This is a genomic window from Micromonospora sp. WMMA1996 (assembly GCF_002573675.1).
Classification (GTDB): Bacteria; Actinomycetota; Actinomycetes; order Mycobacteriales; family Micromonosporaceae; genus Micromonospora; species Micromonospora sediminicola.
Genome location: NZ_PDHU01000001.1, coordinates 394,793 through 510,135, shown reverse-complemented (window position 1 = coordinate 510,135; position 115,343 = coordinate 394,793). Strand labels below are relative to the sequence as shown.

Sequence of the window (115,343 nt, the reverse complement as noted above, 5' to 3'; positions counted from 1 at the left end):
ACGCTGGACAGGTGCACCCGGCGGCCGGTCGGCCCCTCGGCGAGCAGGTGGGCGAGCTGACCGCCGATGGTCTCCTCGAACCGGTCGACCCCCACGCCGAGCGCCGACGAGTCGCCGAGCAGCACCAGACGCAGCGGTGGCGCGTCGGCCCGGCCGACCGTGGCGCGCAGCACCAGCCCCAGCTCGGGCTGGGCGTACTCGCGGGTGCGGGCGGCGATCGCCTGGCCGGCGAGGACCGCCGCGCCGCCGACCGTGCCGGCCAGCAGCGACAGGGCCGCGGCCCGGCCCCACCGGGCCGCCGTCTGATCCGGTCCGCTCATGCCCTCACCTCCCGGTGTCCGACGTGGCGCTCGCTCATGCCGTTCCCTCCAGCGTGGCCGTGTCGGCGGCGGTGCCGGTCGAGGGCACCGCGCCGACGCCGAAGAAGGCCCGCCGCCGCAGCTGCGCCCACCGCCCCGCGGGCCCGCGGTCGCGACCCCGCAACTGGGCGCCGCTGACCTCGGTGCCGGCGTGCCGGGCCGCCTCGTGGGCCGCCTCCGGGAGCGACCGTACGCCTTCCGCGCCGGCGAGCGAAGGGCGGCGTTCGGGGACGGCCCCGAGCGCGGACAGCACGGTCGGCAGCAGAGCCGCCGCCGCGACCGCGTAGCCCTCGGCGGAGGGGTGGAACCGGTCCCACGCGAACATCCGGCCGGGCTCGGCGGCGAACCGTGGCCCCAACAGGTCACCGAGGGAGACCGTCCGGCCGCCCGCCTCGACCACCGCCACCGTCTGGGCGGCGGCGAGCTGGCGGCTCCAGCGCCGGGCCAGCCACCGCAGCGGCGGCTGGATCGGCCGGATCGTGCCCAGGTCGGGGCAGGTGCCCACGACGACCTCGCAGCCGGCGGCGCGCAACGTGCGGACCGCGTCGACCAGGTAGCGCACGGCCAGCGCCGGCGGCGTGCGGTTGGTGACGTCGTTGCCGCCGACCAGCACCACGGCCACGTCCGGCTCGACCTCCAGCGCGGACTCCACCTGCGGCTTCAGCCCGGCCGACAGGGCGCCCACCACGGCGAACCGGTGCAGCCGGACCGGGCGGTGCAGTCGCCGGGACAGCCCGGTGGCCAGCAGCGAGCCGGGCGTCTCCCGGCGGCGGTGCACGCCGTAGCCGGCGGCCGACGAGTCGCCGAGGACGACCATGGTGACCGGCGGGCCGGGGAGCTTCGCGCCGTAGACGCCGTCGCAGCGGGGCGGCGGGGCCTCGGCCATCGGGATGGTGCGGCGGGCCTGCCGGGCCTGGCCGAGCAGCACCCCGCCGGTGGCGGCCGTGGCCGCCACCGTGGCGCCCGTGCCGATCGCCGCGAGGCGGGCGATCTGCCGGGCGCGCTGCCAGCGGACCGGCGCGACGGAACCAGCGTCCCCCATGAGCCGACAGTATCGCGCCGGTACGACCCCCGCTTCCCGTGATCGGGAGGCTGGGCGGGTGCCCGTCTGGGTATTCCCTGGGGAGCGGACGCGGGCTTGCCCCCGGGTCGCACCCTGGTCGGACGGAGAGGGGCGGAGACATGGGGAAGACGTTGAAGCGGAGCGCCGCGTTCGCCGCGCTGGCCCGGGCACTGGCGGCCGGCGCGCGCGGCGGGCCGTCACTGGGCGCCCGGCTGGCGGCGCTGCCGCGGATGGTCCGGGCGACCGCCCGGGGCGAGTACGACGGCGGTGTCCGCCTGGCCCTGATGGCCGGTGCGGCGGCGTACGTGGTCTCCCCGATCGACCTGCTGCCGGAGATCCCGCTGGCGATCTTCGGGCTGGCCGACGACGCGGTGATGGTCACCTGGCTGGCCGGCAGCGTGCTCGCCGAGACCGAACGGTTCCTGGAGTGGGAGGCACGTCGCAGCTCCGTCGTCCCCGGGCACGTGGTGCCCTGACGGCACGTACGCTGGGCGGCGAACTGACGGCTGACCGGCCGCCCCACGACGGCGGCGCAACGAAGGGCACAACGAGGTGCAGTACTACGACAACGTCGTCGAGCTGATCGGCAACACCCCGCTGGTACGCCTGCGCAACGTCACCGAGGGCATCCAGGCGACCGTGCTGGCGAAGGTGGAATACGTCAACCCGGGCGGATCGGTCAAGGACCGGATCGCGCTGCGCATGGTCGAGGACGCCGAGAAGGCCGGCATCCTCGGGCCGGGCGGCACGATCGTGGAGCCGACCAGCGGCAACACGGGTGTCGGGCTGGCCCTGGTGGCCCAGCTCCGGGGCTACCGGTGCGTGTTCGTCTGCCCGGACAAGGTCAGCCAGGACAAGCAGGACGTGCTGCGGGCGTACGGCGCCGAGGTGGTGGTCTGCCCGACCGCCGTCGCGCCGGAGGACCCGCGCTCCTACTACAACGTCTCCGACCGGCTGGCCCGGGAGATCCCCGGCGCGTGGAAGCCCAACCAGTACAGCAACCCGGCCAACCCGCGCTCGCACTACGAGACCACCGGGCCGGAGCTGTGGCGGCAGACCGAGGGGAAGATCACCCACTTCGTGGCCGGTGTCGGCACCGGCGGCACGATCTCCGGCATCGGCCGCTACCTCAAGGAGGCGTCCGAGGGGCGGGTCCGGGTGATCGGCGCGGACCCGGAGGGCTCGGTCTACTCCGGCGGCACCGGTCGGCCCTACCTGGTCGAGGGCGTCGGCGAGGACTTCTGGCCGGAGACGTACGACCGCTCGATCGCGGACGAGATCGTCGAGGTGTCGGACAAGGAGTCCTTCGAGATGACCCGCCGGCTGGCCCGCGAGGAGGGGCTGCTGGTCGGCGGCTCCTGCGGCATGGCCGTGGTGGGCGCGCTGGAGGTGGCCCGCAAGGCCGGCCCGGACGACGTGGTCGTGGTGCTGCTGCCGGACGGCGGCCGGGGCTATCTGTCCAAGATCTTCAACGACGGGTGGATGGCCCGGTACGGCTTCCTGGACGACTCGGGCACCGAGCCGACCGTGGCCGACGCGCTCGCCGGCAAGCCGGGCGGCCTGCCCGAGCTGGTGCACGTCCACCCGACCGAGACGGTCCGCGACGCCATCGACTACATGCGCGAGTACGGCGTCTCCCAGCTTCCGGTGCTCAAGGCCGAGCCGCCGGTGGTGACCGGCGAGGTGGCCGGCTCGATCGCCGAGCGGGACCTGCTCGACGCGCTCTTCACCGGCCAGGCCCATCTGCACGACACGATCGAGCGGCACATGGGCGAGCCGCTGCCGATGATCGGCGGCGGGCAGCCGGTCAGCGAGGCGGTGGGGCTGCTGGAGAAGGCCGACGCGGCGCTGGTGCTGGTCGACGGCAAGCCGAAGGGCGTGCTCACCCGGCAGGACCTGCTCGCCCACCTCGGCGCCCGCTGAGCGGTAAGGAAGGGCCCCTTCTTAACGCCTGGCGTAGAGGAAGGGGCCCTTCTTAACACTCCTCACCGGCTGCCCAGCTCGGTCGGGACCGCCACCACGTCCACGTACGCCCCCTTGCGCAGCAGGGTGACCGACAGCCGGACACCGATGGCCGGACCGAGCATCAGCCGTTGCAGGCTCTGCCCGTCCTGCACCGGCCGCCCGCCCGCCGACACGATCACGTCGCCGAGGTAGATCCCGGCGACCCCGGCCGGGCTGCCGGGCACCACCTCCACCACCCGCAGCCCGCGCCGCTGGCCGGTACGCGCGGTCACCTCCGGCGGCAGCGGCACCGGCGCGCCGGCCACCCCCAGCCAGGCCCGGCGGACCCGTCCCGCGGCGGTCAGGTCGGCGACGATCTGCCGGGTGGTGGGGTTGACCGGCACCGCCAGCCCCAGCCCGTACCCGGCGACCGCGGTGTTGACCCCGACGACGCGGCCGGCGGAGTCGGCGAGCGCCCCGCCCGAATTGCCGGGGTTGAGCGCGGCGTCGGTCTGGATGACGTCCTCGATCAGCCGGACCAGCCGCCCGTCCCGCGCGGGCAGCGACCGGCCCAGCCCGGAGACCACCCCGGCGGTGACCGAGCCGGCGAGCCCCATCGGGTTGCCGACCGCGACCACCAGTTGGCCGATGCGCAGCCGGTCGGCGTCGCCCAGTTCGACCGGCGGCACGCCCGACTCGTCGGCGCGCAGCACGGCCAGGTCGGACAGCGGGTCGGCGCCGACCACCCGGAATCCGGTCTCAGTGCCGTCGCCGAAGGCGGCCACACCACCGTTCGCGCCCTGCACGACGTGCGCGCTGGTCAGCAGCAGCCCGTCCGGCCCGATCACGACGGCCGAGCCGGCGCCCGCGCCGCGCGCGGTCCGCACCGACAGGGCCGCCACCGCGGGCAGCACCCGCGCCGCCACACCGGTCACCACCCGGGAGTACGCGTCGAGCGCGGCGTCCTCCGCCCGCCCGGTGTCCTCGGTCTCCTCCATGTCGCCACCAACGCCTCACCCGCCGGCGCCCATGCCCGACTCCGCTGACAGCGAACGGGCGCGGTGTTAACAGGGGGCCCGTCCTCTACCGAATGCGTTAAGAAGGGGCCCTTCCTTACACCTCACGCGCGTAGCGCACCTGGTCCACCAGCGCGGGCCCGATGCGGTCGACGCGGCTCGCGCCGGTGGCCCGCCAGCCGCCACGTTCGTAGAACCGGCGCGCGGAGGCGTTGTCGCGCAGCACCCACAACACGGCCCGGGTCCACGAGCGGTCCCGCATCGCGTCCAGCGCGTCCACCATCAGCGCCCGCCCGGTGCCCCGGCCCCGCTCGTCCGGCTCGAGGTGGATCGCGTTGAGCAGTCCGGTCGCCGGGTCGCCCTCGTCGTCCGGCCCGAGGTAGCTGAAGCCCACCAGTCGTCCGTCCCGCTCGGCCACGGTCATCCGGTGGTCCGCGCCCTCCCAGGTCAGCCGCTCGACCCAGTAGCGCCCCATCGCCTCCGGTGTCGGTTCGGCGAGCGCATCGGGCGGCAGGATCGACGAGTACGCCGCCACCCGGGAGCGCTGGTGCAGGGCGCCGACCGCCATCAGGTCGGCCTCGGTCGCGGAACGTAGGGAGAGTGTCACCCGGGCGACGGTACCCGCCGGGGCGGCATCTGCACCGTCTGGAGATCCTCGGCGATCACCAGATCACCGGTGAAGTGCTCGCGCGCCTCGTCGTGGAAGCGGCGCGGGTCGGCGTACCGCTGGGAGAAGTGGGTGAGCACGAGTGTGCGTACCCCCGACTCGGCCGCCACCCGCGCGGCCTGGCCGGCGGTGAGGTGGCCGACCTCGGCGGCCAACGCGGCCTCCGACTCCAGGAACGTCGACTCGATCACCAGCAGGTCGGCGTGCTCGGCCAGCGCGTACGCCCCGTCGCAGAGCCCGGTGTCCATCACGAACGCGAACCGCTGCCCCGGTCGGGTGACGCTCACCTCGTCCCGGCTGACGCGGCGTCCGTCGAGGTCCAGGTGGCCGTCGCGGAGCAGCCGCCCCACCGCCGGACCGACGATGCCGTACGCGGCCAGCCGCTCCGGCAGCATCCGGCAGCCGTCCGGCTCGACCAGGCGGTAGCCGTACGTCTCGACGGGGTGCCGCAGCCGGCGGGCCTCCAGCGTGCCGATGCCCAGCGTGATCCGCTGGCCGTCGGTGTCGATCGGCTCCACGGCCAGCTCGGCCGTCTCGTAGAAGCTCGACGCGTGGCGCAGCCGGGCGAAGTAGTCCGCGCCGCCGGCCGGGAAGTGCACGGCCACCGGGTGCGGCACGCGGTCCAGCGAGAGCCGCTGGATCATGCCGGGCAGCCCCAGGCAGTGGTCGCCGTGGAAGTGGGTGACGCAGATCCGGGTCAGGTCGGTGGCGGTCACCCCGGTGTGCAGCATCTGGCGTTGGCTGCCCTCGCCCGGGTCGAAGAGGATCACCTCGTCGTCCCAGCGCAGCAGGTAGCCGTTGTGGTTGCGCTGCCGGGTCGGCGCCTGGCTGGCCGTCCCGAGCACCACCAGCTCCCGCATGGACAAGGTCTTCCCCCAGACATGAAGCGACCCCCGGGGCTTCCGCGCTCGCGCGCGGGCCGGCTGGACTGGGCCGGCACCCCGGGGGTCGGGTGGCTGTCGTGGTTTCGCCGCACCGCTGCCACACGGTCTCGACGATCATGCTGTGCCCGCCTCGCGGCGGACGGTTTCACTGTCGAGGACAGCGGCTAGCGGACAGCCACCTCACGAGTCCGATTGCTATACAAGTCTGGACCACCTCCTTTCCCGTGTACCGCCACGCTATCCACTTCCCGGCGGCCACGGCAACGGATTTCGATCACAGGGCGGACGAGAGCCCGGGACCGTCCTCGGTCGGGACGTGGGTTCGCGCCGCCTTTCGAGCTGATAGCACGAACGACTCACGGCCGGACGTGATGTCGGGACGGCCCCCGGCCCCCGGCCCCCGGCCCCCGGCCCCCGGCCCCCCCGGGCCCCCGGCCCCGGTGCCCGGCCTCGGCGCCCGGCCCCCGGCCGCATGCCGCCGCTTGCGACGGCGGGTGAGTCATTTCTGATATCAGCTCGAAAGGCCCGTGACCGGCTCTACCGTCAGCGCCCGTCAGCGCCCGTCAGCGCCCGTCAGCGCCCGTCAGCGCCCGCCAGCGCCCGTCAGCGCCCGCCAGCGCCCGCCAGCGCCCGCCAGCGCCCGTCACCGAGCGTGAGCCTCGCCCTCCGCCCGGGCCGGCCGGCCCTCGGGCGGAGGGCCGGCCGGGTGACGGTCACTCCACGCCGATCGGGCCCTCCCGGGGGCCCTCCTCGTGCGCCGGCTGCACCGCCAGCGACGGGAAGTCGGCCAGGTCGCCCTCCGGCTCGGCGTCCCACTCGGGGAATACCAGCGGGCTCTGCAGATAGAGGCAGAGCAGTTGGGCGAGATGGTGCAGGCCGTCGAGGTGGGTGCGCTCGTGCCCGTGGGTGGCGTCCACGCCGAAGCCGAGCAGCGCCACCCGGGCGTGCGCCCCGGCCTCGACCGCCGAGGCGGCGTCCGAGCGGTAGTAGTCGAACACGTCCCGGACCAGGTCGACGCCGTGCTCCTTGGCGATCGAGGCCAGGTTGCGGGTGAGGTGGTAGTCGAACGGGCCGACCCCGTCGCCCATCGCCAGCGTGGCCGCGTTCTCCCGGGACTGCTGGCCGGGCGCGACCACCGCCGCGTCCACCGAGACGATCTCCGCGACGTCCGGGTCCAGCCCGTGGCTGGCGCCGTGGCCGATCTCCTCGGTGACGGTGACCAGCAGGTGCGCGGTGACCGCCGGAGTGACGCCGGCGTCGACCATCGCCTTGAACGCGGTCAGCACCGCGGCCACCCCGGCCTTGTCGTCCAGGTGCCGGGACTTGACGTATCCGCTCGGGGTGATCGTGGGGTTGGGCAGCAGCGCGACGAAGTCGCCGGCGTCGACGCCGAGCGCGCGGAGGCCGGCCTCGTCGTGCACCGGCTCGTCGACCCGGACCTCGACCAGCTCCCAGCCGACCCCCTGGAGGTCGACCGCCTCGTTGTAGCGGTGCCCGCTGGCCTTGAGCGGCAGCACCTGGCCGGTGATCACCCGGTCCAGGTCGTCGGTGAAGATCCGCACGTGGGCGCCCTCGGCGAAGCGGGCGCTGTGCGTGCCGATCGGGTTGATCTCCAGCCGGCCGTTCTCCTTCAGCCGCTTCACCATGCCGCCGATGGTGTCGGTGTGCACCACGACCGCGCGGTCGGCGCCGGTCGACCGGGGGCCGGGCAGGCAGGCGCTCAGCGCTCCGCGCCGGGTCAGCGTGGAGCTGATCCCGAGCGCGGAGAGCCGCTCGCCCACGTACTGCTGGATGTGGTCGGTACGCCCGGACGGGCTGGGGATCTCCAGCAGTTCCACCAGCACCTGGCGCAGGTATTCGAGGTCGAGCTTGAGCGGTTGGGGTTTCCGTGCGGTCATGCCCCTGAGCCTGCCGCACCGGCCGGCGACCAGAGTCGCTGCGGTGCCCGCGTGCCCGGGAAGAGCAGGTCGACGAAGCGTTCGGCGGTCGGCTGCGGCTCGTGGTTGGCCAGCCCCGGCCGCTCGTTGGCCTCGATGAACACGTGTTCCGGCGCGTCCGGGGCGGGGACCAGCAGGTCCAGCCCGGTGACCGGGATGTCCAGCGCCCGGCTGGCGGTCACGCACGCCTCGGCGATCGCCGGGTGCAGCTCGGCGGTCACGTCGTGGATGGTGCCGCCGGTGTGCAGGTTGGCGGTCCGCCGGACCGCCAGCACCTGCCCCTCCGGCAGCACGTCGTGCATCTGGTAGCCGGCCTCGGCCACCACCTCACGGGTCATGTCGTCGATCGGGATCCGGGACTCGCCGCCGGTGGCGGCGGCCCGGCGACGGCTCTGCCGCTCGATCAGCTCGGTGACGTCGTGCACCCCGTCGCCGGTGATCTGCGCCGGGCGCCGGACCGCGGCGGCGACCACCTCGTGGTCGATCACCACCACCCGCAGGTCCTCGCCCGCGCGCAGCTCCTCGATCAGCACGTCCGGGCAGAACCGGCGGGCCAGCTCGACCGCGGCGGTCAACGCCTCCGCCGTCCGCACGCCGACGGTGATCCCGTTGCCCTGCTCGCCCCGCGCCGGCTTGACCACCACCGGGCCGACGTCGGCCAGGAACGCGAGGTCGTCGGGCTCGCCGGTGGCGGTGCGACCGCGCGGCACGGACAGCCCCGCCTCGGTCAGGATGCGCCGGGTCACCCGCTTGTCGTCGCAGCGGCTCATCGCCACCGCCGAGGTCAGCTCCGACAGCGACTCGCGGGTGTGGATGGTCCGGCCACCGGTGGTCAGCTTCAGCTCACCCCAGTGCGGGTCGGTGACCTCCACCCGGATCCCGCGCCGCATCGCCTCGTCCGCGACGATCTTCGCGTACGGGTTGAGCTCGTCGTACCCCTCCGGCATGGCGGGCAGGAACAGGCGCTCGTTGATCGGGTTCTTCCGCTTGACGCAGAGCGTGCCGGTGCGGTGGAAGCCGAGCCGCTCGTAGAGCCGGATCGCGCCCGAGTTCTCGGCCAGCACGGACAGGTCCACGTACGCCCGGCCGCGCGTGTCGAGCTGGTCGGCGAGCGCGGTGAGCAGCGCCTGGCCGGTGCCGGGCGGCGCGGTGTTGAAGTCGACGGTCAGGCACCAGAGGCTGGCCCCGTTCTCCGGGTCGTCGAAGACCGCGACGTGGTCCACGCCGGTGATGGTGCCGACCACCTCGCCGGTGGCGTCCTCGGCCACCAGGTGCAGGAACCGGTCGGTGCCGGCGTTGTCCACCAGCACCTCGACCGGGGCGGTGACCATGCCGTTGCGGGCGTAGATCCGGTTCACCGCGTCCGCGTCGTCCGCGTCGCGCAGCGGCCGGATGGTGAGCCCGGGGATCTCGCCGCCCTCGGTGGCGGCGGGGCGGCGCTCGCCCAGCGGCAGCCGGTAGGTCAGCGACGGGTCGATGAACAGCTCGTCCGGCAGCCGGGAGACCAGCACGTGCGGGTCGCGCAGGTAGATGCAGATGTCCCGGGCGCCGACCGCCTCGGAGCGCAGCACGTCGGCCACGTGCACCTGGTCGGCGAACGTCTGCCCGAAGACCAGCCGGCCCCAGCCGCAGTCGAGCACGACACCGGAGGCGTCGGCGGACCCGGTCTCCGGCTGTCGCGGCTCCGGCGTGCCCGGTGCGACCGGGTCACCGCCCGGCCCGGTCCGTTCCCGGCGGCGCCCGAGCACCCGTTCCCGGTCGGTGCGGGCCGTGCCGGTGGCGAGGGTGTCCGTCACGGTCAGTCGATTCCGTGGCTCTGGAGCCACATTTCCAGGAGTCCCAGTTGCCACAGCTTGTTTCCGTTCAACGGGGTCAGTTCGGCGTTCGGGTCGGCGAGCAGCGCGTCGACGTAGTCGCCGCGGAACAGGTCACGCCGGCGCGCCTCGGGCGCGGTGAGCGCGTCGCGCACCCGGTCGAGGAGCTTGCCCTCCAGGTGGGTGAGGCCGGGCACCGGGAAGTAGCCCTTGGGCCGGTCGATCACCTCGTGCGGCAGGACCCGGCGGCCGATCTCCTTGAGTACGCTCTTGCCGCCCTGGGCCAGCTTCAGCTCGGGCGGGCAGCTCGCGGCCAGCTCCACGAACTCGTGGTCGAGGAACGGCACCCGGGCCTCCAGGCCGTGCGCCATGGTCATGTTGTCGACCCGCTTCACCGGGTCGTCGGTCAGCATGACCTGGGTGTCGATCCGCAGGCCGGCGTCGACCGCGGTCTCCGCGCCGGCCCGGCCCAGGTGGGCGGCCACGAACTCGCGCGCCGGATCACCGTCGGCCAGCCAGTCCGGATTGAGCACCCGGGCCAGCCCGGCCGCGTCCCGGTCGAAGAACGCCTTCGCGTACGTGTCGAGCGCCTGCTCCCGGTCCACCCCGGCCAGCGGCGGGTACCAGTGGTAGCCGCCCAGGATCTCGTCCGCGCCCTGGCCCGACTGGACCACCTTGACGTGCTTCGCGACCTCCTGGCTGAGCAGCCAGAACGCCACGCAGTCGTGGCTGACCATGGGCTCGCTCATGGACGCGACGGCGGCCTCCAGCGGCGGCAGCAGGTCGCCGGTGGGCACCCGGATCTGGTGGTGGTCGGTGCCGAACGTCTTGGCCACCAGGTCGGAGTAGACGAACTCGTCGCCCTCCCGGCCGCCGACCGCGTCGAAGCCGATGGAGAACGTGGCCAGGCCGGACCGGGCCTGGCCCTCACCGGCGAGCAGCGCGACCACCAGGCTGGAGTCGAGGCCGCCGGAGAGCAGCACGCCCACCGGCACGTCGGCCACCATCCGGCGACGGACGGCGGTGGTCAGCGAGTCGAGCAGCGCGTCCTGCCAGTCCCGTTCGGACCAGCCGGCCCGCTCGGCGGCGCGCCCGAAGGTCGGGTCCCAGTAGACCCGCTCCCGGGTGGTGCCGTCCGCCTCGTACACCCGGACCGTGGCCGGGGGCAGCTTGGTGACGCCGGCGAGGATGGTCCGCGGCGGCGGCACGATGCTGTGGAAGCTCAGGTAGTGGGCGAGCGCCACCCGGTCGATGGTGGTGTCCACGCCGCCGCCGGCCAGCAGCGCCGGCAGGGTCGAGGCGAAGCGCACCACGCCGGGGCTCTCGGCCAGGTAGAGCGGCTTGATGCCGAGCCGGTCGCGGGCCAGCACCAGGCGGCCGGTGTCCCGCTCGCTGATCGCGACCGCGAACATGCCGACCAGGTGGTCGACGAAGTCGAGCCCCCACTCGGCGTACGCCTTGACCACGACCTCGCTGTCGCCGGCGGAGAAGAAGCGGTGGCCCTTGGCCTGCAACTCCGCGCGCAACTCGCGGTAGTTGTAGATGCAGCCGTTGAAGACCCCGGTGAGCCCGGCGGCGGCGTCGACGATCGGTTGGCCGCTCGCCGCGGACAGGTCGATGATCTTCAGGCGCCGGTGTCCCAGCGCGGTCGGGCCCTGCGACCAGACGCCGCTGTCGTCGGGCCCTCGGTCACTCATCGTGGCCGCCATCCGCTCCACGGCCGAGACGTCGGCACGTGAACCGTCACGGCGGAACTCTCCCGCAAGTCCGCACATGCGAGCCAATGCTGCCAGAGGTTGTTGCAGTTCGCCTGTTGAGACGATGACGAACGTGTGACAGGTTGCTACGATGCGCGGTTACCGAGTGTGGCTGTGAAGGAACGCGTCGGTTCCTGCCCGCTCGGTGTCCGATGCCCGAGATGAGCCGGGCCCGCGATGTGACGAACACCGCAGACCCGGCATCGGGCGTCAGCCGGCGGTACGGGCCACGCCGACCGGGCAGCTCAGCCCGTTCGGGCCGTGGTTGCAGTAGCCGTTCGGGTTCTTCGTCGGGGCCAGGTACTGCTGGTGGTAGTCCTCGGCGAAGTAGTAGTCGCCGAGCGGGGCGATCTCCGTGGTGATCTCGCCCTTGCCGGCCCGCGCCACGATCGGCGCGAACGCGTCCCGGGACGCCTCGGCGGCGGCGCGCTGCTCGTCCGTCGTGGTGTAGATGGCGGACCGGTACTGGGTGCCCACGTCGTTGCCCTGGCGCATGCCCTGGGTCGGGTCGTGGTTCTCCCAGAAGACCTTGAGCAGGTCCTCGTAGGCGATCTTCGACGGGTCGTAGACCACCTGGACCACCTCGGCGTGCCCGGTCATGCCGGAGCACACCTCCTCGTACGTCGGGTTGGTGGTGTAACCACCCGCGTAGCCGGCGGACGTGGTGATCACGCCGGGGAGGGTCCAGAACAGCCGCTCGGCACCCCAGAAGCAGCCCATGCCGAAGACGGCTACCTGCGCGCCCTCGGGGAACGGGCCCTTCAGCGTCGACGGCAGCACCTCGTGCCGGTCGGCGATCGGCATGGCGATCGGCCGGCCCGGCAGTGCCTGGTCAGGAGAGATCATCTCGGCCTTCATGCGGCGAAGGAACACGGTGGAACTCCTCTCGTACTCTCCCCGGGTGCAACACGGCCGGGCCCCGCTTCCTTACCCGTCCCGCCCACGCTCAGGCCCGGGTCGCGATCGGTAGGGAACGGGGTCACGCTCGGTGCGGAACGGTGGGGGGTTGGGGCTCGTCTGAGCGGTATGAGCAGATGGAACGCCTGCCGGAGCGCGGCGCTGATCCTGGCGGTGGCCGTGCTGGCCGGGTGCGCCCGGTCCGCTCCGGAAAGCCCCGTTCCGGCGCCGGCCACCCCGGCCGGGACGGCCGACACCGTGGTCACCGTCACCGTGTCGGTCGGCGGGGCGGACGATCGCATCGCGGTGACGGTGACCAACGGCAGCCAGATGCCCGTGTACGCCGACGACCTGCGGACCGACTGCTCGCCGGTCCTGCTGGAACGCCGCGCGGGCGACACCTGGACGGCGTACGACAACTGCGGCGTCGAGCGGGCGGGCAGCGTCGTCACCTGGGCGCCCGGGGAGCGACGCGAGTTCCGGCTCGACCCGGCCGGCGGCGACGGCGTCGTGCCGCCCGCACCGGCCGGCGTCTACCGGGTCACCCTCGGTTTCCGGCGGTCACCCGCCCCGGAGGGGACCGTCGCCGAGCGGGTCCACTCGGCGCCGTTCCGGATCGGTTGACCGCCGGACGTCCCCGCCGCACGGGTGCGCGGTGGGTGGCCGGCGACCCGACCACCCACCCCCTGGCGGAACTCAGAAGCAGCCCGAGTCGAGGGTGCTGCCGAACTCGACGTACCGCGCGTTGACGTGCGCGGAGGTGGTGTTCCCCCCGGACAGCGCGTAGTTGGTGCCGACCCAGGTCTGCCGGCACTTGGCGTTGGTGCGGACGGTGAAGTAGTCGCCGTACCGGCCGTCGGTGCGGTTGTGGGTGCCGGAGGCGGTCAGGATCACGGTCCCGAAGGCGATCGGGTCTCCCGGGGTGTCGTCGACTCCCACGTAACCCTGCGCCGCTGCGCCACCACCGCCCGCCGCGCCGCCTGCGGCGATGGAGATCCCCAGGTCGCCGAAGACGTTGCCGCTCACCACGGGGTAGCCGAAGCAGAGCCCGGCGTTCCAGATGTGCGGCTGCTCGACCAGCGTCAGGTCGGAGGTGCGGAAGGACGCCGCCCGGACGTGTCCCTGGGTGATCCCGCCGGTCGGTGCGGAGTGCCAGTACCAGGTGACCCGGGAGCCGTGCAGCGCCCCGCGCATCCGGAAGCCGGCCGCGGTCCAGGAGGTGGAGCGTTCGATGAAGTCGAAGTTGCCGGTTCCGCCCCGACAGTCCGGGTTGCTGAAGTTGGACGCACTGATCGTGCGCACCGTCTGCGGCACCGACGCGCTCGACTCCGCCCAGCTGAAGATGCGGAACGACGTGGTGCTCTCGATCGCCCCGAAGTACATGGTGGTCGAGTTCTGGGCACCCTCGACGGGGGTGAAGACCCGCTGCCCGACCGAGCCGACGTGGGTGAGGGTGTTGGTGGTGGCCGTGGTGCAGGCGGACATCTGCGCGAGGTTGAACCGTCTGATCTGCGAACCGATCCAGGAACCGGCCCGCTGGTTCTGGGTGGTCAGGTAGAGCGCGTTGGCGCTCACCCCGATGTGCGGGTAGTCCGGGAGCACGTCGTCGGCGGCCCCGCCCGGGTCGATGTAATAGGTGCACAACGGTGCGCTGGCCGGATTGTCGCGAACGAAGATGCGCACTCCGCCGTTGTTCAGAGCGGCGTTCGTGTAGAGCAGGATGCTGAAGATCCGGTCGGTGTTGTGGGCCCGCACGACGTCCTGGTCGCAACACGCGTTGGGCGCGTCGGCCGGTCCGGCCGGCAGGCCGACGCCGGTCCAGGTGCTGCCGTCGTTGGTGGAGTACGAGGCGTAGGTGTTGCCGGTGTAGAAGACCGAGGAGCCGTCGTTGGCCGCGGCGGTCTCGCCCAGCGTGCTGCTCACCTGCGAGGCCCGCGTGTTGGCGTTGTTGCGTCGGATCAACAGCGCCTGGGCGCTGAACTCGCCGCCCGCCTCGGTCTGGCGGACCGGCTTCGCGCGCTCGGCCGCGTCGACCTCACCGCCGGCCGGCCGGGGTTGCGCGGCGGCGATCCGTTCGCGCTGCTCGCGGTGGCGCCGGTCGAGATCCGCCATCTGCTGCGGGGTCGCCGTCGACTGCTTCAGGGCCCCTTCCGGGCGGACGGTCGTCGCCGCCGTCCGGGCGGCCCGCCCGGCGTCCTCGGTGGACGGGCCGGCGTACGCGGCGGGCGACAGTGGCGCCAGCGCCGCAACGCTGGTCAGCGCGACCGCTGCCACCGCCATTCTTCGTGACATCTGCTCTCCCTGCTCCAGATGCCGGCCGGGACCGGTCGTCCCTCACTCGGCAGAACGCACTCTGCCATTTGATCGCCATTCCGCATTTGCTCAGTCATCAGATGGACAACGAATACGATTTGTTTTCCGCGACAATTTCTCGGAACTGGGGCTCACAATTCTCGCGGCTGGTTCCGAGCGGCGAATGTGCGGTGAATGCGAATGGCGTCCGGTGGTTGTGTCACGTGGCGGGCAGCGCGGCGGCCACCCGGTCGGCGTACCCCTGGGCCTCGTCGTCGTCGGCGTAGCGGGTGCGCGGCCAGAAGAAGCCGCGCAGGCCGTCCCCCTTCGTCCGGGGCACCACGTGGGTGTGCAGGTGCGGGACGGACTGGGACACCTTGTTGTTCATCGCCACGAACGTCCCACCGGCCCCGAGACCCGTCTCCACCGCCACCGCGATGCGCCGCACGAAGCGGAAGTAGCCGGGCAGCGCGTCGGCGGGCAGGTCCGCCAGCGCGACCAGATGGGGGCGGGGCACCACCAGCACGTGCCCCTTGAACACCGGCCGGGTGTCCAGGAAGGCGACTCCGTCCGGCTCGTCGGCGACCCGGAACGCGGGCACCCCGCCTGTCACGATCCCGCAGAACACGCACCCGTCCATCCCGGCAGGGTAGTGCCCGGCCGGCCGCACGGGACGGCACCGCCCCGCTCCGCCGTTCCAGGGAAAGCGGGGCGGGTCACCGCGGCGGGGACATTCCCGACCGGGGCGGGCCCCAGGGACTAGCCTTCCTGGAATGAGTCACGGCTTCGAGACGCTCGCCATCCACGCCGGTCAGGACCCCGAGGCCCGCACCGGTGCGGTGATCCCGCCGATCTACCAGACCAGCACCTACGCCCAGGACGCCGTCGGCGCACCGCGCGAGGGCTACGAGTACAGCCGCTCCGGCAACCCCACCCGGGACGCGCTGCAGGAGTGCCTGGCCGCGCTGGAGGGCGGCCCGGTGGGGCTCGCCTTCGCCAGCGGCCTGGCCGCCGAGGACACCCTGCTGCGCACCGTGTGCAAGCCGGGCGACCACGTGGTCATCCCGGACGACGCGTACGGCGGCACCTACCGGCTCTTCGCCAAGGTGGCCGAGCGGTGGGGTCTGGCGTACACCCCGGCCAGGGTCTCCGACCCGGACGCGGTCCGCGCCGCGATCCGCCCCGGCACCACGAAGATCGTCTGGGTGGAGACGCCCACCAACCCGCTGCTCGGCATCGCCGACATCGCCGCCCTGGCCGCCGTGGCGCACGACGCCGGCGCGCTGCTGGTGGTCGACAACACGTTCGCCTCGCCGTACCTGCAGCAGCCGATCGCGTTCGGCGCGGACGTGGTGGTGCACTCCACCACCAAGTACGTCGGCGGACACTCCGACGTGGTCGGTGGCGCGCTGGTCGCCGCGGACCGCACCCTCGGCGAGGAACTGCGCTACCACCAGAACGCGATGGGCGCCGTCAACGGTCCGTTCGACGCGTGGCTCACCCTGCGCGGCATCAAGACCCTCGGGGTACGGATGGACCGGCACTGCGACAACGCCGAGCGGATCGCGGCCTACCTGGACGGGCACGCGAAGGTCGGCCAGGTGATCTACCCGGGCCTGCCGTCGCACCCGGGGCACGAGGTGGCGGCCAAGCAGATGCGCCGGTTCGGCGGCATGATCTCGTTCCGCGCGGCGGGCGGCGAGGAGCACGCCGTGGAGATCTGCAACTCCACCCGGCTGTTCGTGCTCGCCGAGTCGCTCGGCGGCGTGGAGTCCCTGATCGAGCACCCGGGCCGGATGACACACGCGAGCGCTGCCGGCTCGCCGCTTGAAGTTCCCGGCGATCTCGTGCGACTGTCTGTCGGCATCGAGACGGTCGACGACCTGCTCGCCGATCTGGAGCAGGCGCTGGGCTGACCGCTGGACGGGGAGGGTGGCAGTGCCGGACATCTTGCCGACGACCTGGGTCGGGGCGACCGCGAAGCAGATCGCCCGTGCGGTCCGCCGTGGTGACGTCTCCGCCACGCAGGTGGTGGCCGACCACCTCGACCACGCCGCCCGGGTCGACGCCGAGCTGGCCGCGTTCCGCACGGTACGCGGCGGCGAGGCGATCACCGAGGCGGAGAAGGTCGACGAGCAGGAGGAACTGGCCGACCTGCCGCTGGCCGGGGTGCCGGTCGCGGTCAAGGAGAACACGCCGGTCGCCGGGCTGCCCACCTGGAACGGGTCGGCCGCGATGCGTACCGAGGTGGCGGAGGCCGACCACGAGGTGGTCCGCCGGCTGCGGGGCGCGGGCGCGGTGATCCTCGGCGTGACCCGGATGCCGGAGCTGGGCCTGTGGGCCCTCACCGACGACGACACCGGCGTGACCCGTAACCCGTGGGACCTGTCGCGTACCCCCGGCGGCTCCTCCGGCGGCGCGGCCGCCGCGGTGGCCGCCGGGCTGGTGCCGATGGCCCACGGCAACGACGGTCTCGGCTCGATCCGCATCCCGGCGGCCTGCTGCGGCCTGGTCGGTCTCAAGCCCGGCCGGGGTGTGGTGCCCTGCCAGCTCGGCGCGGACGACTGGTTCGGCCTCACCGAGCACGGCATGCTGACCGGGACGGTCGCCGACGCGGTGGTCGGTTTCTCGGTGCTGGCCGGCCGCCGGCCGGACCGGCTGGTCCCGCCGCCGCGGCTGCGGGTGGGCGTGTCGCTGCGCTCCCCGGTGCGCGGCGTCTCGCCGGACGCGCCGAACCGGGACGCGGTCGCCGCGGCCGGCCGGCTGCTGGCCGCCGCCGGGCACGACACCGTTCCCGCCGACCCGGTCTACCCGACCCGGCTCGGCCTCCAGGGCATCGCCACCTGGTTCGCGGCCGCCGCGGCGGACGTGCGGGCCGCCGGGGTGGCGCCGCGCCAGCTCCAGCGGCGCAGCCGCCGGCACGTCGCGCTGGGGGAGTGGGCGCAGCGCCGGGGGTACGTCCGGGAGTCCGACCGGACGGCCTGGCGCGAGCGGTCGGTGCAGTTCTTCGCCGACCACTCGGTCGACCTGCTGCTCACCCCGGCGCTGGCCGGGCCGCCGCCGCAGGCCGCCGGCTGGTCCGGCCGCTCCTGGCTGGCGAACATGTCGACGAACATCCGGTACGCCCCGTACGCCGCGCCGTGGAACATCGCCGGCCTGCCGTCGATCGTGGTGCCGGTCGGCCGCCGCCCGGACGGTTTGCCGGTCGGCGTGCAGTTCGTCGGCCCGCCCGGCTCGGAGCTGCTGCTGCTCGGCGTGGCCGGGCAGTTCGAGATGCAGGCGCCGTGGACGCGGCACGCTCCCGGCTATCCCCGGGTCGGTACGGGGTCGCCGGCCACCGCATGATCGTCTAACGTGTGCGCACCCCTGTCGCGCACACCCTTCCGGACGGTCCCCGATGCACTGCCAGACCTGCGGGGACGTCGCGTCCCCGGTCGACCCCGACTGCCAGCGTTGCGGTACGCCGTTCGGTCAGCCGCCGGTGCTGCCCGGCGTGCCCACGTACCCGGTCCGTGGCCTCGGCACCGCCGCGGCGGTCGCGGTCGGCGCGGCCACCGTGCTCTACCTGCCGGGCGCGCTGTTCCCGCTGGTCGGCGCGCGGATGGCCCGCACGGCGGCCGAGCAGGGTGACCGGGACCTGCTGCTGGGCGCGGCGGTCGCCGAACTGCTGCTCGGGCTGCCCTACCTGCTGGCCCTCCTGACCGCGGCGGTGCTGGTCATCATCTGGACCTGGCGGGCGCGGAAGAACACCGACGCGTTCGCGGGCGCCCTGCCGAGCCTCGGCCCGGGCTGGGCGATCGCCGGCTGGCTGGTGCCGTTCGCCAGCTTCGTGGTCCCGGCCCGGGTGGTCGCGAACATCGCCCGGGACAGCCTGCTCCGGCGCACCACGCCGGCCCTGGTCGGCGTCTGGTGGGCCGCCTGGCTCGTCTTCTCGGTCGGCGACCGTTTGGTCAGCCGCGGCGACGACCAGCGGTACTCGCGGCTGACCGAGTGGCCGCAGAACGACGTGGAGTACGGCAGCTACGTCCGCTACTACCAGGACGCGCTCGGCGGCCGGCTGCTGCTGTCGGTGGCCTGCCTGGTCGCCGGCATCTCGTTCGTCGTGCTGGTCCGCCGGATCTCGGCCGCCCAGCAGGACCGCCTCGCCCGGGCCGTGCCCGCCTGGCCGGGCCACCCCGGCTGGCCCGCGCCCGGCACGGCCGCGTCCGCGCCGGCCGCGCCCGCGGGTCCCGCACCGGTGGCCGGTTCCGGGTCCGCTTCCGCCGCGCCCGCGCCGGCGGCCGCCGGACCGGACGCGCCGTCGGTGACGTCGCCGCCGCCTCCGGCCGGGCCGGGTGGCACGATCGGGGCATGACGGAACTGGTCGGTCTCGCCGACGTACAGGCCGCGCGGGAGCTGCTCGCCGGCGTCACCCGCACCACGCCGCTGGAGCCGTCCCGTCCGCTCAGCGCCGCGCTCGGCGGGCCGGTCTGGCTCAAGTGCGAGAACATGCAGCGCGCCGGCTCGTACAAGGTGCGGGGCGCGTACGTGCGGATCTCCCGGCTCTCCGCCGACGAGCGGGCCCGGGGCGTGGTGGCGGCCAGCGCCGGCAACCACGCCCAGGGGGTGGCGCTCGCCGCCGGTCTGGTCGGCACGCACGCCACCGTCTTCATGCCGGTGAACGCGCCGCTGCCGAAGGTCGCCGCGACCAAGGGGTACGGCGCGCAGATCGAGCTGGTCGGCAACACGGTGGACGAGTCGCTGATCGCGGCCCAGACCTTCGCCGAGCGGACCGGTGCGGTGTTCATCCACCCGTTCGACCACCCGGACGTCATCGCCGGTCAGGGCACGGTGGCGCTGGAGCTGCTCGAACAGTGCCCGGACGTGCGCACCATCGTGACCGGGGTGGGCGGTGGCGGGCTGGTGTCGGGCATGGCGGTGGCGGCCAAGGCGCTGCGTCCCGACGTACGGGTGATCGGGGTGCAGGCGGCGAGCGCCGCCGCCTTCCCGCCCTCACTGCGGGCCGGCGAGCCGGTCCGGCTGCCCTCGTTCGCGACGATCGCCGACGGGATCGCCGTCGGGCGGCCCGGTGAGCTGACGTTCACCCACGTCCGCAAGCTCGTCGACGACGTGGTCACGGTCTCCGAGGAGGACATCTCCCGCGCGCTGCTGATGCTGCTGGAGCGCGGCAAGCAGGTGGTGGAGCCGGCCGGGGCGGTCGGTGTGGCGGCGCTCCTGGCCGGCGCGGTGGAGGTGACCCCGCCGGTGGTCGCGGTCCTCTCCGGCGGCAACATCGACCCGCTGCTGATGCTGCGGGTGATCGAGCACGGCCTGGCCGCGGCCGGCCGCTTCCTGCGGATCACCGTGCGGTGCGTGGACCGGCCCGGTCAGCTCGCCTCGCTGCTCGGCGAGATCGCCGAGCACCGGGCCAACGTGGTGGACGTGGTGCACCAGCGGGCCAACCCGCACCTGCGGCTGGGCGAGGTGGAGGTGGCGCTGTCCGTGGAGACCCGTGGGGTGGAGCACTCGGACACGCTGATCAGCGCGCTGCGGGCCAGCGGCTATCAGGTCGTCTTCGCCGGCGAGGGGTGAACCGCGAACGCCCCGGCCGGATGATCCGGTCGGGGCGAACGGGTGGGTGTGGCTCGGGGCCCGAGGAGCCTGTCAGCCTCGGTCGGGTCGGGACCCGAGCCGTCCGGCGCGGGTCCGGAGGGCGGTCAGCCCGAGTAGGGCTCGAAGGACACGACGGTCACCTTGATGTCGGCGCCGCTGGGGGCCGTGTAGGTGCAGGTCTGGCCCGCCTTGCCGCCGAGGATCGCCTTGCCGAGCGCGGACTCGGGGCTGTAGACGGTGAGGTCGGTGGTGGAGGCGATCTCCCGGGAGCCGAGCAGGAACGTCTCGGTGTCGTCGGCGTCGTCGTCGAAGTAGATGGTGACGACCATGCCGGGCGAGACCACGTCGGCGGCCGGAGCCTCACCGACCTTGGCGGTGCGCAGCAGCTCCTTGAGGTAGAGGATGCGCCCCTCGGCCTTGCCCTGCTCCTCGCGAGCGGCGTGGTAGCCACCGTTCTCCCGCAGGTCGCCCTCCTCGCGCCGGGCGTTGATCTCGGCGGCGATGACCGGCCGGTTGGCGATCATCTCGTCGAGCTCGGCCTGCAGGCGGTCGTAAGCGTCCTGGGACAGCCAGGTGGCGGGCGCCTCGTTTCCGTTGGTGGACACAGGCGATCTCCTCGGTTGGTGCGGACTGGCTGACAGGTGAACTACCAAGTTACCAGTGCGGTGCCGGTCGAGGTGTGGTCGATCACCCCGGGTGCCGGCCGCGGGACCCGGGGTACGCGTGTTCCGGCAGCTCGCCGGTGCTCCGGCTCAGCCGGTCGGTCGGCAGCGCAGCACCTCGCCGATGAACGGCCGGGCGCTGGTGGGCACCTCCTGTCGGGCTCGGACGTGCCGCTGGCCGGACTCGGCGGTCACGGTGGCCTCGACGTGGCCCACCTCGGCGCCGTCGTGCGAGCGGGCCCGCAGCAGGCAGGTCGCCGAGCCGCCGGGTGGCACGGTGACCCGGAAGTCGACCACCACGCGGGAGTCGGTGATCCCGGTGTAGCTGATCATCTCGCCCTGGTACTCGGGGTCGCCGTACTGGCTGTAGAGCTTCGCGGCGGCCAGCCCGAGGACGGCCAGCAGGACGGTCACCGTCAGGGCGAGCAGGAGCGGTCGGCGGCGGCCCGGCTCCCGGCGTCGGCCGTACCGGCCGGGCGGGAAGACCGGCGTACCCGGTGTGACTGTGGCGTGCGTCTCGCTCACCGGCGGGTATCTCCTGGCGTTGTTGTCGGCGGCATCGGCAAGAATGGCTAGGTCCATCTTCCCAGCCCGGCGCTGAGTCAAGGATGGCAGGTCGGCCTCGACCGGCCAGGGTGGTCCCGGCCACTCCGGCAGCGGTCCCGACGTGCCAGCACGGGGGCTTTCGCGGGCGCGGGGGGAGATTCCGGCAGGTCAGCCGGTCGGCCCTGGGCGGGTCGTCCGGCCGGCACAGACGAGGAGCGCCGAAGGTGGCAGAACAGCTGCGTCTCATGGCGGTGCACGCCCATCCCGACGACGAGTCGAGCAAGGGCGCCGCCACCATGGCGAAATACGTCGCCGAGGGGGTGGATGTCCTGGTCGTCACCTGCACCGGTGGCGAGCGGGGCAGCGTGCTGAACCCCAAGATGGACCGCCCCGACGTGTGGGCCAACATCGGCGACATCCGTCGCGCCGAGATGGACGCCGCCCGCGCCGTCCTCGGCGTCGAGCAGGCCTGGCTCGGCTTCGTCGACTCCGGTCTGCCCGAGGGCGACCCGCTGCCGCCGCTGCCCGAGGGCTGCTTCGCGCTGCAGGAGGTGGAGGTCGCCGCCGCGCCGCTGGTGCGGCTGATGCGCCAGTTCCGCCCGCACGTGGTCACCACGTACGACGAGGAGGGCGGCTACCCGCACCCGGACCACATCATGACCCACAAGGTCACCGTGGCGGCGTTCGAGGCGGCCGGCGACCCGGAGCGCCACCCGGAGCTGGGCGAGCCGTGGCAACCGCTGAAGCTCTACTACGACGTGGGCTTCTCCCGGGCCAAGATCATGGGCCTGCACGAGGCGATGCTCGCCGCGGGCCTGGAGTCGCCCTACGGCGAGTGGATGAAGCGCTGGGAGGAGCGCCCCGACAAGGGGGAGCGCATCACCACCCGGGTCGACTGCGCCGCCTACTTCCCGGTCCGCGACGACGCGCTGCGCGCCCACGCCACCCAGATCGACCCGGACGGGTTCTGGTTCCAGGTGCCGATGGATCTCCAGCAGCGCGCCTGGCCGACGGAGGACTTCCAGCTCGCCCGCTCGCTGGTGGACAGCCCGCTCCCCGAGTCCGACCTCTTCGCCGGGGTGCGCGAGACGTGCCGTGCCCACTGACATCGGCGCGGGCTACCCTGGTCGTCAGCCGCACATCGGAGGAACACCATGCTGACCACCGCCCAGGTGCTCGCGGAGAACAACTTCGGTGACACCCGCACGGGTGGTCTTGCCGGCCCGATGGGCCTCTTCCTCATCGTCGCGCTGGCCACCGTCACCGTCCTGCTCATCCGCAACATGAACGCCCGCCTGCGCCGCCTGCCCGACCGCTTCCCGCGGCAGGGCGAGCCGGGCCGGGTCGACTCGGCAGTCGTCGATCCGACAGACGGGGCCGTCGAGCAGGATTCACCGACGAGTGCTCCCAACGGCCCCCAGCAGCGCCGAAACAGCTGAACACCGCATGAATCACGCCCCAGCCGGTGGTCGCCCCCTGTTGCGGCCACCGGCTTTGGCTTAGCCTTCCGCCGGGGGGACCGTCAGGCCCCGGACCCTGCGCGGAAGGGGGGCGCCGATGTCGAGGGCAGCAACGGGCCCCGACCGTGTCCCGGTCGCACCCGCCGACGGGGCGGGTCCGTGACCTCCGAACCGGCCGACCGGCCACCCGATCGGCTCGGCCTGCGGGGCACCCCGGTGAGCGTCGTGCTGCTGACCGTCGCGGTCGCGGTCACCGCGCTGCTGGCCGCGGTGCTCGGCCTCGCCGTACCGGCACACCTGCCGGTGGACGACCCCCTGCCCGGGCCGGCCCGGTTCGGCCTCGCCACCGTCGCGTTCGCTGTGGCCCAGCTCGCCCGGCTCCGGTTCCGGGCCCCGTCGGGCATGGTCAGCATCACCTGGGGCGAGGCCGCGCTCCTCGTCTGCCTCTGGCTGGTCCCCGCCGGCTGGCTGCCGGCCGCCGCGCTGCTCGGCGCCGGTGCCGCCTGGACCACGATGTCAGTGGTCGCGGACCGCCGACCGGTGCTGGAGCTGGTGCGCATCGCCACCTCGCTCACCGCCGCCACGGCGCTGGCCGCGGCGGTCGCGAGCGCCCTCGGCCGGCCGCTGCTCGCCGCGCCCACCCCCGAACTGGCCCTCGCGCTGAGCGCGGGCGCGGTGACCTACCTGCTCACCACCGCCTGGCTGGGCGCCGCCACGCTCGCGCTGCGGCACGGCATCCCGATCGGGCCGCCGCTGCTCGCCGCGCTCCGCGGCAAGCTGCTCATGTTCATCGGCAACGTCGCGGTGGGCCTGGTGGTGGTCGCGATGCTGGAACTCGACCCGCGCTGGTTGCTGCTTTTGCCGCCGCCGCTGTGGTTGTTGCAGCAGACCTACCGGCACCGGCTCCGGGCCGACGAGGAGCGCCGGACCTGGCGGGCCTTCGCCGAGGCCACCGCCGCTCTCAACCAGCTCGACGAACGCGGCGTGGCGACCGCCGCCGTGACCGGCGCCCTCACCCTGTTCGGGGCCGAGCTGGTCGAGGTCGACGTGGCCCGCGGCGACGGGCGCTGGCGCCGGTACCGGGCCGACCTCGGTGGGCAGGTGCGGGACCGGGAGGTGGAGCCCCCGGCGGATCGCGGCTCGGGCGAACACGAGCTGGTCCGGCGGCTCGCCGTCGGCCCCGCCGAGGTGGGGCGGCTGCGGGTGCGCTTCGCCCGGTCCGCCCCGCCCACCGCCCGGGAACAGGACGGCGTGGCCGCCTTCTCCGACGCCCTGGCCGCCGCCCTGCACGACGCCGCGACCCACCGTGAGCTGCGGCTGGTCACCGCCCGCTCGTCGTACGACGCGGTGCACGACCAGCTCACCGGCCTGCTCAACCGGGCCGCGCTGCTCACCCGCGGCGACCAGGCGCTGCGGCAGCGGGCGCACGACCACCCGGTGGCCCTGCTGCTGCTGGACGTGAACCAGTTCAAGGAGGTCAACGACACGCTCGGCCACTCGGCGGGCGACCAGCTGCTGCGGCTCACCGCCAACCGGCTGGCCGCGCTGACCCGGCCGGGGGACCTGCTCGGGCGGCTCGGCGGCGACGAGTTCGCCCTGCTGCTCACCTCGGTCCCGGTGGTCGAGGACCGGACGGCCCCGCTGGCGTACGCGGTGCGCCAGGCCCGGGAGGTCGCCGAGCGGCTCGCCGCGCCGACCGAGGTGGCCGGGGTGCGGATGTCGATCGAGGTGGCGGTCGGCGTGGTGGTGGCCGACGCCGGCGTCGCCGACCTGACCGAGCTGTTGCGGCGCGCCGACATCGCCATGTACCAGGCGAAGGAGGGTGGCGGCAGCGTCGCCGCGTACGACAGCTCCCGCGACGCGGCGAGCACCGACCACCTGGCGTTGCTCGCGGAGCTGCGGGAGGCGCTGGCCACCGACGACCAGCTGGTGCTGGCGCTGCAACCGGCGGTGGACCTGGCCACCGGCGGGCCGACCGGGGTGGAGGCGTTGATCCGGTGGCGGCACCCGCGCCGGGGCTGGCTCGGCCCGGCCGACTTCATCCGCCCGGTGGAGAACAGCGAGCAGCTCGGCAGCTTCACCCGCTACGTGTTGGACAAGGCGCTGGAGGTGGCCGCCGGCTGGGCGCGGGAGGGGCTGGACGTCCCGATCTCGGTGAACCTGTCCGCCCGCAGCCTGCTCGACCCGCGGCTGCCCGCCGAGATCGAGGAGGCGCTGCGGCGGCACCAGGTGCCGCCGCACCGGCTGGTCCTGGAGATCACCGAGACCGTCGTGATGAGCGAGCTGGAGATCATCGACGAGGTGCTGGCGACACTGCGGGCGATGGGCGTGCAGCTCGCGGTCGACGACTTCGGCACCGGTTTCTCCTCGTTGACGTTCCTCACCCGGATCCCGGTGGACGAGCTGAAGGTGGACCGGTCCTTCGTCATCCGGATGGCCGACTCGCCGGAGGCGGCGGCGATCGTCCGGACCACGGTCGGGCTCGCCCACGAGCTGGGGCTGCGGGTGGTGGCCGAGGGGGTGGAGACCGCCGAGCAGCGCACCGCGCTGGTCGAACTGGGATGCACCGCCGCGCAGGGCTACCACTTCTTCAAGCCGATGCCGGCGGACAAGATCGGGGCGGTGCTGGGGTCGCTGCGCGACACCGCGCGGGGCAACGTCTTCCCGCTGCGCGCCGACGGCGCCTCCTGAGCGGTCCGCGCCGCCGGGCGGGCCCGACGGCGCGGGGGCGCGCTCAGCCTCGGGGCAGCACGTCGTCGAGGACGGCGGGCAGCGTGGCCCAGTCGGCCGAGGCGATGCTGGCGTGGGCGCGGGCCAGCTGGGCGACCCGGGCCGCCGCCGCGTCGGCGTCGCCGCTGCCGACCGCCGGCGGGACGTTCTGCGCGTCGGTCATCACCAGCAGGTAGTGGTTCGCGGCGTACCAGGTGGTGTCGACGCCGCCGGCGACGTACGCCGAGGCGTCGCCGTCGAAGAGCACGAACCACTGGCGCAGGGCCGGGTCCGCGTACCGGGTCCGGGGGTCGCCGGCCTGGGCCCGGTGCACCGCCGGGAACGCCCGGGCGCTGCCCAGCGTGCCGGCCGCCGCCAGGCCGTTCAGGTGGCGGGCGTACTCGACGTCGGTCCAGAGCGTGTCGGTCGGGTTGCCCTCCTCGACGGTGCCGGGGATCAGCTCCACGATCACCCTGCCGGCGAGCTGCGCGCGGGTGGGCCAGGCGTCGGCGCGGGCGGCGGCGTCCAGGCTGGGGTGGCCGCCGAGCAGGTCGGCCGGGCGGAACACCCGGTCGCCGAGCCGCGCGGCGAGCACCGCGTCGAGCTGGGCCGGCCCCTGGCCGGTACGGCCGCTGAAGCCGGTCTTGAGTTCCAGCTTGAGGATGAGCGGGCCGGCGTCGGGGTGGGCGCCCAGCCAGAGCCGGATGTCGTCCAGGCAGTGCTCCAGGTTCTTGTTGCGGGTGCCGGTGTAGAGCTGGGCGGCGCTGGTGGCGGCGACGCAGTTGTTGTCGTTGCCCAGCGGGTTGCTGTGGCTGACCCGCCACTGCCGGGTCAGCACGTCCGGCCAGACGTCCAGCTCGATCAGCCCGGGCCGGGCGTCGAGCGCCTGGGCCAGGTAGGTGTAGGTGCCGCGCTCGTACGTGTTGTGGATGCCGACGCCGGTGGTGGCGAACCACCGGGTCTGCGGCGGGACCTCGGCGGACGCGGTCCCGGGGGCCAGCAGGGCTCCGGTGAGGGCGGCGAGGGTGAGCAGGGCGGGGAGTCTGCGCATGGACCGTCTCCTTCGGACGCGCCGGCGGTGGACGACGCCGGCCATGCGCCGATTCAAATAGACAAAGGTGAATAGTGGAAGGACGGCTCGTGGCTCCGACCGGTCCGGGGGCGGCCCTCCGGCGCGGCGGATAGGGTCGGGTGGTGAACCGACTCGCCGAGGCCACCTCGCCCTACCTGCTCCAGCACGCCGACAACCCGGTCGACTGGTGGCCCTGGTGCGACGAGGCGTTCGCCGAGGCGAAGCGCCGCGACGTGCCGGTGCTGATCTCGGTCGGCTACGCGGCCTGCCACTGGTGCCACGTGATGGCCCACGAGTCGTTCGAGAACGAGGCCGTGGCCCGGCTCATGAACGACGACTTCGTCTGCGTCAAGGTCGACCGGGAGGAGCGCCCCGACGTCGACGCCGTCTACATGACCGCCACCCAGGCCATGACCGGCCAGGGCGGCTGGCCGATGACGGTGTTCGCCACCCCGGACGGCACCCCGTTCTTCTGCGGCACCTACTTCCCCCGGGCCAACTTCGTCCGGCTGCTCGGCTCGGTGGCCGCAGCCTGGCGGGACCAGCGCGAGGCGGTGCTGCGGCAGGGCGCCGCCGTGGTCGAGGCGATCGGCGGCGCCCAGGCCGTCGGTGGCGTGACCGCCCCGCTCACCGCCGAGCTGCTCGACGGCGCCGCCGGCCAGCTCGCCCAGGAGTACGACGAGACGAACGGCGGTTTCGGCGGCGCGCCGAAGTTCCCGCCGCACATGAACCTGCTCTTCCTGCTGCGGCACCATCGCCGTACCGGGTCTGCGCGGAGCCTGGAGATCGTCCGGCACACCTGCGAGGCCATGGCCCGGGGCGGCCTCAACGACCAGCTGGCCGGGGGCTTCGCCCGCTACTCGGTGGACGGCCACTGGACCGTGCCGCACTTCGAGAAGATGCTCTACGACAACGCGCTGCTGCTGCGTGTCTACACCCAGCTCTGGCGGCTGACCGGCGACCGGCTGGCCCGCCGGGTCGCCCGGGACACCGCCCGCTTCCTCGCCGACGAGCTGCACCGACCCGGTGAGGGCTTCGCCTCCGCGCTGGACGCGGACACCGAGGGCGTCGAGGGACTCACCTACGTCTGGACGCCGGCGCAGCTGGTCGAGGTGCTGGGGGAGTCCGACGGTCGGTTCGCCGCCGACCTCTTCGAGGTCACCGCCGACGGCACGTTCGAGCACGGCGCCAGCGTCCTGCGCCTGGCCCGCGACGTCGACGACGCCGACCCGGCGGTCCGGGCCCGCTGGCAGGACGTGGTGGGCCGGCTGCTGGCCGCCCGCGACACCCGGCCCCAGCCGGCCCGCGACGACAAGGTGGTGGCCGCCTGGAACGGGCTGGCGATCACCGCGCTCGCCGAGTTCCAGCAGGTCGCCGCGCTCTACTCGTCCCGGGAGGACGAGGACGCGAACCTGATGGAGGGTGTGGTCATCGTCGCCGACGGGGCCATGCGCGACGCCGCCGAGCACCTGGCCGCCGTGCACCTGGTCGACGGCCGCCTGCGCCGGGTCTCCCGGGACAAGGTCGTCGGCGAGCCGGCCGGGGTGCTGGAGGACTACGGCTGCGTCGCGGAGGCGTTCTGCGCGCTGCACCAGCTCACCGGCGAGGGACGCTGGCTGACGTTGGCCGGGCAGCTGCTCGACGTGGCACTGGCCCGGTTCGCGTCCGCCGACGGCGGCTTCTACGACACCGCCGACGACGCCGAGCGCCTGGTCACCCGGCCCGCCGACCCGACCGACAACGCCACCCCGTCCGGCCGTTCGGCGGTCGTCGCGGCGCTGGTCGCGTACGCGGCGCTGACCGGGGAGACCCGCTACCGGGAGGCGGCCGAGGTGACCCTGTCCACGGTCGCGCCGATCGTCGACCGGCACGCCCGGTTCACCGGCTACGCCGCCACGGTCGGCGAGGCGCTGCTCTCCGGGCCGTACGAGATCGCGGTGGTGACCGACGACCCGGAGGGCGACCCGCTGGTGGCCGCCGCCCGCCGGCACGCCCCGCCCGGCGCGGTGGTGGTGGCCGGCGCCCCGGACCAGCCGGGTGTGCCGCTGCTGGCGGACCGTCCGCTGGTCGACGGGCGGCCCACCGCGTACGTCTGCCGGGGGTTCGTCTGCCAGCGGCCGGTGACCTCGGTCGAGGACCTGGTCGCCCAACTCGGCTGAGCCGTCACGGCCAGAGCTGCTCCCGCGCCCAGCCGGCTGCGCCCCGGCGGTAGCGCAGCCGGACGTGCCGGCGCTCCCGGTCGGCCTGCCAGAACTCGACCGTCTCCGGGGCCACCACGTAGACGGTGTGCGTGTCGGCGACCAGGTCGGGATCGGCGGCGAGGCGGGCGCGGACCTCGGCCAGTTCCCGGTCCAGCTCCGCCCGGTCGGTGAGGACGGCGCTCTGCCGGCCGGCCAGGGTGGCGATCCGGGAGCCCTCCGGCCGGGCCAGGAAGTCCTGCCGGGACACGGCCGGGTCGGCCGGCCGGGCGGTGCCGCGCACCCGGACCTGGCGCCCCTGCTCCCGCCAGTGGAAGCTGAGCGCGGTGCGCGGGTTCCGCGCGAGCTGGCGTCCCTTCGCGCTGGCCGAGCTGCTGGCGAAGTGCCAGCCCGCGGAGTCGAGATCCTTGAGGATGAGCACCCGGGCGTCGGGCGCGCCGTCGGCGTCGACCGTCGAGACGGTCATCGCGTGCGGCTCGTCGACCCCGGCGTCGACCGCGGCGGCGAGCCAGTCGGCGAAGAGGGCGGTGGGTTCGGCCGGCACGTCGGACGGGTTGAAGGACGGCATGTCGTGGGCCAGTACGGGCAGCGCGCGGAGCATCCGGCGAGTCGTCATGCGGATCATGGTGCCCCGCCCCGGAGCCGGTCGCCGTCCCGTTTCCCGGCCGTGGGACGGGGACGGGCCCAGCGGCCGGGGGTGTCGCCGGCCCGGTTAGGCTGGCGGCGCTATGGACTCCCGGACCGGACTCCCCGTCGTGGGCATGGTGGGTGGCGGCCAGTTGGCCCGGATGACCCACCAGGCCGCCATCGCCCTCGGTCAGTCGCTGCGCGTGCTGGCGCTCGCTCCCGACGACGGCGCGGCGCTGGTCGCCGCCGACGTCCAGTACGGCGACCACACCGACCTGACCGCCCTGCGCACGTTCGCCAAGGGGTGCGACGTGGTCACGTTCGACCACGAGCACGTGCCCAACGACCACATCCGCGCGCTGACCGACGAGGGCGTCAAGCTGTTCCCGCCGGCCGAGGCGCTGGTGCACGCGCAGGACAAGCGGGTGATGCGGGAGCGCCTCGGCGAGCTGGGCGCGCCCAACCCGGCCTGGCGGCCGGTGGAGTCGCCGGCGGACCTGGTGACCTTCGGCCGGGAGACCGGGTGGCCGGTGGTGCTCAAGGCCGCCCGGGGCGGCTACGACGGGCGCGGCGTCTGGATGGTGGACGACGCCGACCGGGCCGCCGAGCTGGCCGCGACACTGCTCGCCGGCGGCACCCCGCTGCTGGTCGAGGAGCGGGTGGCGCTGCGGCGGGAGTTGGCCGTGCAGGTCGCCCGGTCGCCCTTCGGCCAGGTGGCCGCGTACCCGGTGGTGGAGACGGTGCAGCGCGACGGCATCTGCGTCGAGGTGCTGGCGCCCGCGCCCGACCTGCCGGAGGAGCGGGCGGTCGCGGCGCAGCAGCTCGCCATCGACCTGGCCACCGCGCTCGGCGTGGTCGGGCTGCTCGCGGTGGAGCTGTTCGACACGCCCACCGGTCTGGTCGTCAACGAGCTGGCCATGCGCCCGCACAACTCGGGGCACTGGACCATCGAGGGTGCCCGGACCTCGCAGTTCGAGCAGCACCTGCGGGCGGTGCTCGACTATCCGATGGGGGACACCTCGCTCGCCGCGCCGGTCGTGGTGATGGCGAACGTGCTCGGCGGGGAGCCGGGCGGGATGTCGATCGACGAGCGGCTGCACCACCTGTTCGCCGCCGAGCCCGGCGCCAAGGTCCACCTCTACGGCAAGCAGGTCCGTCCGGGCCGCAAGATCGGTCACGTCACGGTGCTCGGCACCGACCTGGCCGACGTACGGGCCCGGGCCGCGCGGGCCGCCCGCTGGCTCCAGGAAGGGACCCAATGAGCACCGTCGGGCTGATCATGGGCAGCGACTCGGACTGGCCGACCATGCGGGCCGCCGCCGAGGCGCTGGACGAGTTCGGCGTGCCGCACGAGGTGGGCGTGGTCTCGGCGCACCGCACCCCGCTCAAGATGATCGAGTACGGCCGGTCCGCCGCCGGTCGCGGCGTCCGCGTGATCATCGCGGGCGCGGGTGGGGCGGCGCACCTGCCCGGCATGGTCGCCTCGGTCACCCCGCTGCCGGTGATCGGGGTGCCGGTGCCGCTCAAGCACCTGGACGGGATGGACTCGCTGCTGTCCATCGTGCAGATGCCGGCCGGCGTGCCGGTCGCCACGGTGTCGATCGGCAACGCCCGCAACGCCGGCCTGCTCGCCGTCCGGATCCTGGGCGCCTCCGACCCGGCGTTGCGGGACCGGATGGCCGCCTACCAGGCGAGCCTGGAGGACCTGGTCGCCGAGAAGGAAGCCGCGCTGCGCGCCTCGCTGGCCTGATGCGGCGCTGTCACTCTGCGTAACACTGCGGGTGTCGCCGTCGGCGACCGTTCGTCGCGGCGCACAGGCGGCGAGGTCAGCGCATGCCGCGCAGCGCTGTCTGCAGGCGCTCCTGGGCCCGCCGGCGACGCTCGTTGCTCGCGCCCAGCACCAGCAGGACGATGCCGACCGGGATCAGCACCAGCCACGGGCCGAGGCTGAACAACGCGTGCACCGCGGCGATCGCGGTGACCGTCGCGCCCACGATCACCGGCGCCTGCTGTCGGCTCGTCGAACCGAAGATCAGCACCGCCACGGCGCCGAGCAGCAGCAGCACCTGACGCAGCATGCTGGAGTCGGTCGCGATCACGATCGCCAGCGTCGGCAGGAACGCGGTCACCAGGGCCGGTCCGTACGCCACCCAGCTCGACAGGTCGGGCCGGTGACGCAGTTGCAGCACCCCGACCAGCAACGCGAGTGCCGCGAACGGCAGCGTGTACGCCTCCGGGAGCGCCACGTCGGCCACCCGCATCAGGATCCACCAGGCGCTGATCTCGCAGGCCACCACCGCCCAGAACAGCAGGTTGCGCTCCATCGGACGGCGGCCCGGACGGCTGGCCGCCACCCCGAGCACCGCGCCCCACGCGGCCAGCAGCGCGGCGATGTGCCGGGGCGAGTCGTACGCCAGCGCCAGCGCGATGAGGGCCGCCCCGTAACCGCTCCACTCGACGGTGGCCGCCTCCCGGTACGCCTCCGGCCGGCGCAACCGGGGCAGCGTGGCGGCGAAGACCTGCAACGCGGCGCCGACCGCGAGCACCCCGAAGGCGGACCAGACCGCGGCGAGCCCCACCACCAGCCCGAGCGTGAGCGCGAAGAGCTGGGCCATCAGCGAGCCGAACAACCAGCCGAGGATGCGGGCCCGCTGGGTGGTGCCGAACAGCGCGGCCACGATGCCCACGCCGACGGCGCCGCCCAGCGTGAACAGGGTCAGGTCGCGGGTGGCGAGGCTGCCGCAGAGCCCCGCGCCCCCGGCGGCGAGCCCGATCGCGAAGACCAGCACCCGGGCGACCCGAATCGACCTGGCCGGCTCCACCAACGGCGGCGGTGGGGTCAGCGCCAGCCCGAGCATGGAGATGGTGAAGACGGCCAGCGCGGCCAGCGTGGTCACCGGCCAGCCCCGGCCCAGCGCCACCGGCGTGATCAGCAGGGTGAGGGCGGCGCCGGGCAGGACCACCGGCACCGCCCGGGACCGGCGACCGCCGCTGAACCCGGTCGCGGCCAGCGCCGCCGTGGCGGTGAGCAGCAGCGCGGTGAGCACATGGGTGGGGTCCACGGCGTCCGGCGGCGGGGTGAGCAACTCCGGCGGCGGCCCCTGCCACACCCGGCCCAGCGCCGCGAACGGCGAGAACAACGCCACCACCAGCGACGGCGCCAGCGTGGCCAGGGCCAGCGCGGTGGGCAGCGCCGCCGCGGCGAGCGCCCCGGCCGCCGGGCTGACCCGCCAGCGCAGCTCCGTGCGGTCGCCCGGGTCCCGGCGCAGCGCCCCGTCGAACAGCACGGACCAGCGGCGCACCGGGCGGGCCGAGCCGACCGGCGGGACGGTGGCCGCCCGGACCAGTTCGGCGAGCACGCCGAGCAGCGCCGCGGCGGCGGCGAACACACCGGCGGGCAGGCGCACGAGCAGAGCGGCCGCCGCGGTCACGGTGGCCGCGCCGACCACGGCGACGCTGGCGTACGGAAGGTACTGCGGCACCTGCCGGCGTACCGCCGCGACCACGGCCAGGCCGATGCTGGCGGCGGCCAGGGCGGAGGTGAGGACCACCTGCGGCGGGCGGCCGAACTCGGCGGACAGGGCGGCCACCGCGCCGGGAAGGGCCAGCAGCGCCGCCCCGGCGCCCGCACCGCCCACCTGCACCAGATGCGGCGGCATACCCTCGGCGCGGATGTCCTCCACCAGCATCGGCGCGAGCGTGCGAGCCAGCGCGGCCACCGTCACCCCGATCAACGCGATGCTGCCCAGCGCCAGCGCGGTGGTCCAGGGGCGGACCAGCCCGGCGCCGGCCGCGTGCAACGCCACCACGCCGGCCACGGTGGCCCGGGACAGCGCGGCCCGCGGATCCGCCGCGGCCGCGGCGGCCATCCCGAAGACGGTGGCCACCATGGCGCCCACCAGCACCGGCGACCACCAGGGCAGGTCGAACGCGGCCGGCGCGCCCACCGTGGCGAGCACCGCGGCCGCGCCCGACACGTCGTACTTCCAGGGCGGTGGCAGGAGGATGGCGGCGGTGACCGCGAGCAGCGCCAGCGCGACCGGCGCCTGCCAGGTGGACCCGCCGGTCGGCGCCGCCGGCCAGCCGCTCAGGTCACCGGCCCAGATCGGGCCGGGGGTGGCCAGCACACCGAGCCCGCCGCGCAGCGCGCTCCAGGCGGCGATCAGGCCGATCAGCGTGCCCCCGGCGGCGATGCCGAGGATCGGACCGCGCCGCCACTCCTCCGGCAGCGCCCGGGCGGCGACCGCCACCAGCAGCACCAGCGCGGCGGCCACCACGAGCTGACCGCCCGGCGCGAGGACCGCGGCGATCCGGGCCAGCGTGGCCACCAGCGCCACCGTGATCGCGGCCAGGGCCAGGTCCGAGCCGTCCAGCGACATGTCGGCGCGGCGGCCGGCGTCGATCCGCGGGGCCAGCGCCAGCAGCGCGGCCGAGATCAGCAGCAGACCACCCACCCAGGCGTCCGCCGAGGTGGCGCCGGGCGCGCCGAACCCGGCGGCGGCGACGGCGACCGCGCCGAGCACGGTGCCGAGCGCGTGCGGCATGCTCAGCTGCCGCTGCGCCACCTGGACCAGGGCGGCGTAGCCGAGCGTCACGCAGACCGCGAGGAAGCTCGCGGCGAGGATCGGAACGGTGATCTCGCGGAGGTTCGCCGGGGTGGGCGCCGGCGGGGTCGGCACGGTGGCGGCGACGAACGCGGCCACCGCGCCGGGCAGCGCGAACGCCGCGCCGCCGGCCGCCCAGGCGCAGACCCGGTCCGTCGCGGCGGCGGCCAGGCGCACCCGCGGCGCGAGCGACACCAGCGCCCCGGCCAGGAAGAGGAGCGTCAGCGCGGCGGCGGTGAGCGCGGGGCGGGCGAGCGCGGCCCCGGCCCCGACCAGGCCGAGCCCGGCGGCGGTCACCGCGTGCGCCACGGCGGCGCGCTCGGTGCCGGCGGTGAGCCCGAGCACCCCGATCGCGACGGCGGTGAGCAGCATCGGCCAGCAGGCCGCGGCCCAGCCCAGGCCGAGCGAGGCCGGCACCGCCAGCGCGGTGAGCGCCGCGCCGACCACCGCGAACTCCCGGCGGATCTCCGGCGGCAGCGCGACCACGGCGGCGACGGTGAGCAGCAGCGCGGCGGCGGCGAGCTGCCAGCCCGTCGGTCCGACCGCGCGGGCCAGCTCGGCGTGCCACCCGCCGAGGTCGGCCGACCAGGCGGGCAGCGCCGCCCGGACCGGGGCCAGCCCGGCGCGCAGCGCGCCGCCGGCGACCACCAGGCCGCTGACCGTGAGCGCCACCGCGGACGCCAGCTGCGGACCCCGACGGGCCGCCTCCGGTACGGCCCGGACGGCGAACCCGGTGAGCGCGATGACCGCGGCGATCAGCAGCAGCGAACGCCCGGGCAGGGCCACCGACGCGACCCGGCCGAGCGCGCCGATGACCGCGAGGGTGAGGATGCCGGCGCCCACGTCGGGCAACGGCGGCCGGCGCAGCACCAGCGTCCCGGCCAGCGCGACCAGCGCGGCGAGCAGCAGCACCGCGCCGGCGCCGGCGGCGGTCGGCACGGTGGCGGCGCGGAGCAGGGCGGTGACCGCGTACGCCAGGGCGACCGCGACCGCGGCCCCGTGCAGCAGCCAGGTCAGCTCCCGCAGCCACGGCACCGGACGGGCCGGCGCGGCGGCGGCCGGCCCGGTGGGCGACTCGCCGCCGAGCACCTCACCGGCCTCCTCCGGCGCCGACTCCGGCCGGTCCTCGTCGGCGCGCTGCCGGGGTGCGGCGGGCGCCGGCGGCACGGTGGGGGGCAGGTCCTGCCGGACCGGCCGTTCGCGTACCACCACCGAGCGGGCCAGCGCCAGGTCCAGCACGGCCACCACGGTGAGCACCAACGCCCACCCCGCCGGGCCGGTGATCCGCTCGTACGCCAGCAGCGGCAGCACCGGCTGGGCGGCCAGCACGGTGGCGAACCGGGGCGCACGCAGGCCCGTGCCGTACGCGTAGCCGAAGGCGACGACGGTGGTGACCAGGAAGATCGACCCGGCGAACGCGGCGCCCGAGGTGCCGCCGCCGATCCGGTCCACGGCCCAGAGCGCGTACCCGGCCAGCGGCACCAGCAGCAACCCGACCGCCGCGATGGTCTCGGCGGTCGAGGTGAGCCCGCGCCGGGCCAGCACCGGCGGGGCGAGCAGCATCAGCACGGTCGCGACCAGCAGTACGCCGAGCCGCGCCAACGCGTCCATCGAGCTGGTGGCGACCGCGGCGAAGACCACCGCCGCGACGCCGAGCAGCAGCGCGCCCAGCCCGAGCGGAATGTTCTGCACCTCGCGGGACGACGCCTCCGGAGGATGCTCCGGGTCGTCCGCGTCGAGCCACTGGGGGCGGCCGCGGGGCGGCGGCGGGGGAAGGTCGTCCGGCCCGGGCGGCGGGGTGCCCTGCCGGGGCACCCGGGGCGGCGCGCCGGTGGCGGCCGTGGGTGGGCGGCGTCCGGGCCGCCGGCGGAGCACCCGGCGGGGACGGGTGGCCTGCTTGATCCGCTCCTCCCCGGCGTGCGCCAGGATGTCGCGCTGGAAGAGGGCGGCCTGCATCTTGGCTGCGATCTGCCGCTGCTCGCGGGCGATCTCGGCGTCTCGTGCCTTCATCTCGGCGATCGACCGCTCGATGTCGGCCAGGTGCTCGGTCCACTGGGGCTGTTCCGCGCCGCAGTGGGGGCAGACGACGGCGGGCTTGATCTCCCGCCCGCACGAGGCGCACCTGAAGCTCTCCACGTCAGTCTCCCGTTCGCCCGCGCCCCCGCACTGTGGACCTCCCAGAGGCAGCATGCCCTGAGCGGGCCGGGATTTCGACAGTTGCCGGCGCGTTCCGGACAACAAAAAAGGACCGGCCGGTCGGGGATGCGATCCCCGGCCGGCCGGCCCGACGTCGACGGGTCAGGGGCGACCCATGCCGCGGTACTCCCACCCGGCCTGCGTCCACAGTGTCGAGTCCAGGCAGTTGCGCCCGTCGACCACCCGGCGGCCGTTGGCCAGCTCGCCCAGCGCGACCGGGTCGGCGTTGCGGAACTCGGCCCACTCGGTGAGCACGCAGACCAGGTCGGCGCCGCGGACGGCGTCGGTCATGTTCTCCTCGTAGGTCAGCTCCGGCACGGCGCGGCGCGCGTTCTCGATCCCCTGCGGGTCGAAGACGTGCACGTCGGCGCCGGCCTTGCCGAGCAGCGCGGCCACCGCGAGGGCGGGGGCGTCGCGTACGTCGTCGGTGTTGGGCTTGAAGGTGGCGCCGAGCACCGCGATCCGGGTGCCGGACAGGTCCGGACCGGCCGGGCCGGAGCGGCGGCCGAGCAGCTCGGCGGCGAGCTGCACCACCCGGGTACGGCGGCGCAGGTTGATCAGGTCGACCTCGTGCAGGAAGCGCAGCGCCTCGCCGGCCCCCAGCTCCTGGGCACGGGCCTGGAAGGCCCGGATGTCCTTGGGCAGGCAGGCGCCGCCGAAGCCGAGCCCGGCCTGGAGGAACCGGTTGCCGATCCGCGGGTCGTAGCCGATGGAGCGGGCGAGCTGGGTGACGTCGCCGCCGGCCGCCTCGCAGACCTCGGCCATCGCGTTGATGAACGAGATCTTGGTGGCCAGGAACGCGTTCGCGGCGACCTTGACCAGCTCGGCGGTGGCGAAGTCGGTGACCACCAGGGGCACCTCGCGGTCCTCGGTGGCGGCCAGGTCGAAGACGCCCTTGTGGGCGGCGAAGAGCATGCCGTTGGCCCACTCGCTCTTGACGCCGACCACGATCCGGTTGGGGCGCAGCACGTCGTCGACGGCGAAGCCCTCCTGGAGGAACTCGGGGCTCCACGCCACCTCGACCCCGAGGTCGGTCGGGCTGTGCTTGCCGACCAGCTGCTCCACCCACTCGGCGGTGCCCACCGGCACGGTGGACTTGCCGACGATCAGCGCCTTGCGGGTCAGGTGCTGGGCGAGGCCGGTCACCGACGCCTCGACGTACGACAGGTCGGCGCCCATGCCGTCGGCCCGCTGCGGGGTGCCGACGCAGATGAAGTGCACGTCGCCGAAGTCGGCAGTCTCCTGGATGTCGGTGCTGAACCGCAGCCGGCCGGCGGCCAGGTTGCGCCGCAGCAGCTCGTCGAGGCCGGGTTCGTGGATCGGCACCTCGCCCGCGTTCAGCTTCGCGATCTTGTCCGCGTCGACGTCGAAGCCGAGCACCTCGTAGCCCAGCTCGGCGTAACAGATGGCGTACGTCGCGCCGAGGTAGCCGGTGCCGAGGAAGGTGACCCGGGGCCGGGCCGCGCCGGACGGCGGGGTCACCGCGGCGATGGCGGGCGTCGGCTGGGAGTTCGGGTACGGGATCGTCACGCCTGTCTTCTCCGCTCGCACTGGCGGCGCTTCCTCGCGTCGCATTCTGCTGGGGGCGCCTAGGCCGGGCACCGAGGGGACTGATGTCTGGTGTGAGGGTAGTGGGTCGGGTGGACGACGCTCGGGCGCGAGCCTACCCGCCGGTAAGGTTCGGCCGTAGCCGGTGGCTATCCTTCAGTCTGCGGCAGTCGGCAGCTTCCGGGCGGCACAGACTGCGCATGATAGCGGTGAAAGGGGAGGGCCGACATGGCCGCAGAGCAGTCGTTCGACGTCTACCGGTTGCCGGAGGAGCACGAGGCGATCCGGGAGGCGGTCCGTGAGGTCTGTGCGGCGAAGGTGGCTCCGCACGCCGCCGAGGCGGATGAGACAGGTGAGTTTCCCAAGGCGTCCTACGACGCCCTGCGCGCCGCCGACTTCCACGCCCCGCACGTCCCGGTCGAGTACGGCGGCGCCGGCGCGGACGCGCTGGCCACGGCCATCGTGATCGAGGAAGTGGCCCGGGCCTGCGCCTCGTCCTCGCTGATCCCGGCGGTCAACAAGCTGGGCACCATGCCGCTGCTGCTGGCCGGCTCCGAGGAGCTGAAGCGGAAGTACCTCACGCCGGTCGCCTCGGGCGACGCGATGTTCTCCTACTGCCTCTCCGAGCCGGAGGCCGGCAGCGACGCCGCGTCGATGACCACCAAGGCGGTCCGCGACGGCGACCACTGGGTGCTCAACGGCGTGAAGCGGTGGATCACCAACGCGGGCGTCTCCGAGTACTACACCGTCTTCGCTGTGACCGATCCCACAGCTCGGTCCCGGGGCATCTCGGCCTTCGTGGTGGAGAAGTCCGACCCGGGGGTCAGCTTCGGCGCGCCGGAGAAGAAGCTCGGCATCAAGGGCTCGCCGACCCGCGAGGTCTACTTCGACAACGTCCGGATCCCGGCCGACCGGATGATCGGCGCGGAGGGCACCGGCTTCGCCACCGCCATGCAGACGCTGGACCACACCCGGGTCACCATCGCCGCCCAGGCGATCGGCATCGCCCAGGGTGCGCTGGACTACGCCAAGGGCTACGTCCAGGAGCGCAAGCAGTTCGGCAAGGCGGTCGCCGAGTTCCAGGGCATCCAGTTCATGCTCGCCGACATGGGCATGAAGCTGGAGGCGGCCCGGCAGCTCACGTACGCGGCGGCCGGCAAGTCGGAGCGCGGCGACGCGGACCTGACCTACTTCGGCGCGGCCGCCAAGTGCTTCGCCTCGGACGCCGCCATGGAGATCACCACCGACGCGGTCCAGCTGCTCGGCGGCTACGGCTACACCCGCGACTACCCGGTCGAGCGGATGATGCGGGACGCCAAGATCACGCAGATCTACGAGGGCACCAACCAGGTGCAGCGCATCGTCATGGCCCGGCAGCTGCTCAAGGGCTGAGCGCCGGCGTCGACGTTCGGGCGGGCGGGCCGGGGTGACCCGGCCCGCCCGCACTGGTCAACGGCTCTCGCTGGTGCCCTCCGGCCGGGCGGCGCCGCGCGGCGGCGCGGACCACGGCGACTCGCCGCCGGTGCGGCGGGGCAGGGGATCGGTGGGGGTTTCCGGGTAGGCCAGCGTGAGCGGGGCCGTGTCCGGGTCCTTCGGCGCGCCGGCCGGCGGCCAGTCGGTCAGCGTGGGCCGGTGCTCGACCGGTGTGACGGCCGGGGTCAGCTCCGCCTCGGCCGCCACGGGTCGCCGCCACCGCTGGGCGCTGAACATGGCCATCAGCAGCAGCAGGCCGATGAGGAACAGCGTGCCGTTCTCCAGCGGCTGGCGCAGCGGCAGCGGGTCGCCGAGCACCTTCAGGTCGTCGGGCACCCGGTCCCGCACGGAGAAGGGCGCGACGAACAACCCGACGTACGGGGCGGCGAGCAGCAGGCCCGCCACGAGCGGGCCGAGCGGCGAGAAACGCAGCGTGCCGAGCAGGCCGAGCAGGACGCCGGCGACGCCCAGGTAGACGGCCGGCTCGATCAGGTTCGGTGTGCTGTACGTACCGATCTCCACCCAGCGGTTGACGGTCCGCCCAGATCCGTCCTGACCGAGGGTGACGAGCACCCAGGTGACGGGCGCCACCACCAACCCGGCGAGGAAGCTCCAGAGATGTCGCATCCGCGCACCGTACCGTTTCCGGCATGACAGATCATCCCGCGGTGCCGGCGGGTAAGCCGACCTCGTACTCCCGCGTCACACTCAGTCGCATCATGACCGCTGTCGATGTCAATCTGTACGGCAGCGTGCACGGTGGGGTACTGATGAAGTTCGTCGACGACGTGGCCGGCGCGGCGGCGGCCCGGCACAGCGGCGGCACCGCGGTCACCGCCTCCATCGACGAGATCGTCTTCTCCGAGCCGGTCAGGGTGGGCGACCTGGTGCACGCGCACGCACAGGTCAACTGGACCGGCAACACCTCGATGGAGGTCGGGGTGCGGGTGGTCGCCGAGCGCTGGGACTCGGCCGAGGACGAGCCGGTGCGCGTCGCCACCGCGTACCTGGTCTTCGTGGGGGTCGATGTGGGCGGCGCGCCGCGTCCGGTCCGACCGGTGCTGCCCGAGACGGCCGACGACGAACGCCGCTTCCGGGAGGCGGAGATCCGGCGCGCCCACCGCCTGGCCCGCCGCCGCGCCATCCAGGCCCACCGCGCCGGCTGAGGTGCAAGGAAGGGCCCCTTGTTAACGCCTCCGGCAGAGGAGGGGGCCCCTCTTAACACCCGGGCATACCGGCGCTGCCCGCCACCGCCTGCCGTTCTCCCGCGAGGCGTCGGGTGTTAAGCGGGGCCCCTTTCCATGCACGAGGCGTTAATAAGGGGCCCTTCCTTGCGTGCGGCCCACATGGGTGGGGGGTTCGGGGTGTGGGGTGGGCACGCCCCGGAACCGCCACCCGGTGCGGAGAATGGCGGCACGAGGTAGGGCAAGATGGCGCCACGGCCCATGCACAGTGTCGTGACGGGCCTCAGGGAGGGTGGAACGTGTCTGACGTGCTGTGGACGCCGCCGGCCGACGTACGCGAACGGTCCCGGATCGGTGACTACCTGCGCTGGCTGGCCGAGCACCGCGGGCTGGAGTTCGCCGACTACGACGCGCTGTGGCAGTGGTCGGTGACCGACCTGGACGGGTTCTGGGGCTCGGTCTGGGACTACTTCCAGGTGGTCGCGCACACCCCGCCGACCGCCACGCTCGCCGGGCGGGCCATGCCCGGCGCCCGCTGGTTCCCCGGCGCCACGCTCAACTACGCCGAGAACGTGCTGCGCATGCCGGGCCTCGACGACGACGCCCCGGCGGTGATCGCGCACGGGCAGACCCGCGCCCCGGAGACGCTCACCGCGGCCGAGCTGCGCGAGCGGGTCCGCCGGGTGGCGGCCGGTCTGCGCCGGCTCGGCGTCGGCCCGGGCGACCGGGTGGCCGCGTACGCGCCGAACATCCCGGAGACCTACGTCCTGCTGCTCGCCACTGCCAGCCTGGGGGCGATCTTCTCCTCCTGCGCGCCCGAGTTCGGCACCCGCAGCGTCACCGACCGGTGGCAGCAGATCGAGCCCACGGTGCTGGTCGCGGTGGACGGCTACCGCTACGGCGACAAGCCGGTCGACCGGCGCGCCGAGGTGGCCGCGATCCGGGCCGCGCTGCCGTCGCTGCGGCACACCGTCGCCGTCCCGTACCTCGATCCGGCCGGCGAGACCCCGGCGGGCGCCCTGGCCTGGGCGGAGCTGGCGGCGGAGACCGACGAGCCGCTGACCTTCACCCCGGTCGCCTTCGACCACCCGCTGTACGTGCTCTACTCCTCCGGCACCACCGGCCTGCCCAAGCCGATCGTGCACGGCCACGGCGGCATCCTGCTCGAACACCTGAAGATGCTGGCGCTGCACCACGACCTGGGTCCGTCCGACCGGTTCCTCTGGTTCACCACCACCGGCTGGATGATGTGGAACTTCCTGGTCTCCGGGCCGGCGGTGGGCGCGGCGATCGTGCTCTTCGACGGCAACCCGGGCCACCCCGACCTCGGCGCGCTGTGGCGGCTGGCGGCGGAGACCGGCACCACCTACTTCGGCACCTCGGCCCCGTTCCTGCTGGCCTGCCGCAAGGCCGGGCTGGTGCCGCGGGAGATCGCCGACCTGTCCGCGCTGCGCGGCCTCGGCTCGACCGGCGCGCCGCTGCCGGCCGAGGGCTTCACCTGGGTGTACGAGAACGTGGGCGACCGCCTCCAGCTCCAGTCGCTCTCCGGCGGCACCGACGTCTGCACCGGTTTCGTGGGCGGGGTGCCGCTGCTGCCGGTGCACGCGGGGGAGATCGCCTGCCGGGCGCTCGGCGCGAAGGTGGAGGCCCGCGCGGCCGACGGCTCGGCGGTGATCGGCCAGCTCGGCGAGCTGGTGATCACCGAGCCGATGCCGAGCATGCCGGTCGGGTTCTGGAACGACCCGGACGGCGCCCGCTACCGGGAGGCGTACTTCGAGGTGTATCCCGGCGTCTGGCGGCACGGCGACTGGATCACGGTGAACGAGCGCGGCGGCTGTGTGATCACCGGCCGCTCCGACGCCACGCTGAACCGGGGCGGGGTGCGCCTGGGCACGGCGGAGTTCTACTCCGTGGTGGAGGGGCTCGACGAGGTGGTCGACTCGGTGGTGGTGCACCTGGAGGACGACGAGGGCGGCGCCGGTGAGCTGCTGCTGTTCGTGGTGCTGGCCGACGGCCTCGAACTCGACGACGCGATGCGGAAGACGATCTGCCGGGAGCTGCGGACCGCGCTGTCACCCCGGCACGTGCCGGACGAGATCCACCAGGTCCGGGCCGTGCCGAGAACGTTGAGCGCGAAGAAGCTGGAGGTCCCGGTCAAGAAGATCCTGACCGGCACCCCGGTCGACTCGGCCGCGGCCAAGGGCGCCCTGGCCAACCCCGAGTCCCTGACGGCCTTCGCCACCCTGGCCCAACGCCGCGCCAGCTCCGACCACCCCACCCCAGCCTGACCCCCGGCCCCCCGTCCCGCTGATCTTGCACTTTCCGCCCCGACGAAAGGGGTGAATGCTCCGAACCCGGGGCCGCAAGTGCAAGATCGCGGGGGTGGGGTGGGGGTGGGGGGGTGGTGGGGGGGTCAGGGGAGAGTGTGGGTGGTTTTTTCCGTTGTGGCGCGGTGGGCTTGGCGCGTGGGGTCGGGGTGGGCGCAGGGGACCACGGAGGCGCCGGCGGTCAGCGGGGCCAGCAGCCAGTCGACCGGGTCGGGGTGACGGGTCACGTCGACCAGGAGGCGGTCACCGGCGCGCAGGCCCAGCTCCGCGGCGCGCGCCTGGGCGCGGGCCAGCAGCGCCGCGTCCGCCTCGCCGCCCGAGGGGTACGGCGTGAAGTGGTCGCCGTGTCCGCGTACCGCGCCGACGAAGTCGGCGCAGCCCGGCGGCACCTGCCGCATCGGCAGCGCGAACGGGTCCAGCGCCAGGGCGTACCGCTCGCCGGCCGGCCACCGGGCCGCCTCGTCGACCCGGTCGACGGCGGTGAACAGCACGTCCACCGGGGTCGGCCGGTCGACCACCGTCGTCTTCGCCGACCAGCAGCCGAGCAGCACCGCGGCGGTCTGCCAGTGCGGCGGCAGCAACACGCCGACCGGGTCACCGGGCGCGGCCCCGGCCTCGTCGACGAGCAGGTTGGCCGTCTTGGCCACCCAGTTCGCCAGCGTCGCGCCGGAGAGTTCGGTGCGCTCGCCGGTGGCGTCGTCATACCAGGTGAGCAACGGTCGGGCGGGGTCGGGCGCGATCGCGTCGGCGAAGACCCGGGCAATGTTGTCGGCCATCGGCGCGAACGATACGCGCCCCCGGCGCGTACTCGATGACAACGACAAGTCGGCGTACCGTCGGGTCGCAGTCAGCGTCGGGCACCCGGCCCGGCGTAGGCTTGCCGACAGTGTTCTTCCCCACAACCGCGCCACCTGAGGAGTCGCCCCGTGACCGCCGGTCGCCCGCCCCGCGTACTCATCGACGCCACGAGTGTCCCCGCCGACCGAGGCGGCGTCGGTAGGTACGTCGACGGCCTGCTCGGCGCGCTCGGCCGGGTCTGCGGTTCCGGCGTCGACCTGGCCGTGGTGAGCCTGCGCACCGACCTGGAGCGCTACACCCGGATGCTGCCCGGCGCCGAGGTGATCCCCGCCCCGGCCGCCGTGGCGCACCGCCCGGCCCGGCTCGCCTGGGAGCAGACCGGCCTGCCGCTGTTGGCCCAGCAGGTCAACGCGGAGGTCCTGCACTCGCCGTTCTACACCTGCCCGCTGCGGGCCGGCTGTCCGGTGACGGTCACCGTGCACGACGCGACGTTCTTCACCGAGCCGGAGCACTACGACAAGTCGCGCCGGACGTTCTTCCGCAGCGCGATCAAGACGTCGCTGCGCCGGGCCAACCGGGTGATCGTGCCGAGCAAGGCCACCCGGGACGAGCTGATCCGCCTGCTGGACGCCGACCCGACCCGGATCGACGTGGCCTACCACGGCGTCGACCAGGCCGCCTTCCACGCGCCGGGCGACGAGGAGAAGGCCCGGGTGCGGGCCCGGCTCGGGCTGGGCGAGAGCAGCTACATCGCGTTCCTCGGCGCCAAGGAGCCGCGCAAGAACGTGCCCAACCTGATCCGGGGCTGGGCCCGGGCGGTGGCCGACCGACCCAACCCGCCCGTGCTGGTGGTGGCCGGCGGCCAGGGGCACGACGACGACATCGACCGCGCGGTGGCCGAGGTGCCGTCGCACCTGCGGCTGCTGCGCCCCGGCTACCTGCGCTACGCCGACCTGCCCGGCTTCCTCGGCGGCGCGCTGGTCGCCGCCTACCCGTCCTACGGCGAGGGTTTCGGGCTGCCGATCCTGGAGGCGATGGCGTGCGCGGCCCCGGTGCTCACCACTCCGCGGCTCTCCCTGCCCGAGGTGGGCGGCGACGCGGTGGCCTACACCAGCGAGGACCCGGACCAGATCGCCACCGACCTGGGCGCCCTGCTCGACGACGAGCAGCGACGGCTCTCCCTGGCCAAGGCCGGGTTCGACCGGGCCAAGGAGTTCACCTGGGAGTCCAGCGCGGAGGTGCACATCGCCGCCTGGCGCCGGGCGCGTTCCTGAGCGTCCGCTGCGGGTCGTCGACGACCGACCCTGGCGCTCGCCCGCTTCGGGCATGATGTGCTGATGTTCTACGCCGTCATCCCGGCGGGCGGCAGCGGCACAAGGTTGTGGCCGCTGTCCCGCGCCGGCCATCCCAAGTTCCTCCACCCGCTGACCGGCACCTCCGCCTCACTGTTGCAGGCCACGGTCGACCGGTTGTCGCCGTTGACCACACCCGAGCGGACGCTGGTGGTCACCGGGGCCGCGCACGCCGCGGCGGTGGCCCGGCAACTGGCCGGTGTGCCGGAGGAGAACATCCTGGTCGAGCCCTCCCCGCGGGACTCCTGCGCGGCCATCGCGCTGGCCGCGGCGGTGATCGCCGAGCGGGCGCCGGACGCGGTGATGGGCTCGTTCGCCGCCGACCACCTGATCGGCGACCCGGCCCGCCTGGCCGAGGTGGTGCGGCAGGCGATCGGCGGGGCCGAGCAGGGGTTGCTGATGACGGTGGGCATCACCCCGACCCGGCCGGAGACCGGCTACGGCTACCTGGAGACCGGCGACCCGCTGGGCGACGGGCCGCTGCGTCCGGTGCGCGAGTTCAAGGAGAAGCCGGCCGCCGAGGTGGCCGAGGGCTACGTCCGGTCCGGCCGGCACCTCTGGAACGCCAGCATGTTCGTCTGGCGGGTGGACGTCTTCCTGGCCGAGCTGGCCCGCCAGCAGCCGGCGCTGCACGCCGGGATCACCGCCATCGCGGCGGCCTGGGGCACCCCGGAGCAGGACGACGTGCTCGGCACGGTCTGGCCGACGCTGCCGAAGATCTCGGTCGACTACGCGGTGATGGAGGGCGCGGCGACCGCCGGCCGGGTGGCGACCGTACCGGGTGACTTCGGGTGGAACGACGTCGGCGACTTCCACACCCTGGGCGAGGTGCTGCCCGGTGACGCCGACGGCAACGTGGTGCTCGGCGGCGACGCCAAGCCGGGTGTGCTGCTGCACGACACCACCGGGACCGTGGTGGTGCCGCACTCCGGCCGTTTCGTCGCCACCGTCGGGGTGCACGACCTGATCGTGGTGGACACCCCGGACGCGCTGCTGGTCTGCCCCCGCGACCGGGCGCAGGACGTGAAGAAGGTCGTCGACCAGCTCAAGGAGCGCGGCGAGGAGAGCCTGGTCTGATCCGGCGGGTCCGTCGGCCGCCGGCGTGGGTCACCCGGCGGCGCGACGGGCCAGCGCGGCCAGCGCCGGCGCCACCAGCTGGCGGGTCCCGCCGGCCAGCGGCGTGGGCAGCCGGTCCGGCGGGAACCAGCCCAGCGCGTCGGACTCGGCGCTGACCCGTTCGGTCGCACCCGCCGGCGCGAACACCGCGAACCGGACGTCGTAGTGCAGCGACCCGCCCTGGCACGCGACCGCGTGGACGTCCACGTCGATCGGCTCCGGGCCGACGGTCAGGCCGGCGATGCCGGACTCCTCGGTGGCCTCGCGCAGCGCCGCGCTGACCAGGGTCCGGTCGCCGGGCTCGCAGTGTCCACCGAGCTGCACCCACTTGTGGAACTTGCCGTGCAGGCAGAGCAGCACCCGCTCGCCGGTCGGGTCGAGGACCAGCGCGCTGGCGGTGACGTGTCCCGGCCGGTGCGTCCGCGTCATCGCGACCGGCCCGGCGGCCAGCAGCGCCAGGGTCCGGTCCCGGTTGGCGGCGGCGGCCGGGCTGGTCGCCGTCCAGCGGCGCAACGCCGCGACGGCGTCGGCGTGCAGCTCGGCGTACGCGGTGAGGTCGGTGTCGGGCACCCGGACACTCTACGAGCGCCGCCTCCGTACCCTGGCCCGGTGACCCTGCGACTCGTCGAGTTCCTGGTGGCCGGCAACGAGGCCAGCGACTTGCTGCCGGTGCGCTCGCCCGCGTTGCTGCGGGCGCACGGAGCGCGGCGCGGCTTCTGGACCGTGCTGGACGAGGGGCCGGTGGAGCACTGCCTGGCCCTGCTGCTGGAACGCGACGACGGCGAGTGGGTGGCGCACCACGTGCCCGCCGACGCGGGCCCGGAGAACGGCCGCACCGAGGACGGCGAGGCGCTCGCCCACCACGACGGCTGGGTCTACGTCTTCGGCTCGCACTTCGGCTCGAAGGGCGGGCCGCTGCGCCCCCGGCGTGCCTTCGTGGCCCGCTTCCGGGAGGACGACGCGGCGACCGGAACGCTTGCCGTGCACGTGGTGCGCAACCGCTTCCGGCTGCACCGGGCGGTCAACGACGCGCTCGCCGCCGCCCCGCTGGTCCCGCTGCCACCGGGCGAGCGGGTCCGGCAGCGGTTCATCGTGGAGACGGTGGCCCGGGGGACCGCCCGGGCCAAGAGCTGGGTGACCCGGCTGACCGAGGACGACCTCCCGCTCAACGTCGAGGCGGCGGCGTTCACGCCGGACGGGACCGTGCTGCTCGGGCTGCGCTTCCCGGTGACCGCCGACGGTGAGCCGATCTACGTCGAGCTGGCCGGGGTGGCGGAGATGTTCGACGACGCGGCGCGCTGGCCGCGGGCGCTCGGCGCGTACGCGCTCACCGGGGTGACGCCGGCCGGGGCGTTGGCCGGCTTCCGCGCGATCACGCCGACCGACGACGGCGGCTACGCGGCGGTGATCGGGTCGATCGACGCGCTGGGCAAGGGCTCGGTGCTGTTGGACGACCACCCGCATGGCGGCGACGTGACGTCCCGGCACGTGCGGTTCCGCCACGCGGCCGGTGCCGACGCCCGGGTGGCCGCCGAGCCGGTGGCGGAGCTGGCGCCGTTCCACCACGTGGAGGGCTTGGCCGAGGTGGCGGGACGCTGGTACTTCGTCACCGACGAGGACCACCGGGTGGCGCTCTGGATCGGATGAGCGAGGGCCGGACGGCACCCCTGCGGAGCAGATCCGCAGACCCTCGTGGTGCCGTCCGGCCACGCCCGTCGGCCGGCGACCGGGTCGACACTGCGCCCCGGCGTCGGCGGGCAAGGACGAGTCTGCCGAACCGGCCCGTCACGCGTCGAGGTTTTTCACGTCACGCTTAAAGATGGAGATTAGTACCGACGGGTAAAGTGCCAGGGGTGGCGTGCGCCCCCGCCGTCCGCCCAGGAGAGCGCTCCATGTTGAAGATCATTTTCTCGAGTGAGGACATTCTGCGGACCCGGGTCGCCCCGGCCGCGGACCCGCTCTGGGAGCTGGTCCTCAGTGTGCACCTGCTCCAGGGTCGCGGTCGTGACCCACTGATGACGACCTGGCGACGCACCGTGGCGCACGGGCTGCGGTCCGACACCGGCGCCGAGCGCTACCGCCTGCTTCTCGCGCTCAACCCGCCGCGTGGCTACTTTCCCGACTTCCTCACACCGTCCGCCAGCCGGGACGGCTTCGAGGCCGGGCTGGAAGCCGTCCGGGGCACGCCGGCCGACATGCTCCGCCGCGACCTGACCCTGCTCGCCGGCGAGAACCCGCTACCCCCCTCGGCGACGGCGCTCGCCCGGGGCGAGCCGGAGATGCTGCACCACCTCACCGAGGCGATGGCGCGCTATCAGTCGCTGGCGGTCACCCCGTACTGGACCCGGGTGCAGGCCGCGGTCGAGGCGGACCGGGCCCGGCGCGCCCGGGCCATGCTCGACGGCGGCGCCGAGGGGCTGCTGGCCAGCCTGCGACCCAGCATGCGCTGGGGCGGCGGGGTGCTCGAGGTGCTCGACTACCCGGACACCCGGGAGCTGCACCTGGACGGCCGGGGCCTGCTGCTCGTGCCGTCGTTCTTCTGCTCCCGCACTCCCGTGGCGCTGGTCGACCCGACCCTGCCGCCGGTGCTGGTCTACCCGGTCGACCGGCTCGGCGGCCTCATGCCCGGCGGTGGCGCCGCGCGGGACGGTGGCGCCGGCCAGAGCGAGGCGCTGGCCGCCCTGCTCGGCCGCACCCGCGCCTCGGTGCTCCAGGCCGCCGACGAGGGCTGCACCACCGGCGAGATGGCCCGCCGACTGCACATCTCCGCCGCCGCGGCCAGCCAGCACACCACCGTGCTGCGCAACGCCGGGCTGCTGGTCAGCCACCGCGACCGCAACACCGTCCTGCACACGTTGACCCCGCTGGGCCGAGCCGTCCTGGAGTCCTGACCGGGCCGTGGCCCGCGGGGGCGCCGGTCAGAGCGCCAACGTGGCGCTCGCCGTGCTGCCGGCCGGCGGGGGCAGCAGGGCGGACCCGATCCCCTCGGCGGCCAGCGCGGTGCGCAGGCGTTGCAGGTCGGCGCCGAACCGGACCAGGTCGGCCCGGTCGACCGGGGTCGGCGCCGCGCCGAGCACCAGGCCGGTGGCCGAGGCGGGCCAGCCGCGCACGGTGGCGGCGAGCCCGGCGCGTACCTCGTCGTCGGTGACGTGGGTGAAGACGGTGCCGGGGGCGACCACCTCGGCCACCGCGGCGACCGCCCGCGCCACCGCGTCCGGGTCGGCGGGGGTGGCACCGGTCGTGTCGGGAAGCGTGGCCGCCGCCCGCAGCCCGTCCGCGCGCGCCTCGGCCGTGCCGAGCGAGAACAGGTCCATCGAGGCGTCCCGCACCAGGGCCCGGGCGCCCTCGTCGTCGTCGTCGGTCGCGGTGAGGTAGCCACGGACGACGGCGACCGGGACCTGGTCGCACTTGCCCTTGATCAGCTCGCCGGCGGCCGCCAGTTCGTCGACCACGGCCATCTGGGTGAGCTGGAGCTCGTTGCCGTACGGGTCGACCTCGCCCCGGTGGTCTCGGATCGCCGGCATGCCGGCCACCCCGAGCGCCACGTCGGTGAGCCCGTTGCGCCACGGGCGGCCCATGGTGTCGCTGACGACGACGGCCACGTCGAGACCGTGCCGGTCGCGCAGCGCGGCCCGCAGCGCCCGGGCGGAGGCGTCCGGGTCCACCGGCAGGAGCACCAGTCGGGTCTTGTCCACGTTGGAGGCGTCGATGCCGGCGGAGGCCATCACGAACCCGTGGTGGGTCTGCACGATCCGGGTCGCGCCCCGGGTGGCGACCACCCGGGCGGTCTCCCCGGCCAGCACCCGGTCGCGCGCGGCGAGCCGTTCCGGGCCGTCGGCCGGCACGTCGACCAGCCGGCCCTCCGCCTTCGACACGATCTTGCTGGTGACCACCAGCACGTCGCCGTCGCGCAGCCAGGGCGCCGCGCCGGCGATCAGGGCGGCCAGGTCGTCGCCCTCGGTCACGTGGCCGATGCCCGGCACCGGCAGGATCTCCAGCCTCACATCAACTCCAGCGCGGCGCGCACCATCGCGGCGGTCGCCGCCTCGTCGGTCATCCGCAGCGGCGCCGAGCGGACCGTCACGCCCGGCACCGTGGTGCCCTCGTCCTCCGGGGCGACCAGCCACCCGTCCAACAGACCCCCGTCGGAGCGGGCGCCGTAGAGACCGCCCACCCCGGCCGCGCTGCACTCGACGCCGAGCACGGCCAGGCAGCGGTCGGCCATGCCGCGCACCGGCGCGCCTCCGATGACCGGGGAGACCCCGACCACCGGGGCCGGCCCGTCGGCCACCGCCTCCCGCAGGCCGGGCACGGCCAGCACCGGCGCGATGCTGACCACCGGGTTGCTCGGCGCGATCAACACCACGTCCGCGGCGGCGAGCGCCTCCACCACGCCGGGGGCGGGCTTCGCCGTCTCCGCGCCGACGAACACGAACCGGTGCGTGGGTACGTCCGCCCGGTAGCGCACCCACCACTCCTGGAAGTGGACCGCCCGCCGGCCCTGCTCGTCGTCGGCAGTGCCGGCACTGTTCGCGAGTGCGGGGCTCGCAAGCTCACTCCTCCCGCTCACGACCACGTGGGTCTCCAGGCGGTCGTCGGTCGCCGGCAGCAGGCGTACGCCGGGCTGCCAGCGGGTCGCCAGCGCCTCGGTGACCTGCGACAGCGGGTAGCCGGCGTTGAGCATGGTGGTGCGCACCAGGTGGGTGGCGACGTCCTTGTCGCCGAGGCCGAACCAGCTGGGCTCCGCGCCGTACGCGGCCAGCTCCGTCTTGATCGTCCAGGTCTCGCCCGCCCGGCCCCAGCCGCGCTCCCGGTCGGCGCCGCCGCCGAGCGTGTAGAGCACGCTGTCCAGGTCGGGGCAGACCTTCAACCCGTGCAGCAGCAGATCGTCGCCGACGTTGACCACGGCGGTCACCTCGGCGCCCACCTCCCGGGCGTACGCCCGCACGCCGAGCAGGAAACGGGCGCCCCCGATGCCGCCGGTCAGAACCACGATGCGCATGCCGTCCATCCTTCCGCACGTGCCGCCGTGGGTCGCCGGGTGGCGGGAGAGACTACGCTCACGTCGGCAACTGTCCGCTTTCGTCCCCTGGGGGAGTCCGTGACCAGCCCCGCCGAGCCCGCGTCCGGTGACGCCGCGCAGGCCAGCCAGCTGACCAAGCCACTGCGCGAACTGGCCGCGCTCGTCCTGCTCGGCGCGAACGCCGTGCTGCTCTTCGTCGGCCTGCTGCGCCTGCTGGTGCCGGTCGACGACTACAGCACGTTCAGCGGTCGGGCCGGAAGCACGTTCTTCGCCTTCGTCGGGCTGGAGTCGACCGTCCTGCCGGTGCTGGCGGTGCTGCTCGCCACGCACGTCCGCCCGGTGCTGCCGAAGGCGAAACTGATCACCCTGGTGGCGTTGGTCGAGTACGGCGTCGCCGCCTTCTTCGGCGCGTTGACGTTCCTGATCTGGCTGGTCGGCCGGCTCGCCGACGGCGAGGTGCTGGACGCGTTCCTCGGGCTGCTCACCCGGGTGGCCTGGCTCGCCGTCTTCGCGGTCGCCGCGTACGTGGTGTTCACGGTCTGGCGCCGGCTCTATTACGTGCCGAAGCCCAAGCCGCAGCCCGGTGTCTACGGCCAGGCCCAGCCGGGCTGGCCGCAGCAGCCCGGCCAGCCGGGCGGCTACCCGGCGCCGGGCGGCTACCCGCCGGCCGGTGTGCCGCCGCAGCCGGGTCAGCCCCCGGCCGGCTACCCGCAGGCGGGCGGCCCGCCGCAGCCCGGTTGGCCGCAGGCCGGCCCGTACGGCCCGCCGCAGTCGGCGCCGCCGTTCAACACCGCCCCGCCGCACGCCCCGCAGTCGAGCCCGCCGTTCGGTCAGCCGCCGGCCGCCCCGCAGTCGAGCCCGCCGTTCGGTGGGCCGCAGTACGGCGCCCCGCAGCCGGCCCCGCCGTTCGGCCAGCCGCCGTCGGCGGACCCGACGCAGGCGATCCCGCGTCAGCCCGCCGAGCCGGGCCAGCCCGCGTCCCCGGCCGGGGACGAGCGCACCCAGCGTTTCGACCGCGAGGACCCGAACCAGCCGCGCTGAACGCCGCGCGGGCGGCGGCGGAACACGCCGCCGCCCGCGCGGCGGGCCGGTGTCAAGAGGGGCCCCCGCCTTTACCGGAGGCGTTGAGCGGGGGCCCCTCCTTACACTCGAGTGAACCGCGAGCGGCACCGCATAGGCTGGGCCGATGGTTGATCGCAGTGAGCCCGTCCCGACCGAGGCGAGCGTCCGGCGGGCGCTCGGTCGCGCCGCCACCGGCCGGGCGTTGGACGCGGACGAGGCGGCGGCGCTGCTGACCGCGCGCGGCCCGGCGCTGGACGAACTGCTCCGCGTCGCCGGGGACATCCGCGACGCCGGCCTGCGCGAGGCCGGCCGACCGGGGGTGGTGACCTTCTCCAAGAAGGTCTTCGTCCCGCTGACCCGGCTCTGCCGGGATCGCTGCCACTACTGCACGTTCGCCACCGTGCCGCACCGACTGCCCGCCGCCTACCTGGAACGCGACGAGGTGCTGGCGATCGCCCGCGAGGGCGCCGCGCAGGGCTGCAAGGAGGCGCTGTTCACGCTCGGCGACCGCCCGGAGGAGCGCTGGCCGGCGGCCCGGCGGTGGCTGGACGAGCGGGGCTACGACTCGACCCTCGACTATCTGCGCGCCTGCGCGGTGGCGGTGCTGGAGGAGACCGGCCTGCTGCCGCACCTCAACCCGGGCGTGCTCTCCTGGTCGGAGTTGCAGCGGCTCAAGCCGGTCGCGCCCAGCATGGGCATGATGCTGGAGACCACCGCGACCCGGCTCTGGTCGGAGCCGGGCGGCCCGCACTTCGGCTCGCCCGACAAGGAGCCCGCGGTGCGGTTGCGGGTGCTCGACGACGCCGGCCGGGTCGGCGTGCCGTTCACCACCGGCATCCTGATCGGCATCGGCGAGAACCGGGCCGAGCGGGTGGACGCGTTGTTCGCCATCCGCCGCGCGATGCGGGAGTACGGCCACCTCCAGGAGGTGATCGTGCAGAACTTCCGCGCCAAGCCGGACACCGCGATGCGCGGCATGCCGGACGCCGAGCTGCACGACCTGGCGGCCACCGTGGCGGTGGCCCGGGTGCTGCTCGGCCCGCGGGCCCGGATCCAGGCCCCGCCGAACCTCATCGCCGGTGAGTACGACCTGCTGCTGCGCGCCGGCATCGACGACTGGGGCGGCGTCTCGCCGGTCACCCCCGACCACGTCAACCCGGAGCGTCCCTGGCCGCAGCTGGACGAGCTGGCCCGGCGCACGGCGGGCGCGGGTTTCACGCTGCGCGAGCGGCTGACCGTCTACCCGGAGTACGTGCGGGCCGGCGCGCCGTGGCTGGACCCGCGCCTGCTGCCGCACGTCACCGCGCTCGCCGACCCGGCCACCGGGCTCGCGGTCGAGGCGGCGCGCCCGGTGGGACGGCCCTGGCAGGAGCCGGAGGAGGTCTTCGGCGGCCGGACCGACCTGCACGTCACGATCGACGTCACCGGCCGCACCGAGGACCGGCGGGGCGACTTCGACAGCGTCTACGGCGACTGGTCCGAGGTGGCGAACAAGGTCACGCGTCCGGTCGGCGTACCCGGATCCGGCGGTGCGGACGCCGATCTGCGCGCGGGCCTGCGGCTGGCCGCTGACGACCCGGCCGCGCTGCTGGCCCCGGCGCACGAGGCGAAGGCGCTGGCGTTGTTCGGCGCGGACGGCGCGGCGCTGGACGCGTTGTGCCGGATCGCCGACGACGTGCGCCGGGACGCGGTCGGCGACGACGTGACCTACGTGGTCAACCGGAACATCAACTTCACCAACGTCTGCTACGTGGGCTGCCGGTTCTGCGCCTTCGCCCAGCGGGAGAGCGACGCCGACGCGTTCCGGCTGTCGCTGGAGCAGGTGGCCGACCGGGCGGAGGAGGCGTGGGCGGCCGGCGCCACCGAGGTGTGCCTCCAGGGCGGGATCGACCCGAAGATGCCGGTCACCGGCTACGCCGACATCGTCCGGGCGATCAAGGCGCGGGTGCCGGGCATGCACGTGCACGCGTTCTCCCCGATGGAGATCGTCACCGCGGCGGCGAAGGCCGGCGTGCCGGTGCGGGAGTGGCTCGGCATGCTGCGCGAGGCCGGGCTGGACACCATCCCGGGCACCGCCGCCGAGATCCTCGACGACGACGTGCGCTGGGTGCTCACCAAGGGCAAGCTGCCGGCCGCCGCCTGGGTCGACGTGGTGAGCACGGCCCACGAGCTGGGCATCCGGTCCAGCTCCACGATGATGTACGGCCACGTCGACCACCCGGGCCAGTGGCTGGCCCACTTCCGGGTGCTGGCCGGGGTCCAGGACCGCACCGGCGGGTTCACCGAGTTCGTGGCGCTGCCGTTCGTGCACACCAACGCGCCGATCTACCTGGCCGGCATCGCCCGCCCGGGGCCGACCTGGCGGGAGAACCGGGCGGTGCACGCGATGGCCCGGCTGCTGCTGCACGGCCGGATCGACAACATCCAGTGCTCCTGGGTGAAGCTCGGCGACGCGGGCACGGTGGAGATGCTGCGGGGCGGCTGCAACGACCTCGGCGGCACGCTGATGGAGGAGACCATCTCCCGGATGGCCGGGTCGGGCAACGGTTCGGCGCGTACCGAGGAGCAGTTGCGGGCGATCGCCTCGACCGCCGGGCGACCGTTCCGCAAGCGGACGACCGCGTACGGTCACACCGGCGCCTGACGTCGAACCTTTCCCCGCCGCCGGCCGTACCTGTCGATGCCGGCGGCGGTTGCGGCGAGGACCGCCGCCGGTGACCCCCAGCCCGGGGACCCGGCGGCGTCCGGGTGCCCGGCCCCCGCGGCGCCGCGGCGCCGGCCCGGAAAGGTTGCCGATGAGCACTGACGAGACCACCGACGCCCCCAAGCGGCGGCCCTGGCCGCGGCTGACCCGGCGGCAGACGTTGACCGCCGCCGCGAGCGCCACCCTGGGCGCGGCCGCGCTCACCGTGCCGGGCCTGTCCGCCGCGCAGAACGCCCCGACCGCGAGCCGGCGCGACGAGCCGATCGTGGTCCATCTCCGCGACGCCGCCACCGGCGCGATGGACGTCTTCGTCGGTACGACCCGGGTCCAGGTGCGCGACCGGGGTCTGGCCGACCGCCTGGTGCGCGCCGCCGGCCGCCGCTGATCCCGCCCCTCCCGGCGCGGGCTCCCGCCGCCGGTCCCGACTTCCGTTCACCCGACGAAGGTGTGGTCCGCCATGTCCTCTCACCGTGAGGCCCCGGAGATCGCCAAGGATCCGGTCGCCGACAGCTCCGATCTCTACGCGTTCGTCAGTCCCAGCCAGCCGGACACGGTCACGTTGATCGCCAACTACGTGCCGGTGCAGCTTCCCTCCGGCGGCCCCAACTTCTTCGAGTTCGGCGACGACGTCCGGTACGAGATTCACGTCGACAACGACGGCGACGGTTATCCGGACGTCACCTATCGTTTCGAATTCACCACCGAGATCACGAACCAGAACAGTTTTCTCTACAACACCGGGCCGATCGAGTCGCTGGAGAGCAAGAACTGGAACCGGCGCCAGTTCTACCGGCTGACCCGGATCGCGGACGGGCGTGAGCACGTGCTGGCGCACAAGCTGCCCTGCCCGCCGTGCAACGTGGGCCCGCTGTCCACGCCCAACTACCAGAACCTGGTGAAGCAGGCGACGTTCAAGCTGTCCACCGGGGAGAAGGTCTTCGCCGGCCAGCGGGCCGACGGGTTCTTCGTGGACCTGGGCGCGGTGTTCGACCTGGGCACGCTGCGGCCGTTCCAGCAGCTGCACGTGGCCGGGAAGAAGCTGTTCAAGACCGAGGGCGAGCCGGTCAACGCGCTGGACCGGCTGAACGTGCACAGCATCGCGGTGCAGGTGCCGCTGAGCAAGGTGCGCCGCCGGGCCAGCCGGTACGGCTACGCCGACCGCGCCTCCACCATCGGCGTCTGGACCAGCGCGTCGCGCCAGCAGGTCCGGGTCCTGGGCGAGCGGGTGGCCGCGGACACTGCCGCCGGCCCCTTCACCCAGGTGTCACGACTCGGCAACCCGTTGTTCAACGAGGTCATCGTGCCGATGTCCAAGAAGGACCTGTGGAACACGCTGCCGCCGTCGGAGGACAAGCGGTTCGCCGGCTTCGTCGAGCGCCCCGAGCTGGCCGCCCTGCTGCCGACGCTCTACCCGGGCGTCTTCCCCAACCTGGACGCGCTGAACAAGGCCAAGAAGCCGCGGGCCGACCTGGTGGCGATCCTGCTCACCGGCGTACCGGCCGGGCTGATCGACGGCTTCGCCAACACCACCGGCGACGTGCAGGCCGACATGCTGCGCCTGAACACGGCGATCCGGCCCAGCCGCAGGCCGGACCGGTTCGGCGTGCTCGGCGGCGACCTGGCCGGCTTCCCGAACGGCCGCCGGGTGGGCGACGACGTGGTGACCATCGCGCTGCGGGCGATCGCCGGGCTCACCGTCCCGCTGGTGGACAGGACGTTCAAGCCGGACGCCGCCGCGGCGGCGGTCACCCCGGGGCTGGACGCGGGCGACGTGACCGCGCCGTTCCTCGGCGACTTCCCGTTCCTCGGCACGCCGTACGACGGGTTCAACAACCCGCCGGCGAAGAAGTCCTGAGGGGAGCGGGAATGGGACACCAGCACCACGACATGGGACCGTCGTTCAGCGGCACGGTCGTGCTCGACCTCGGCGGCGACTCCGGCGCGCTGATCATCCACACCGGCCGGGAGCTGCACGGGCGGGAGATCGAGATCAGCCGCGCGGACCGGGACGGACCCCGTACCCACTCCGCCGTCCGGGAGCGGCACGTGCGTGACGGCGTCTTCCACAGTGCCGTCTACCCGGACCTGGAGGCCGGTCCCTATACCGTCTGGTGGGACGATGTCACACCCGCCGGCGCGATCTCCGTCACCGGTGGAGCGATCACCGAATTCGCCTGGCCGAGCAGTTCACCGCCCCGGTCGGACTGACCGACCGCCGCGCCGGCCCCCGCGCCCCGTCCACATGATGGACGGGGCGCGGTCGGCGTTGACCGACTCGACGGGCGGTACCGCGACGGGCGCGTTACCCTTTGGCCCACCAATTCTGATCTTGGAACGACGGCCGGCGGGGGCGTCCGGCCGGCCCACCCGAGGGTGCGCCACGGCAGAAAACTTGGGGCAACTCGCCGGGGAGGGCGTTACTCGTCCGGGGTCTGAATCGATAGGGCAGGTTGCGAGGCTACGGGCGGCCGCAGCGGTCGTCCCGGTCGTGTCGGGAGGGCGACTCCATTATCAAGTTTGGCTTGACGGCGCACGCATTACACGCGTGTAATTTGAATGGGGTTGTTCGCACGGAACGCAACAAAACAGGTCCGTACGGACAGGCACGCCTTTCGCGTGGGGGGTTGCAGCGGCGAATGACGCCGGTGCGCGACAAGGAGGCAATCGATGGACGGCCAGCTCGAGGTGGCCGACCTGCTCGGGAACGCGCCGGAGTGGCAGGAGCGGGCGCTCTGCTCGCAGACCGACCCGGAGGCGTTCTTTCCCGAGAAGGGCGGCTCGACCCGCGAGGCGAAGCGCATCTGCTCGCGGTGTGAAGTGAAGACGGAATGTCTGGAGTACGCGCTCGGCCACGACGAGCGGTTCGGGATCTGGGGCGGCCTCTCCGAACGGGAGCGGCGCAAGCTCAAGCGGCGGGTCGCCGCCTGAGGAGCGTACGGACCGGGGCGGTGGGGGCCGCCCGGTCCGCGCGGTCGGCGTCCGGCCGGTCAGGCCAGTTCGTCGGGGTCGACGCCGAGCAGGTTCGCCACCTGCTCGATGATCACGTCGTGCACGAGGTCGGCGAGGTCCTCCCGGTCCATCGCGCGGAACTCCAGCGGCCGCCGGTAGAGCACGATCCGGGGCGGCACCTCCTGGCGGCCGGGCCGGCCCGGCAGCAGCCGGGCGAGCGGCACCTCGCCGTCCTCGAGCACGTCCGAGTCGTAGACGTTCAGATCCGGCGGGACGTCCTCGACCGCGAACTCCACCCCGGCCAGCTCCTTGGCGAACCGGCGTTCGAGCGTCTCCACCGTGTCGAGCACCAGGTCGTCGAAGACCTCGGCCTTGGTCCGGGCCAGCGGCACGGTGGCCGGCACCAGACGCCCGCGCAGCCCCCGACCGTGCCGGTCGCGGTGGGTACGCCGGCCGGAGCCGGGGCGGCGGTTCTGCGGGCTGGTCATGAGGCACAGGGTAGCCCGGCCACCGGGCCGGACCGCCGTGGCGCGGTCGACCGGCGTGCCGGTGCGCCGACGGGACGAATTGTGATCACCATGACGGGCGTGTCGTAACGCGAAGCGGTGCGCCGGACCCGGTAATGGGGATACCCTGCCGCCGTGAGGTCACCACGGCGCTGCTCCCGTAACGGCTGCCCCCGGCAAGCGGTCGCCACATTGACCTATGTCTACAACGAGTCGACGGCGGTGGTGGGCCCGCTCGCGGCGTTCGCCGAACCGCACACGTACGACCTCTGTGAGCCGCACGCCCGCAACCTGACCGCCCCGCGCGGCTGGGACGTGGTCCGGCACGAGGGTGAGTTCGAGCCGCCGCCACCCACCACGGACGACCTGGTGGCGCTGGCCGAGGCGGTCCGTGAGGCCGCCCGCCCGGCCCCGCCCCGCCCTCCGTCCGACGACCAGCCGTCCCCCCAGCCCCCGCACCAGCAGGGCCGCCGGGGCCACCTCCGGGTCATCCCGCCCAACCACTGACCCGCCCCCTGGGCGCCGGCTGCCGAGAGGGCGGGGTCAGTGGCCGAGGAAGCGGGCGAAGAGGGCGGCCCGGCGGGCGGGGCGGTGGGTGCGGAGTTCGGTCTCGTCGGCGGACGACATGACTCTCAGGCCGGCGTTCATCGCGAGCCAGCGCAGCGGCTCGGGCTCCCAGCGCGGGGAGCGGTGCCCGACCCAGGGCAGCGCGGTCAGGTCGCTCTCCCGGCCGGTGATCAGGTCGGCCAGCGTACGGCCGGCCAGGTTGCTGGTGCCGACGCCGTCGCCGACGTAGCCCCCGGCCCAGGCCAGCCCGGTGCGGCGGTCCAGCCCCACCGAGGCGGCCCAGTCCCGGGCCACCCCGAGCGGACCGCCCCAGGCGTGCGTCACCGGCACGTCCGGCCCGAGCACCGGGAACAGGTCACCGAGCGCCCGGCGCAACGCCGCGAACACCCGGGGCTCCCGGTCGAAGTCGGGCCGCACCCGGGAGCCGTAGTGGTAGGGGGCGCCCCGGCCGCCGAAGGCGAGCCGCCCGTCGGCGGTGCGCTGGCCGTAGACGATGACGTGCCGGTGGTCGGAGAACGTCTCCCGCTCGGCCAGGCCGATCCGGGCCCACGTCTCCTCCGGCAGCGGCGGGGTGGCCACCATCAGCGAGTAGACCGGCGCGACCGACCGCCGGTGCCCGGGCAGCGCCGGGGTGAAGCCCTCGGTCGCGCGGACCACCACCGGCGCCCGCACCACGCCCGCCGGGGTCACCGCCGTCCCGGGCCGCAGCGCGGTCACCGGGGTGCGCTCGTGCAGGCGTACGCCGCGGCGCTCCACCGCCCGGGCCAGCCCCCGGACCAGCTTCGCCGGGTGCACGGCCGCGCAGTGCGGGGTGTACGTGCCGCCGCGTACCCCGTCGGCGGCGCAACGGGCGGCGGCCTCGGCGGCGTCGAGCAGCACCAGGTCGTCGTCGGTCAGCCCGTACGCGTGGGCCTCGGCCACCGCGGCCCGGGCCCGGTCGAGTTGCGGCCCGGTGCGGGCCAGCACCACCGTGCCGCCGGCCCGCCAGTCGCAGTCGACGCCCTCGGCGGCCACCACCCGGCCCACCTCGCGGACCGTGTCGTGCATGGCCCGCTGCATGGCGAGCGCCCGGTCCCGCCCGTGCCGGCGGGCCAGCGCCGGCAGTGAGGTGGGGAAGAGCGCCGAGCACCAGCCGCCGTTGCGGCCGGAGGCGCCGTACCCGGCGATCTCCCGCTCCAGCACCACGATCCGCAGCGTCGGGTCGGCCTCGGCCAGGTAGAAGGCCGTCCACAGCCCGGTGTACCCGGCGCCCACGATCGCCACGTCGGCGTCCGTGTCGCCGGGCAACCCGGCTCGCGGCGTCAGCGGCTCGTCCAGGCTGGACAGCCAGTACGACAGGTCCTGGTAGCCCACGGTCTACAGCCGCGACCACGCCTCGGTCAGCACCGCGCGCAGGATCTGCTCGATCTCGTCGAACTGCTGCTGCTCGGCGATCAGCGGCGGGGCGAGCTGCACCACCGGGTCGCCCCGGTCGTCGGCCCGGCAGTAGAGCCCGGCGTCGAACAGCGCGGTGGAGAGGAAACCGCGCAGCAGCCGCTCGGACTCGGCCTCGTCGAACGTCTCCCGGGTCGTCTTGTCCTTGACCAGTTCGATGCCGTAGAAGTAGCCGTCCCCCGCACGTCACCCACGATCGGCAGGTCGTGCAGCTTCTCCAGGGTGGACCGGAACGCGTCCTCGTTGGCCCGGACGTGCCCGACCAGGTCCTCCCGGGCGAACACCTCCAGGTTGGCCAGGGCCACCGCGCAGGAGACCGGGTGGCCGCCGAACGTCACGCCGTGGGCGAACATGCCGGTCTCGGTGAGGAACGGCTCCATCAGCCGGTCGCTGGCGATCATCGCGCCGAGCGGGGCGTAGCCGGAGGTGATGCCCTTGGCCGTGGTGATGATGTCCGGCTGGTAGCCGTACCGGGTGGCGCCGAAGTACTCGCCGAGCCGGCCCCAGGAGCAGATCACCTCGTCGCTGACCAGCAGCACGTCGTACGCGTCGCAGATCTCGCGCACCCGCTCGAAGTAGCCGGGCGGCGGCGGGAAGCAGCCGCCGGAGTTCTGCACCGGCTCCAGGAAGACCGCGGCGACCGTGTCCGGCCCCTCCCGCTCGATCGCCCGGCCGATCTCCTCGGCGGCCCAGCGGCCGAACGCCTCGGCGTCGTCGCCGTGCTCCGGCGCCCGGTAGAAGTTGGTGTTCGGCACCTTGATGCCGCCGGGCACCAGCGGCTCGAAGTCGCTTTTGATGCCGGGCAGGCCGGTGATCGACAGCGCGCCCATCGAGGTGCCGTGATAGGCGATGTAACGGCTGACCACCTTGTGCTTGTTCGGCCTGCCGGTGCGCTTGAAGTAGGCCCGGGCCAGCTTCCAGGCCGCCTCGACGGCCTCCGAGCCGCCGGTGGTGAAGAAGACCCGGTTCAGGTCACCCGGGGTCAGCGTGGCGATCTTCTCGGCCAGCTCGACCGCGGTCGGGTGGGCGTACGACCAGAGCGGGAAGTAGGCCAGCTCGCCGGCCTGCTTGGCGGCGGCCTCGGCCAGTTCGGTCCGGCCGTGGCCGGCGTTGACGACGAAGAGCCCGGCGAGCCCGTCCAGGTAGCGGCGGCCCTGCGCGTCCCAGACGTAGGCGCCCTCGCCGCGCACGATGGTCGGGACCTCGCCGGCGGAGTAGCTGGCCATCCGGGTGAAGTGCATCCAGAGGTGGTCGGTGGCGTTGGCCATGTCAGCCCCATCGGGTCTCGGGCCGGTCAGGGGTGACACCGGCCGCTCTGCCCACGGTTATCCCACAGTCATTGCTGATAACGCAACTGTCGACGGACGGGCGCAACGGATTCAGCGACCTGGGCGCACGTAGGCGACGGATTTCGCGGCTGCCCCGGGCGGGCCCGGTAGCGGGTCGGGCGCCTTTCGAGCTGAGTCGTTGGTGATATCAGCTCGAAAGGCGGGGGACTTCGGTCGGTGCGGACCAGACAGCTGCGGCGTCTTCCCGGGGCGCTGCCGCGCGACAGCAGGGACCACGCGGCCTGGCTTCACCGGGTCAGGCGGTGCCCCAGCTGTAGGTCTGCTTGCGCAGCTTCAGGTAGACGAACGCCTCGGTGGAGACCACCCCGGCCACCCCGCGCAGCTTCTGCAGGATCTCCAGCAGGTGCGCGTCGTTGCGGCAGACCACCTCGGCCAGCAGGTCGAACGAGCCGGCGGTGATCACCACGTAGTCGATCTCCTCGAACTCGGCCAGCCGGTCGGCGACCGTCTCCAGGTCGCCGTCGGTGCGCAGCCCGATCATGGCCTGGCGCGGGAAGCCGAGCTGGAGCGGATCGGTCACCGCGACGATCTGCATGACGCCGGCGTCGAGCAGCCGCTGCACCCGCTGGCGTACCGCCGCCTCGGAGAGGCCGACCGCCTTGCCGATGCTCGCGTACGGGCGTCGCCCGTCCTCCTGGAGCTGTTCGATGATCTGCTTCGCCACGTCGTCGAGCAGAGCGTGGCTGGCGCCGTCACGCACCGTCACGCGACGGTTGCCGTTGCCGTTCTCCAGGTGCCGGTTGGCCATCGCCGCTCCCCATGTCCGAATCTCCGTGCTGAGCGTAGTGCTCCGGCGCAGTCTGGCGTATTTCGTGGTGCATGGCTATTCCGGCAACGGAATCCCTTGTAAGGGAGGGGTTCTCATGTCAGGATCAGGCCTCCATCGCCACTGACCCCTCCGCCGGCGAGCCAACCCCCGTCCCGCCGCCGACGATGCCCCCCAAGGAGTCGTCACATGCGTAGTCCCCTCCGGACGCTCACCCGGCGTGGTCTGCTCACCGGGACCCTCGGCTCGGCCGCCCTGCTCGCCACCGCGGGCACCCTCGCGGGCTGCGGCACCAAGGGCGCCCAGCAGACCGAAGCCGGTTGCCAGAGCGACGACGTTTCCGCCACCGAGAAGAAGCTCGCCTTCTCGAACTGGCCGCAGTACATGGACACCGACGAGAAGGACGAGTCGAAGCGGCCCACCCTGGACGCGTTCGTGGCCGCCTCCGGCATCCAGGTGACCTACACCGAGGACGTCAACGACAACAACGAGTTCTTCGGCAAGGTGCAGAACCAGTTGGCCGGCTGCCAGAGCACCGGCCGGGACATCATGGTGCTCACCGACTGGATGGCCGCCCGGATGATCCGGCTCGGCTGGATCCAGAAGCTGGACAAGGCCAAGATCCCCAACGTCGAGGCGAACCTGCTGCCGTCACTGCGCGGCCGGTCGTTCGACAAGGACACCCAGCTGGCGATCCCGTGGCAGTCCGGGCTGGCCGGCCTGGCCTACAACGCCAAGGTCACCAAGGAGATCCGCACCGTCGACGAGCTGCTCACCCGCCCCGACCTCAAGGGCAAGGTGACCGCGCTGTCGGAGATGCGCGACACCATGGGCCTGCTGCTCCAGGCCGGCGGCCACGACCCGGCCAACTTCACCCCGGCCCAGTTCGACGACGCGCTGACCAAGCTGAAGAAGGCCGTGGACAGCAAACAGATCCGGCGCTTCACCGGCAACGACTACGCCCCCGACCTGGCCAAGGGCGACATCGCCGCCTGCATCGGCTGGTCCGGCGACGTGATCCAGCTCGGCTTCGAGGACGAGAAGATCAAGTTCGTGGTGCCCGAGTCCGGCGTGATGCTCTGGTCGGACAACATGCTGGTGCCCAACAAGGCCAGCCACAAGGCCAACGCCGAGGCGCTGATGAACCACTACTACGACCCGGCGGTGGCGGCGAAGCTGGCCGCCTACGTCAACTACATCTGCCCGGTGCAGGGCGCGCAGACCGAGATGGAGAAGATCGACCCGGACCTGGCCAAGAATCCGCTCATCTTCCCGGACGACGCGATGCTGGCGAAGTCGAAGGTCTTCATGGCCCTCGACGAGCAGCGTGAGAAGGAGTACGAGACCAAGTTCCAGCAGGTCATCGGGGCGTGAGGCAGATGGCGCAGGAAACCCCGGCCGGCGATCTGCGACTGGCCGACCTGACCAAGCGGTTCGGTGTCTTCACCGCCGTCGACGACCTCAGCCTGACCGTCCCGCAGGGCTCGTTCTTCGCCCTGCTCGGCGCGTCCGGCTGCGGCAAGACCACCACGCTGCGGATGATCGCCGGGCTGGAGGCGCCGACCAGCGGGCAGGTGCTGCTCGGCGACCGGGACATCACCGGGCTGCGGCCGTACCGGCGGCCGGTCAACACGGTCTTCCAGAGCTACGCGCTCTTCCCGCACCTGGACATCCACGAGAACGTCGCGTTCGGGCTGCGCCGCCGGGGCATCCGCACGGTGGGCGACCAGGTCGAGCGGATGCTCGCGCTGGTCCAGCTCCAGGGGTACGGCCGGCGCCGGCCGGCCCAGCTCTCCGGCGGCCAGCAGCAGCGCGTCGCGCTGGCCCGGGCGCTCATCAACCACCCGCAGGTGCTGCTGCTCGACGAGCCGCTCGGCGCGCTCGACCTGAAGCTGCGCCGGCAGATGCAGATCGAGCTGAAGCGGATCCAGACCGAGGTCGGCATCACGTTCGTGCACGTCACCCACGACCAGGAGGAGGCCATGACCATGGCCGACACGGTCGCGGTGATGAACGCCGGCCGGATCGAGCAGCTCGGCGCCCCGGCCGACATCTACGAGTACCCGGCCACCGCGTTCGTGGCCAACTTCCTCGGCCAGTCCAACCTGCTCGCCGGTGAGGCCGGCGGCCACGCCGGGGACGACGTGCTGGTCACCGCGCACGGCGCGCGCTTCTCCGTGCCCGCCGACCGGGCCCGGGTCGTCGACGGGCCGACCTTCCTCGGCGTACGGCCGGAGAAGCTGCACCTGGCCGGCGGCCCCGACGACGTGCCCGCCGGGCACCAGCACGTCGGCGGCGTGGTCACCGACGCCTCCTACGTCGGGGTGAGCACCCAGTACCTGGTGCGCACCGCGTGGGGCAGCGAGCTGTCCGCGTTTGCCGCCAACAGCGGGCTGGGCGGGCGGCTGGCCGTCGGCACGCCGGTGACCGCGCACTGGGACCCCCGGCACGCGTTCCTGCTGCCCCGGGCGGGCGGCGAGGACGACCAGACCGCGCCGCTGCTCGACGAGCCACCGGTCGGTGCGCTCTCATGACCGCGCTGGCCCACGTACCGACCGCCGGCGGGAAACCGGCGCCACCGCCGGTGCGGCGCGGGCGCGCCCGGCTGCTGCCGTACCTGTTGCTGCTGCCCGGCGCGGCCTGGCTGCTGGTCTTCTTCGCGCTGCCGCTGCTCCAGCTCGCCGCCGCCAGCCTCTACGACCCGGCCGGCTCGCTCTCCACCGGCTACGCGATGACCTGGGCGGTCGGCAACTATCCGGACGCGTTGCAGGCGTACTGGCCGCAGTTCCTGCGCTCGTTCCTCTACTCCGCGATCGCGCTGGTGCTGGCGCTGCTGATGGGCTACCCGCTGGCGTACGCGATCGCGCAGAAGGCCGGCCGGTGGAAGAACCTGCTGCTGGTCGCCGTGGTCGCGCCGATGTTCACCAGCTTCCTGGTGCGCACGCTGGCCTGGAAGACCATCCTGTCGGACAACGGCGCGCTGGTCGGGCTGCTGCGCGACGTGCACCTGCTCGGCCCGGACGGCCGGCTGCTCGCCACGCCGATCGCCGTGGTGCTCGGCCTGACGTACAACTTCCTGCCGTTCCTGGTGCTGCCGCTGTACGCGAGCCTGGAGCGGCTCGATCCCCGGCTGCTGGAGGCGGCCAGCGACCTGTACGCGAGCCCGCTGCGCGCGTTCGGCAGGGTCACCCTGCCGCTGTCGATGCCCGGCCTGATCGCGGGCACGCTGCTCTTCTTCATCCCGGCCACCGGCGACTACATCAACGCGGAGCTGCTCGGCACGCCGAACGAGTACATGATCGGCAACGTCATCGACTCGGCGTTCCTGGTCCGGCTGGACTACCCGCAGGGCGCGGCGCTGTCCTTCCTGCTGATGGCCGCGATCCTGGCCATCGTCTTCGTCTACCTGCGCAAGGCCGGCACGGAGGAGGTGCTCTGATGAGACTCAGGCGCTGGCTCGCCGACCGGTGGGTGATGGGCGTGGCCCTGCTCGTCCTCGGCTACCTCACCCTGCCGATCGCGGTGGTGGCCGGACTTTCCTTCAACCGGCCGTCCAGCCGGCTCTCCTACGACTTCAACGAGTTCACGCTGGACAACTGGGCCCGCCCCTGCGCCACCGCCGACATGTGCGACGCGGTGGTGCGCAGCATGGAGATCGGCCTGATCGCCACCGTCGTCTCCACCGTGCTCGGCACGCTGATGGCGTTCGCCCTGGTGCGGCACGGCTTCCGCGGGCGGTCCGGCATCAACGGGCTGATCTTCCTGCCGATGGCCACCCCGGAACTGGTGATGGGCACCTCGCTGCTCGCCCTCTTCGTCGCCGCCGGGGTGCCGCAGGGCTTCTGGACCATCGTCATCGCGCACGTGATGTTCTGCGTGTCGTTCGTGGTGGTCACCGTGAAGGCCCGGCTCGCCGGCATGGACCGGCGGTTGGAGGAGGCCGCCATGGACCTCTACGCCAGCGAGTGGCAGACGTTCCGCCGGATCACGCTCCCGCTCGTGCTACCCGGCATCGTGGCCGCCGCGCTGCTCGCCTTCTCGCTCAGCTTCGACGACTTCATCATCACCAACTTCAACGCCGGCACCACCGTCACGTTCCCGATGTACGTCTGGGGCGCCGCCCAGCGGGGCATCCCGCCGCAGGTCAACGTCATCGGCACGGCCATGTTCGGGATAGCGCTGCTGCTGGTCGGGGCCAGCTCGCTGCGCGGCCGACGGTCCCGACGGGCCGCCCTCGCGGTGATCGCCACCCCGGCGGGGAAGCCATGACGCTCCCGCATACCGGCCGGGCGCTGGCCGACGCCGCGCCCGTCCCGTACTGGCTGGACCGCCCGGAACGCCCCGACCCGCTGCCGCCGCTGACCGGCGCGCACGCCGCCGACCTGCTCGTGGTCGGCGGCGGGTACGCCGGGCTGTGGACCGCGCTGCTGGCCAAGGAGGCCGATCCGGACCGCGACGTGCTGCTCGTCGACGCCGGCACCTGCGGCTGGGCGGCGTCCGGGCGCAACGGCGGCTTCTGCGCCGCGTCGCTGACCCACGGGCTGGCCAACGGCATCGAGCGGTTCCCCGGCGAGATCGGCGAGCTGGAACGGCTCGGCCGGGAGAACCTGGACGCCATCGCCGCCACCGTGGCGAGGTACGACATCGACTGCGACCTCGAACGGACCGGCGAACTGGCGGTGGCGGTCGAGCCGTACCAGCTCGACGGGCTCGCCGCCGACGCCGAGCTGGGCCGCCGGTACGGCCACGACGTGCGGCTGCTCGACCGCGACGAGGTCCGTGCCGAGGTGGCCTCGCCGACGTACCTCGGTGGGATGTGGGACCGGGACCGGACGGCGCTGCTCGACCCGGCGAAGCTCGCCTGGGGGCTGCGCCGCGCCGCGCTCGGCCTGGGTGTCCGGATCCACGAGCACACCCGGGTCACCGGCCTGGCCACCGACGGGGCCGCGCTGCGCGCCACCACGGCCGGCGGCGCGGACGCCGCGCCCGGCACGGTACGGGCCCGGCGGGTGGTCCTGGCCACCAACGCGTTCCCGCCGCTGCTGCGCCGGCTGCGCGCCTGGACCGTGCCGGTCTACGACTACGCGCTGATGACCGAGCCGTTGAGCCCGGCCCAGCGGGACGCGATCGGCTGGCGCCACCGGCAGGGGTTGGCGGACACCGGCAACCAGTTCCACTACTACCGGCTCACCGCCGACGGCCGGATCCTGTTCGGCGGCTACGACGCGGTCTACCACTACGGCAACCGGGTGGCCCCCGCGCTGGAGCGGCGCGAGGCCACCTTCACCACGCTCGCGTCGCACTTCTTCGCGACCTTCCCCCAACTCGACGGGCTGCGCTTCAGCCACCGCTGGGGCGGCGTGATCGACACCTGCACCCGGTTCTGCGCGTTCTTCGGCACCGCCCACGAGGGGCGGCTGGCGTACGCCGCCGGTTACACCGGGCTGGGCGTCGGCGCCACCCGCTTCGGCGCGCGCGTCACCCTCGACCTGCTCGCCGGCGCGGACACCCCGCTGACCCGGCTCGACCTGGTGCGCCGCAAACCGCTGCCGTTCCCGCCGGAGCCGATCCGGGCCGCCGGCATCAACCTCACCCGCTGGTCGCTCGCCCGCGCCGACGCGCGGGACGGGCGGCGCAACCTCTGGCTCCGTACTCTCGACCGCTTTGGACTGGGGTTCGACTCCTGATGCGTATCCTTCTCGTCGGCGCCGGTGGCGTCGGCTCCGCCGCCGTATCCATCGCCGCCCGCCGTTCCTTCTTCGAGACCATGGTGGTCGCCGACCACGACCCGGCGCGCGCCGCCCGGGCGGTCGCCGGCCACGGCGACCGGTTCGTCGCCGCCACCGTCGACGCGTCGTCCGCCGACGCGGTCGCCGCGCTCTGCCGGGAACACCGGATCACCCACGTGTTCAACGCGGTCGACCCGCGCTTCGTCATGCCGATCTTCGACGGCGCGTTCGCGGCCGGGGCCGACTACCTCGACATGGCGATGTCGCTGTCCCGGCCGCACCCCGAGCGCCCCTACGCGGAAACCGGGGTCAAGCTCGGCGACGAGCAGTTCGCCGTCGCGGACCGGTGGGCCGCCGCCGGCCGGCTGGCGCTGTGCGGCGTCGGCGTCGAACCGGGCCTGTCCGACGTCTTCGCCCGCTACGCCGCCGACGAGCTGTTCACCGAGATCGACGAGATCGGGGTACGCGACGGCGCGAACCTCACCGTCGCCGGCTACGAGTTCGCTCCCTCGTTCTCCATCTGGACCACCATCGAGGAGTGCCTCAACCCGCCGGTGATCTGGGAGGCCGGGCGCGGCTGGTTCACCACCGAGCCGTTCAGCGAACCGGAGGTCTTCGACTTCCCGGCCGGCATCGGCCCGGTCGAGTGCGTCAACGTGGAACACGAGGAGGTGCTGCTCATCCCGCGCTGGGTGCCGGCTAAGCGGGTCACCTTCAAGTACGGTCTCGGCGCCGAGTTCATCGAGGTGCTGCGGACGCTGCACAAGCTCGGGCTGGACGCGACCGAACCGGTGCGCGTGCGCGGGGTCGACGTGTCACCGCGCGACCTGGTGGCCGCCGCGCTGCCCGACCCGGCCACGCTCGGCGACCGGATGAGCGGGAAGACGTGCGCCGGCACGTACGTCACCGGCACCGGGCCGGACGGCCGGCCCCGGCGGGTCTACCTCTACCACGTGGTCGACAACGAGTGGTCGATGGCCGAGTACGGGCACCAGGCGGTGGTCTGGCAGACCGCGGTGAACCCGGTCGTCGCGCTGGAGCTGCTGGCCACCGGCGCCTGGTCCGGCGCGGGCGTGCTCGGGCCCGAGGCGTTGCCACCACGGCCCTTCCTCGACCTGCTCACCGACTACGGTTCACCGTGGGGGATGGAGGAGCGATGACCCGCTACGGCCCGATGTACGGCCCCGACGTGACGTTCCTCGGCGTGCCGCCGTGCACCGTCGAGGAGCCGGTCACCTACGCCGACGCCGACGTGGTCGTCATCGGCGCGCCGTTCGACGGCGGCACCTCGCACCGGCCGGGCACCCGCTTCGGCCCGTCCGCGATCCGGCAGGCCTGCTACCTGCCGCACGACGGCTCCCGGCCGTCGCTGGCGCTGCGCGTGGACGCGCTGCAGGACCTGTGCGTCTACGACGCCGGTGACGTGGAGATGTTCGGCGGCGACATCGAACGTTCGCTGGCCGCGCTGGAGACCGCCGTGCACGCGGTCGCCGCCGCCGGGGCGATCCCGGTGGTGCTCGGCGGCGACCACTCGATCGCGTTGCCGGACGCCACCGGGGTGGCCCGGCACCACGGGCTGGGCCGGGTGTCGCTGGTGCACTTCGACGCGCACGCCGACACCGGCGACGTCGAGTTCGGGTCCCTGCACGGCCACGGCCAGCCGATGCGCCGGCTCATCGAGTCCGGCGCGGTACGCGGCGACCGCTTCCTCCAGATCGGCCTGCGCGGCTACTGGCCGGGTCCGGAGACGCTGGCGTGGATGGCCGAGCAGCGGATGCGCTCGTACGAGATGACCGAGGTCGTGGCCCGGGGCCTGGACACCTGCCTCACCGAGGCGTTCGGCATCGCGACCGACGAGTGCGAGGGCGTCTTCCTCTCCGTCGACGTGGACGTGGTCGACCCCGGCATGGCCCCCGGCACCGGCACGCCCGAGCCGGGCGGGTTCACCTCCCGGCAGTTGCTCGACGCGGTCCGCCGGGTCTGCTACGAGCTGCCCGTGGTCGGCCTGGACGTGGTCGAGGTCGCCCCGCCGTACGACCACGCCGACATCACCGCCTACCTGGGCAACCGCGTGGTCCTGGAGGCGCTCTCCGCGATCGCCCGCCGCCGCCGCGACGCCGTCGGCGGAACCTCCTGGAACCCCACCCAACCCCTCCTCGACGCCCGCTGAACCTGGCCCGCCCGCTTCGCGCGTCGATCTTGCACTTCCTGCCCCGACAATTCAGTCCTTCCGGGCGCGAGGCGGGCACCAACTGCAAGATCGCGTGGGGCAGGGACCTGCCTAGCACGGCGGGGGCGGGGGTTGGGGGTTGTGCACATGGAGGGGTTGTCCACAGAGGGGGGTTGTGGGGGGAAGGGTGGAGAGGGCGGTGGCGGGATCGTGTGGGCATGGCGACGCAGTTGTGGCGTACGCGGGAGCTGATGCGGACGCTCACCGTGAAGCGAGTACGGACACAGGTTCAGCGGGAGGAGTTGATCCGGGTCCGGCGCGGGGTCTACGCGCCGGCGCCCTGCGACGACGAGGATGAGCTGCGAGCGCTGCTGCTCCGTCTTCCCGAGGGCGCGATGCTGGCCATGCACACCGCAGCGCGTCGTCATGGGTTCGGTGTGCTCCGGGAGTCCGCGGTGCACGTGCAGTTGCCGCCGGACGTCGCCAAGCCTCGGCTACCCGGTCTCGTCGTCCATCACTCCGTTCTGCCGGTCCGGCCGGTGACCGCCGGAGGGCTGCCGTGCGTGCCCGCCGTCCAGTGCGCGGTCGACCTGGCCCGCGCCGTTCGTCGGATGGATGCCCTCCCGGTGCTCGATGCCGCACTCCGCGCCGGCGCCGTGACGGTCGACGACCTCATGGCGGAGCTGCCCCTGCATCGGGCCCTTCGTGGGGTGCGGCAGGCGCGTGATCTCGTGCCGCGAGCCGATGGTCGGTCCGAGTGCCGGCAGGAGAGCCAGTTGAGGCTGTTGGTGATCGACGGCGGGCTGCCCGCTCCGGAGCCCCAGATGTGGATTCACGACCAGTACGGCATCCCGCGTTACCGAACAGATCTGGGTTACCGCGAGCGACGGGTGGGGATCGAGTACGACGGTCTGTCCCACCTCGACCGGGACCGCATGCGGTACGACCGGGACCGGATCAACTGGCTGGACGCGAACGGGTGGCGAATGCGCTACTTCACCGACCGCGACCTCTACCGACGCCCGTCCCACATCCTCGCAACCCTCCGCGCCGCCCTCACCCTCTCACCCTGAGAGGGCTCGACTCCGGCGATCTTGCACTTACCTACCCGACAGACAGCACCATTCCGACATCTCGCGGGCACAAACTGCAAGATCGCGGGAAGGGTCAGGGGCGGGCGCAGCGGGGGCGCAGGCGTACGCGTTCGGCGGTTTCGGTGAGGGAGTTGGGCTCGACGACCAGGCGTGCGATTGTCGTCGCGGGGCCGGGGCGGAATCTGCCCTGGTCGGCGGGGATGGTGGCGGTCCAGGTGCCGGCGGTGCGGTCGTCGGTGCACGCGCCGATCACGCCGAATCCGAAGCCGGTGACCGACGTGCGCCGCGCCCGCTGGCTGAGGTGCACCTCGATGTAGGCCAGACCGCGCTCGGCGCCGCAGGCGAACCGACCCCGGACGGTGGCGGTGTGGGCGTGTGGCTCGGTGGTGCCGAACCAGTCGACCGAGATGGTGGGAGTGGAGGTAGGCGCGGCGACCGCGGCGCCCGGCGCGAGCCCGAGCGTGGCGACGGTGGCGGCCGTGGTGAGGCCGGCGGCGAGCAGGGCGTGTCGGGCCGGGGGCATGGGCGGGCTCCTGTCGGGCGGTGGCGGGATGCTGCTCCGATGTGGACGGCGTCAGCATCCCACCGCCGCGATGCCCGCGAGCTGCAAGATCTCGGACAGATCAGCCGGCCAGGTGGGAGCGGATGAGGAAGCGGACCCCCTCCGGCGCCTCCAGCGAGAATCCGCTGCCCCGGCCGGGCACCACGTCGACAGTGAGCCGGGTGTGCTGCCACAGGTCCCACTGGGCCCGCGACATCCAGAACTCCACCGGCTCGGGCACGCCGTCGACGGCGAGCGCGGCGAGCAGCACGTCCGAGCCGCCGGTGCGGAACTCGCCGGCCGGGTAGCACATCGGGGCGCTGCCGTCGCAGCAGCCGCCGGACTGGTGGAACATCAGCGGACCGTGCTGCCCCCGCAGCGACCGGATCAGGTCGGCCGCCGCGGGGGTCAGGGTCACCGGGTCACCCATCAGAAGAAGCCCAGCTTCTGGGGCGAGTAGCTGACCAGCAGGTTCTTGGTCTGCTGGTAGTGCTCCAGCATCATCTTGTGGTTCTCCCGGCCGATGCCGGACTGCTTGTAGCCGCCGAACGCGGCGTGCGCCGGGTAGGCGTGGTAGCAGTTGGTCCATACCCGGCCGGCCTGGATCGCCCGTCCGGCCCGGTACGCGGTGGTCATGTCCCGGGTCCAGACGCCGGCCCCGAGCCCGTAGAGCGTGTCGTTGGCGATCTTCACGGCGTCGTCCAGGTCGGCGAAGGAGGTCACCGACACCACCGGGCCGAAGATCTCCTCCTGGAAGATCCGCATCGAGTTGTCGCCCTCGAAGATGGTCGGCTGCACGTAGTAGCCGCCGGACAGTTCGCCACCCAGGTCGGCCCGCTCGCCGCCGGTGAGCACCTTCGCGCCCTCCTGCCGCCCGATGTCCAGGTAGGACAGGATCTTCTCCAACTGGTCGTTGGACGCCTGCGCGCCGATCATCGTGTCGGTGTCCAGCGGGTGCCCCTGCCGGACCTGACGGGTCCGGTCCACGGCGGCGGCGAGGAAGTCGGCGTAGTGGCCCTGCTGGATCAGCGCCCGGGACGGGCAGGTGCACACCTCGCCCTGGTTGAGGGCGAACATGGTGAAGCCTTCGAGCGCCTTGTCCCGGAAGTCGTCGGAGGCGGCGCTGACGTCGTCGAAGAAGATGTTCGGGCTCTTGCCGCCCAGCTCCAGCGTGACCGGTTTGATGTTCTCGCTGGCGTACTGCATGATCAGCCGCCCGGTGGTGGTCTCGCCGGTGAACGCCACCTTGGCCACCCGGGGTGAGGACGCCAGCGGCTTGCCGGCCTCGACGCCGAAGCCGTTGACCACGTTGAGCACGCCCGGCGGCAGCAGGTCGCCGACCAGCGACAGCAGGTGGTGGATCGAGGCGGGCGTCTGCTCGGCCGGTTTGAGCACCACCGCGTTGCCGGCGGCCAGCGCCGGGGCGAGCTTCCAGACCGCCATGAGGATCGGGAAGTTCCACGGGATGATCTGCCCGACCACGCCCAGCGGCTCGTGGAAGTGGTAGGCCACGGTGTCGTCGTCGATCTCGCCGAGCGAGCCCTCCTGGGCCCGGATCGCACCGGCGAAGTAGCGGAAGTGGTCGATCGCCAGCGGGATGTCGGCGGCCAGCGTCTCGCGTACCGGCTTGCCGTTCTCCCACGTCTCGGCGATGGCGAGGGACTCCAGGTTGTCCTGCATCCGGTCGGCGATCTTGTTGAGGATCAACGACCGTTCGGCCACCGACGTGCGGCCCCACGCGTCCGCCGCGCCGTGCGCCGCGTCGAGCGCCTTCTCCACGTCCTCGGCGGTGCCCCGGGCCACCTCGCAGAAGGTCTGCCCGGTCACCGGGGTCGGGTTCTCGAAGTACTTCCCACCGTGCGGCTTCACGTACTCGCCGCCGATCCAGTGGTCGTAGCGGGACTGCCAGTGGGTGGGGGCGTCGTAGCGCGTCATGGGTACCTCCGCCGTCCGTCAGGGGTGGATGGCGGGAGGCTAGTTTCCGCGACGTTGCAGGAACGTTGCGCGCGGCAGCGCGTACTCCTCGGCGAGCTGGCGGGCCCGGGCGACCGCGAGCGGCCGGCGGGGCGCGCCCGGCGGCAGCGCCCGGGCCAGGGCCTGCCAGGCGGCCAGGTCGTCGGCGCCGGCGGCGGTCGCGGTCCAGGCCGCGAGCAGGCCCGGGTCCCCGCCCGCCAGCACCGCCGCGCGCAGCTGGCCGTCGACCAGCCGGCGCAGTCGCGCCACCCCCGGCGCGTCGGAGGCGGGCAGCAGGGGCCCGGGGTACGCGCGCAGCGCCGCCGCCGGATCGCCGCCCTCCAGCAGTTCGGTGACGGTACGGAAGTCGGCGCGCACGGGTGCCCGCAGCCGGTAGGGGCGGGAGTCGAGCAGCTCGTCGCCGAGCGCGCGGCGCAGCCGGGACAGCTCGGCGCGCAGGGTGACCGGGTGCAGCCGGTCGTCGCCGTAGAGGTCGAGGCCGAGCTGCTCCCCGGTGCGCCCCTCGGGGTGCTGGACGAGCAGCACCAGCAGCTCGCTGTGCCGCCGGCCGAGCCGGACGCGCCGGCCGCCGACGCGCAGCTCCGCCTCGTCCCGACCGAGCGCGGCCACGTGCGGCACGTCCGGCGCGGCGGGGGCGGCGGCGGCCAGGAACGCCTCGGCGGCCCGGGCGGTGGCCCGGACCAGCGCGAGGCTCTGCGGGTTGGCCAGGTGGTCGCCGCCGGTGATGTCGACGGCGCCGAGCAGCAGGCCGGTGGCCGGATCGTGGATCGGGGCGGCGGCGCAGGTCCAGCGCTGCACCGGCCGGACGAAGTGCTCGGTGGCGAAGATCTGCACGCTGTGGTCGACGGCGAGCGCGGTGCCCGGCGCGTTGGTGCCGACGTGTGCCTCGTCCCAGCGGGCGCCCGGCACGAAGTTCATCCGCTCGGCGTGTCGGAGCACGCCCGGGTGCCCCTCCACCCAGAGCAGCCGGCCGCCGGCGTCGCAGACCGCCATCAGGTGGGCGCCGTCCTGCGCGATGCCGCCGAGCAGGTCGCGGAAGAGCGGCAGCACCCGGGCCAGCGGGTGCGCCGCCCGGTAGCTCTCCAACGCGTCGTCGGTGAGGTCGACCGGCGCGGTGGCCTCCGGGTCGAGCCGCGCGGAGCGCTCCCAGGACCGACGCACCACGTCGCGGACCCGGCCGGTCGCGGTGCCGGCGGTGAGGAACGCCTCGTGGGCGGCACCGACCTGCGCGATCCGCTCCGCCGGATCCGCGCCGAACTCCAGGGCGAGCCACGGGTCAGTCACCACCGACCTCCTCCCACCCATCGTGACCCACGTCACCCCCGACCGCCAAGGGTGGAGCGGATCGAGCGCCGGACGTGATCCGGGTCACTCCTCGGCCCGCCGGGGGCCCTGCCGTCCGGACGAACGCCCCAGACGGCACGCGGACGTCCCGGACCCGGTTGTCGGCGTTCCGCCGCTGAGGAAGATGGCTGCGGCGGCCGCTTACGGAACCCTTATCTCCGACCTGCGACCGTGTGCGGGACGACCAGGGAAGACACGGGGAGCGGACAACGGTGCGGGTGCTGGTGGCGGACGACGAGCGGCTGTTGGCGGACACGGTCGCCGAGGGGCTGCGGCGGTTCTCCATGGCGGTCGACGTCTGTTACGACGGCGACGGCGCGCTGGAGCGGATCGGCGTCAACCGCTACGACGTGGCGGTGCTGGACCGGGACATGCCCGGCGCCACCGGCGACGAGGTGTGCCGGAGCCTGGCCGGGTCGGATGCCGGCACCCGGGTGCTGCTGCTCACCGCCGCCGCCGGCATCCGGGACCGGGTGGCCGGCCTCGGGCTGGGCGCGGACGACTACCTCACCAAGCCGTTCGCGTTCGCCGAGCTGGTGGCGCGGGTGCAGGCCCTGGGCCGGCGGTCCACCCCGGCGGTGCCGCCGGTGCTGGAACGGCACGGCGTGGTGCTCGACGTGGCCGCGCACACGGCCACCCGGGACGGCCGCCCGCTCGGCCTGAGCCCCAAGGAGTTCGCCGTCCTGCACGTGCTGCTGCGTGCCGGCGGGCGGGTGGTCAGCACCGAGGACCTGCTCGAACAGGCCTGGGACGAGTTCGCCGACCCGTTCACCAACGCGGTCCGGGTCACCGTCATGACGCTGCGCAAGAAGCTCGGCCAGCCGTCCGTCCTGCACACCGTGCCGAAGGCCGGCTACCGGATCGGTGAGCCGGCGTGAGCCCTCGCCGCCGCATCCTGCTGGTCGGGGTGCTCGCCCTGCTCGCCGGGTTCCTGCTGCCCAACCTGGTCAAGTGGCTGCTCGAACTGGTGTGGTGGCGGGCCCAGCAGTTCTGCGGGCTTGCCACGATCGGCGCGGTGTGCGAACCGGGACGGCCGTTCGTCCCGCTGCTCCCGACGCTCACCGAACTGCTGGTGCTGGTCACCGCCGGTGTCGGGGTGTGGGTCGGGGCCCGCTGGTGCCTGCGCCCGGTGCGCGACCTGGCCGACCCGATCGCGAACCTGGGACCGCAGAACCTCGGCTACCGGATCCGGCGGGGCGGGCGGGACGAGCTGGCCCGGCTCACCCGTGCCATCGACGACATGATGGACCGGGTCACCGCCGGCTACGAGGGGCAGCGACGGTTCGCCGCCAACGCCTCGCACGAGCTGCGGACGCCGCTGGCGGTGCAGCGCACGCTGATCGAGGTCGGCATGGCCCGGTCGCTCAGCGGTGAGCAGCTGGACCTGCTGACCGCGCAACTGCTGGCCACCAACGAGCGCAACGAGCGGCTGATCGAAGGGCTGCTCGCGCTCAGCGAGAGCGACCAGGGCCTGCGGTCCTCCACCCCGCAGCGCCTCGACGAGGTCGTCGCCGCCGTGCTGGCCGCGTACGCCGACCGGGCGGCCGAAGCGGGCGTGACAGTGGAGAGCCGACTGTCGCCCCGGATCGTGACCGGCGAGCGGGTACTGCTGGAACGCCTGGTCACGAACCTGGTGGAGAACGGCATCAAGTACAACCGCGAGGGCGGACGGCTCGTCGTCGCCGTCGGCGGCGACCCGGCGCTGACCGTCACCAACAGCGGGCAGGCCGTCCCCGGCGAGGCGGTCGCCGGGCTGTTCGAGCCGTTCCGGCGCCTCGCCCGGGACCGCACCAACCAGGGCGGCGGCGCCGGGCTCGGCCTGGCCATCGCCCGCTCCATCACCCAGGCGCACGGCGGCATCATCGCCGCGCGTCCGGGCGAGGACGGCGGCCTGCGGGTCGACGTCCACCTGCCCACCGTGCGCTGACACCCCTCCGCACACCACGGGACCCGCCGTTGCGGCGTCCCGCGATGCCACCTGCCCGAACGGGCCCCGGCGACGCCGCCGCACCCGATCCGACAAGGAGGAACCATGTCCCGAACACACGGGCCGGCGCTGCCGGCCCGGGCCGACGTCGAGGAGGCCGCCCGCCGGCTGGCCGGCCGGGTGGTGCGTACCCCGGTGCTGCACAGCCCGGCGATCGACCGCCTGGCCGGCGCCCGCATCCTGCTCAAGGCGGAGAACCTCCAGGACGGCGGCTCGTACAAGATGCGCGGCGCGATGCTGGCGGTGGGCCGGCTCGCCGACGCCGGGCACACCGGAGTGGTCGCGCAGAGCACCGGCAACCACGCGGTCGCGGTGGCGCTGGCCGCGCGCCGGCACGGGCTGGCCGCCACCGTGGTGCTGCCGGTGGACGCCGCGCCGGTCAAGGTGGACCGGGCGCGGGCGGCCGGCGCCCGGGTGGTCCGCGCCGGTACCACCGTCGAGGAGCGCCTGGCCGTGGCGCGGCGGATCGCCGAGGTGGAGGGCCACCCGCTGGTCGACGCGTACGACCACCCGGACGTGGTGGCCGGGCAGGGCAGCGCGAGCCTGGAACTGATCGAGGAGGCGGCGCGGCACGGCACACCGCTGGACGCGCTCGTGGTGCCGGTGGGCGGGGGCGGCGGCATCGCCGGGGCCTGCCTGGCGGCGGCCGGAACCCCGATCGAGGTGTACGGCGTGGAGCCGGTCGGGTGCGACTCGCTGGCCCGCAGCCTGGCCGCCGGACGGCCCACACCGGTGGCCCCGGCGCCGAGCCTGGCCGAGGGACTCCGTCCCGGCTGCGTCGGTGACCTGCCGTTCGCGGTGGCCCGCACCGGCGTGCGCGGGGTGGTCCGGGTCGACGACGACGCGATCGCGGAGGCGTTCCGGCTGCTCCTGCTGGACCTGAAGGTGCTCGTCGAGCCGTCCGGCGCCGCCGCGCTGGCCGGCGCGCTGCGGCTGGGCGAGCCGGCCGGCGGCGGCGGCGTGGGCACGGCGGCCGGTCCCGGCGACGTCGGTGGGTCGCCGTGGCCTTCTGGTGGCGGGCGACGAAGGACGGTCGGCGTGGTGCTGACCGGCGGAAACGTGGAAGCGGACCTGGTGGCCCGGCTGGCGGGCGACCGGACGACGGCGGGAGTGGCGGCATGACGACGACGGTGCGGATCGGTGTGCTGTTCGGCGGGCCGTCGGCCGAGCACGAGGTCTCCTGCGCCTCGGCGCTCGGCGTGGCCCGGGCCCTGGCCGAACGGGGCCACCACGTGGTCGCGCTCGGGATCACCCGCGCCGGCGGGCTGCGGATGGTGCCGGAGCCGGCGCTGACCCGGCACCTCACGACCGTCGCCGCCGGCCGGGCGATCGACGACCGCCTGCCGGTGACCGGGCCGGCGGTGGAGCTGCGGCGCGGGTCGGCCGCCGGCACGGTCGCGGTCACCGCCGCCGACGTGCCCGCCACCACACACGCCGAGCTGGACGTGGTCTTCCCGGTGCTGCACGGCCCGTACGGCGAGGACGGCGTGGTGCAGGGCCTGCTCGAGTCGCTCGGCGTGCCGTACGTCGGATGCGGCATCCTCGCCTCCGCCGTCGGCATGGACAAGGTGGCGATGAAGCGGGCGCTGCGGGCCGAGGGCGTGCCGACCACCCCGCACGTCTGGTTCGACGAGCCCACCTGGCGGGCGGCGGAGGACTCGGAGAAGCTGGTGGTCGGGCTGCGCCGGCCGCTGTTCGTCAAGCCGGCCCGGATGGGCTCCTCGATCGGGATCTCCCGGGTCGCCGAAGGCGACGACCTGGCGGCAGCCGTCGAGGAGGCGTTCCGGCACGACCACGTGGTGCTGGTCGAGCAGGGGGTGACCGGCCGGGAGCTGGAGTGCGGCGTGCTCGGCGGCTGGCGGCCGGAGGCGTCGGCGGTCGGCGAGGTGCGGGTCGCGGGCGGCTGGTTCGACTACCGGCAGAAGTACTTCGGCGACGCCGACCCGATGATCGTCCCGGCGTCGCTGCCCGACGAGGTCACCGAGCGGATCCGGGAGCTGTCCGTGCGGGCGTTCGCCGCGATCGGCGGCTGGGGTCTGGCCCGGGTCGACTTCCTCTACGACGAGGCCACCGGCGACCTGTTCGTCAACGAGCTGAACACGCTGCCCGGCTTCACCGCGCACTCGATGTACCCGAAGGTGTGGGCCGCGTCCGGCGTGGCGTACCCGGAGGTGGTGGACCGGCTGGTCGCGCTCGCCTTCACCCGCCACGCGGCCCGGCCGTCCGGCGCGCACCCGGGGGGTACGCCGTGATCCTGCTCTCCGACCCCCGGGTCGCCGCGGTGTCCAGCCGGGACGACGGCGAACCCCTGGTCGACCTTCGGGAGGTGCCGGAGCTGCGGGTGGACGGGCGGGCCGCCGACCCCGCCGGGGCGTACGCGCGGGTGCGGCGCGGGGTCGCGGACCGGCTGCTGGCCGCGCAGCGGGCGCTGCCGCCCGGCCTGCGCCTGCTCGTGGTCGAGGGCTACCGGCCGTACCGGGCGCAGCTCGACATCTTCACCGGCTACCGGGACGAGTTGCGTCGGCGGCACCCGGACTGGTCGGCCGAGCGGCTGCACCGGGAGACCACCAAGTTCGTCTCGCCGGTCGAGGTGGCCCCGCACAGCACCGGCGGCGCGGTGGACCTGACGCTCTGCGATTCCGACGGGGTCGAGGTGGCGATGGGCACGGCCCTGGACGCGACGCCGGAGGAGAGCGCGGACGCCTGCTTCACCGCGGCCCGGCACATCCCGGTCACCGCGTGGCGCAACCGGCGGATCCTGGTGTCCGCGTTGAGTGGCGCGGGGCTGGTGAACTATCCGACCGAGTGGTGGCACTGGTCCTACGGCGACCGGTACTGGGCGCTCCTCACCGGAGAGTCGCACACCCGTTACGGTCCGCTGTGATTCCCGGTCGTCGCTGAACGGTTGGCCGCTCCCGTCCGTACCAGCTGTCGAACGACACCGACGACGGGAGAGAACGTGAGGGTGCAGCGCAAGCACGTGTTGGCGGCGACCGTGGCGGTGGCCGCGAGCGTGGTCGTCTCGGTGGGCACCGGAATGGGTTTCGCGGAGACCGCGCCGGCCGCACGGTCGGTCTGCGCCGGGTCGGTGACCTTCTCGGCCGAGGGCGGGGCGCCGGCGGCGACCAGCGACCGGTTCCCGGTGGGCACCCGGCTGCGGGTCACCAACCTGGACAACAACAAGGTGGCGACGGTGACCGTGACCGGGCCGTCGGGCAGTTGCGTGCTGCTCAACGCCGCCGCCATGGACCTGGTCCGGGAACCGGGCAAGAACGTCGTCCGGCGCAACGTGGTGGAGCGTCTCGACGGCGTGGCCGCGTCGGCGCCGGGCGGCGGCGCGCAGCCGGGCGAAACCCGTCCGGGCAGCGCCCAGCCGATCGGCGGCAGCGTCTGCACCGGGTCGATCACGTTCTCCGCCGAGGGCGGGGCGCCGGCCGCCACCAGCGGTCAGTTCCCGGTCGGCACCCGGCTGCGGGTGACCAACCTGGACAACGGCAAGGTGGTGACCGTGGCGGTGACCGGGCCGTCGGGCAGTTGCGTGCTGCTCAACGCCGCCGCCATGGACGCGATCCGCGAGCCGGGCAAGAACCTGGTCCGCCGCAACACGGTCCAACTGCTGCGCTGACGACGACGTGGCGCACCACGTTCGGACCCGGGGGTCCCGTGGTGCGCCACGATCAGCGCCGACCGGTCAGCCGAACGCGGCGTCGAGGATGTCGAGACCCCGGGCCAACTCGTCGTCGGAGATGACCAGCGGCGGCAGGAAGCGCAGCACGTTGCCGTAGGTGCCGCAGGTCAACGTGAGCAGCCCGGCCGCGTGGCAGGCCGCCGAGATCGCCGCCGTGGCGGCCGGGTCCGGCGTCAGCGTGCCCGGCACGACGATCTCCACGGCCAGCATCGCGCCCCGGCCGCGTACCTCGGCGACGCGCGGATCCCGGTCGGCGATCGCGCGCAGCCGCGCGCCCATCACCGCGCCGATCCGCCGGGCAGCGGCGGCCAGGTCCAGCTCCCGCATGGTCTCCATCGCCGCCAGCGCGGCGGCGCAGGCGATCGGGTTGCCGCCGTAGGTGCCGCCCAGGCCGCCGACGTGCACCGCGTCCATCAGCTCGGCCCGCCCGGTCACCGCCGCCAGCGGCAACCCACCGGCGATGCCCTTGGCCAGCGTGACCAGGTCCGGCTCGACGCCCTCGTGCGCGCAGGCGAACCAGTCGCCGGTGCGGCAGAAGCCGGTCTGGATCTCGTCGGCGACGAACACCACCCCGGCCGCCGTCGCCCACTCGCGCAGCGCCGGCAGGAAACCCTCGGCGGGTACGACGAAACCGCCCTCGCCCTGGATCGGCTCGATCAGCAGCGCGGCCACGTTCTCCGCGCCCACCTGTTTCTCGATCATCTCGATCGACCGGGCCGCGGCGGTGGCCCCGTCCAGCCCGCCGTCGCGCAGCGGATACGACATCGGCACCCGGTAGACCTCACCGGCGAACGGCCCGAACCGGTGCTTGTACGGCATGTTCTTCGCGGTCAGCGCCATGGTCAGGTTGGTCCGGCCGTGGTAGGCGTGGTCGAACACCACCACCGCGGGCCGGCCGGTGGCGTGCCGGGCGATCTTCACCGCGTTCTCCACCGCCTCGGCGCCGGAGTTGAACAACGCCGAGCGCTTCTCGAAGCCGCCCGGGGTCAGCGCGTTGAGCTGCTCGCACACCGCCACGTACGACTCGTAGGGCGCGACCATGAAGCAGGTGTGGGTGAACCGCTCCACCTGGGCCCGAACCGCCTCGACCACCCTCGGGGCGGAGTTGCCCACGGTGGTGACCGCGATGCCGGCGGCGAAGTCGATCCACTCCCGGCCGTCCACGTCCGTGATCGTGCCGCCGCCCGCCCGGTCCACGTAGGCGGCGATCGTGCTGCCCACGCCACGCGCCACGGCCCCGACCCGGCGCTTGTGCAACTCCTCGCTGGTGGCCATCGGGATCAGCCCTCGATGTGGTGCATGACGTGCTTGACCCGGGTGTAGTCCTCCAGGCTGTAGACCGACAGGTCCTTCCCGTGGCCGGAGTGCTTGAAGCCGCCGTGCGGCATCTCCGAGACGAACGGGATGTGCGTGTTCACCCAGACGCAGCCGAAGTCCAGCCGCCGCGTCATCCGCATGGCCCGGCCGTGGTCGCGCGTCCACACCGAGGCGGACAGGCCGTAGTCCACGCCGTTGGCCCAGCGCACCGCCTCGTCCTCGTCGGAGAACCGTTGCACGGTGATCACCGGACCGAACACCTCGTCCTGGATGATCTCGTCGGCCTGGCGGACGCCGGAGACCACGGTCGGGGCGTAGAAGAAGCCGCGATCGCCGACCCGGGACCCGCCGGTGGTGACGTTCGCGTGGTCCGGCAGCCGGTCCACGAAGCCGCTCACCCGGGCGAGCTGGTTGGCGTTGTTCAGCGGACCGTAGAGCACGTCGGCGTCGTCCGGCGCGCCGGTGCGGGTGTTGCGGGCCTGCTCGGTCAGCGCCGCCACGAAGTCCTCGTGGATGCCCGGCCCGGTGAGCACGCGGGTCGCCGCCGTGCAGTCCTGACCGGCGTTGAAGTAGCCGCCCACCGCGATCGCCTCGGCCGCCGCCGCCACGTCCGCGTCGTCGAAGATCACCACCGGGGCCTTGCCTCCCAGCTCCAGGTGGGTCCGCTTGAGGTCCGGCGCCGCCGCGGCGGCGACCTCCATGCCCGCGCGGGTCGAGCCGGTGATCGACACGAGCTGCGGGGTCGGGTGGGAGACCAGGGTACGGCCGGTGTCGCGGTCTCCGCAGACCACGTTGAACACACCCGGGGGCAGGTGCTCGGCGGCGATCTCGGCCAGCAGCAGCGTCGACACCGGCGTGGTGTCCGACGGCTTCAGCACCACCGCGTTACCGGCCGCCAGCGCCGGGGCGATCTTCCAGACCGCCATCATCAGCGGGTAGTTCCAGGGTGTCACCTGGGCGCAGACGCCGATCGGCTCGCGCCGCACGTACGAGGTGTGCCCGGCCAGGTACTCGCCGGCCGAACGCCCCTCCAGCAGGCGGGCCGCCCCCGCGAAGAAGCGCAGCTCGTCCACGGCCGGCGGCAGCTCCTCGTCGGCGGTGAGCTGCCGGGGCTTGCCGGTGTTGCGGACCTCGGCGTCGACCAGCTCGGCGGCCCGGGACTCCACCGCGTCGGCGAACTTGAGCAGCGCCCGCTGCCGCTCGGCCGGCGTGGCGTCCCGCCAGGTCTCGAACGCGGCGGAGGCGGCCTTCATCGCCGCGTCCACGTCCGCCGCCCCGGACACCGGCGCCTGGGCGAAGACCTCGCCGGTGCACGGGTCGATCAGGTCGGCGTAGCCGCCGTCCACCGGGTCGACGTACTCGCCGTTGACGAAGTTGCGCAGCTGCTGCTGGTCGCTCATCAGAAGTCTCCGAGAGGGGTGGCCGGGAGGAGGGTCAGCGGAGGTTATCGCAATCTGACTGCCATCTTGGCTACTGAATCCGAGGCAGACAAGGGTTTGAGCAACTGTTTCCGCGCGGGCGTCCGTGGTCTACGCTGCCGAGCGTGGAGCCGAGAGCCTTCTATGTCGCCGGCCGCCCCGCCCACGGCGAGCAGGAGTTGACCGTCACCCACCCGTACGACGGGCAGCCGGTGGGGCGTACCACTCTCGCCACGGCCGACCAGGTCGAGGCCGCCGTCGCGGGCGCCGCCCGGGTTGCCGCGCAGGCCGCGGCTCTGCCCGCGCACGCCCGCGCCGCCGCCCTGGACCACGTGTCCCGCCGGCTCGCCGAACGGGCCGACGAGGTCGCCGCGCTGATCACCGCCGAGAACGGCAAGCCGGTCAAGTGGGCGAAGGCGGAGGTGGGGCGCGCGATCTCCACGTTCCGCTGGGCCGCCGAGGAGGCCCGACGCTTCTCCGGCGAGCTGCAACGCCTCGACACCGACCCCGCCGCCACCGGGCGGATCGCCCTGATCCGGCGCGCGCCGCGCGGACCGGTGCTCGGCATCACCCCGTTCAACTTCCCGCTCAACCTGGTCGCCCACAAGGTCGCCCCGGCGCTCGCCGTCGGCGCCCCGATCGTCGTCAAACCGGCCCCGGCCACCCCGCTCACCGCGTTGCTGCTCGGCGAGATCCTGGCCGAGACCGACCTGCCCGAGGGCATGTTCTCGGTGCTGCCGCTGCCCAACGAGCGCGCCGCCGACCTGGTCGCCGACCCCCGGCTGCCGGTGGTCTCGTTCACCGGCTCCGGGCCGGTCGGCGCCGCGATCCGCCGCGCCGCCCCGGACAAGCACGTCACCCTGGAACTGGGCGGCAACGCCGCCGCGGTCATCTGCGAGGACTGGTCGGCGGACGAGGATCTGACCTTCGCCGCCCACCGGATCGCCACGTTCTCCAACTACCAGGCCGGGCAGTCGTGCATCGCGGTGCAGCGCGTCTACGTGCACGAATGGCTCTACGACGGTTTCCTGCCCCGGCTCGTCGCCGCCGTCGAGGAGTTGCGCACCGGCGACCCCCGCGCCGAGGCGACCGACGTCGGCCCGCTGGTGTCCGTCGAGGCGGCGCAGCGCGTGGAGGCGTGGGTGGACGAGGCGGTCGCCGCCGGGGCCACCATCGAGGTGGGCGGCCGGCGCGACGGCGCCACCTATCCGCCGACGGTGCTCAGCGGCGTGCCCGCCGACGCGAAGGTCTGCGCCGAGGAGGTGTTCGGGCCGGTGCTGGTGGTCACTCCGGTCGCTGACGACGGGGCCGCGTTCGCCGCGGTCAACGACTCCGCGTACGGGCTCCAGGCCGGCGTGTTCACCCACCGGATGGACGTGGCGTTCACCGCCGCCCGGACGCTGGAGGTCGGCGGCGTGATCATCGGAGACGTGCCGTCCTACCGGGCCGACCAGATGCCGTACGGGGGCGTGAAGGGCTCCGGGGTCGGGCGGGAGGGGCTGCGCAGCGCCATGGAGGACTACACCGAGCAGCGCGTCACGGTGCTCACCGGGGTCGAGTTGTAGGACCGGTCACCAGGTGCCGTCGTCGCGGACGCGGGGGGCGGCGCGGCCGAGCAGCAGGGTGGTGAGAGCGGCGTCGACGTCCGCGCCGAGGAACCACTCGCCGGCCTGGTCCAGGGCGAAGACCCGGCCGTGCTCGTCGACGGCGAGGATGCTCTCCTGGCGTTCGCTGCCGAGGGGGAAGAGACGGGCGCCGAGGACCGCGCCGAAGTCGGCGAGGGTGTCGGCGGTGTGGGCGACCTTCCGCGGACGCACCTCGAACCGGGAGATCCACGCCGCCTCGCCCGGTCCCTGACGGGCACTGACCAGACCCGGGAAGGCGGTCAGTGTCGCCAGGGCGGCCGGAAACGACAAGTGACTGTGCCTGCTCCCGTTGACCTCACCGACCTTCCGGACGGAGGTGGCCGCGGACACCTCGTCCCCGAAGTGGGGCCGCCAGCCGGCGACCACGAGCGCGTCGGCGACCTCGGCGGGGAACCGGTCGGGGTCGGGAGGTGTCTGGGGTTCCGGGTGCCACTCCTCCGCGTATGCCAGCTCGGGCCAGGGCAGCACGCCGACGTGCACGAGGAAGCGAATGCACGACTCGCATCGCAGGTCCGCCGGCCCGCCGGCCGGGTCGCCTGCCTCGCGGATGCGGAAGAACTCGATTCGGCTCGTCCCCAGCAATCGGCGTGCGTCCTCAAGGGTCAGCGGCGGAAGCCCGTCGGCGGCGCGGCGGTGGTCATGGTCGTGCAGCGCGTCGGAGACGACGATCATCTCGGCGTGCCGATCCCCGCCGCGCACCAGGTGGCCCGGGGGCAGTTCGTCCAGGTAGGCCCGCACGAGCGGATGGTGCCGCAGTTCGACGTCGCCCTTCGCGCCCTGCGCGACGTGCAGCCGGCCGTCCAGCGTGAGGTGCGCCGCCGCTCCCGGTGTGGGCAGCCGGACCAGTTCGCGGAGCAGTTGCGCGGCCGGGTCGACGGTGCGGGGAGCGCGGGGCTCGGCCGGCCGGCGTTGCCGGTACATCTGCTCGACCGCGACCGCCGGGATCCGGGGCCAGGTGGACACCTCGCCGGTCTCCTTGTCGATGACCGTGGTCGGCAGGTCGCCGGGCAGGGCCCGGGCGTCGGTGGACACGGTGGAGAGCACGACGTAACCCAGGTCGAACTCCTCGACCACCGGAGTGCAGGGGAAGCCCAGGCGGTCGGAGTCACGCCGGGCCCACACGGAGGCGATCTGCTCGGCCTGCTGTCGCTCGATCACCACCTGAAATTACCGGACCCCACGGATTTCGTGGCACCCGGTATGGTCGGCCCTACCCACGGTGACGGAAGGGATTCGGCGGTGGCTGAGAGTGCGGACCGGGATGCGAACCGTGCGCTGCGCACGCGCTTCGACGAGGTGTACGGCCAATACCAGCGACTCCGGTCCGGTCTGGAGGAACTTCAGTCCAAACTGGCCGAGCTGCGGGTGACCGAACGCTCCGACGACGGTCAGGTCACCGCGGTGGTGGGGGCGCGAGGCGAGCTGATCAGCGTCGAGGTGAGCCCCGCGGTGTTCCACGACCGGGATGCCCGAGCCCTGAGCCGCAAGATCACTGAAACGGTACTGCGGGCGTCCGCGTCCGCGACCAGCGCCACCCGCGAGCTGGTCGCCGGCTACCTGCCGCCCGGTTCGCCGTCGGTCGAGTTCCTCCACACCCACGACTTCGGTGCGCTGCTCGGCCGGGCCGACACCGTGCTGTCGCGTGGGGACTGAACGGTGGCCGGGGGAGAGATCTGGCTGGACCCGGACCGGGCCCGTCGCGGTGGTGCCGACCTGAGCCTCGCCGGCAAGGCCGTGGCCGGGGCCCGCCGGGAGACCGGCGACCCGATCGCCGCGGCGAGTGCCCAACGGCCGTGGGGGCGGGACGACATCGGCGCCGCTTTCGACAAGCACTACCAGCGCTACGCCGAGACGCTGCTGCGCGCGTGGGAGCTTCTCGGCCGGTCACTCGAAGGGATCGGGTCGGACGTGGTGCGCTCGGTCGCCGCCACCGTGGAGACAGACCTGAGCAATGCCCGTGACCTCGGCAAGATCCCGCACCAGAGGCACGACCCGCACCGGCCCTGGCGCTGACCACCGGAGGATCCGCGCGTGAGCATGCTGCCCAGCCCGATCCCGCACCCGCTCGACTACTGCCCCTGGGACCTGCCCGGCTGGATCTACGAGGCGCTCGACTGGGTGGTCGGCGTCGAATGGCCGGAGGGCGACGAGCGTGCCGTCTGGGACCTGGCCGACCAGTGGTACGGCGTGGCTGGCGTCCTGGCCGGGCCGCGTGACGACGCCACCACCGCCGCCGGCGAGGTGAAGAGCGGGTACGGCGGCGTCGGCCTGGTGGCGCAGGCGTTCGACACGGCCTGGCACCGGGTGGCCGGGGGCGAGGACGCCCCGCTGCACGTCCTGGTGTCGGCCACCGACGAGCTGGGTCGGCTGGTCGACTCCTGCGGCTGCGACATCGAGGGCGCGAAGCTGGAAGCCTGGATCGAGCTGGGTATCCTGGTCGTGGAGCTGCTGTCCCTTGCGGTCGTCACCGTCCTCACCGCGGGTGCCGCGTCACCGGCGGCCGGTGCCGCGATCACGGCCACCCGGATGGCCGTGCAGCAGATCTTCAGGCGACTGGTGGCCGATCTGGCCCGCAAGGCGGTCCGGGAGGGCCTGAAGGAGGCGGGTGAACGGGCCGCCAAGGAGGTCGCGAAGAGCGGCGCCAAGGGCCTCGCGCGGCGGGCGGCGCTCGGCGGTCTCGTGGAGGCAGGGCAGGAGGCGAGCACCAGCCTCGCGACCCAGGCCTACCAGAACTCCACCGGCCGCCGCGACGGCCTGGACCTCGCCGACGTGGGCACGTCGGGGCTCGGCGGCTTCGCCGGCGGCGCCGCCGCGCCCCTGGCCGGTCTGGGGCGGCACGCCAGCGGTCGGTTCGCCGAGATCGGGGAGCGCTTCGGGCGGGAGATGGCCGGGGAGAGCCTCGCGGAGACCGCCGCCGGCCTCGCCACCGGCCACGGGCCGTCCTTGGAGGACCTGGCACGCGCCGCCGCCTCCGGGGCGACCGGCTCGGCCACCGGGCAGGCCGACACCGCGCTGCACCACCGGCTCGACGCGAAGCTGGGCGGATTCACGGCGCCACCCGTGGGCTTCGACGTGCCACCGCCACCCGACCCGGTGGGGCTGGTGCCGAGCCAGCGGACACCCGAAACGTCCCCGTCGGACTGGGGTGGCGATCAGGCGGTCAGCCACCAACGGACGAACCCGGAGGCGGTGACGCCGCCCACGGCCGACGCGGCGCTGTCCCGTGCGCTGACTGTCGCGGACGCCGAGACGGTCGTGACGGCAGAACCGGCGGTCCCGGCACCGGACATGACCGCCCGGCCGCCGTCTCATCCGGCCGACCACCCGTCACCGAGCGTCCCGACCAGCGACTCGGCGCACCCGGCCGTCGCGACGAGTCCGACGCTCTCCTCGGTCGCGGTGGAGGTGCCCGCCGCCGGCACGTCGTTCACTGCTCCGACCGAGCTGCGAACCGGCCCGCCTCCGGCGGCGGTCGACGTGAGTGGTCCGTCCCCCGCTGCGCCGGTGCACGCGGCGGCGGCGCCGACGCTGTCCCCGCCGCTGGCGGCGGACGCCGCGCACCCGGCCGCGCCGTCGGCGCTGGACCGTCCGGCGCCGGGAGTCGGCGGCGGACCCGCCGGTTCGTTGCCGGCCCCACCGGTTCACCCGCAGGTCGGCCCGCACCCGGCCACGCCCGGTGTCGGGCCGGATCCCCGGCCGGCGCCCAATCCACGCTTCCCGTTGCTGGAGACGCTGGCCCCCGCCCACTCTGCGAACCCGCCGCCTGGCGTCTTCGACCCGCTCGACTCGCCTCCGCCCAGGGTGGAGAACCCTCGCGAACGAGCCGCACGGTTGGCGGCCGACCGGGAGGCCCTCGATCGGCGCCGCTACGGCGGTTACCTGCGGTCCCAGCGCGAGTGGTTCGAGGACCGCCGGCGCCAGACCAGGGCGGACTGGCTCCACGAGCGTGCCGACTATCACGAGGAACGAGCCAGTGACTGGGCCGCCCAAGCCACGGCACTACGCCGGGACGGTCGCACGTTGGCAGCCGAACGGTGGCACCGGGAAGCTCACGAAGCCGCACTGGAAGCGTCGGAGCTGCGCGACGAGGCGCAGAACGTCCTTGCCGGAAGAGTCGTGCCGGAGCGGGTGATGGTCGAGGACGACCTCGACTTCTACCGGATCAACGACGACGTGGCGGACCTGGCCCTCGGCGCGGTGGAGACGCCCGACCACTCCGCGCTCACCGGCAACCGCCATCCTCCTTCGGTCGACCAGTCCCGCCCCTACGGCATTCGTGGTGGTCTCCGGCCCCCGCTCGCCCTGCACCAGACGGACCTCGAACGGCAGATGCCGCGCAACCCGGACGGCAGCGTGCTCCGCACCGCCGACCCCCGGCGTGGCGGATGGTTCCGGTTGGCGAACGACGGCGGGCCGAGCGCGGACGCCACGCGGGGCATCAACTGCCTCGACTGCACACTCTCGTTCTACGACACCTGGGTGCACGGCCGGCCGCGGGTCGCCGCTCCGCGTACGTTCGACGGCTACCTGGCGGGAGACGTCCGCCGCCCGGTGGGCGGCGAGGTGGACGGCCCGTTGCGGGTCGAGGAGACGACCGGCGGACGCTTCCAGAACCTGACCGCGCCCGGTCGGCCGGGCGTCACCGGTGCGGCCCGGCGGACGCTGGTCGAGGGCGGCTACCGGGACCTGCACGCGCAGTTGGCGGCGGGGGGCCACGGCAGCTACGCGTTCCTCATCACCAGCTTCGAGGGTGGCGGCTCACACGCCTGGGTGGCGCTGAACCAGAACGGCACAGTCCTCTACCTGGACCCGCAGACGGGCGCGGTGGCCGACCAACCGCTCTACCGGCACGGCGGTACGCCGTTCGCCGGCAACGTGGTCGGCGTCGACGCGCTGGTGCTCGGCCCGGACGGCCGTCCGATGCCGCTCGCCGGCCGGCCGCCCGGCACCTTCAACGTCCTGCCCGAGCCCTCGCCCCGGCCGGCGCCGCCACGCCCGCCGGACCCACCGCCGTCCGACGGCGGGGACCCACCCGACTTCAACCGGGTGCACCTGCTCGGCGAGTCCACCACCTTCCACCGTTCGACCGACACCTCGCCGCCTGGCAGCGCGCCACCGATCGAGCCGGATCCGGCTGACATCCGTCGGGCGCACCGGGAGGCACACGCGGCCCGCTTCGCCGCCGGGATCTACGTCCGGGACGCGCTGGCGACGAGCGGCAGCCTGGACGACGCGTTCGCGGTCGGGGTGACGCCGTTGGAGTTGGCCCAGCACGCCGACGGGCCGACGCTACGACGGCTGGTGCCGGGGTTGGAGGAGAGCGCGGCCGCCGACCTGAAGCGGCTGTTCGCGGACCCGCGCGTGCAGCGGATGCTCGACCAGAGTTGGGAGGCGCCGCCGCGGCGGGAGGAGTTGCTGGCCGAGACGCTGGTACGGCAGCTCGCGGAGCAGCCCGACCTGGTCCGGATGATCCTGGCGACACCGGAACTCGCGAACTCCCTGACCGCCCGCCCGGTGACCCTGCATCACCTGGCAAGCCACCAGCAGGCCATCGACGTGTTGAGAGACGTGGTGAACGAGATCCGCGAACGGGGAGCCGATGTTGTCGCCGCGGCGGAGCCCCCGGCCCTGATGCCGACTCCACTGACAGACGCTCAGTTGGCGCTGAGCAGCTCCTTTACTGTCGACGGCCTGGAGGCGGAGCAGCCCGGTTTCGATTCTGCGCGACTCGGGGACGCGGCCTACCGGGAGCAGTATCTCGACCAGTTGTACGAGGAAGCCGCTGTAGCACAGTCGGAGATCAATTCCCTGGGGCAGGATTTGGCAGCGTCATGCGGCGGTAGCGCTGCGTATCACCCGCGCCCCAAGCCCAAGGACCGTGAGCGGGCCGAGGACAAGATCGAGGGCTACGGTGGCGACGCCTCACAACTGAAGGATCTCGCGGGCGGCTACGTCTCGTTCGACACCCTGGACGAGCTCTACGGCGGACTGGCGCGCCTGAGGAATGACGGGCGATTGGATCTGGTGAAGTTCGAAGACCGCTTCCAGAGCCCACAGAACGGTGGATACCGAGATGTACAGGTGTTCCTCCGAGCCTCCAACGGGCACATCGCAGAGTTCCGGCTGCAACTGGCGCCACTCGACAAGGTGGCGACGTGGGAGCATTCCCTCTTCGAAGTGCGGCGTGACCTCAACGCGGTTGCTCGTCAGGAGGGACGTAGCGTGACGGTGACGGAGTCCGCCATCCGTCGAGGGGTGCTTCGGCGTCAGCGCGAGATGTTCTGGGCGGCTCTTCAGACGGCGCTGCACAAGGGGAGTGAATGATGGCTACGGTCGACGGCGTCGAACTTCCTGCCTATTTCGAGCACTACGACACGCCCGTGAAGCTGTTGGCCACAGCGGATGGTGGCTACGCCGCCTGGAAGCTGGACCGCTCGACCGGCGGTTGGCGGTCGGCGGAGGATCTGGTCGACGACGTGCTCGGTGGCGTGGGCGGGGAGATCTACGTGCGTTCGGCTGGTGCTTTCGTCCAGCACGTCGAGCGGCTGCGGGGACGCTACCTGAGGGGCGAGGGAGAGATCTTCGCGCTCTACGAAACGGTCCGGGCGCTCGAGGCGCCCGCCGTCGCGGAGAGGCGGCCGTTCACCGCGGAGGAGACGGCGCTCATCAGGGGCATCAGGCGGCGGACCTTCGTGATGTTCGAGGAGCAACTCCAGCGGGCCGGTGACCCGGGCGCCGACCCGACAATCGCCTCGACCAACCCCTGAGACGTGACGGATCACCCCCGCTCCGACGGTTCCCCTGAAGGGGAGCGGAGCCTGCTCATGACCCACCTGGAGCACCAGCGCCTCACCCTGGAACTCGCCTGCGCCGGGCTCGCCCCGGAACAGCTCGCCCGCCGGTCGGTGCCGCCGTCGACGATGTCGCTGCTCGGTCTGGTCCGACACCTCGCCGAGCTGGAGCGGCACTGGTTCCGCCGCACGTTGGCCGGCAAGGACGTGGCGCGGATCTGGCCCACCGGCGATCCGGACGAGCCCTTCACCGGCGCTATCGCCGAGCCGGCCGTGGTCGAAAAGGCCTGGGCGGCGTGGCGGGCCGAGGTCGCGTTCGCCGAGCGGTACGTGGCCGCCGCGCCGAACCTGGAGGTGAGGGGTCACCGGGGGGACCGGATCGTGACGTTGCGGGAGGTGTTGGTGCACGCGATCGGGGAGTACGCCCGGCACAACGGGCACGCCGACCTGCTCCGTGAGCGGATCGACGGGCGTCGGGTCCGGTGACGACTCGGACGTCGCGGTGGACCGAGCCCGGGGCGCGGCGGTCGTGACGGTGCCCTACCGGCCACCGGCCGACGAGGCGGAGGCGCGCCGCGTACAGGAGGAGTTGCGGTTCCGGGTGGACCTGGTCGGGCCCGGCCCGTCCGCGCCCGCGACGGTCGCCGGCCTGGACGTCGCGTACGCGACCAGCGGCGACCGGCTGGCGGCGGCCGTCACGGTCCTGGACGCGACCAGCCTCGCCGTGGTGGACGAGGCGGTGGCCGTGGGGCGGCCGGCGTTCCCGTACGTGCCGGGGTTGTTCGCCTTCCGCGAGATGCCGGCGTTGCTGGCGGCGCTGGACCGGCTCACCGTCCGCCCCGAGCTGCTGGTCTGCGACGGACACGGGGTGGCGCACCCGCGCCGGTTCGGGTTGGCCTGCCATCTGGGTCTGGTGACCGGGTTGCCGGCGATCGGGGTCGGGAAGACCTCGCTGGTCGGCACCTGGACCGGGCCAGGGCCGCGGCGGGGGGAGTGGTCGCCGCTGCGCGACCGCGACGAGGAGGTCGGACGGGTGCTGCGGACTCAGGACGGGACCAGGCCGGTCTTCGTCAGCGTCGGGCACCGGATGGGGTTGGAGAACGCGGTGGAACGGGTACTGGCCCTGACGCCCCGGTACCGGCTTCCGGAGACGACCCGGACGGCGGACCAGCTCTGCCGCCGAGCGCTCGCGGCGGGTGGCGACCGGGGCTGACCGTGGCGGCGTGTCGCGGCACACATGTGGAGCGCTCGATGGGCGGGTGCCCGGGTGGCCGGGTAGTAACCTCACCGGCGGATCCCGTCCGGGACGGAAACGGTGAGGTGGAGATGTCGGTGAGGCGGCACGCGGCGCGCTGGGCCACGGTCGGCGCGTTGCTGGGTGGCCTGGTGGCCGCCCCGGCTTCCCCGGCCCTGGCGGAGGGTGACCGGGTGGGGCTGCGCTCGGCGGCCAGCTTCACCGCCGGTGGGTCACCGGGCGTGGTGGCGATCGAGGTGCGGAAGCGGACCGAGGGCTGCGTCCTGCTGCGTACCGCGCTCGGGTTGCGGGTCGAGGGCCTGCGCGCGGACCAGGTCCGGGTGGAGGTGGCGGTCGGTCGCCGGTGGACGCCGGTGCCGGTCTCCGGCGGCGGGGGCGCGGTCGCCACCGCCCAGGTGGCGGCGGTCGACCGGCCGCTGTGCAAGGGCAAGGGCGCCACGGTGCGTTACCGGGTGGCCTTCGCGGACGGCGCCGTCGGTGGGCGGCTGGAGCTGGCCGGGGAGGCGAGCGCGGCGAACGGCCAGGTGCTCGGCCGGGCCGGCCGGTCGGCCCGGCTGGTGGGTGCGCAGCCCACGCCGAGCGCGAGCCCTTCCCGCAAGCCCTCGCCGACCCCCACGCCCAGCGCGGCAGTGACCACTCCGGCCGAGACGGCGAGCACGTCGCCGGTCGTTGCCGCCGTCGACCCCGCCGCCGCGGCCGACGACTCGTCCTTCGGAGGTTCCATGATCATGTGGTTCGGCATCGGGCTGGTGCTCGTCGGCGCCGCGCTGATCGTCCTGCTGGTGCGGCGCAGCCGCGCGGACCGTTCGGACGCCGTGCCGGCGGCCGACCATCCGCCGGTTCCACTGCCGCGCAGCAGCACCACCTACCGCTCCGGGACGCCGGGGCCCGCCCCGACGGTGTACGGCGGAGCCACGCCGCCCCGGCCGACCGGCAACGTGTACGGGGCGCCGACGGCTGCCGCTCCCACCTCTCCGGCGGCCGGGGACGTGGCCCCCGCCCCCGCCCCGCCGGCCCCCGGGGGCGCGGACGCCACCAGCGTGTTGCCCCGCATGCCGGACTGAGCCGGAACCCGACGGGTCCCCGGGGTTACCGTGACGAAGAGTGATGGCGGCGTGACCCGGTCGCGGGGCCGGTCGCCGGGTGCCGAACGGGGCCCGGTGCCGGGGCCGGTTCGCCGATAAGATCGCGTGCGCCGGACGGCACCGCCGACCGGTGAGACCACATACGTGGAAGGAGCCGCGCCGTGGCCCTGGACCCGCAGTTGCTCGAGATCCTCGCCTGCCCGGACACGCACCACGCCCCGCTCGACTACGACGCGCAGGCGCAGACGCTCACCTGCACCGAGTGCGGCCGCGTCTTCGAGGTGCGCGACGACGTCCCGGTGCTGCTCCTGGACGAGGCGCGCGGCGGTCCCGCCGACGACGCGCGTGGCGGGTCGTCGCGGTGATGGAGGGTACGGCCGGGGTCAGCGGGCACCGGCACGCGGACGAGGCCCTGCTGGACGACCCGGCGCTGCTGTCCGAGCGCGATCCGGGCGGGATGCTGCGGTTCACCGCCTCGGCGGGTGCCCAGGTGCGGGAGTCGGCGGCGCTGGCGGCCGAGGCGAACCTGTCCGTGCTCGCCGACGACGGCCGCCCCCGCGCGGTGGTCATCGCCGGCATCGGCACCGCCGGGCGCACCGGGGACGTGCTGGCGACCGTGGCCGGTCCGCGCTGCCCGGTGCCGGTCATTCCGCACCGCAGCGCCGGCGTGCCCGGCTGGGTGGGCGCGGCGGACGTGGTCATCGCGGTGAGCGCGTCCGGCCGCAGCCCCGAGGCGTTGGGCGCGGCCGAGGCGGCGCACCGGCGCGGGGCCCGGCTGGTCGCCGTCGGCGCGCCGGACTCGCAACTCCAGTCGGTGGCCGAGCGGGCCCGGGCGCCGTTCATCCCGGTGCCCCGGCGCGCCCCGGCCCGGGCCAGCCTCTGGGCGCTCACCGTGCCGGTCCTGCTCGCCGCCCGTACGCTCGGGCTCGTGAAGGTCAACGAGGCGGACCTGGCCGAGACGGCGGCCCGGTTGGACGCCGACGCCGACCGGTGCCGGCCGACCGCCGAGTCCTTCGTCAACCCGGCGAAGTCGCTGGCGCTGGGCCTGTCCGGGTCGATCCCGATCGTCTGGGGCTCGTCCCCGCTGGCCACCGTGGCCGCCCGCCGGTTCGGTGACACGCTGTCCGCCAACGCCCGCTATCCGGTGGTCACCGGCGCGCTGGGCGAGGCCGGCCGAGGTCGGGTGGGCCTGCTCGACGGTGTCTTCGGTGGGCTGGCCGAGGGCGAGCGGGACATCTTCGCCGACCCGGGCGACGACGACCCCGACGGCACCCGGCTGCGGTTGGTGCTGCTGCGCGACGGCGGGCTCAACGCCGACGACGACACAGACGAGCCGCTGGCGGTGGAGGAGCGCCGCGCGGACGCGGTGCAGACGCTCGCCGAGCGGCGCGGGGTGCGCTGCGACGTGGTCACCGCCGAGGGCGGCTCCGCCCTGGAGCGGCTCGCCTCGCTGGTCGCGGTCCCCGACTTCGCCTCGATCTACCTCGCCCTGGCACACGGGCTGGACCCGATGGCCGTACCGGCCGTCACGGAAATGAAGGAGCTGGCAAACCAGTGAGCACGTGCGGCATCGAGCGAGGCGGGGAATGAGCGCAAACGGGGGCACGAAGGCGATCGTCGCCGCCCTGGCGGCGAACCTCGGCATCGCCGTCACCAAGTTCATCGCGTTCCTGCTGACCGGCTCGTCGTCGATGCTGGCCGAGTCGATCCACTCGGTGGCCGACTCCGGCAACCAGGGACTGCTGCTGATCGGCGGTCGGCGGGCCAAGCGGGAGGCGACGCCGCAGCATCCGTTCGGCTACGGCCGGGAGCGCTACATCTATGCGTTCATCGTGGCGATCGTGCTGTTCAGCCTCGGTGGCCTGTTCGCGCTCTACGAGGCCTACCACAAGGCCTCCGACCCGCACGCGATCACGGAGTGGCAGTGGGTGCCGGTGGTGGTGCTGCTGGCCGCGATCGTCATGGAGGGCTTCTCCTTCCGCACCGCGATCAAGGAGTCCAACCTGGTGCGGGGCAAGCAGACCTGGGTCCGGTTCATCCGCCGGGCCAAGGCCCCGGAGCTGCCGGTGGTGCTGCTGGAGGACTTCGGCGCCCTGGTCGGTCTGGTCTTCGCGCTGTTCGGCGTCGGCATGACGTTGATCACCGGCGACGGCATGTGGGACGCCGCCGGCACCGCGATGATCGGTGTGCTGCTGGTGATCATCGCGATCACGCTGGCGATCGAGACCAAGAGCCTGCTGCTCGGTGAGGGCGCGGAGCGCGGCGAGCTGGCCAAGATCGAGCAGGCCGTCACCAGTGGCCCCGAGGTCGAGCGGATCATCCACATGAAGACGCTCTACCTCGGCCCGGAGGAGCTGATGGTGGCCGCCAAGATCGCCGTGCCGGCCTGCGAGAGCGCCGAGGAGCTGGCCCGGGGCATCAACGCGGTCGAGGCGCGGATCCGTCGCGAGGTGCCGATCGCCCGGGTGATCTACCTGGAGCCGGACATCTACAGCGCGGCCGCGGAGCGGGCGGGCACCGGGCAGGCGGCCGACACGGCCGTGCCGGAGGCCGCGACCACCGACGCGCCGGCGGCCGACGAGGTGGCCGGGCGTTCCGGGAGCTGACCGATGGAGTTGTTGCAGGGGCGGATCCGGGACTACGCCTGGGGCTCGCGGACCGCGATCGCCGCGTTGCAGGGGCGACCGGTGCCGAGCGACGGGCCGGAGGCCGAGCTGTGGCTGGGCGCCCACCCGGGCGCCCCGGCCACGGTGGACCGGGACGGCCGTCCGGTCAGCCTGACCGAGCTGCTGGTCGCCGAGCCGGGGCACTGGCTCGGCGAGCGGCTGGTCGGCCGGTTCGGCACCCGGCTGCCGTTCCTGCTGAAGGTGCTGGCCGCGGACGCGCCGCTGAGCCTGCAGGCCCATCCGGACGCCGAGCAGGCGCGGGCCGGGCACGCGGCGGACGTGGGGCGGGTCAACTACGTCGACCCCTACCACAAGCCGGAGCTGCTGGTCGCGCTCTCGGAGTTCGACGCGCTCTGCGGCTTCCGTGACCCGGCCGAGTCGGCGGCGGCGATCGCCGCGTTCGGCGTACCCGCGCTGGAGCCGGTGGTGGCCGCGCTGCGCACCGGGCCGGCGGGCCTGCGGGAGGCCGTACGCGCGCTGCTGAGCTGGCCGGACGCGGAGCGCGCCGGGCTGGTGGCGGCCGTGTCGGCGGCGGCCGCCGGCTCGACCTCGCCGGACGCGGCGCTGGTGCGGGCGCTGGCCGTCGGCTATCCGGCCGACCCGGGCGTGGTGGTGGCGTTGCTGCTGCACCACGTCCGGCTGGCGCCGGGCCAGGCGATCTGGATGCCGGCCGGCAACCTGCACGCCTACCTGCGCGGCACCGGTGTGGAGATCATGGCGGCCAGCGACAACGTGCTGCGCGGAGGGCTGACCCCGAAGCGGGTCGACGTGGACGAGTTGGTGCGGGTGCTGCGGTTCGAGGTGCTGGCCGACCCGGTGGTGCGGCCGGAGCCGGTGGCGCCCGGCGTGCTGACCTGGCCGGTGCCGGTGGAGGATTTCGCTCTGCACCGGGTGGAGGTGGCCGTCGGGTCGCCGGGGGTGCGACTGACGCTGCCCGGCCCCCGGGTGGTGCTCTGCCGGTCCGGCAAGCTGACCGTGGACGACGGGGTCGGTGTGGTGACGCTCGGCGCGGGCCAGGCGGCGGTCGGTACGGCCGCGGGCGGCCAGTTGGCGCTCGGCGGGGACGGCGAGGCGTTCGTGGCCACCTGCGGCCTGCGCTGACTGGAGCAAGTCCGACTTTCCCGAAACGCTTGACGGGGCGGTTGCTCAGTGTGACTCTATGGGTACGCAGCGTTGTCGCGACGAAGGTCCGGGGACGCGCGGGGAACCAAACCGGGGGGATGCACGGGGCGGCCGGGCCGTGGGCGGAAAGTCCGCTCACGACCGACCGCCCCGTGCGCTGTCCGCCGCCCGCCCGCCGTCCCCGTGCGCCAACCGGCACCGGGTGAGCGGGCCCACGCGCGTAAGGTGGAAGGCTGCGCAGCACTTCCTTCGACAGGAGCTTCCATGACCAGCACCCTTCCGGCGGCCACCAGCGGCTCGTCGTCCGGCGCCCGGCCGAGCACCCTCGCCGAGGGCGACTACAAGGTGGCGGATCTGTCGCTCGCCGCGTTCGGGCGTAAGGAGATCCGGCTCGCGGAGCACGAGATGCCCGGCCTGATGGCGATCCGGCGCGAGTTCGCCGAGGCCCAGCCGCTCGCCGGCGCCCGCATCACCGGCTCGCTGCACATGACCGTCCAGACCGCCGTCCTGATCGAGACCCTGGTCGCGCTCGGCGCGCAGGTCCGGTGGGCGTCCTGCAACATCTTCTCCACCCAGGACCACGCCGCAGCGGCGATCGTGGTCGGCCCCGAGGGCACCCCCGAGGCGCCGGCCGGCGTCCCGGTCTACGCCTGGAAGGGCGAGTCCCTGCCGGAATACTGGTGGTGCACCGAGCAGGTGCTCGCCTGGCCGGACGGGCAGGGCCCCAACATGATCCTCGACGACGGTGGCGACGCCACCCTGCTCGTCCACAAGGGCGCCGAGTTCGAGAAGGCCGGCGTCGTGCCGCCGGTCGAGTCCGCCGACTCCGAGGAGTACGCGGTCATCCTCGAGCTGCTGCACCGCTCGCTCGGCGAGGACAACCAGCGCTGGACCCGGATCGCGGCCGGCATCAAGGGCGTCACCGAGGAGACCACCACCGGCGTGCACCGGCTCTACGAGATGCACCGCGCCGGCACGCTGCTCTTCCCGGCGATCAACGTCAACGACTCGGTGACCAAGAGCAAGTTCGACAACAAGTACGGCTGCCGCCACTCGCTCATCGACGGCATCAACCGCGCCACCGACGTGCTGATCGGCGGCAAGATGGCCGTGGTCATGGGCTACGGCGACGTGGGCAAGGGCTGTGCCGAGTCGCTGCGCGGCCAGGGCGCCCGCGTCGTGGTGACCGAGGTCGACCCGATCTGCGCGCTCCAGGCGGCGATGGACGGCTACCAGGTCGCCACGCTGGACGACGTGGTCGAGCAGGCGGACATCTTCATCACCGCGACCGGTTGCTTCGACGTCATCACCAACGAGCACATGGCCCGGATGAAGCACCAGGCCATCGTCGGCAACATCGGCCACTTCGACAACGAGATCGACATGGCCGGCCTGGCGAAGCGCAGCGACGTCACCCGGGAGAACATCAAGCCGCAGGTCGACGTGTGGCGCTTCGACGACGGCCACGCGATCATCGTGCTCTCCGAGGGCCGCCTGCTGAACCTGGGCAACGCCACCGGCCACCCGAGCTTCGTGATGTCGAACTCGTTCGCCAACCAGACGATCGCCCAGATCGAGCTGTTCACCAAGACCGACGAATACCCGATCGGTGTCTACGTGCTCCCCAAGCACCTGGACGAGAAGGTCGCCCGGCTGCACCTGGACGCGCTCGGCGCCAAGCTGACCACGCTCACCAAGGAGCAGGCCTCCTACCTGGGCGTCTCGCCGGAGGGCCCGTTCAAGTCGGACCACTACCGCTACTGAGTCCCACTTTCCGGAGGGGACCGGGGTCGGCCGCCGCGCGGCCGCCCCGGTCCCTTTCGCGTACGCGGGTGGTCCGGCGGGTGTCGGGCATCGGTCGACCAGGGTGACGTTGCCCTGAACAACTTGACGCCACCCCTGGATCAGGAGCAAGGTATGGCTGCCCTAAGTTAACTGAGGCATGCCTGACCGACTACGGAGTAACCGATGTTCGCCACGTACCTGATCGGCCTGCGGGAGGGCCTGGAAGCGACCCTGGTGGTCAGCATCCTGGTCGCCTTCCTGGTGAAGTCGCAGCGGCGTGACCGTCTGCCCCAGGTCTGGGCCGGTGTCGGCGCGGCCGTGGCGCTCTCCGTCGTCTTCGGCTCGCTGATCCAGTACACCTCCACCTCGCTGCTGCGCACCTCCGAGTCGCGGGAGTTCTTCGAGGCGGTCACCTCCGTCGCGGCCGTGGTCTTCGTGACCTGGATGATCTTCTGGATGCGCAAGGCCGCCCGCTCGATCGCCGGTGAGCTGCGCGGCAAGCTGACCGAGGCGCTGGCCGTCGGATCGCTGGCGGTGGCCGGCATGGCGTTCCTCGCGGTGGTTCGGGAAGGGCTGGAGACCGCGCTGATCTTCTACGCCGCCGCCGAGAGCGTGGCCGGCGGCACCGGCGCGGGCTCGCTGCTCGCCCTGATCGGCGGCATCGTCACCGCCGTGGTGATCGGCTTCGGGCTCTACCGCAGCGCCCTGAAGATCAACCTGAGCCGGTTCTTCACCTGGACCGGCGCGCTGCTGATCCTGGTCGCCGCCGGCATCCTCAAGTACGGCGTGCACGACTTCCAGGAGGCCGGCGTGCTGCCCGGCCTGAACAACCAGGCCTTCGACATCTCCGCCACGCTGGACCCGAACGCCTGGTACGGCGCGCTGCTCGCCGGCATGTTCAACATCACCGCCGCGCCGACCGTGCTGGAACTGGTCGCCTGGGTGGCGTACGCCGTGCCGGTCCTCGTGCTCTTCCTGCGCAAGCCCACCCAGCCGCCGAAGCCGGCCGCCCAGCCCGTGCGGCCCACCCAGCCGGCTCAGCCCGTCGAGCCGGCCCAGCCGGCCGAGCCCGCCGCGACCCCGGCCGAGCCCGCTCCGGCCGACGCCGCCGTTCCGTCCCCGCGCGCCTGACCGGCCCGTTTCCGAGGAGACCCCGCACCGATGCGTACCACTCGATTCGTCACGCCCGCCGCTGCCGGGCTGCTCGCCGTCGCCGGACTGGCCGGCTGCGGCGGCGGTGACGACACCGACGCCACGGCCGGTGGGCCGATCGCGGTCAAGGCCACCGACACCGCCTGCGAGGTCGGCAGCACGGAGATCGACGCCGGCCAGGTGACGTTCAAGGTGACCAACACCGGCTCCAAGGTCAACGAGTTCTACGTCTACGCCGCGGGTGACCGGGTGATGGGCGAGGTGGAGAACATCGCGCCGGGGCTCAGCCGCGAGCTGCGGGTCGAACTGCCCGCCGGCACGTACGAGACCGCCTGCAAGCCGGGCATGAGCGGCCGGGGCATCCGGGGCGCGCTGAAGGTCAGCGGCACCGCCGCGAGCGTCGCCCCCGACGCCGCGCTGACCCAGGCCACCGCCAGCTACCAGCGCTACGTGCAGAGCCAGACCGCCGCGCTGCTGACGAAGACCGAGGAGTTCGTGGCCGCGGTCAAGGCCAACGACGTGGCGAAGGCGAAGGCGCTCTACCCGGTGGCCCGCACCTACTGGGAGCGGATCGAACCGGTGGCGGAGAGCTTCGGCGACCTCGACCCGAAGATCGACGGCCGCGAGGAGGTCGTCGAGGAGGGTATGGAGTTCACCGGCTTCCACCGGATCGAGAAGGACCTCTGGACCAGCGGTGACGTGAGCAAGGACGGCCCGATCGCCGACCAGCTCCTGGTCGACGTCAAGGCGATCGTGGCCAAGGCCAACGCCGAGAAGCTCACCCCGCTCCAGCTCGCCAACGGCGCCAAGGCCCTCCTCGACGAGGTCGCCAGCGGCAAGATCACCGGCGAGGAGGAGCGCTACTCGCACACCGACCTCTGGGACTTCAACGCCAACTTGGAGGGCTCGAAGGCGGCCGTCGCCGCGCTCCGCCCCGCCCTGGAGCAGCGCGCGCCCGACCTGGTCAAGCAGCTCGACAGCGAGTTCGCCAACGTCGAGGCGGCGCTCGGCAAGCACCGCGCCGGCGACGGGTGGAAGCTGCACACCCAGCTCAGCAAGGCGGAGCTGAAGGAGCTGTCGGACAGCATCAACGCGCTGGCCGAGCCGGTCAGCAAGGTCGCGGCGGCCGTCGCCCGATGACCACGCCGACCGGTGGCGACGCGACGCGCGAGCCGAACAGCCAGCAGGCCGCTCGGGGGGTCTCCCGTCGACGGGCGATGACCCTGGCCGGTGTCGGGGTGGCCGGCGTCGCCGGTGCGGCCGCCGGCGCCGGCGCGCTGCTCGCCGGTGGCGACCGGGCGTCGGCCACCGAGACGGCCGCCGGGGCGGTCCCGTTCCAGGGCGAGCACCAGGCCGGGATCACCACCCCGGCGCAGGACCGGCTGCACTTCGTCGCGTTCGACGTGGTCACCAAGGACCGGGACCGGTTGGTCGCGATGCTCCAGGAGTGGACCGCCGCCGCGGCCCGGATGACCGCCGGCAAGGACGCCGGGCTGATCGGCGCCGTCGGCGGCATGCCGGAGGCCCCGCCCGACGACACCGGCGAGGCGCTCGGGTTGCCCCCGTCCCAGCTGACCGTCACCGTCGGTTTCGGCGCGTCACTGTTCCGGGACGCCCAGGGCCGGGACCGGTTCGGCATCGCCGACCGGCGGCCCGCCGCGCTGGCCGAGCTGCCGCACTTCGCCGGCGACGCGCTCAAGCCGGAGCTGTCCGGCGGCGACATCTGCGTCCAGGCCTGTGCCAACGATCCGCAGGTGGCGGTGCACGCCATCCGCAACCTGGCCCGAATCGGCATGGGGGTGGTCAGCGTCCGCTGGTCGCAGCTCGGCTTCGGGCGTACCTCGTCGACCTCACGCGACCAGGCGACGCCGCGCAACCTGTTCGGGTTCAAGGACGGCACCGCCAACCTCAAGGCCGAGGACGCCGGCCTGCTGCGCGAGCAGCTCTGGGTGCAGCCCGGCGACGGCCCGGACTGGATGGCCGGCGGGTCCTACCTGGTCACCCGCAAGATCCGGATGCTGATCGAGACCTGGGACCGCAGCCCGCTGGCCGAGCAGGAGATGATCACCGGCCGGACCAAGGGCAGCGGCGCGCCGCTGGGCAGGCGCGACGAGTTCGACGAGCCGGACTTCGCCGCGAAGGGCGACGACGGTCAACCGGTCATCGCGGAGAACGCCCACGTGCGGCTCGCCCACCCGGACCAGAACGACGGCGCCCGGCTGCTGCGGCGCGGCTACAACTTCGTGGACGGCTCGGACGGGCTGGGCCGGCTCGACGCCGGGCTGTTCTTCATCGCCTACCAGCGGGACCCGCGCAAGCAGTTCGTGCCGATCCAGACCCGGCTGGCCCGCAACGACGCGATGAACGAATACCTGCGGCACGTCTCCAGCGGCCTGTTCGCCTGCCCGCCGGGCGTGCGCGACGCGGCCGACTGGTGGGGGCGCGCGCTGTTCTCCTGAGCCGGCTCAGCGGCGTACCGGACCGGGCCCGGCGGGTTCCGGGGCGGCGCGCCGCAGTGCGGCCGGGGGTGGCGTGACCGGTGCCGGGGCCAGCTCCGGCCAGAGCGTCGCGGTCACCGCGCGGGCGCGACCCAGCCGGTACGCGGACCGGCGCGCCCGCTCGGCCAGCACGGCGGTCAGGTACGCCCACTCCGGCGCGGCCCACGGCGGCGGCGGCGACGTCACCGCGGCGACCTCCGCCCACAGTTCCCGGCCCAGCCGGACCCGGTCCGGCGCGGCGAGCTGGTGCAGCCGGTCCAGGTACTGCCGGACGGCCAGCGCCAGCGCGTCGTCCACCCGGGTCAGGTCGAGCGTGCCCGCCCAGCCGACCAGCGGCGGCGCGGCCGGCGGCAACGGCCGCCACACCCCGGTGGCCCGGGTGTGCACCACCAGCGTGCCGGCCACCAGGTCACCCAGTCGCCGGCCACGCGGGTCGGTGAGCATCACCGTCACGCTCGCCGCCCAGCTCAGCAACGGCAGCACCAGGCCGGGCCACTCCACCGCGACCCCCACCAGGGCCCGGGTCAGCGACTGTCCCACCCCGACCGGGCCGCCGTCGGCGCGGACCACCCGCAGGCCCACCGCCAGCTTGCCCACCGTCCGGCCGCCGACGAACCGCTCCATCACCACCGGGTAGCCGACCAGCACCAGCACCACGAGCACGACCTGGAGCCCGCCGGCCAGGGCGGCGTCCACCACGTCCCGGGGGAGGGTGAGCACCAGCAGCGACAGCGCCGCACCGAGCACCAGCGCGAGGCCGACCTGGACGACCAGGTCGATCAGCAGGGCGAGCACCCGCGAGCCCAGCCAGGCCACCCGGACGTCCAGCTCCACCGCCTCGCCGCTGACCAGACCGGCGTCGGCCCACCGGGGCGGTGGAGGAGGTTGCGCGCGCACCCCGACAGTGAACACCATGGACGCCTCACGGGGGAGGGCAAGTGGATCTCGACGCGTACGTGGCGGAGCACGGCGCCGAGTGGCGGCGGCTGGAGCAGTTGACCGGCCGACGTCGCCTGGACGCCGCCGAGGTCGACGAGCTGGTCGGGCTCTACCAGCGCACCGCCACCCACCTCTCCGCGGTGCGCAGCCGGGCCCCCGAGCCGGCGCTGGTCGGGCGCCTGTCCCACCTGGTCCTCGCGGCCCGCGCCCGGATCACCGGCCGCCCCCGGCCCTCCTGGGCGGCGCTGCGCCGGTTCCTGCTGGCCGACCTGCCGGCCGCGCTCTACCGGGCCTGGCCCTGGTGGTGCGGCGTCGCCACCGGGTTCAGCGCGCTGACCGTCTTCCTCATCTGGTTCGTCGCCGGCCACCCGGACACCGCCGCCGCGTTCGTCGGCGCCGAGTCGGCCCGGCAGCTCGTCGACTCCGGCTTCGCCGGCTACTACACCGAGTTCGCCGCGCCGACGTTCGCGTTCCACCTGTGGACGCACAACGCCTGGCTGGCCGCCCAGTGCCTGGCCGCCGGCGTGCTGGTGGTGCCGGTGTTCTGGCTGCTGTGGCAGAACGCGCTGAACATCGGCGTGGTGGGCGGCGTGATGGTCGCCTACGGCCGGGCGGACGTCTTCTTCGGGATGATCACGCCGCACGGGTTGCTGGAGCTGACCGGCATCTACGTCGCCGCCGGGGTCGGGCTGCGGACCGCCTGGGCCTGGATCGCCCCGCCCGCGCACCTCGGGCGCGGCCGGGCGGTCGCCGAGGCGGGCCGGGCCGCCATCGTGGTCGCCGCCGGGCTGGTCGGGCTCTTCGCCGTCTCCGCGCTGCTGGAGGCGTTCGTCACTCCGGCGCCGCTGCCGATGCCGGTCCGGGTGGCGGTCGGCGCCGCGGTGTGGGCGGCGTTCCTGGCGTACGCGCTGGTGCTGGGGCGGCGGGCGGTCAGAGCTGGCCGAGGGACTTGAGCCGCAGGTAGGTGTCGGCGACGGTGGGGGCGAGCCGGTCGGCGGCCACGTCCACCACGGTCACCCCGTGCCGGGACAGGGCGGCGCGCACCCGGTCCCGTTCGGCGAGCGCGCGCCAGGCCGCAGCGGCCGTGTACGGATCGTCCGGGCCGGTCGGGGTGGCCGTGGTGAGCCCGGTCAGCACCGGGTCGTGGGTGGCCGCCAGCACCACCCGGTGCCGGGCGGCCAGCCGGGGCAGCACCGGGAGCAGTCCCTCCCGCAGCGCCCCCGCGTCCAGCGCGGTGAAGAGCACCAGCAGGCTGCGCTGCCGTTCCCGGCGCAGCACCTCCGCGGCGATCAGCTCGAAGTCGGTCTCGACCAGCGCCGGCTGGAGCGGCGCCATCGCCTCGACCAGCCGGGGAAGCAGCGCCGGTCGGCCGCTGCCGGTCACCCGGGCGCGCACCGCGGTGTCCACGGCGAGCAGGTCCACCCGGTCGCCGGCCCGGGCGGCCAGCGCGGTCAGCAGCAGCGCCGCGTCGATCGCGGTGTCCAGCCGGGGCTCGTCGCCGAGCCGGACCGCCGACGTGCGACCGGTGTCCAGCACGCAGACCAGCCGCCGGTCGCGCTCCGGTCGCCAGGTGCGGACGAGCACGTCGGCGCGGCGGGCGCTGGCCCGCCAGTCGATCGACCGCACGTCGTCGCCGACGGCGTACTCGCGCAGGGTGTCGAACTCGGTGCCGTGCCCGCGCCCCCGGGTCACCTGGACGCCGTCGATGATCCGGAGCCGGGCCAGCTTCTCCGGCAGGTGCTTGCGGGAGTCGAACCGGGGCAGCACCCGCAGCGTCCACGGTGGCGTGGCGGGACGTTCGGCACGCTGCCGGAAGCCCAGGCGCATCGGCCCGAGTGAGCGTACGGTCAGCGCCACCGCCGGCCGGTCGCCGCGCCGCGTCGGGGTGAGGCGGACCGGCAACGTGGCCGTGGCGCCCGGCGCGACGGTGAGCACCCGGCCCGGGGACAGCTCGGGCCGCGCCCCGGCGGAGGGCACCCACGCGTCGCGTACCTGGGCGTGCAACGTCGCGTCGGTGGGGTTGGTCAGGTGCAGGGTGACCGTGGCGGAGCCGCCGAGCCGGACGGTCCGGTCGCCGGCGCGGGTCACGGTGAGCGCGTGCGGCGGGGCCGCGAGGAGCCGGTCGACGGCGACCAGCAGCAGCACCGCCGCGGTCAGCACGGCGACGCCGAGGAACGGGGCCGGCCAGACCGGCAGCGTCGCCGCGCCCGCGGCGAGCAGCAGACCCGCCCGCCAGGTCATCGCGGGGGCGGCACGGTGGCCAGCACCGAGTCCAGCACGGCGTCCACGGTGACGCCCTCCAGCTCCACCTCCGGGCGCGGGCGCAGCCGGTGCCGCAGGGTGGGCCGGGCCACCGCCTTCACGTCGTCCGGCGTGACGTGGTCCCGTCCGGCCAGCCAGGACCACGCCTTCGCGGTGGCGAGCAGCGCGGTGGCGCCCCGGGGCGAGGCGCCCAGCTCCAGGGCCGGGGCGACCCGGGTGGCGCGGCAGAGGTCCACGATGTAGCCGAGCACCGGCTCGGCCACGTGCACCGCGTGCGCCTCCGCCCGGGCGGCGGCCAGGTCGGCCGCGCCGGCCACCGGGCGTACGCCGGCCGCACGCAGGTCGCGCGGGTCGAAGCCGGCGTGGTGCGCGCGCAGCACGCCCAGTTCCTCGTCGCGTTCGGGCAGCGGCACGGTCAGCTTGAGCAGGAAACGGTCGAGCTGCGCCTCGGGCAGCGGGTAGGTGCCCTCGTACTCGACCGGGTTCTGGGTCGCCGCCACGATGAACGGCTCGGGCAGCGGGCGGCGCCCGCCCTCGACCGAGACCTGCCGCTCCTCCATCACCTCCAGCAGCGCCGACTGCGTCTTGGGCGGGGTGCGGTTGATCTCGTCGGCGAGGAGCAGGTTGGTGAAGACCGGCCCCTCCCGGAACGTGAACGCGGCGGTACGCGGGTCGAAGATCAGCGAGCCGGTGACGTCGCCGGGCATCAGGTCGGGGGTGAACTGCACCCGCTTGGAGTCCAGGTCGAGCGCGGTGGCCAGGGTGCGCACCAGCAGCGTCTTGGCCACGCCCGGCACGCCCTCCAGCAGCACGTGCCCCCGGCACAGCAGCGCGATCACCAGGCCGGTGACCACGGCGTCCTGGCCGACGACGGCCTTGGCCACCTCGGCGCGCAGCCGGTGCAGGGCGGCCCGCGCCTCGGACGGGGCGGTGGGCGACGCGGCGGCGATGACGGGTCCGGTCACCGGGGTTCTCCTTCGCTCGGATGCGGGGCCAGGGTACGGGTGAGCGTGTCCAGGTCGCGGCTCAGCGCCAGCAGCTCCCGGTCGTCGCCCGGCTCGGGGCCGTACAGCAGGTCGGTCATGTGCTCGGGGTCGCCGCCGACGGCGGTGGCGATCCGGGCCGCCACCTCGTCGTCCGGCGTGTCGGGCGGCAGGTTGAGCCGGGGCAGGATCCGGTCCAGGGCGGCCCGGCGCAGCGTCCCGGCGACGGTGTCGCGCGCGCCCGCCCGGCGGTAGAGCCGGGCCCGGCCGCGCACGGTCTCGGCGGACCGGACGGTCACCGGCAGCGGCTCCGCCACCGGCGGGCCGAGCCGGCGGGCCCGCCAGAGCACCACCAGCAATCCGGCCACGGCGAGCTGCACCAGGATCGCCCAGAACCACTGCGGGAAGGCACCCCAGAGCGGGTTGTCGCGATGCGGCGGGTCGGCCCGGTCGGGGCGCTCGGTCCGCTCGGGGCCGCCACCGGTCGGCGGCGCGCCGGTCTCGCGCTCCCCGGGTACGCGGGACCGGGTCGGCGCGGGCGCCGGGCCGGGCAGGTCCAGCCAGACCAGCGGGCGGCCGCCGCCGAGCAGACCGGTGGCGAGGTCCTCGTTGCCCCACTCGGCGATCCGATCGTTGCGGAACGGGTCACTGGCCCCCACCAGCACCACCTCGGTGCCGCTGGGGATCCGCAGGAGCGCGCCGCCGTAGCAGCGGTCGGCGGAGTCCGGGCCCGCGTACCGCTGGTGGTCGACGGCGGCGGTGCCGGCGCGGATCGCCTCGGGCAGCCGGCAGGTGTCGTCGCCGCCGTCCGGCGGCACCGCGCGGGTGGCCCAGCGGCGGGTGGTCGGCTCGGCCGGGGCGTGCAGCTCGACCAGGACCCGGCGGGACGGATCGACCAGCACCAGCCGGCTGCCGGGGGGCAGCGCGGTCAGGCCGGCGAGCGTGTCCGGGTGGACCAGGTCCGGGGCGGGCACGAACAGCGTGCCGGGCGCCGCGCGGGCGGTGCGCAGCGCGCCCTCGACGTCGGTCTCCCGGCGCACCGGCACCCCCTGCGCGCGCAGCGCCTCGGCGAGCCGGCTGCCGCCGTCGTCGCCGGTGGCGACGGGGGAGAGGAAGCCGCGCTCGTCCGGGTCGGGCTGGTCCACCGCGTGCAGCACCAGGGTGGCGACGATCAGCAGGACGGCCAGCCCGAGCGGGACGAGGAGGCGGTGCCGCCGGCGTGGCGGGGCGGTGGGGCGTTCCGGGGCCCGGGTGTCGGTCACCGCTCCTCCTCGCCGGTCAGCTCGCGGCGCAGGTCCGCGGCGAGGTCGCGCATCCGGTGGTCGTGGGTGGCGGTGGCCGGGCGCTGGGCGTACCAGAGGTCGGAGAAGATCGTGCCGGCGGCGTGCAGGGTGGGCCGGACCGTCGGCCGGACCCGGGCCGCGGCCTCGGTCAGCTCGGTGACGGTCAGCCCGGCCCGTGGCTCCACCAGCCGTCGGGTGACCAGGAGCCGGACCATCTCCCGCAGCCGTTCCCGGACCGCCTCGGCGTACCGGCCCTCGGCGGCCAGCCGGTCGGCCAGCCCGGCTTCGGCGGCCGGCGCGGCCGGCGCGGCCCGGGGGGTGGGCACGCGCGCCGCCGGCAGGTCCGGCCGGCGGCGGGCGCGGCGGCGCGGGCGGACCCGGCGGAGTCGGGGCAGCCGGAGCCGCCACCGCAGCCGGGGCAGCCGGAACCGGGGCACTGCCGGCCGGGGCAGCCGGCGGGGCACCCACGTCGGGAAGTAGTACCAGGCCAGCGCCGTCACCAGCGCGGCGGCCAGCAGGATCAGCACGACCAGCGGCAGGGCGACGACGTCACCGAGCGCGGCGACCGCCTCGGTCCACCACCGGCTCACCGCGGGGCCGCCAGCAGCACGGGCTCGGGTACGCCGGCCGGCGCCCGGGAGAGCCGGATGTCCAGCCCCTCGGTGCGCATCCGGGTCTCCAGGTGCAGCACCGCGTCCAGGCAGGCCAGCGCCGGGTAGGCGAGCGCGTTCACCGCGACCTGGGCGGCCACGGCCAGCGGCAGCGCCCACGCCGACACGTCGAACAGGCCCAGCAGACCGAGCCCGTACGGGACGCCCAGCCCGATGCCGACGCGGACCAGCCACCAGCCGAGGTAGCCGAGCAACCGGATGCCGGCGGCGCGACCGCCGAGGCGCCCGGCCAGCCGGACCGCCCGCCCCGCCGCCCGGTGCGCCGGCACCCCGTCCAGCACCAGCGCCGGCACGACCAGACCGAGCAGCCCGTACGCCACGAACCAGGCCGGTCCGGCCAGCCCGGCGGTGCCGACGGCGAGCCCGACCGCGGCCGCCGCCAGCAGGGTCGCGCCCGGACGGGCCGCGCGGAGCACCTCGGCCGGGCCGGGGCGACGGCCCAGCAGCGAGGCCGCCCCGCCGCGCGCGGCCGGGTTGCCCAGCAGCGCGACGATCGCCGCCTCGGTGCCGGCGCCGACCGCGAGCAGCAGCCAGTACCAGCCGAAGCGTTGCTGGTCGGTGGGCCACCAGCCGGGCGGGTGGACGTCGGCCAGCGTCCGCAGCGGGTACAGCAGGGCCTGCTCGGCCAGGGCCAGCGCCACGGCGAGCGGGAGCAGCACCCGGGCCTGGTCGCGCAGCAGCAGCACGGCGGCGTCGAGCAGCTCGCCGACGGTCAGCGGGCGGCGCGGGAGCACCGCGATCGGGCCGGCGTCGGGCACGCGTACTCCTGGGCGGGCAGGGTAGAGGTGGCGGGCGACGCGGCGCCCGGGGGATCATGGTTGCACGACGGGTCGGCATCCGGTTGACCCGTCCGCCGCGGCACGCCACGCGGGGCGGCCACGCCGTCGGCTGTGGTGCGCGGGCCCGCTCGGCGCTACCGTGCCGGTGAAGACGCCGAACCCTCCGAACGAACGGGGATGGAACGATAAACCCCATGAGAGCCCGGGTACTCGTGGTCGACGACGACCCCGCCCTCGCCGAGATGCTCGGCATCGTGCTGCGCAGCGAGGGCTTCGTGCCGTCCTTCGTCGCGGACGGAGAACGCGCGCTGGCCGCGTTCCGCGACAGCCGGCCCGACATCGTCCTGCTCGACCTGATGCTGCCCGGCATGAGCGGCATCGACGTGGCCCGCGCGATCCGGTCCGAGTCCGGCGTGCCCATCGTGATGCTGACCGCCAAGAGCGACACCGTCGACGTGGTGCTGGGGCTGGAGTCCGGCGCCGACGACTACGTGGTCAAGCCGTTCAAGCCCAAGGAGCTGGTGGCCCGGATGCGGGCCCGGCTGCGCCGCGGCGAGGACGTCGCGCCGGAGCTGCTCACCATCGGGCCGCCGGGCAACCAGATCACCATCGACGTGCCGGCGCACACGGTCAGCCGGGACGGCGAGGAGGTGAAGCTGACGCCGCTGGAGTTCGACCTGCTGGTCGCGCTCGCCCGCAAGCCGCGCCAGGTCTTCACCCGCGAGGTGCTGCTGGAGCAGGTGTGGGGCTACCGGCACGCGGCCGACACCCGCCTGGTCAACGTGCACGTGCAGCGGCTCCGGGCCAAGATCGAGCCGGATCCGGAGCGACCCGAAATCATCCTGACCGTCCGGGGCGTGGGCTACAAGGCGGGCACCGGATAGCCTGGTCAGCACTGTGGTGACCACCCCGCTGCCCGACCCGCCGACCGCGCCCCGCCGGCCATCCGCCGCGTGGGCGCTGTGGCGCGTCCTGGCCGGCCGGTCGGCGCGGTTCGCCGCCGGTGTGCACCAGGCCTGGCGGCGCTCGCTCCAGGTCCGCGTGGTCACCATCACACTCGTGGCGTCGAGTCTGCTGGTGGGCGGTTTCGCCTACCTGATCGCCGACAAGATCACCAACATCCTGCTGGAGAACGCCGAGACCGACGTGCGGGCCCGGCTGAGCAACGGCAGCGAATACGCGGCGAAGCAGTTCAACCTCTACAGCCAGCCGCAGGAGGCGCAGCTCCAGGACACCATCGACGGCACCGTCAACTATCTGGCCGGCGGTGACCCGGCGCAGACCAGCGGGGTGGTGGTGGCGATCACCGCCGACAACTTCGCCGAGTTCATCGAGCCGCGCACCTCACCGGACGTGCCGGTGCGCCCGGTGATCGGCGACGAGCTGCGGGCCGCCGTCTCGTCGGGCAAGGTCGCCCACCAGATCCGCACCGGCACGCTCGGCGGCGAGCGGACCAAATACCTGGTCTACGGCTCCCCGGTGCCGACCCGGTTCGGGCAGGTCGAGCTCTACTACCTCGTACCGCTGGCCCGGCAGGACAGCACGGCGGCCGACGCCCGGGCGACGGTGGTCGCCACCGGCGTCGCGCTGGTGCTCCTGCTCGGCCTGCTGGCGGCCCTGGTCACCCGCCTGGTGGTGACCCCGGTCCGGGTGGCCGCGCGCACCGCCCAGCGCCTCTCCGCCGGCCTGCTCGACCAGCGCATGGTGGTTTCCGGCGAGGACGACCTGGCCCTGCTCGCCGCCTCGTTCAACCAGATGGCGACCAACCTGCAACGGCAGATCCTCCGGCTGGAGGAGATGTCGCGGCTGCAACGCCGGTTCACCTCGGACGTCTCGCACGAGCTGCGCACCCCGTTGACCACGGTCCGGATGGCGGCCGACCTGATCTTCGCGGAGCGGGACGAGTTCGACCCGGCGGTGGCCCGCAGCGCCGAGCTGCTCCAGGCCGAGCTGGACCGGTTCGAGGAGCTGCTCACCGACCTGCTGGAGATCAGCCGGTTCGACGCCGGCTTCGCGGTGCTGGACAGCGAACCGACCGACCTGGTGCCGGTGGTGCACCGGGTAACCGAGCGGCTGGCCGGGCTGGCCGAGCGGGTGGGGGTGACCATCGAGCTGGAGCTGCCGGACACGCCGGTGATCGCCGAGGTCGACCCGCGCCGGGTCGAGCGGGTGCTGCGCAACCTGGTCGGCAACGCGGTCGAGCACGGCGAGGCCAAGCCGGTGCGGATCACCCTGGGCATGGACCAGAGCGCGGTGGCGATCACGGTCCGGGACCACGGTGTCGGCCTCAAGCCGGGCGAGGAGAAGCTGGTCTTCAACCGGTTCTGGCGCGCCGACCCGTCCCGGGCCCGGCAGACCGGGGGCACCGGCCTGGGCCTGTCGATCAGCCTGGAGGATGCCCGGCTGCACGGCGGTTGGCTGGAGGCGTGGGGCGCGCCGGGGCAGGGCGCGCAGTTCCGCCTCACCCTGCCGGCCCGGGCCGGGGACCGGCTCACCACCTCACCGCTGCGGCTGGTGCCGGCCGACGCCACCCTGCCGTTCGGCGGCCCGCGCGACGGTGGCCTGCTCGCCATCGGCCCGGGCAGTGGCGCCGGGGCGTTGGCCATCGGCCCCGCCGACGACCGGGCGGAGGTAACCCGATGACGGCGCGTCGCCTGCTTGCGGTGCTGCTGGCCGGCGTGCTGCTTCCCGCCGCCCTGGTCGGGTGCGGCATCCCGGCCGAGACGGACGTCCAGGTCGACGGCTCGGTGCCCGCCGCCGAGGCCGGCTCGCTCAACGGCAGCCCGGCCTCGCCGCCCGCGCCGGGCGACAGTGACGAGCCGGTGCCGTTCATCGAGAACTACCTGCGCGCCGCGGCCGCCGGGGAGCGCGACCAGGCATACACCCGGGCCCGGTCGTTCCTCGCCGAGGAGGCCCGCGACCTGCTGCCCGGCAAGCCGCAGACCAGCGAGGTCGAGCTGACGGTGGTCCGGCTCCGGGCCAAGCCGGAGAGCACCCCGGCCAACCCCCAGGGCATCTTCACCGTGACGATCAAGGTGCAGCAGGTCGGCGTGCTCCGCGCCGACGGCACGCTGGGGCCGCCGGGGGCCACCGAGACCGACTACACGTTCCAGCTGCGCCGGGCCGGACCGGCCGGGACCGGGCTGCTGATCACCGAGCTGCCGAACGTGCTGCTGACCACCGACACGGCGCTGCGCGAGTACTACCGATCGCGCACCGTCTACTTCTGGAACTCGGACCTGACCCGCCTGGTGCCCGACCTGCGCTACCTGCCCTCGTCGGTGCCGGCCGAGCGACGGGTCACCGAGGTGGTGAAGTGGCTGGCCGGCGGTCCGTCCGACTGGTTGTCCCCGGGGGTGACCGGGCTGCCCGACGGCACCCGGCCGATCAACAACGCCACCGGGCAGGACTCCCAGTGGGAGGTCAACCTGACCATGCCGGGGGCCAACGAGCAGCGGCTGGCCCGGCTGGGCACCCAGTTGGCGTGGTCGTTGCCCGAGCTGACCGGGCAGCTCGACCTGAAGATCCAGAACCAGAAACGGTTCAGCGTCGACCTGCAACGGGAACGCGCCACCCATCCCGCCTACCCGCGTGGCGCGGCCCCGACGCGGTTCAGCGTCTACGACGCCGCCATCCACCCCCTCGCCATCGGCGACGAGCGGCGGGAGGCCGTCCCGTTGCCGGCCGCGCAGAACCGTAACGTGGTCTCCGCGTCCCTGGCCCGGGCCGACGACCAGGTGCTCGCCGCGCTGGTGGTGACCGCGTCGGGACGGCAACGGCTCAAGGTGGGCACCGGTCCGGCGCCCGTCGCGGTGTTCACCGCCGGTCCCACCACCTTCCGCTCGATGAGCCGACCCACCTGGCTGCGCTCCCTGGACAAGGACCGCGCGACGGGCCTGGTGGCGGCCGACGGCAAGCTGTACCGGTTCGACGGGACGGCCCGGACGAGCCTGGTCCCGCTGAACGTCTCCGGGAACGTGGTGGCGGTGGCGGGGTCCCTCGACGGCCACCGGATCGCGCTGGTCAGCGGCGGCGTCGTCTACGTCGCGCCGGTCAACGTCGAGGGTGGCGTGGTGACCCTGGGGCAGCCCCGGGCGCTGCCCACGCAGCTCACCGGCGTGACCGCGGTCGACTGGATCACCGAGAACGAGCTGGTCGTCGCCGGCAACGACCCGGACCGGCGATCGGCGATCCACCAGCTCACCGTGGACGGCGCCTGGGAACCGCCGCTGGCCTCCGAGATCGGCGCGCCGGTGACCCAGTTGGCGGCGTATCCCGGTGGTGGGGACAGCGGCCTGCCGGCGCTCTCCTTCATGTTCGAGACGAACGGCGGCGCCTGGCGCAACAACCCGATCGACTTCGTCACGCCGGAACAGGTGCTGGACGTGCCGGCGGGCGGTCGGTCGGCCAACCCGACCGCGCCCTTCTTCCTCTTCTGAGGTCACGGTGCCGGACCTGGGCGGGCTCTGGGCGGACCTGACCGACCTGGTGCTGCCCGCCGGGTGCGCCGGCTGCGCGGCGCGCTCCCCGGGGCTGCGACGGGGCTTCTGCCCGCGCTGCGTGGACGAGCTGGAGTCGTTGCGTCCCGCGCCGACCCGCCCCGATCCGGCCCCACCGGACCTGCCGCCCTGTGTCGCCCTCGGGCCGTACGGCGGCGCGTTGCGCGAGGGGCTGCTGGCGTACAAGGAACGGGGTCGGCACGGGCTGGCC

General features: G+C 73.9%; 99 protein-coding genes and 2 pseudogenes (2 of these 101 running past the window's edge). 62 read left to right on the top strand and 39 right to left on the bottom strand.

Translation table 11 applies throughout. The features are described 5' to 3' along the window. Both COO58_RS02420 and COO58_RS02415 read right to left on the bottom strand, forming a co-directional pair. On the bottom strand, window positions 1-320 hold the beginning of the coding sequence (locus COO58_RS02420) for an SGNH/GDSL hydrolase family protein (RefSeq protein ID WP_091581925.1). Its footprint begins 496 nt before the window's first position; 320 of the gene's 816 nt are visible here — the first part of the coding sequence; it begins with the start codon at window positions 318-320; the stop codon falls past the left edge of the window. Further along, window positions 317-1,401 (bottom strand): annotated as a pseudogene (locus COO58_RS02415) (SGNH/GDSL hydrolase family protein). The gene COO58_RS02420 and the pseudogene COO58_RS02415 overlap by 4 nt, the downstream one beginning before the upstream one ends. Window positions 1,402-1,541: 140 nt before the next feature. Here COO58_RS02415 and COO58_RS02410 point away from each other — a divergent pair. Both COO58_RS02410 and COO58_RS02405 read left to right on the top strand, forming a co-directional pair. Continuing rightward, window positions 1,542-1,898, top strand: coding sequence for a YkvA family protein (locus COO58_RS02410; RefSeq protein WP_091581917.1), 357 nt, complete (start codon window positions 1,542-1,544; stop codon window positions 1,896-1,898). 76 nt (window positions 1,899-1,974) lie between these two features. Continuing rightward, window positions 1,975-3,345: a cystathionine beta-synthase gene (locus COO58_RS02405; RefSeq protein WP_091581914.1), complete on the top strand. Its 1,371-nt coding sequence runs from the start codon at window positions 1,975-1,977 to the stop codon at window positions 3,343-3,345. 62 nt (window positions 3,346-3,407) lie between these two features. On the opposite strand, the gene COO58_RS02400 is transcribed toward COO58_RS02405, so the two are convergent. From COO58_RS02400 to msrA, 7 genes are all read right to left on the bottom strand, one after another. After that, complete coding sequence (locus tag COO58_RS02400; RefSeq protein ID WP_098743661.1) at window positions 3,408-4,364, bottom strand: S1C family serine protease; 957 nt, start codon at window positions 4,362-4,364, stop codon at window positions 3,408-3,410. 115 nt (window positions 4,365-4,479) lie between these two features. Continuing rightward, a complete protein-coding gene (locus COO58_RS02395; RefSeq protein ID WP_091581907.1) occupies window positions 4,480-4,989 on the bottom strand; it encodes a GNAT family N-acetyltransferase in 510 nt (169 codons plus the stop codon). Next, the gene (locus COO58_RS02390; protein WP_098743659.1) at window positions 4,986-5,915 is read right to left on the bottom strand and encodes a ribonuclease Z; all 930 of its coding nucleotides are present in this window, start codon (window positions 5,913-5,915) and stop codon (window positions 4,986-4,988) included. Before COO58_RS02390 ends, COO58_RS02395 begins: the two co-directional genes overlap by 4 nt. 731 nt (window positions 5,916-6,646) lie before the next feature. Further along, on the bottom strand, window positions 6,647-7,831 hold the full coding sequence (locus tag COO58_RS02385; RefSeq protein WP_091581899.1) for an osmoprotectant NAGGN system M42 family peptidase: 1,185 nt from the start codon (window positions 7,829-7,831) through the stop codon (window positions 6,647-6,649). Beyond that, a complete protein-coding gene (gene ngg, locus COO58_RS02380; protein WP_091581895.1) occupies window positions 7,828-9,666 on the bottom strand; it encodes an N-acetylglutaminylglutamine synthetase in 1,839 nt (612 codons plus the stop codon). Before ngg ends, COO58_RS02385 begins: the two co-directional genes overlap by 4 nt. Window positions 9,667-9,668: 2 nt before the next feature. Next, window positions 9,669-11,459: an N-acetylglutaminylglutamine amidotransferase gene (locus COO58_RS02375; RefSeq protein ID WP_098743657.1), complete on the bottom strand. Its 1,791-nt coding sequence runs from the start codon at window positions 11,457-11,459 to the stop codon at window positions 9,669-9,671. A 192-nt stretch (window positions 11,460-11,651) separates the two neighbouring features. Continuing rightward, a complete protein-coding gene (msrA, locus tag COO58_RS02370; RefSeq protein ID WP_091581889.1) occupies window positions 11,652-12,314 on the bottom strand; it encodes a peptide-methionine (S)-S-oxide reductase MsrA in 663 nt (220 codons plus the stop codon). Window positions 12,315-12,467: 153 nt separating this feature from the next. Here msrA and COO58_RS02365 point away from each other — a divergent pair, with 153 nt between their 5' ends. Then, window positions 12,468-12,962 (top strand): hypothetical protein, encoded by a 495-nt coding sequence (locus tag COO58_RS02365; RefSeq protein WP_091581886.1) that lies wholly within the window; start codon window positions 12,468-12,470, stop codon window positions 12,960-12,962. A gap of 72 nt (window positions 12,963-13,034) precedes the next feature. On the opposite strand, the gene COO58_RS02360 is transcribed toward COO58_RS02365, so the two are convergent. Next, on the bottom strand, window positions 13,035-14,630 hold the full coding sequence (locus COO58_RS02360; RefSeq protein ID WP_141561845.1) for a hypothetical protein: 1,596 nt from the start codon (window positions 14,628-14,630) through the stop codon (window positions 13,035-13,037). Window positions 14,631-14,850: 220 nt separating this feature from the next. Next, the gene (locus COO58_RS02355; RefSeq protein ID WP_091581877.1) at window positions 14,851-15,270 is read right to left on the bottom strand and encodes an HIT family protein; all 420 of its coding nucleotides are present in this window, start codon (window positions 15,268-15,270) and stop codon (window positions 14,851-14,853) included. 133 nt (window positions 15,271-15,403) lie between these two features. Here COO58_RS02355 and COO58_RS02350 point away from each other — a divergent pair, with 133 nt between their 5' ends. The 4 genes from COO58_RS02350 to ilvA are packed head-to-tail and all read left to right on the top strand — an operon-like array spanning window position 15,404 to window position 20,201. Further along, window positions 15,404-16,546, top strand: a complete 1,143-nt coding sequence (locus COO58_RS02350) for a cystathionine gamma-synthase (RefSeq protein ID WP_091581872.1) — start codon at window positions 15,404-15,406, stop codon at window positions 16,544-16,546. A gap of 16 nt (window positions 16,547-16,562) precedes the next feature. Beyond that, window positions 16,563-17,975 carry an amidase gene (locus COO58_RS02345; RefSeq protein WP_091581869.1) on the top strand — a complete coding sequence of 471 codons (1,413 nt, stop codon included), beginning with the start codon at window positions 16,563-16,565 and terminating at the stop codon, window positions 17,973-17,975. 52 nt (window positions 17,976-18,027) lie between these two features. Continuing rightward, window positions 18,028-18,984, top strand: coding sequence for a DUF4328 domain-containing protein (locus COO58_RS02340; protein WP_098743654.1), 957 nt, complete (start codon window positions 18,028-18,030; stop codon window positions 18,982-18,984). Further along, complete coding sequence (ilvA, locus tag COO58_RS02335; protein WP_091581861.1) at window positions 18,981-20,201, top strand: threonine ammonia-lyase; 1,221 nt, start codon at window positions 18,981-18,983, stop codon at window positions 20,199-20,201. The genes COO58_RS02340 and ilvA overlap by 4 nt, the downstream gene beginning before the upstream one ends. A gap of 125 nt (window positions 20,202-20,326) precedes the next feature. On the opposite strand, the gene greA is transcribed toward ilvA, so the two are convergent. Both greA and COO58_RS02325 read right to left on the bottom strand, forming a co-directional pair. Continuing rightward, window positions 20,327-20,827 carry a transcription elongation factor GreA gene (greA, locus tag COO58_RS02330; RefSeq protein WP_091581857.1) on the bottom strand — a complete coding sequence of 167 codons (501 nt, stop codon included), beginning with the start codon at window positions 20,825-20,827 and terminating at the stop codon, window positions 20,327-20,329. Window positions 20,828-20,974: 147 nt separating this feature from the next. After that, on the bottom strand, window positions 20,975-21,409 hold the full coding sequence (locus COO58_RS02325; RefSeq protein ID WP_091581853.1) for a DUF4307 domain-containing protein: 435 nt from the start codon (window positions 21,407-21,409) through the stop codon (window positions 20,975-20,977). A 245-nt stretch (window positions 21,410-21,654) separates the two neighbouring features. On the opposite strand from COO58_RS02325, the gene mca reads away from it, so the two are divergent. From mca to COO58_RS02310, 3 genes are all read left to right on the top strand, one after another. Continuing rightward, entirely contained in the window at window positions 21,655-22,536 is an 882-nt protein-coding gene (gene mca / locus COO58_RS02320) for a mycothiol conjugate amidase Mca (protein ID WP_091581849.1), read from the top strand. 48 nt (window positions 22,537-22,584) lie between these two features. Next, a complete protein-coding gene (locus COO58_RS02315) occupies window positions 22,585-22,869 on the top strand; it encodes a hypothetical protein (protein ID WP_091581846.1) in 285 nt (94 codons plus the stop codon). A 222-nt stretch (window positions 22,870-23,091) separates the two neighbouring features. Then, complete coding sequence (locus COO58_RS02310; protein WP_176558847.1) at window positions 23,092-25,581, top strand: bifunctional diguanylate cyclase/phosphodiesterase; 2,490 nt, start codon at window positions 23,092-23,094, stop codon at window positions 25,579-25,581. A 43-nt stretch (window positions 25,582-25,624) separates the two neighbouring features. Here the strand turns inward: COO58_RS02310 and COO58_RS02305 are convergent, their stop codons facing one another. Next, window positions 25,625-26,650 (bottom strand): phosphatidylinositol-specific phospholipase C domain-containing protein, encoded by a 1,026-nt coding sequence (locus tag COO58_RS02305; RefSeq protein WP_098743651.1) that lies wholly within the window; start codon window positions 26,648-26,650, stop codon window positions 25,625-25,627. Between the two features lie 143 nt (window positions 26,651-26,793). Between COO58_RS02305 and COO58_RS02300 the strand changes: the two genes are divergently transcribed. Beyond that, window positions 26,794-28,830, top strand: coding sequence for a thioredoxin domain-containing protein (locus COO58_RS02300; RefSeq protein WP_098746053.1), 2,037 nt, complete (start codon window positions 26,794-26,796; stop codon window positions 28,828-28,830). Window positions 28,831-28,834: 4 nt separating this feature from the next. Here COO58_RS02300 and COO58_RS02295 read toward each other — a convergent pair whose 3' ends face one another. Beyond that, a complete protein-coding gene (locus COO58_RS02295) occupies window positions 28,835-29,485 on the bottom strand; it encodes a pyridoxal 5'-phosphate synthase (protein WP_098743649.1) in 651 nt (216 codons plus the stop codon). 112 nt (window positions 29,486-29,597) lie between these two features. On the opposite strand from COO58_RS02295, the gene COO58_RS02290 reads away from it, so the two are divergent. Both COO58_RS02290 and purE read left to right on the top strand, forming a co-directional pair. Continuing rightward, entirely contained in the window at window positions 29,598-30,758 is a 1,161-nt protein-coding gene (locus COO58_RS02290; RefSeq protein ID WP_091581827.1) for a 5-(carboxyamino)imidazole ribonucleotide synthase, read from the top strand. Beyond that, a complete protein-coding gene (gene purE, locus COO58_RS02285) occupies window positions 30,755-31,246 on the top strand; it encodes a 5-(carboxyamino)imidazole ribonucleotide mutase (RefSeq protein WP_091581823.1) in 492 nt (163 codons plus the stop codon). Before COO58_RS02290 ends, purE begins: the two co-directional genes overlap by 4 nt. 76 nt (window positions 31,247-31,322) lie before the next feature. Here the strand turns inward: purE and COO58_RS02280 are convergent, their stop codons facing one another. Both COO58_RS02280 and COO58_RS02275 read right to left on the bottom strand, forming a co-directional pair. Then, on the bottom strand, window positions 31,323-36,236 hold the full coding sequence (locus COO58_RS02280) for an SCO7613 C-terminal domain-containing membrane protein (RefSeq protein ID WP_098743648.1): 4,914 nt from the start codon (window positions 36,234-36,236) through the stop codon (window positions 31,323-31,325). Between the two features lie 162 nt (window positions 36,237-36,398). Then, window positions 36,399-37,826: a UDP-glucose/GDP-mannose dehydrogenase family protein gene (locus tag COO58_RS02275; RefSeq protein ID WP_091581814.1), complete on the bottom strand. Its 1,428-nt coding sequence runs from the start codon at window positions 37,824-37,826 to the stop codon at window positions 36,399-36,401. A 246-nt stretch (window positions 37,827-38,072) separates the two neighbouring features. On the opposite strand from COO58_RS02275, the gene COO58_RS02270 reads away from it, so the two are divergent. Next, window positions 38,073-39,236, top strand: a complete 1,164-nt coding sequence (locus COO58_RS02270) for an acyl-CoA dehydrogenase family protein (protein WP_091581810.1) — start codon at window positions 38,073-38,075, stop codon at window positions 39,234-39,236. Between the two features lie 57 nt (window positions 39,237-39,293). Here the strand turns inward: COO58_RS02270 and COO58_RS02265 are convergent, their stop codons facing one another. Next, complete coding sequence (locus COO58_RS02265) at window positions 39,294-39,944, bottom strand: hypothetical protein (RefSeq protein WP_098743646.1); 651 nt, start codon at window positions 39,942-39,944, stop codon at window positions 39,294-39,296. A 23-nt stretch (window positions 39,945-39,967) separates the two neighbouring features. Here COO58_RS02265 and COO58_RS02260 point away from each other — a divergent pair, with 23 nt between their 5' ends. Then, window positions 39,968-40,483, top strand: coding sequence for an acyl-CoA thioesterase (locus tag COO58_RS02260; protein ID WP_091581803.1), 516 nt, complete (start codon window positions 39,968-39,970; stop codon window positions 40,481-40,483). A gap of 317 nt (window positions 40,484-40,800) precedes the next feature. Continuing rightward, a complete protein-coding gene (locus tag COO58_RS02255) occupies window positions 40,801-42,789 on the top strand; it encodes an acetoacetate--CoA ligase (protein WP_098743644.1) in 1,989 nt (662 codons plus the stop codon). Window positions 42,790-42,914: 125 nt separating this feature from the next. Here COO58_RS02255 and COO58_RS02250 read toward each other — a convergent pair whose 3' ends face one another. Then, complete coding sequence (locus COO58_RS02250; protein ID WP_098743643.1) at window positions 42,915-43,604, bottom strand: TIGR03089 family protein; 690 nt, start codon at window positions 43,602-43,604, stop codon at window positions 42,915-42,917. A 150-nt stretch (window positions 43,605-43,754) separates the two neighbouring features. Between COO58_RS02250 and COO58_RS02245 the strand changes: the two genes are divergently transcribed. Next, a complete protein-coding gene (locus COO58_RS02245; protein ID WP_091581794.1) occupies window positions 43,755-44,900 on the top strand; it encodes a glycosyltransferase family 1 protein in 1,146 nt (381 codons plus the stop codon). Window positions 44,901-44,963: 63 nt separating this feature from the next. Continuing rightward, window positions 44,964-46,055: a mannose-1-phosphate guanylyltransferase gene (locus COO58_RS02240; RefSeq protein WP_098746051.1), complete on the top strand. Its 1,092-nt coding sequence runs from the start codon at window positions 44,964-44,966 to the stop codon at window positions 46,053-46,055. Between the two features lie 30 nt (window positions 46,056-46,085). Here COO58_RS02240 and COO58_RS02235 read toward each other — a convergent pair whose 3' ends face one another. Beyond that, window positions 46,086-46,664: an NUDIX hydrolase gene (locus tag COO58_RS02235; protein WP_098743641.1), complete on the bottom strand. Its 579-nt coding sequence runs from the start codon at window positions 46,662-46,664 to the stop codon at window positions 46,086-46,088. 39 nt (window positions 46,665-46,703) lie between these two features. Here COO58_RS02235 and COO58_RS02230 point away from each other — a divergent pair, with 39 nt between their 5' ends. Further along, complete coding sequence (locus tag COO58_RS02230) at window positions 46,704-47,741, top strand: hypothetical protein (RefSeq protein ID WP_091581788.1); 1,038 nt, start codon at window positions 46,704-46,706, stop codon at window positions 47,739-47,741. Between the two features lie 245 nt (window positions 47,742-47,986). Next, window positions 47,987-48,985, top strand: coding sequence for a helix-turn-helix transcriptional regulator (locus tag COO58_RS02225; protein ID WP_091581785.1), 999 nt, complete (start codon window positions 47,987-47,989; stop codon window positions 48,983-48,985). Window positions 48,986-49,012: 27 nt separating this feature from the next. Here the strand turns inward: COO58_RS02225 and COO58_RS02220 are convergent, their stop codons facing one another. Continuing rightward, on the bottom strand, window positions 49,013-50,098 hold the full coding sequence (locus COO58_RS02220) for a coenzyme F420-0:L-glutamate ligase (RefSeq protein ID WP_091581782.1): 1,086 nt from the start codon (window positions 50,096-50,098) through the stop codon (window positions 49,013-49,015). Next, window positions 50,095-51,096, bottom strand: a complete 1,002-nt coding sequence (gene cofD, locus COO58_RS02215) for a 2-phospho-L-lactate transferase (protein ID WP_098746049.1) — start codon at window positions 51,094-51,096, stop codon at window positions 50,095-50,097. The genes COO58_RS02220 and cofD overlap by 4 nt, the downstream gene beginning before the upstream one ends. Window positions 51,097-51,195: 99 nt before the next feature. Between cofD and COO58_RS02210 the strand changes: the two genes are divergently transcribed. The 6 genes from COO58_RS02210 (at window position 51,196) to COO58_RS02185 (ending at window position 57,811) form a co-directional block, all read left to right on the top strand. Continuing rightward, complete coding sequence (locus tag COO58_RS02210; RefSeq protein WP_091581775.1) at window positions 51,196-52,158, top strand: hypothetical protein; 963 nt, start codon at window positions 51,196-51,198, stop codon at window positions 52,156-52,158. 145 nt (window positions 52,159-52,303) lie between these two features. Next, window positions 52,304-54,823 (top strand): bifunctional FO biosynthesis protein CofGH, encoded by a 2,520-nt coding sequence (locus COO58_RS02205; protein WP_098743639.1) that lies wholly within the window; start codon window positions 52,304-52,306, stop codon window positions 54,821-54,823. 151 nt (window positions 54,824-54,974) lie between these two features. Then, the gene (locus COO58_RS02200) at window positions 54,975-55,268 is read left to right on the top strand and encodes a hypothetical protein (protein ID WP_091581768.1); all 294 of its coding nucleotides are present in this window, start codon (window positions 54,975-54,977) and stop codon (window positions 55,266-55,268) included. A 72-nt stretch (window positions 55,269-55,340) separates the two neighbouring features. Continuing rightward, entirely contained in the window at window positions 55,341-56,738 is a 1,398-nt protein-coding gene (locus tag COO58_RS02195) for a DUF4331 domain-containing protein (RefSeq protein WP_091581766.1), read from the top strand. A gap of 11 nt (window positions 56,739-56,749) precedes the next feature. Beyond that, window positions 56,750-57,091 carry a phospholipase gene (locus tag COO58_RS02190; RefSeq protein WP_091581763.1) on the top strand — a complete coding sequence of 114 codons (342 nt, stop codon included), beginning with the start codon at window positions 56,750-56,752 and terminating at the stop codon, window positions 57,089-57,091. A 459-nt stretch (window positions 57,092-57,550) separates the two neighbouring features. Then, a complete protein-coding gene (locus COO58_RS02185) occupies window positions 57,551-57,811 on the top strand; it encodes a WhiB family transcriptional regulator (RefSeq protein ID WP_013284161.1) in 261 nt (86 codons plus the stop codon). Between the two features lie 59 nt (window positions 57,812-57,870). Here the strand turns inward: COO58_RS02185 and COO58_RS02180 are convergent, their stop codons facing one another. Next, entirely contained in the window at window positions 57,871-58,320 is a 450-nt protein-coding gene (locus COO58_RS02180; protein WP_018787548.1) for a metallopeptidase family protein, read from the bottom strand. Window positions 58,321-58,473: 153 nt separating this feature from the next. Between COO58_RS02180 and COO58_RS02175 the strand changes: the two genes are divergently transcribed. Beyond that, on the top strand, window positions 58,474-58,845 hold the full coding sequence (locus COO58_RS02175; RefSeq protein WP_091581759.1) for a DUF3499 domain-containing protein: 372 nt from the start codon (window positions 58,474-58,476) through the stop codon (window positions 58,843-58,845). Window positions 58,846-58,881: 36 nt separating this feature from the next. Here the strand turns inward: COO58_RS02175 and COO58_RS02170 are convergent, their stop codons facing one another. The 3 genes and pseudogenes from COO58_RS02170 to COO58_RS02160 form a co-directional block, all read right to left on the bottom strand. Then, window positions 58,882-60,258, bottom strand: a complete 1,377-nt coding sequence (locus COO58_RS02170) for an FAD-binding oxidoreductase (RefSeq protein ID WP_098743638.1) — start codon at window positions 60,256-60,258, stop codon at window positions 58,882-58,884. Between the two features lie 3 nt (window positions 60,259-60,261). Next, window positions 60,262-61,607, bottom strand: a pseudogene (locus tag COO58_RS02165) (aspartate aminotransferase family protein). A gap of 316 nt (window positions 61,608-61,923) precedes the next feature. Next, entirely contained in the window at window positions 61,924-62,436 is a 513-nt protein-coding gene (locus tag COO58_RS02160) for an Lrp/AsnC family transcriptional regulator (protein ID WP_091581749.1), read from the bottom strand. A gap of 207 nt (window positions 62,437-62,643) precedes the next feature. On the opposite strand from COO58_RS02160, the gene COO58_RS02155 reads away from it, so the two are divergent. From COO58_RS02155 to COO58_RS02120, 8 genes are all read left to right on the top strand, one after another. Further along, the gene (locus COO58_RS02155) at window positions 62,644-63,828 is read left to right on the top strand and encodes a spermidine/putrescine ABC transporter substrate-binding protein (RefSeq protein WP_098743636.1); all 1,185 of its coding nucleotides are present in this window, start codon (window positions 62,644-62,646) and stop codon (window positions 63,826-63,828) included. A 5-nt stretch (window positions 63,829-63,833) separates the two neighbouring features. Beyond that, window positions 63,834-64,988: an ABC transporter ATP-binding protein gene (locus COO58_RS02150; protein WP_091581742.1), complete on the top strand. Its 1,155-nt coding sequence runs from the start codon at window positions 63,834-63,836 to the stop codon at window positions 64,986-64,988. Next, window positions 64,985-65,893: an ABC transporter permease gene (locus tag COO58_RS02145; protein ID WP_091581738.1), complete on the top strand. Its 909-nt coding sequence runs from the start codon at window positions 64,985-64,987 to the stop codon at window positions 65,891-65,893. Before COO58_RS02150 ends, COO58_RS02145 begins: the two co-directional genes overlap by 4 nt. Next, window positions 65,893-66,723, top strand: coding sequence for an ABC transporter permease (locus tag COO58_RS02140; RefSeq protein WP_176558723.1), 831 nt, complete (start codon window positions 65,893-65,895; stop codon window positions 66,721-66,723). The genes COO58_RS02145 and COO58_RS02140 overlap by 1 nt, the downstream gene beginning before the upstream one ends. Beyond that, window positions 66,720-68,141 (top strand): FAD-binding oxidoreductase, encoded by a 1,422-nt coding sequence (locus tag COO58_RS02135; RefSeq protein ID WP_098743634.1) that lies wholly within the window; start codon window positions 66,720-66,722, stop codon window positions 68,139-68,141. The genes COO58_RS02140 and COO58_RS02135 overlap by 4 nt, the downstream gene beginning before the upstream one ends. Beyond that, window positions 68,141-69,343 carry a saccharopine dehydrogenase family protein gene (locus COO58_RS02130; RefSeq protein ID WP_098743633.1) on the top strand — a complete coding sequence of 401 codons (1,203 nt, stop codon included), beginning with the start codon at window positions 68,141-68,143 and terminating at the stop codon, window positions 69,341-69,343. Before COO58_RS02135 ends, COO58_RS02130 begins: the two co-directional genes overlap by 1 nt. After that, window positions 69,340-70,353, top strand: coding sequence for an agmatinase (speB, locus tag COO58_RS02125; RefSeq protein WP_098743631.1), 1,014 nt, complete (start codon window positions 69,340-69,342; stop codon window positions 70,351-70,353). Before COO58_RS02130 ends, speB begins: the two co-directional genes overlap by 4 nt. A gap of 218 nt (window positions 70,354-70,571) precedes the next feature. Further along, on the top strand, window positions 70,572-71,426 hold the full coding sequence (locus tag COO58_RS02120) for a DUF559 domain-containing protein (RefSeq protein ID WP_098746047.1): 855 nt from the start codon (window positions 70,572-70,574) through the stop codon (window positions 71,424-71,426). A gap of 94 nt (window positions 71,427-71,520) precedes the next feature. Here the strand turns inward: COO58_RS02120 and COO58_RS02115 are convergent, their stop codons facing one another. The 4 genes from COO58_RS02115 to COO58_RS02100 form a co-directional block, all read right to left on the bottom strand. Further along, window positions 71,521-71,970, bottom strand: coding sequence for a hypothetical protein (locus COO58_RS02115; RefSeq protein ID WP_098743629.1), 450 nt, complete (start codon window positions 71,968-71,970; stop codon window positions 71,521-71,523). 100 nt (window positions 71,971-72,070) lie between these two features. Then, complete coding sequence (locus COO58_RS02110) at window positions 72,071-72,418, bottom strand: DUF779 domain-containing protein (RefSeq protein WP_091581713.1); 348 nt, start codon at window positions 72,416-72,418, stop codon at window positions 72,071-72,073. Continuing rightward, window positions 72,418-73,923, bottom strand: a complete 1,506-nt coding sequence (adh, locus tag COO58_RS02105; RefSeq protein ID WP_098743628.1) for an aldehyde dehydrogenase — start codon at window positions 73,921-73,923, stop codon at window positions 72,418-72,420. The genes COO58_RS02110 and adh overlap by 1 nt, the downstream gene beginning before the upstream one ends. A gap of 39 nt (window positions 73,924-73,962) precedes the next feature. Next, on the bottom strand, window positions 73,963-75,246 hold the full coding sequence (locus tag COO58_RS02100; RefSeq protein WP_098746045.1) for a helix-turn-helix domain-containing protein: 1,284 nt from the start codon (window positions 75,244-75,246) through the stop codon (window positions 73,963-73,965). A gap of 272 nt (window positions 75,247-75,518) precedes the next feature. Here COO58_RS02100 and COO58_RS02090 point away from each other — a divergent pair, with 272 nt between their 5' ends. From COO58_RS02090 to COO58_RS02065, 6 genes are all read left to right on the top strand, one after another. Further along, window positions 75,519-76,184, top strand: coding sequence for a response regulator transcription factor (locus COO58_RS02090; RefSeq protein WP_098743626.1), 666 nt, complete (start codon window positions 75,519-75,521; stop codon window positions 76,182-76,184). Further along, window positions 76,181-77,233 (top strand): HAMP domain-containing sensor histidine kinase, encoded by a 1,053-nt coding sequence (locus tag COO58_RS02085; RefSeq protein WP_098743625.1) that lies wholly within the window; start codon window positions 76,181-76,183, stop codon window positions 77,231-77,233. Before COO58_RS02090 ends, COO58_RS02085 begins: the two co-directional genes overlap by 4 nt. Before the next feature lie 105 nt (window positions 77,234-77,338). Further along, window positions 77,339-78,415, top strand: coding sequence for a threonine/serine dehydratase (locus tag COO58_RS02080; RefSeq protein ID WP_098743623.1), 1,077 nt, complete (start codon window positions 77,339-77,341; stop codon window positions 78,413-78,415). Continuing rightward, window positions 78,412-79,545 carry a D-alanine--D-alanine ligase family protein gene (locus COO58_RS02075; RefSeq protein WP_098743622.1) on the top strand — a complete coding sequence of 378 codons (1,134 nt, stop codon included), beginning with the start codon at window positions 78,412-78,414 and terminating at the stop codon, window positions 79,543-79,545. The genes COO58_RS02080 and COO58_RS02075 overlap by 4 nt, the downstream gene beginning before the upstream one ends. After that, window positions 79,542-80,177 (top strand): M15 family metallopeptidase, encoded by a 636-nt coding sequence (locus tag COO58_RS02070; RefSeq protein ID WP_098743620.1) that lies wholly within the window; start codon window positions 79,542-79,544, stop codon window positions 80,175-80,177. The genes COO58_RS02075 and COO58_RS02070 overlap by 4 nt, the downstream gene beginning before the upstream one ends. A 75-nt stretch (window positions 80,178-80,252) precedes the next feature. Beyond that, a complete protein-coding gene (locus tag COO58_RS02065; RefSeq protein ID WP_098743618.1) occupies window positions 80,253-80,918 on the top strand; it encodes a hypothetical protein in 666 nt (221 codons plus the stop codon). Window positions 80,919-80,984: 66 nt separating this feature from the next. Here the strand turns inward: COO58_RS02065 and gabT are convergent, their stop codons facing one another. Beyond that, window positions 80,985-82,256, bottom strand: a complete 1,272-nt coding sequence (gene gabT, locus COO58_RS02060; protein WP_098743617.1) for a 4-aminobutyrate--2-oxoglutarate transaminase — start codon at window positions 82,254-82,256, stop codon at window positions 80,985-80,987. A gap of 5 nt (window positions 82,257-82,261) precedes the next feature. After that, complete coding sequence (locus tag COO58_RS02055) at window positions 82,262-83,698, bottom strand: gamma-aminobutyraldehyde dehydrogenase (RefSeq protein WP_091581674.1); 1,437 nt, start codon at window positions 83,696-83,698, stop codon at window positions 82,262-82,264. Between the two features lie 143 nt (window positions 83,699-83,841). On the opposite strand from COO58_RS02055, the gene COO58_RS02050 reads away from it, so the two are divergent. Further along, window positions 83,842-85,281, top strand: coding sequence for an aldehyde dehydrogenase family protein (locus COO58_RS02050; RefSeq protein ID WP_098743615.1), 1,440 nt, complete (start codon window positions 83,842-83,844; stop codon window positions 85,279-85,281). Between the two features lie 6 nt (window positions 85,282-85,287). Here COO58_RS02050 and COO58_RS02045 read toward each other — a convergent pair whose 3' ends face one another. Beyond that, complete coding sequence (locus tag COO58_RS02045; protein WP_098743614.1) at window positions 85,288-86,523, bottom strand: SUKH-3 domain-containing protein; 1,236 nt, start codon at window positions 86,521-86,523, stop codon at window positions 85,288-85,290. Window positions 86,524-86,601: 78 nt separating this feature from the next. On the opposite strand from COO58_RS02045, the gene COO58_RS02040 reads away from it, so the two are divergent. The 15 genes from COO58_RS02040 (at window position 86,602) to efeB (ending at window position 103,677) form a co-directional block, all read left to right on the top strand. Further along, window positions 86,602-87,015: a YbaB/EbfC family nucleoid-associated protein gene (locus COO58_RS02040; RefSeq protein ID WP_098743612.1), complete on the top strand. Its 414-nt coding sequence runs from the start codon at window positions 86,602-86,604 to the stop codon at window positions 87,013-87,015. Between the two features lie 3 nt (window positions 87,016-87,018). Next, window positions 87,019-87,375, top strand: a complete 357-nt coding sequence (locus tag COO58_RS02035; protein WP_091581659.1) for a hypothetical protein — start codon at window positions 87,019-87,021, stop codon at window positions 87,373-87,375. Window positions 87,376-87,399: 24 nt separating this feature from the next. Next, window positions 87,400-91,686 carry a toxin glutamine deamidase domain-containing protein gene (locus tag COO58_RS02030; RefSeq protein ID WP_255292674.1) on the top strand — a complete coding sequence of 1,429 codons (4,287 nt, stop codon included), beginning with the start codon at window positions 87,400-87,402 and terminating at the stop codon, window positions 91,684-91,686. Beyond that, window positions 91,686-92,129 (top strand): hypothetical protein, encoded by a 444-nt coding sequence (locus COO58_RS02025; protein WP_098746043.1) that lies wholly within the window; start codon window positions 91,686-91,688, stop codon window positions 92,127-92,129. Before COO58_RS02030 ends, COO58_RS02025 begins: the two co-directional genes overlap by 1 nt. Before the next feature lie 57 nt (window positions 92,130-92,186). Further along, window positions 92,187-92,639, top strand: a complete 453-nt coding sequence (locus COO58_RS02020; RefSeq protein ID WP_091581646.1) for a DinB family protein — start codon at window positions 92,187-92,189, stop codon at window positions 92,637-92,639. A 16-nt stretch (window positions 92,640-92,655) separates the two neighbouring features. After that, window positions 92,656-93,366, top strand: coding sequence for a deoxyribonuclease V (nfi, locus tag COO58_RS02015; protein WP_255292502.1), 711 nt, complete (start codon window positions 92,656-92,658; stop codon window positions 93,364-93,366). A gap of 113 nt (window positions 93,367-93,479) precedes the next feature. Then, a complete protein-coding gene (locus tag COO58_RS02010) occupies window positions 93,480-94,472 on the top strand; it encodes a hypothetical protein (RefSeq protein ID WP_091584162.1) in 993 nt (330 codons plus the stop codon). 182 nt (window positions 94,473-94,654) lie between these two features. After that, complete coding sequence (locus COO58_RS02005) at window positions 94,655-94,858, top strand: Trm112 family protein (protein WP_091581643.1); 204 nt, start codon at window positions 94,655-94,657, stop codon at window positions 94,856-94,858. Beyond that, window positions 94,855-96,051, top strand: a complete 1,197-nt coding sequence (locus COO58_RS02000; RefSeq protein ID WP_091581640.1) for an SIS domain-containing protein — start codon at window positions 94,855-94,857, stop codon at window positions 96,049-96,051. Before COO58_RS02005 ends, COO58_RS02000 begins: the two co-directional genes overlap by 4 nt. A gap of 28 nt (window positions 96,052-96,079) precedes the next feature. Then, on the top strand, window positions 96,080-97,099 hold the full coding sequence (locus COO58_RS01995) for a cation diffusion facilitator family transporter (protein ID WP_091581637.1): 1,020 nt from the start codon (window positions 96,080-96,082) through the stop codon (window positions 97,097-97,099). A gap of 3 nt (window positions 97,100-97,102) precedes the next feature. After that, window positions 97,103-98,260 carry a mannose-6-phosphate isomerase, class I gene (manA, locus tag COO58_RS01990; protein ID WP_091581632.1) on the top strand — a complete coding sequence of 386 codons (1,158 nt, stop codon included), beginning with the start codon at window positions 97,103-97,105 and terminating at the stop codon, window positions 98,258-98,260. Between the two features lie 285 nt (window positions 98,261-98,545). Next, a complete protein-coding gene (gene ahcY, locus COO58_RS01985) occupies window positions 98,546-100,045 on the top strand; it encodes an adenosylhomocysteinase (protein WP_098743609.1) in 1,500 nt (499 codons plus the stop codon). Between the two features lie 204 nt (window positions 100,046-100,249). Then, complete coding sequence (gene efeU, locus COO58_RS01980; RefSeq protein ID WP_091581625.1) at window positions 100,250-101,197, top strand: iron uptake transporter permease EfeU; 948 nt, start codon at window positions 100,250-100,252, stop codon at window positions 101,195-101,197. A gap of 30 nt (window positions 101,198-101,227) precedes the next feature. Next, a complete protein-coding gene (efeO, locus tag COO58_RS01975; RefSeq protein ID WP_098743607.1) occupies window positions 101,228-102,358 on the top strand; it encodes an iron uptake system protein EfeO in 1,131 nt (376 codons plus the stop codon). Beyond that, entirely contained in the window at window positions 102,355-103,677 is a 1,323-nt protein-coding gene (efeB, locus tag COO58_RS01970) for an iron uptake transporter deferrochelatase/peroxidase subunit (protein WP_091581618.1), read from the top strand. The genes efeO and efeB overlap by 4 nt, the downstream gene beginning before the upstream one ends. A gap of 6 nt (window positions 103,678-103,683) precedes the next feature. Here the strand turns inward: efeB and COO58_RS01965 are convergent, their stop codons facing one another. After that, on the bottom strand, window positions 103,684-104,631 hold the full coding sequence (locus tag COO58_RS01965; protein ID WP_098743606.1) for an RDD family protein: 948 nt from the start codon (window positions 104,629-104,631) through the stop codon (window positions 103,684-103,686). A 23-nt stretch (window positions 104,632-104,654) separates the two neighbouring features. On the opposite strand from COO58_RS01965, the gene COO58_RS01960 reads away from it, so the two are divergent. Continuing rightward, window positions 104,655-105,608 carry a stage II sporulation protein M gene (locus COO58_RS01960; protein ID WP_098743604.1) on the top strand — a complete coding sequence of 318 codons (954 nt, stop codon included), beginning with the start codon at window positions 104,655-104,657 and terminating at the stop codon, window positions 105,606-105,608. Here COO58_RS01960 and COO58_RS01955 read toward each other — a convergent pair. The 5 genes from COO58_RS01955 to COO58_RS01935 are packed head-to-tail and all read right to left on the bottom strand — an operon-like array spanning window position 105,586 to window position 110,612. Next, window positions 105,586-106,896: a DUF58 domain-containing protein gene (locus COO58_RS01955; protein WP_098743603.1), complete on the bottom strand. Its 1,311-nt coding sequence runs from the start codon at window positions 106,894-106,896 to the stop codon at window positions 105,586-105,588. The genes COO58_RS01960 and COO58_RS01955 overlap by 23 nt on opposite strands. Next, entirely contained in the window at window positions 106,893-107,882 is a 990-nt protein-coding gene (locus tag COO58_RS01950) for a MoxR family ATPase (RefSeq protein ID WP_098743601.1), read from the bottom strand. The genes COO58_RS01955 and COO58_RS01950 overlap by 4 nt, the downstream gene beginning before the upstream one ends. Next, window positions 107,879-109,162: a DUF4350 domain-containing protein gene (locus tag COO58_RS01945; RefSeq protein ID WP_098743600.1), complete on the bottom strand. Its 1,284-nt coding sequence runs from the start codon at window positions 109,160-109,162 to the stop codon at window positions 107,879-107,881. Before COO58_RS01945 ends, COO58_RS01950 begins: the two co-directional genes overlap by 4 nt. After that, window positions 109,159-109,773 carry a DUF4129 domain-containing protein gene (locus tag COO58_RS01940; protein WP_098743598.1) on the bottom strand — a complete coding sequence of 205 codons (615 nt, stop codon included), beginning with the start codon at window positions 109,771-109,773 and terminating at the stop codon, window positions 109,159-109,161. The genes COO58_RS01945 and COO58_RS01940 overlap by 4 nt, the downstream gene beginning before the upstream one ends. Then, on the bottom strand, window positions 109,770-110,612 hold the full coding sequence (locus COO58_RS01935) for a hypothetical protein (RefSeq protein ID WP_098743597.1): 843 nt from the start codon (window positions 110,610-110,612) through the stop codon (window positions 109,770-109,772). The genes COO58_RS01940 and COO58_RS01935 overlap by 4 nt, the downstream gene beginning before the upstream one ends. Window positions 110,613-110,827: 215 nt before the next feature. Here COO58_RS01935 and mtrA point away from each other — a divergent pair, with 215 nt between their 5' ends. From mtrA to COO58_RS01915, 4 genes are all read left to right on the top strand, one after another. Further along, on the top strand, window positions 110,828-111,517 hold the full coding sequence (mtrA, locus tag COO58_RS01930; RefSeq protein ID WP_091581585.1) for an MtrAB system response regulator MtrA: 690 nt from the start codon (window positions 110,828-110,830) through the stop codon (window positions 111,515-111,517). 88 nt (window positions 111,518-111,605) lie between these two features. Next, window positions 111,606-113,276 (top strand): MtrAB system histidine kinase MtrB, encoded by a 1,671-nt coding sequence (gene mtrB / locus COO58_RS01925; protein ID WP_369700187.1) that lies wholly within the window; start codon window positions 111,606-111,608, stop codon window positions 113,274-113,276. After that, on the top strand, window positions 113,273-115,072 hold the full coding sequence (locus COO58_RS01920; RefSeq protein WP_098743594.1) for an LpqB family beta-propeller domain-containing protein: 1,800 nt from the start codon (window positions 113,273-113,275) through the stop codon (window positions 115,070-115,072). Before mtrB ends, COO58_RS01920 begins: the two co-directional genes overlap by 4 nt. A 7-nt stretch (window positions 115,073-115,079) precedes the next feature. Continuing rightward, window positions 115,080-115,343, top strand: partial view of a ComF family protein gene (locus tag COO58_RS01915; protein WP_098743592.1) — the 5' end (the start) only. 432 nt of this gene lie beyond the right edge of the window; only the first 264 of its 696 coding nucleotides appear in the window; it begins with the start codon at window positions 115,080-115,082; the stop codon falls past the right edge of the window.

Excerpts from the sequence above, each read along its gene's own strand:
- COO58_RS02410 (WP_091581917.1), top strand. The coding sequence starts at position 1,542 with ATGGGGAAGACGTTGAAGCGGAGCGCCGCGTTCGCCGCGCTGGCCCGG.
- COO58_RS02400 (WP_098743661.1), bottom strand. The coding sequence starts at position 4,364 with ATGGAGGAGACCGAGGACACCGGGCGGGCGGAGGACGCCGCGCTCGAC.
- COO58_RS02385 (WP_091581899.1), bottom strand. The coding sequence starts at position 7,831 with ATGACCGCACGGAAACCCCAACCGCTCAAGCTCGACCTCGAATACCTG.
- COO58_RS02375 (WP_098743657.1), bottom strand. The coding sequence starts at position 11,459 with ATGTGCGGACTTGCGGGAGAGTTCCGCCGTGACGGTTCACGTGCCGAC.
- COO58_RS02365 (WP_091581886.1), top strand. The coding sequence starts at position 12,468 with ATGAGCAGATGGAACGCCTGCCGGAGCGCGGCGCTGATCCTGGCGGTG.
- COO58_RS02360 (WP_141561845.1), bottom strand. The coding sequence starts at position 14,630 with ATGTCACGAAGAATGGCGGTGGCAGCGGTCGCGCTGACCAGCGTTGCG.
- COO58_RS02355 (WP_091581877.1), bottom strand. The coding sequence starts at position 15,270 with ATGGACGGGTGCGTGTTCTGCGGGATCGTGACAGGCGGGGTGCCCGCG.
- COO58_RS02350 (WP_091581872.1), top strand. The coding sequence starts at position 15,404 with ATGAGTCACGGCTTCGAGACGCTCGCCATCCACGCCGGTCAGGACCCC.
- COO58_RS02340 (WP_098743654.1), top strand. The coding sequence starts at position 18,028 with ATGCACTGCCAGACCTGCGGGGACGTCGCGTCCCCGGTCGACCCCGAC.
- ilvA (WP_091581861.1), top strand. The coding sequence starts at position 18,981 with ATGACGGAACTGGTCGGTCTCGCCGACGTACAGGCCGCGCGGGAGCTG.
- COO58_RS02315 (WP_091581846.1), top strand. The coding sequence starts at position 22,585 with ATGCTGACCACCGCCCAGGTGCTCGCGGAGAACAACTTCGGTGACACC.
- COO58_RS02305 (WP_098743651.1), bottom strand. The coding sequence starts at position 26,650 with ATGCGCAGACTCCCCGCCCTGCTCACCCTCGCCGCCCTCACCGGAGCC.
- COO58_RS02295 (WP_098743649.1), bottom strand. The coding sequence starts at position 29,485 with ATGACGACTCGCCGGATGCTCCGCGCGCTGCCCGTACTGGCCCACGAC.
- COO58_RS02290 (WP_091581827.1), top strand. The coding sequence starts at position 29,598 with ATGGACTCCCGGACCGGACTCCCCGTCGTGGGCATGGTGGGTGGCGGC.
- purE (WP_091581823.1), top strand. The coding sequence starts at position 30,755 with ATGAGCACCGTCGGGCTGATCATGGGCAGCGACTCGGACTGGCCGACC.
- COO58_RS02270 (WP_091581810.1), top strand. The coding sequence starts at position 38,073 with ATGGCCGCAGAGCAGTCGTTCGACGTCTACCGGTTGCCGGAGGAGCAC.
- COO58_RS02265 (WP_098743646.1), bottom strand. The coding sequence starts at position 39,944 with ATGCGACATCTCTGGAGCTTCCTCGCCGGGTTGGTGGTGGCGCCCGTC.
- COO58_RS02260 (WP_091581803.1), top strand. The coding sequence starts at position 39,968 with ATGACAGATCATCCCGCGGTGCCGGCGGGTAAGCCGACCTCGTACTCC.
- COO58_RS02250 (WP_098743643.1), bottom strand. The coding sequence starts at position 43,604 with ATGGCCGACAACATTGCCCGGGTCTTCGCCGACGCGATCGCGCCCGAC.
- COO58_RS02240 (WP_098746051.1), top strand. The coding sequence starts at position 44,964 with ATGTTCTACGCCGTCATCCCGGCGGGCGGCAGCGGCACAAGGTTGTGG.
- COO58_RS02225 (WP_091581785.1), top strand. The coding sequence starts at position 47,987 with ATGTTGAAGATCATTTTCTCGAGTGAGGACATTCTGCGGACCCGGGTC.
- cofD (WP_098746049.1), bottom strand. The coding sequence starts at position 51,096 with ATGCGCATCGTGGTTCTGACCGGCGGCATCGGGGGCGCCCGTTTCCTG.
- COO58_RS02205 (WP_098743639.1), top strand. The coding sequence starts at position 52,304 with ATGGTTGATCGCAGTGAGCCCGTCCCGACCGAGGCGAGCGTCCGGCGG.
- COO58_RS02200 (WP_091581768.1), top strand. The coding sequence starts at position 54,975 with ATGAGCACTGACGAGACCACCGACGCCCCCAAGCGGCGGCCCTGGCCG.
- COO58_RS02195 (WP_091581766.1), top strand. The coding sequence starts at position 55,341 with ATGTCCTCTCACCGTGAGGCCCCGGAGATCGCCAAGGATCCGGTCGCC.
- COO58_RS02190 (WP_091581763.1), top strand. The coding sequence starts at position 56,750 with ATGGGACACCAGCACCACGACATGGGACCGTCGTTCAGCGGCACGGTC.
- COO58_RS02185 (WP_013284161.1), top strand. The coding sequence starts at position 57,551 with ATGGACGGCCAGCTCGAGGTGGCCGACCTGCTCGGGAACGCGCCGGAG.
- COO58_RS02180 (WP_018787548.1), bottom strand. The coding sequence starts at position 58,320 with ATGACCAGCCCGCAGAACCGCCGCCCCGGCTCCGGCCGGCGTACCCAC.
- COO58_RS02160 (WP_091581749.1), bottom strand. The coding sequence starts at position 62,436 with ATGGCCAACCGGCACCTGGAGAACGGCAACGGCAACCGTCGCGTGACG.
- COO58_RS02155 (WP_098743636.1), top strand. The coding sequence starts at position 62,644 with ATGCGTAGTCCCCTCCGGACGCTCACCCGGCGTGGTCTGCTCACCGGG.
- COO58_RS02150 (WP_091581742.1), top strand. The coding sequence starts at position 63,834 with ATGGCGCAGGAAACCCCGGCCGGCGATCTGCGACTGGCCGACCTGACC.
- COO58_RS02145 (WP_091581738.1), top strand. The coding sequence starts at position 64,985 with ATGACCGCGCTGGCCCACGTACCGACCGCCGGCGGGAAACCGGCGCCA.
- COO58_RS02140 (WP_176558723.1), top strand. The coding sequence starts at position 65,893 with ATGAGACTCAGGCGCTGGCTCGCCGACCGGTGGGTGATGGGCGTGGCC.
- COO58_RS02135 (WP_098743634.1), top strand. The coding sequence starts at position 66,720 with ATGACGCTCCCGCATACCGGCCGGGCGCTGGCCGACGCCGCGCCCGTC.
- COO58_RS02130 (WP_098743633.1), top strand. The coding sequence starts at position 68,141 with ATGCGTATCCTTCTCGTCGGCGCCGGTGGCGTCGGCTCCGCCGCCGTA.
- speB (WP_098743631.1), top strand. The coding sequence starts at position 69,340 with ATGACCCGCTACGGCCCGATGTACGGCCCCGACGTGACGTTCCTCGGC.
- COO58_RS02120 (WP_098746047.1), top strand. The coding sequence starts at position 70,572 with ATGGCGACGCAGTTGTGGCGTACGCGGGAGCTGATGCGGACGCTCACC.
- COO58_RS02115 (WP_098743629.1), bottom strand. The coding sequence starts at position 71,970 with ATGCCCCCGGCCCGACACGCCCTGCTCGCCGCCGGCCTCACCACGGCC.
- COO58_RS02110 (WP_091581713.1), bottom strand. The coding sequence starts at position 72,418 with ATGGGTGACCCGGTGACCCTGACCCCCGCGGCGGCCGACCTGATCCGG.
- adh (WP_098743628.1), bottom strand. The coding sequence starts at position 73,923 with ATGACGCGCTACGACGCCCCCACCCACTGGCAGTCCCGCTACGACCAC.
- COO58_RS02080 (WP_098743623.1), top strand. The coding sequence starts at position 77,339 with ATGTCCCGAACACACGGGCCGGCGCTGCCGGCCCGGGCCGACGTCGAG.
- COO58_RS02075 (WP_098743622.1), top strand. The coding sequence starts at position 78,412 with ATGACGACGACGGTGCGGATCGGTGTGCTGTTCGGCGGGCCGTCGGCC.
- gabT (WP_098743617.1), bottom strand. The coding sequence starts at position 82,256 with ATGGCCACCAGCGAGGAGTTGCACAAGCGCCGGGTCGGGGCCGTGGCG.
- COO58_RS02055 (WP_091581674.1), bottom strand. The coding sequence starts at position 83,698 with ATGAGCGACCAGCAGCAGCTGCGCAACTTCGTCAACGGCGAGTACGTC.
- COO58_RS02030 (WP_255292674.1), top strand. The coding sequence starts at position 87,400 with ATGCTGCCCAGCCCGATCCCGCACCCGCTCGACTACTGCCCCTGGGAC.
- COO58_RS02025 (WP_098746043.1), top strand. The coding sequence starts at position 91,686 with ATGGCTACGGTCGACGGCGTCGAACTTCCTGCCTATTTCGAGCACTAC.
- COO58_RS02020 (WP_091581646.1), top strand. The coding sequence starts at position 92,187 with ATGACCCACCTGGAGCACCAGCGCCTCACCCTGGAACTCGCCTGCGCC.
- COO58_RS02010 (WP_091584162.1), top strand. The coding sequence starts at position 93,480 with ATGTCGGTGAGGCGGCACGCGGCGCGCTGGGCCACGGTCGGCGCGTTG.
- COO58_RS01995 (WP_091581637.1), top strand. The coding sequence starts at position 96,080 with ATGAGCGCAAACGGGGGCACGAAGGCGATCGTCGCCGCCCTGGCGGCG.
- manA (WP_091581632.1), top strand. The coding sequence starts at position 97,103 with ATGGAGTTGTTGCAGGGGCGGATCCGGGACTACGCCTGGGGCTCGCGG.
- ahcY (WP_098743609.1), top strand. The coding sequence starts at position 98,546 with ATGACCAGCACCCTTCCGGCGGCCACCAGCGGCTCGTCGTCCGGCGCC.
- efeU (WP_091581625.1), top strand. The coding sequence starts at position 100,250 with ATGTTCGCCACGTACCTGATCGGCCTGCGGGAGGGCCTGGAAGCGACC.
- efeO (WP_098743607.1), top strand. The coding sequence starts at position 101,228 with ATGCGTACCACTCGATTCGTCACGCCCGCCGCTGCCGGGCTGCTCGCC.
- efeB (WP_091581618.1), top strand. The coding sequence starts at position 102,355 with ATGACCACGCCGACCGGTGGCGACGCGACGCGCGAGCCGAACAGCCAG.
- COO58_RS01965 (WP_098743606.1), bottom strand. The coding sequence starts at position 104,631 with ATGGTGTTCACTGTCGGGGTGCGCGCGCAACCTCCTCCACCGCCCCGG.
- COO58_RS01955 (WP_098743603.1), bottom strand. The coding sequence starts at position 106,896 with ATGACCTGGCGGGCGGGTCTGCTGCTCGCCGCGGGCGCGGCGACGCTG.
- mtrA (WP_091581585.1), top strand. The coding sequence starts at position 110,828 with ATGAGAGCCCGGGTACTCGTGGTCGACGACGACCCCGCCCTCGCCGAG.
- COO58_RS01920 (WP_098743594.1), top strand. The coding sequence starts at position 113,273 with ATGACGGCGCGTCGCCTGCTTGCGGTGCTGCTGGCCGGCGTGCTGCTT.